The sequence below is a fragment of the Paraburkholderia sp. RAU2J genome (assembly GCF_003634845.1).
In the GTDB taxonomy this organism is placed as follows: domain Bacteria; phylum Pseudomonadota; class Gammaproteobacteria; order Burkholderiales; family Burkholderiaceae; genus Paraburkholderia; species Paraburkholderia fynbosensis.
This window is the reverse complement of sequence record NZ_RBXG01000001.1, coordinates 3158609-3271194: the sequence shown is the minus strand read 5'-3', so window position 1 is coordinate 3271194 and position 112586 is coordinate 3158609. Positions and strand designations below refer to the sequence as shown.

Here is a 112586-nt window from a genome sequence, read left to right as displayed (position 1 = left end):
TATCACGGCGAGGCGATCTATCCGGGCGATCCGTGCGAGCGAGCGCGCTGCGACCAGTGGATCGACTGGCAGGCGAGTGAGCTCAATCGCTCGTGGAGTTACGCGTTTCTCGCGCTGGTGCGGCATTCTCCCGCCCATCAGGATCAGCAGCAGATCGCGCTGTCGTGCGCGAACTGGACGAAGCATATGGCGATCATCGAAGGACAACTGGAGCGCACGGGCGCGTTCATCGCGGGGCAGGCGTTCTCGCTCGCGGACATTCCGATCGCGCTGTCGGTGAACCGCTGGCTCGACACGCCGCTGCAGCACGAGGATTTTCCGGCCGTTAGCGCTTACATGGCTCGGCTGGCCGGGCGCGAAGGCTATCGCGACTACTGCCGCAACGGCACGCCATAAGGCAATCGGCCGCTCGGCCGCGGCTCGCGCGGCATGCGCAAACACCCGTTTTTCGCCGGGGCGAACAGCGCGAGCGACGCGGCGCATCGTGCGCCACACCCGGCCTTTTCATGCCCACGCCACTTACAAAAAACCACCGGAAAGCTTACGGATTCGCGCGTACGCAACGCTTCTGCGCACCACGCCGCGACTCCCCTACAATGGCCGCCTTTGCGACACGGATTGAAGGTTCTACGATGCGGTTATCGAAATTCGCGCTGGCTTTGCTGACAGCGTTTTTCGCTCTCAATGCGAACGCCGAGATGACGGCGGCCCAGTACAAACAGTGGGCTCATGCGGACAACAACTCGGTCTACGCCGCGTACATCACCGGCACGATCAACGCGTACGGTTGGGCGAATGGCGACCTGGTCGCAAAGAAGCGGCCGCAGTTGTTCTGCCCGCCGCCAACGCTTGCGATCGGCAATCAGACCGTCTATCCGTTGCTCGACGCATTTTTTGCCAACCACCCCGGCATTTCGGACGATTTTCCGATCGGCCTCGCGATTCTCCGTGCGCTTCAGGGCGCGTTTCCGTGCTGATGTCCGCGCGCCGCGCCTGAGGCCAGCCGGAAGGCGTCGACGGCCCACGCCTCGTTCGCGTCGAGCGCCGGCTGGGCGCGCGCGAGCCACCGCATGAGCGGCGTGAGCCGGATGCCGGCGACGGCACCATCGAACGATTCGGAAACGAACGGAGCGTCGTCGTCCGGACGGCGGACGATCTGCACGATATGGGTGATGCCTCGCGGCCGGGGATGATTGGCCGCCCAGGCGGGATTGCCGATCTTCAGGCCGATGGTCGCGCATCGCGGCAACGCGTCGGCCGTGAGGGCGGTGCCTTGCAGGACGAAGCCGGTGCGCTGCCCGATCTCGTGGATGATGCGCTCGGACCACGTATGCAGCGCGGCGATGTCGTCATCGGTGAACACCGCGCGGGCGGCCGCCACGTTGTGCGCTTGCAGCGCTCGCGACAGAAGCAGGGCGGTCCAGCCGGAACAGTCGATGACCGGCGGACTCGCCGAGAGTCCTTCCGACTTCACGCCGCGCCGGTATCCAACCCGGCCCGTATGGCGTTGGACGAGCTGCTACATGGTGGCTTCGGTGGCTTCGGTGGCTTCGGTGGCTTCGGCGGCTTCGGCGGCTTCGAATGGCATCGCACGCGGGTCCTCGCAACGTGGGCCACGGCAGCCCGTCAGCCCGGGACGAAACGAACAGCGCAACCGCGCGACGAGCCCGCATCGAGCGAGCCCCGCCGCGCGTCAAACATCAAACCTCAAACGCGACTCAAACCTGCACGAGCTTCGGAATTTGCACGTCGGGATTGACGTCCGCTTCGTAATCCACGCCCGCGATCTCGAAGCCGAACAGCCGCAGGAAATCGGTCTTGTAGCCGCTGAAGTCGGTGAGTTCGTAGAGGTTCTCGTTGGTCACCTGGTTCCACAGCGCCTGCACGCGCTCCTGCACTTCGGGGTCGAGCTCCTTGTAGTCGGCGCGCAGACGGCCTTCGTCGTCCAGATGCGGCGCGGCGCCGTAGAGGCTCTCCTTGTACAGGCCGTACACCTGCTCGATGCAGCCTTCGTGCGTGCCTTTCTCCTTCATGACCTTGAAGAGCAGCGACAGGTACAGCGGCATCATCGGAATCGCGGAGCTGGCCTGCGTGACCACCGCCTTGAGCACCGACACGCGCGCGTCGCCGCCCTTGGCCGCGAGTTTCGAGCGGATGCCCAGCACTTTCTGGTCGAGGTCTTTCTTGGCCGCGCCGATCGAACCGTTCCAGTAGATGTCGTGCGTGATCTTTTCGCCGAGATAGGTGAACGCGGTGGTCTTCGCACCGTCCGCGAGCACGCCGGCTTCGAGCAGCGCGTCGATCCACATCTGCCAGTCTTCGCCGCCCATGACCGCCACGGTGTGGTCGATCTCGGTCTGCGTCGCCGGTTCGAGGACCGTTTCCTTGATAACTTCCTTGTCCGTGTCGATGCCGCGCAGGTTCACGGCCTGGCCGACTGGCTTGAGCGTCGAGCTGAATACTTCGCCGCTCTTCGGATGCGTGCGCTTGGGCGCCGCGAGGCTGTACACGACGAGGTCGACCTGGCCGAGATCGCGCTTGATGACCTCGATGGTGCGCTGCTTGACTTCGTCGGAGAACGCGTCGCCGTTGATACTGGTCGCGTACAGGCCTTTTTCCGTGGCGAATTTCTCGAACGCGGCGCTGTTGTACCAGCCTGCCGTGCCCGCCTTGGTTTCGCTGCCGGCGCGCTCGAAGAACACGCCGAGCGTGTCGGCGCCGCAGCCGAACGCGGCGCTGATGCGCGCGGCGAGGCCGTAGCCGGTGGATGCGCCGATCACGAGCACCTTTTTCGGGCCCTTGGCGATGGGACCGCGTGCGTTGACGTACTCGATCTGTTCGCGGACGTTGGCTTCGCAGCCGGTCGGATGGGTTGAAACGCAGATAAAGCCACGCACGCGCGGTTTGATGATCATGAAGCACCTCTTGTCGGAATTTGGCGACATTATAGTGGCCCCCGATTGTTGCGGGCGCGCCGTGCCGGTTTGGCGACCCGGTTGGCCGACGCCGGTTGCCGTCCGGGCTTGCCGTCTATCACGCAAAAATCCGCCGCCGCCGCGCATCTTGGTAGGATTGCGCCTTTCCCGGCAGACGGTAGCAAGCGTGAAGCGCCTCATCCCCTCGTTTCTGGCGGCCCTCGACAAAGGGCTGACCTGCATCAACCCGCACGTCGCGCAGGCGCTATGGCACCTGCGCCATCCTACCCGCCGCGGCGTGGCGTGGGCGTGCGCCGCGCTGCCGGTGCTGCTGCTCCTGTATGTGCTGCTGCTGATTCCGTTCACGCCGGGCATCGGCGACATCCGCAAGGCGAAGATCGAGCAGCCGGCGCGGATTCTCTCGGCCGACGGCAAGCTGCTCGCCGAGTTCAAGCCGTCCAATCGCGAGTGGGTCAAGCTCAAGGACATCTCGCCGAACGTGGTGAGCGCGCTGATCGCGACCGAAGATCACCGCTTCTATCAGCATTTCGGCCTCGACTGGCGGCGCACCGCATCGGCCGCGCTGCATACGTTTTCCGGCGACCGCCAGGGCGGCTCGACCATCACGCAGCAGCTCGCGCGCAATCTCTATCCGGACGAGATCGGCCGCGCGCCGACCCTCACGCGCAAGCTCAAGGAAGCGATCACGGCGTTCAAGATCGAAGCGCTCTACAGCAAGGACGAGATTCTCGAAACCTATCTGAACACGGTGCCGTTCCTGTACAACGCGTACGGCATCGAGATGGCGGCGCGCACCTATTTCGACAAGTCGGCGTCCGACCTGAACGTGCTGGAAAGCGCGACGCTCACCGGCATGCTCAAGGGCAACAGCTATTACAACCCGGTGCTGAACCCGGAGCGCGCGCTGGATCGCCGCAATACGGTGCTCGCGCAGATGGTCAAGTACGGCAAGCTGACGCCCGCCGCCTATGAGACGCTCAAGCGCCGGCCGTTGCGCATCGATTTCGAGCGTCAGACCGAGCCGCCCGGACCCGCGCCGCACTTCGCGCAGCAACTGCGCAAGTGGCTTGCGGCATGGGCCGATCGCAACGACTACAACATCTACTCCGATGGCCTCGTGGTGCGCACCACCATCGATTCGCGCTTGCAGAACATGGCGACCCAGGCGGTGACGCTGCAGGGCAACCAGTTGCAGGGCATCGCGAACTCGGCGTGGGGTACGCGCTCGGGATGTTCGAACGGCCGGGACCTGCTGCAGACTTTCCTGCGCGAGACGCCCGAATTCCGCGCCGCGAAAGACGCGGGCCTGAGCGATGACGACGCGCTCAAGCGCGTCGCATCCGATCACGATCTGGTGAAGTCGGTCTGCGAGACGAAAACGCGCGTGCAGGCCGACTTCCTCGCGATGGACCCGCGCAACGGGCAGATCAGGGCATGGGTCGGCAGCCGCGACTTCAGCCAGGACCCGTTCGACCACGTCCAGCAGGCGCGCCGTCAGCCGGGCTCGACTTTCAAGCCGTTCGTCTACGCGGCGGCCTTCGAGGCGGGCGCCAAACCGTCCGATACGCTGGTCGACAAACCCGTCGAAATTCCGCTGGCGGGCGGCGAGGTCTGGCGTCCGAGCGACGAGGACGAACCGAGCGAGCGTGCCATCAGCCTGCGCGACGCGCTCGCGTTTTCGCGTAACCGCATCACCGCGCAGGTGATGGAGACGGTCGGCCCGAACAAGGTCGCGCGCCTCGCCCGCGCGATGGGCGTGCGCGACAGCGAACTCGACCCGGTGCCGTCGCTCGCGCTCGGCACGAGCCCGGTGACGCTCAAGGAAATGGTGTCGGCCTACGGCACGATCGCCAACCTCGGCGGCTATGTCGAGCCGGTGATGGTCACCCGCGTCGAGGATCGCAACGGCGAGGTGCTGGCCGATTTCGCGCCGGCGCCGCCCCGCCAGGAACTGCCCGCCGATGCCGCCCGCACGCTGGTCGACGTGATGCGCGACGTCGTGAGCCGCGGCACCGGTTCGAGCATCCGCGGCCGCTTCGGCGTGCGCGGCGACGTCGCGGGCAAGACGGGTACGACCCAAGGCAACGCGGACGGCTGGTTCATCCTGATTCATCCGCAACTGGTGGCGGGCGCGTGGGTGGGCTTCAACGACAGCCGGGTCACCTTGCGCAGCGATTACTGGGGGCAGGGGGCGCATAGCGCGCTGCCGATCGTCGGCGACTTCTTCCAGCGCGCGCAACGCTCGCGGCTGGTCGACACGCATGTCAAGTTCGATACGGCGCAGGAACCGGGCTGGTTCGCCGAACGCACCGGCCGCTTGCGTGAGTGGCTCCAGCAGTGGTTGGCGGCGTCGCCGGCCAAACGGGAGAAGCCGGTTGCGCCGCGCAGTCCGGTGCGCCGGGCGCCGGTTGAAACCGTTGCGCCTCAGGCGTCGGCGGCGTCCGCCGTGTCGGAGACCGTGGTCGAGCCGCGCGATTTGCCGCCGCTGCTGCAAGCGCCGGGTTCGACGCCGGTGCCCGCGAGCGGGGCGGTCGACGGTGAAGCGCGCGGCGGCGGTGCGCCGGCCATTGCGCCGACGCCCACGCCGGACGATGTCGTGCCGCCGGACTCAGATAGCGCGCCCAGCGAAGGGGCCGCGACAAACGGCGGCACGGCGCACTGAGACTGGAGGAGGCCGCAGCGGGCCTCGGTCCTCGCGGTGCGGCGGCTGTGGTGCGAGCGGAGTATGAGCGTGTCGAGCGTGTCGCTGAGCGAGGCTTCGGTTCCAGTGTTGTGGCCGCTGCCGCCCAAGCTCCCCAAAGGCACCGGTGCGGCCGGCGCGCTCGCGTTGATCAATACGCTCGGGCAGCGCGGCAGGGTCACGAGTCTTTGGCGCCGCAGCACGGTCGTCTCGCCCCAGCGTGGCCGCTTCCGCTCACGCGTCGCGTGGCGTTGCCCTCAGGCCGGGGCTATCCCGTGCTTCGTGCGCTGCGCGATTGCCCCATCGCGCCGCATCTCTGCCGCATCTCTGCCGCACGATCCGCCGCTAAGATTGCGCCACATTGGCACCGCCCGCCGCGCGCGAATCCGGCAGCCCGGATGCCGACGCTTCGAGCGACGCATCATGATGCAGCAGCAACACCGCCGCTACCCCCACGAGCCCCGCGCCCGAGAGGCACAGCAAACCCGCGCCGAAGCCGCCGGTGCTGTCCTTGATCCAGCCCATCGCGAACGGTCCGAAGAATCCCGCCAGATTGCCGAGCGAGTTGATCGCGGCAATCCCGCCCGCTGCCGCCGCGCCCGACAGGAATGCGGCAGGCAACGTCCAGATCACCGGCAGGCAGCCGAAGATGCCGAACCCGGCGATCGACAAGGCGATCATCTTCTGCACCGGATTGTCGAGCCCGGCCGCCGCCGCAATGCCGCCGGCCGCGACCAGCAGCGCGATCGCGACGTGCCATCGGCGTTCGAGCTTGTGGTCCGAATGCCGCCCCCACACCACCATGCTGATCACGCCGACGATATACGGCAGCGACGTCACGAAGCCCGTCTGCAAGTTGGTGAGACCGAAGGACTTGACGATCTGCGGCAGGAAGAAGCTCAGCCCGTAATTGGTCGCGTTCGCGCCGAAGTAGATGAGGGCGATGGCAAGCACGCGCGGATTGATCAGCGCTTCCTTCACGCTGAAGGCGCGCACGGCTTCGCGATGCTCGCGCTCCTGCTTCTGGCGCGCGACCAGCCAGTCGCGTTCTTCGGCGGCGAGCCAGGTGGCGTCGGCGGGCCGGTCCGTCAGATAGAGCAGCACCGCAAGCGAAAGTAACACAGCGGGCAGCGCCTCGATCAGATACACCCACTGCCAGCCGGCGAGTCCGCCGTGGCCGTCCAGCGACAGCAACGCGCCGGAAATCGGCCCGCCGATCACCGTGGACAGCGGAATCGCCGCCATGAAATAGCCGACCACGCGGCCGCGATAGGCGGCCGGGAACCACAACGTGAGCAAGAAAATGATGCCGGGAAAGAAGCCCGCTTCGGCCACGCCCAGCAGAATACGCAGGCCATAAAAGACATGCGCGGGCGATAGTCCGGTGTAGCGCGATATATCGGGGATGAACGCCATGGCGCCCGCGAGAATGCCCCACGTGAACATGATCCGCGCGATCCAGCGGCGCGCGCCGAAGCGTTCGAGCAGCAGGTTGGACGGCACTTCGAAGAAAAAATACGCGATGAAGAAGACCCCCGCGCCGAAACCGAACGCACTGGCCGACAGGTCGAGCGCCTTGTTCATCTGCAACGCGGCAAAGCCCACGTTGACGCGATCGAGATACGCGACGAAATAGCAAAGAATCAGGAACGGCACGAGCCGAACCGTGACGTGTTTCAGGGTGCGTGCTTCGAGCTCCATCGATGCCTCCTCCGGTTCACTTCCGGTTTCGTTTGAACGGTGTCGTTACAGACTAGGCGCTCAAGTGCGTTTGCGGAAGGCTTTTACACATGCCGTGATGTCGGAACGAGGCAGCAACGAATGTGCCGCGATGACAAAAGGGAACGTGCCCGGAAGGAAATGGCGCGTAGATGCGCGCCGCAACGTTTCGAAAGATTGTTTATACGCGCGTAACAGTGTTTTCAGGTGGCGAGGCTGATCTCCTGCATGCGATTGCGGATAATTACCTTTGGTAATCCGCTAGAAAAAGTACAGGTATCACATGGCCCTCCATCATTCCTTTCGACTACTTGAATCCAACCAACGCGTGCGCGGTTTGATCGCAGCCGTGCTCGTGTGTGCGAGCCTCGTGGGCTGCACATCGACGAGCGACGTCGTCGCCAGCGACAAGCCCGGCACTTATACGGTCGCGGCCAGCGCGACAGGCGGGCGCATGGCATGGGCGCGCGCGCACGAACATGCGGTGAACGAAGCGCGCGACTATTGTGAGCGTCGCGGAATGCAAAGCAGCGTCACGACGGAAACCGTCAGCGGTGTGCAGGTGATGTCGGAGCACGCGTCGTCGGTCAATTTCGAGTGCCATCCGAAGTTCTAGTGCGAAGCGGGCAGGGGCGCGAAATGCGCTCGCCGCTTTTCGTGGATGCACGTGTGTGTCTACGTGAGCGTTGAACCACTGGGCCGCGGCAGCATTTACAAACCGCGAACCCATCGACGCGTGTGTTCGAAAGCCGCACGCCGGCTTTACCGAACCCTTCCTATGACACATGCGGCCGCGACGCGCGATAACTCATAGACGCATCGCAACCGCGACAACCCTCGCGGCAGCACCGGACGCCGCACTGCCTCGTTCGCTCCGCTCACCATACCCGACGGAAAAAATGCCGACAGGCGGCTTCGACGCGTCAACGGCGCCGGCCGCCCGCGTGGCGGCAACGAGGCCCCGCTACCACGCCATCACTTCTTGTCGAACGTGACGAGGTTTTTGTCGTTTGTATCCGCCACGAAAATGGCGAGCAGCTTTGCCGGTTCGCTCGCGCTCGCGTTTTCGCTGACCGTGTGATGGACGCCGGGCTGCTCGGTCCAGTGTTCGCCCGCGTGATAGACGCGCTCTTCGCCATTGTCGACTCGGCTGCGGATCGCGCCCGACAGCACATAGCCGACCACGAAAGCCTGGCCATGCCAATGCGACGGCGATTTGCCGCCCGGCGCGTAGTCGACCACCGGCGTGGTCATCGTCTTGCCCGGCACGTTCGCAATCGCTTCGGCGAAAGCGGGCGTGATCGTTTCGCGCGCGCTGGTATCGGAGGCGAACACGGACTGCGAAGCGCCGATGATCGAGAATCCCGCCAAAGTCGCCGCGATAAGGGCGCGAATCTTCATTGCGTTTACTCCTGACAAAGCCTCATGACTTCATTGTTCGGATCGGCGGCGCGAGCGTGCGGGGTCGCGTGAACCTGCTTCGCCCAATTTGCCGCTACCTCGGCCAATTCCGTGCGCGCCCGCTCGAGTGCGCCCGCGCGCGCCTCGCGGTTCGCAAACTGCAGCGGCTGCGCATCGACGAAAGTCGGACTCGCGACACCGAGGAGCCCAAAGCCGCTTTCAACGCCGGCGTGAGCGCATCCATCGATTCGTAGGGCGAGCCCGCGCGCAAGTCCGCGCCACGGCTCGTGATGAACAGCGCCTTCTGGCGCACGAGTTGCCCGATGGTGTGGCCATCTTCTGAATGCACGTAGGTGAGGCCGGTGCGCGTGACGCTGTCGACGTACGCTTTGAATGCGGAGGGCATCGACCAGTTGTACATCGGCATTGCGAAAACGAGCGCATCGGCGGCGAGCAGCCGCTCGCACAGCGCATCCGATGCCGCCAGCGTCGCCTTCATCGCCGCCGTACGTTCGTGGGCGGGGGTGTAGGTCGCGATCGCGAAAGCTTCGGTGACGTGCGGCGGGGTATCGACCGTGACGTCCAGGTAGTCGACTTCGAGGTCCACGCGCTCTTCGCGCAGGCGTTCCAGAAAATAGCGGCTCAATGCGCGGCAGTTGGAGCGCTCGCGTTTCGCGCTGGCGTCGACGTGCATGATCTTCATGAATTCCGTCCTTCCGTTGATGATTGACCTGAGTGCAGATTAAAGGCTCGACTGGCTTGATGAAATGACCGGTTTTGGCTAATCCAAGGTGACCACTTGGAGCGCTACCCGACCCCGAAATAGGCCGCGCTATGAAACACTGAAGTATCCGAATCAACTTTGACAATATCTGACTTTGCAGATAAAGTACCGCTCACCCACCAGGAGGCCACGATGAACCACTACTCGCCGGATAGCTTCAGCCTCACGCAGAGCGTGGGCTTTTCGATCAGCAAAGCGCGTAATCTGCTCGTGACCGAAATGGATGCCGCGCTCAAGGAACTCGACATCACCACACAGCAAATGGGCATTGTGCTGTCGATGCGGCGAGGCGTCGCCGCCACGCCGTTCGAGTTGTCGAAGCTGCTCGGCATCGACACCGGCCTGATGACGCGCATGCTCGACAAGCTGGAAGCGAAGGGTTTGCTGGAGCGCTCGCGCAGCATCGAAGACCGCCGCGTCGTCAATCTGAAGCTGACGAAGGAGGGCGAAGCGGTCGCCGCGCAGGTACCGGAGATCGTCCCGGTTGTGCTGAACCGGCGTCTGAGGAAATTCACGAAGGCCGAATTCGAAGAACTGCGCCGCTTGCTGAACAAGTTTCTCGCGGATTAGGCGCAACGCCGGCGAAGACGCAGGCGAGGGCACTCAAAGACGCACAGCGCTGTGCAATCTCGCAGCGATTTTTCTCACCCATTTATCTGACAGGTCAGAAAATGAAAACACAGTTATTTGAGCCGGCAGCCCGGTCGCGAGTCGCGAAGGCTGGTGTGACGGTGATCTTCGCGGCCGTGCTATCGGCTTGCGCGAACTACGCCGGCATCTCGAGCGACAGGCAGATGGCCGAGCCGCAGACCTACGCGACTCAGCAAAGCATTCCGCAGGACAACGGTCATTGGCCGGCCGCCGATTGGGCCGACCAGTTCGGCGATGCGCAACTGAAGGCCTTGCTCGCCGAAGCGCTGAAGGGTAATCCGTCGATCGAGCAGGCCCGCGCCCGGGTCGCCGCCGCGGCCGCCTACAGCGACACCGCGAAGGCCGCCACGATGCCGCAGGTCGGCGCGACATACTCGTTCACGCGGCAACAGTTTTCGAGCACCGCGCTCGTGCCGCCGCCATATGGCGGTTCATGGCAATCGGAAAACAAGGGACTGCTGTCCGCCTCGTACGATCTCGATCTGTGGGGGAAGAATCGCGAAGCGCTAAAGGCGTCGCTGTCGCAACTGCAGGCAAGCCAGGCCGACGCGGAAGTCGTCAGGCTGACGCTCACGTCGTCGATGGCGCGTGCGTATAACCAGTTGGCGCGCCTCTATGCGTTGCGCGACATCGCGCAGCAGGAGATCACGCAACGCGAACAGATCGACCGCATCACCGCGGGGCGCATTGCCAGCGGTCTCGACACGCAAGTGGAACGCAAGACGGCGCAGGCCAATCTCGCCACCAGCCGCACGTCGCTGGCCGCGCTCGACGGCAGCATCGTCACGACCCGCTATCAACTGGCGGCATTGCTCGGCGCCGGGCCGGATCGCGGTCTCGCGATTACGCGGCCGGCGCTCGGCGTCGGCGATGAAGTGCGTCTGCCGGAGAACCTGCCCGCCGATCTGGTGAGCCGGCGTCCCGACCTGGTCGCCGCGAAATGGCGCGTCGATGCGCTCACGCATGACGTGAAGGAAGCCAAGGCCGAGTTCTATCCCGACATCAATCTGAGCGCGGCGATCGGCCTCGACGCATTCGGCTTCGGCCGTTTTCTGACTGCGGCGAGCCGCACCGCGTCGGTCGGCCCGGCGATTCATCTGCCGATCTTCGACGGCGGGCAGTTGCGCGCGCAATTGAAGGGCCGCTACGCCGAGTTCGACTATGCGGTCGCCACCTACAACCAGACGCTCGTCACCGCGCTCTCGGAAGTCGCGACGCAGCTCGCGCAAATCCGCTCGACCGACCAGCAACTCGTCGACGCCCAGGCCGCGCAGGACGCCGCCCGCGGCGCCGACCAGCTGGCGCTCACGCAGTACAAGGCCGGTCTCGCCAATCAGCTGACGGTGCTCAACGCCGACACCACCGCGCTCTCCGCCGACCAACAGGTCGCCAATCTCAGGATGAACCGGCGCGATCAGCAGATTGCCCTGGCCGTCGCACTCGGCGGCGGCTATGCCGACAACGCCGATGTCGCGAATCTGGCCGCGCCATCGGCAGCGGCCGCATCGGCGGCAAATACTCAACCCGTCGTCGCCGCGCATTGAAACGCCATCGCGACAATTCCAGATCTGTCAGGAGCCCCATCATGAGCGAAACGATCGACACCGCCCGCGCGAGCGCGAAACCGGACCCGGTCCCCGAAACGCAACAGCCCCGCACGAAGCGCAAGCTGCTGCTCACGCTGCTCGCCACGACCGTCGTGGTGGCGGGCGCGGCTTACGGCGCGTACTACTTCACCGTGGGCCAGTACCACCAGTCCACCGACGATGCGTACGTCAGCGGCAACCTCGTACAACTGACGCCGCAAGTGAGCGGCACGGTCGTCGCGGTGAACGCCGACGACACGCAGATCGTCAAGCAGGGCGCGCCGCTCGTCACGCTGGACAACGCCGACGCGAAGATCGCGCTGGCCGACGCGCAAGCGTCGCTTGGCCAGACCGTGCGCCAGGTCAGCGGCCTCTACGTGAACAACGACTTCTACGCGGCCACCGTCGCGCAACGCCAGTCGGACCTCGCGCGTGCGAACGATGACCTGAAGCGCCGGCTGACCGTGGTCGAAACGGGCGCGGTGTCCGGCGAGGAAATCGCCCATGCCCGCGACGCGGTCAGCTCCGCCCAGGCCGCGCTCGACGCCGCGCGCCAGCAGGCCGAGGCCAACCACGCGCTGACCGATCGCACGTCGATCGAACAGCATCCGAACGTGCAGGCCGCCGCCACGAAAGTGCGCGACGCCTATCTGAACTACGCGCGAAACACGTTGCCCGCGCCGGTGACCGGCTACGTCGCGCGGCGCTCGGTGCAGGTCGGCCAGCGCGTCGCTCCGGGCACGCCGCTGATGGCGATCGTGCCGCTCGACGGCGTCTGGGTGGATGCGAACTTCAAGGAAGGCCAGCTCAAGCACATGCGCATCGGCCAACCCGTCACGCTCACCGCCGACGTGTACGGCTCGGGCGTCAAGTATCACGGCCGGGTGGTGGGCTTTTCGGCCGGGACAGGCGCCGCGTTCGCGGTGCTGCCCGCGCAGAACGCCACCGGCAACTGGATCAAGGTCGTGCAGCGGCTGCCGGCGCGCATCCAGCTCGACCAAGGCGAACTGAACGCGCATCCGCTGCGCATCGGACTCTCGATGCAGGTCGACGTCGACACGCGCGAAGAGTCGGGCGCGCAGCTTGGCGCGGCGGCCGGCACCACGTATCGCACGGATGTGTTCGCGCAGTACGGCGCCGATGCGGATGCGGAAATCGCCCGGATCATCGCGCAGAACATGCCGGCCACGCGCGAGATGGCGGCGAGCACGACGCAAAAGAACGCGACGCAAAAGCACACAACGCGCAACGCGCGCTGAAGCGGCAGCAGCCGTGCAGGCGGGTTTTTTCGCGCAATTAACTGATAAGTCAGATAGTTTTATCTTCCTCGACAGGTGATGACATGAATGGATCGGGCAACGCAGCGACGCTGCCGCCATTGACAGGCGGCAAGCTCGTACTGGCCACGCTTGCCGTGGCGCTGGCCACGTTTATGAACGTGCTGGATTCGTCGATCGCGAACGTGGCGATTCCGACGATCGCCGGCAACCTGGGCGTGTCGGTCGACGAGGGCACGTGGGTGATCACGCTGTTCGCGGCCGCCAACGCGATCGCGATTCCCTTGACCGGCTGGCTCACGCAACGCGTCGGGCAGATCAAGCTGTTCGTGTGGGCGATCCTGCTGTTCGTGCTGTCGTCGTGGCTGTGTGGCATCGCGCCGAATCTGCCGGTACTGCTCGCCGCGCGGATCCTGCAAGGCGCAGTGGCGGGCCCGCTGATTCCGCTGTCGCAAGCGATCCTGCTCGGTTCGTATCCGAAGGAAAAAAGCTCGCATGCGCTGGCGCTGTGGGCGATGACCGCGACCGTCGGGCCGATCGCCGGCCCGGCGCTCGGTGGCTGGATCACCGACAGCTATTCGTGGTCGTGGATTTTCTACATCAACATTCCGGTGGGCCTGTTCGCGGCCGGCGTGACGTGGGCGATCTATCGCACTCGCGAAACCCCGACGCGGCGTCTGCCGATCGACAAGATCGGGCTGATCTCGCTGATCGCATGGGTCGGTTCGCTGCAGATCATGCTCGACAAAGGCAAGGACCTCGACTGGTTCAATTCGCCGGTAATCGTCGCGTTGACGGTGTTCGCGGCAATCAGCTTCGCGTTTTTCGTGATCTGGGAGTTGACCGAAAAAAATCCGATCGTCGATCTGAGATTGTTCGGAAAACGAAATTTCCTCGGCGGCACGATTGCGATTTCAGTCGCGTATGCGGTGTTTTTCTCGAACCTCGTGCTGTTGCCGCAATGGATGCAGGGCTACCTGAACTACCGTTCCGTGGATGCCGGTCTCGCGACCGCGCCGCTCGGCATCTTCTCGGTGGTGCTCGCGCCGGTGATCGCAAAGCTGCTGCCGAAGTCGGACGCGCGGGTATTGGCAACGCTGGCGTTCGTCGGCTTCGCGGCGGTGTTTTTCATGCGCTCGCACTACACGACGGGCGTGGATACGTGGACGCTCGTCTTGCCGACCCTGCTGCAAGGATTCCCGACCGCGTTCTTCTTCGTGCCGCTCACCGCGATCATTCTGTCCGGCCTTTCCGCGGACAGGATTCCGGCGGCGGCAGGGCTGTCGAATTTCGTGCGGGTGTTTGCCGGGGCGGTGGGGACGTCACTGGCATCGACCGGATGGAACAACCGCACGATCATGCATCACGCGCGGCTCGCCGAGCAGACGAGTGTCGACAATCCGACCTTCACATCCGCGCTGACTTCGCTGCACGGTTCGCTGGGCGGTAGCCCGGCTCAGGCGATGGCGTACTTCGAACACTCGCTGAACACGCAGGCGGCGATGCTTGGCCTGAACGATATCTTCTGGCTGTCGGCGGTGATCTTCGTGTTGATCATTCCGCTAATCTGGGTGACGAAGCCCGATCACGCGAGCGCGTCGGCAGCGGCCGGGGCGGGCGGACACTGAATGGACGGAAAAGCGGGCGGATTCATGGGCGTCGGCTGAAGTGCGCACAGCGCACGCGTCGAAATTCTGAATGCCGCCGTGATTGCATCCACTGCTGGGCGGCGTTCATCGCTTGTCGCCTGGCGGGCGTTTGACGAACGGCCCACCCGAAAAACCGACCGACCCACGCGCCTGAGGCTCGGCCTTCGCGCGGGAACGGCGAGCATGGCGTCCAGCGGCGGGCTCGGTGCGCGCCGTTTCCAGTCGGCGCGACATCGTTTCAAGACGCTGGCGAAGCAGGTCAGTCGAGGCAATCCGCTCAACGAGCAACGTATCCTTTTCTGCCAGCTGCGCATCGATCGCCGCACATCGCGATTTCGCCGCAGCCAGTTCGGCCTTCGCGGTGGCGAGCCCATCGCGCAAGGCGTCGCGCTCCGAGCGATGTTCGGTCTCCAGTGACGCGATCCGTTCATTGGCTGCTTGCAGTTCCTTGCGCGCGCGGCTGGCCGCCGCCCGTTCGCTCTCGATTTCAAGCAAGGCCCGCTTTTCGGTCGCCGCCAGTCGCTGTTCGTTCAGATCGTGCGACTGACGCAGTTTGGCCAATTCCTCGGCGAAGTCGCGTCGTGCGTCCGCCAGTGCGGCTGTGCCTGCCGAGATTTCGTCCTTCGAGACAGCCAGTTGCCTGCTCAGCATGTCGTTGGCGGTTTGCAGTTCGACGAGGCGCGCTTCAAGCCCGCTGATCTGCTGGCCCAGCGCGGCGGCGCTGCTGGCGGCCCGATCGGCTTTCAGCGCCGCGTCATTGCGCTGCGCTTCCATGTCCTGCGCTTGCCGGCGAGCGGCGGCGATGTCCGACTGCGCGTCCTGCCTGAATACGTCCAGCGCGGCCGTGGCTGCGTCGCTCGACAGTCGCCACAGGTTGGCGGCCAGTTCGCCCGCCGCCTTGGCGACCTCGGGCGGCAAGTCCGGACGGCCGACGTCGACGCGGGTCTTTTCGCGCACTTCGACCCAGAAGTCGCGCAGCGCCTTGGCCGGCGCGCTCATGCTGCCTTTGCGCACCAGCTGGTAGAGCCGGTTGGCGGTCGGCGTTTCGCCGTACCGGAAGAACATCAGCGCGCAAACCTCGCGATACAGCGCTTGCGTGTCGGCGGCGTGTTCCCGAACGGCTTCGATGTCGGATTCGAGTGTCATGGGCGCGGGACAACACCAAAGGAAGGAATGTGTTGATAATACAACGTATATTTCAAGCAATGCTACATTTTCGCATTTCAAACACGACATTAGTACTATAATGTCGTGTATTATCTATAGTCGACTGATTTGGCGTTTTCCTTGCAATCTGGAGCCCTCAAACCGTGCCCAATGCCCAACTAGCCACCGTGCAGCCCGTCGAATCGCTCGCCGTGCCGGAAAGTCTCGATGGCCGCGACGGCACCAATCGCGGCGCGATCGAGAATTCCCAGCTCTCGGCCCGCAACGATCTGGATGCCGTGCGCGCATGGCTGTCGAATTACGCCGACACGAAAACCACCTTCGACAACTACCGTAAGGAAGCCGAGCGGCTGCTGCTGTGGGCGGTCGTGCAACTGGGCAAGCCGCTGTCGTCGCTGACGCACGAGGATCTGCTGGGGTTCAAAACGTTTCTCGCGGATCCACAGCCCGCCAGCCGTTGGGTATCGGCCAACGGCGGAAAATATCCGCGCGGCGACGAGCGCTGGCGGCCGTTCAACGGGCCGCTGTCGCCGGCCAGCCAGCGGCAGGCGCTGATCATCCTGAACGCGATGTTCACGTGGCTGGTCAACGCCGGCTACCTGCGCGGCAATCCGATGGCCTTGCTGCGGCAACGGGCCAAACGCTCCGCGCCGCGCGTCACGCGCTATCTGTCGACGTCGCTCTGGGACGAAGTGAAGCTCTTCGTCGAACAACTGCCGCAGGACACCGACGCGCAACGCGCCTACTACGCACGCTGCCGCTGGCTGACCACGCTGTTCTATCTGCAGGGCATGCGAATTTCCGAAGTCGCCGGCGGCCAGATGGGCAGCTTTTTTCGCAGGCTCGGCGCGGACGGCAAAGATCAATGGTGGCTGGAAACGCTGGGCAAGGGCGATAAGGAGCGGATCGTCCCCGTCTCGGTCGAACTGGTCGAGGAGTTACGCAGCTACCGGACCCAGAATGGTCTCGCCGCCCTGCCCACCCGCTCCGAGGAAACGCCGCTCGTGATTCGGTTCAAGGGCAGAAACCGCTGTCTGTCGCGCTCCGCGATCCATGACGCGATCAAGGGCATTTTCAGCGGCGCGGCGTCGTGGCTGCGCGCGCGAGGTCCGGAGTTCGCCGATCGCGCCGATGAACTCGAACGGGCGTCGGCTCACTGGCTGCGCCACACCGCAGGCTCCCATCAAGCCGATGGGGGCGTCGACCTGCGCACCATCCGCGACAACCTCGGACACGTGTCGCTCAATACAACGAGTCTTTATCTGCACACGGAAGATGACGCGCGGCACAAGGAAACCGTTAATCGTCACCGAATGAATTGGGATGCGGGCACGCGCAAAGACGATGAATCGGGCAATGCGCAATGACGCGCGATTGTGTGACGGGAGAGCGGCTTTAGACGAGTCCGCCGACCTCGCAACAACCCGCCAATCTCGCCCGATTGCCCGCTAGAATGGCCGCCTTTGCCCGCGTCGGGCGCGCCGCGAGGCAAAATACGGCTTTTGCGCGCGTCGCACGCGCCGCGATTGCCGCTGAATCACCACCGGCTGCAAGCTTGCCGCCGGCCTTCGCAAACCTGCACGACGGCGGCCTGATCAGGCCCAGCCAGGTCTACGCGGCCCGTCGCGTGCGGCGCAGCCAGGACAGCTCGTCCTTTAACAGAGCACCTCAGGAGCATATATGACCGATTCGAACCCGTCCTTCCTCGGCAGGATTTCACTTGCCGTCGGCACGTTTTTCAGCATTCTTGGCGATGGCGAATTCGCCGCCGGCGTGCTGCGTCTGCGTAGAGGCGAAACCCTGGGCAAAACCGCGGGCGAAACCGTGGGCGCAAGCGCGCCGACGCAGACACCGACCCCGGCTCCCGCGCCGCAACCCGCCCCCACGCTGAAAGAAGCCAGTCCCGACGCCGCGCTGCAACTGCTCGGCCTGCTGCAACGCGACGCGCGCTTCATCGATTTCGTCGAAGAAGACATCAAGAACTACAGCGACGCCGACATCGGCGCCGCCGCGCGCCTCGTCCACGACGGCTGCCGCGCGACGCTGCGCGAGCATTTCACGATCCGCCCGGTGCGCGACGAAGCCGAAGGCGCGCGCGTCACGCTCGTCGAAGGTTTCGACGCGAGCTCGATCCGCCTGACCGGCAATGTCGTCGGAAAAGCGCCGTTCAACGGCAGCGTCAGCCATCGCGGCTGGCGCGTCGACGAGGTTCGTCTGCCGAAACTCGCGCAGAGCCACAACGCCAAGGTCATCGCACCGGCGGAGGTGGAACTGTGAGCGACGCACGCTATTCGATCGGCATCGACCTCGGCACTACGCACTGCGCGCTGTCCTATGTGGACACGAGCGCGAGCGACGGCGAAAAAACCGCCCAGGGCGTGCTGCCGATCGCCCAACTGACCGGCCCCGGCGCCATCGATAACCTCGATTTGCTGCCCTCCTTCCTCTATCTGCCGCATCCGGACGAACTGGCCTCGGGCGATCTCTATCTGCCCTGGACTGGCCAGCGCGAGTTCGCGGTCGGCGAGTTCGCCCGCAGCCGCGGCGCGGCCACGCCGATCCGGCTCGTGTCGAGCGCGAAGAGCTGGCTGTGCCATCCGGGCGTCGATCGCCGCGCGGCGATTCTGCCCAACGACGCACCGCCCGAAGTCGCGCGCGTGTCGCCGCTCGAAAGCTCGGTGCGCTATCTGGCGCACCTGCGCGAAGCCTGGGACCACGCACATCCGGACGCGCCGTTCGCCGACCAGGACATCACGGTGACGATCCCCGCCTCGTTCGATCCGGCCGCGCGCGAGTTGACCGCCGAAGCCGCCGAGGCCGCGGGCTTTGGCCGCATGACGCTGCTCGAGGAACCGCAAGCCGCGCTCTATAGCTGGATTCAGAAGAGCGCCGGCGGCTGGCGCAAGCAGGTCAAGGTCGGCGACATCATCCTCGTGGTCGACGTGGGCGGCGGCACGACCGACCTCTCGCTGATCGCGGTGATCGAGCGCGACGGCAATCTCGAACTGCATCGCATCGCGGTCGGCGAACACATCCTGCTCGGCGGCGACAACATGGACCTCGCGCTCGCGCACGTGGTCGCGCGCAAGCTCGCGGCCCAAGGCACCCAGGCCGACGCGTGGCAACTGCGCGCCCTCACCTACGCGTGCCGCTCGGCCAAGGAAACGCTGCTCAGCGACCCCGCCACCGATGCCGTGCCGCTCGTCGTGCCGAGCCGCGGCTCGAAGCTGATCGGCGGCTCGATCCGCACCGAACTGACGCGCGCGGAGTTGACGCAGACGATCCTCGAAGGCTTCTTCCCACAGGTGGACAGCGCGGCGCGGCCGGTCAGCCGCGCGCGCGTCGGTCTGACGCAACTCGGCTTGCCGTACGCGCAGGACGCGGGCATCACGCGGCATCTGGCGGCGTTCCTCGGCCGTCAGGTCGGCGCGCTCGCCGAAATCGAAGGCTTGCGCGATCACGCGGTCGAAGGCGCGAGCTTCCTGCACCCCACCGCCGTGCTGTTCAACGGCGGCGTGTTCAAGTCGCCGCTGCTGGTCGAGCGCATCATGGGCACGCTCAACCAATGGCTCACGGCGGAAGGCGCGGCGCCGGCGCGCCTGCTCGAAGGCGCGGACCTCGATCTCGCGGTCGCGCGCGGCGCGGCCTACTACGGCTACGTGCGACGCGGCCAGGGCGTGCGGATTCGCGGCGGCACCGCGCGCGCGTACTACATCGCGATCGAATCGGCGATGCCGGCCGTGCCCGGGCTCGAGCCGCCGGTGCAGGCGCTGTGCGTCGCGCCGTTCGGCATGGAGGAAGGCACCGAGGCCGAGTTGCCCGCGCAGGAGTTCGGTCTCGTGGTCGGCGAACCGGTCCATTTCCGCTTCTTCGGGTCGTCGGTGCGTCGTCAGGATCAGGTCGGCACGCTGCTCGACTTCTGGGGCCCCGAGGAATTGCAGGAACTCGACGAAATCCAGGCGACGCTGCCTGCCGCCGGCCGTACCGCCGGCGAAGTCGTGCCGGTGAAGCTGCATGCGCGCGTCACCGAAGCGGGCACGCTCGAACTGGAAGCGATGCCGCGCGGCTCCGACGAACGCTGGAAAGTCGAGTTCGACGTGCGCGGCAGCGCGTCGGCATAACGCGCCTGCGTGAGCGAGATGAAGCGCTACAGCGTCGGCATCGATCTGGGCACCAGCAACACGGTGCTCGCCTATGCGCAAGCCGGCGCGCAGGACGGCGCTGCGCCGATCCGGGTGTTCGAGATCGAGCAGCTGGTGAGTCCCGGCGAGGTCGCCGCGCGGCCGCTGCTGCCCTCGGTGCGCTATCACGCGGGCGCGGGCGAGCTGAGCGCGGGCGATCTGCAATTGCCGTGGTCCACGGCGGATCGCGCAGCCGCGCACGCGCAGCCGCCCGTCGTGATCGGCCGGCTCGCGCGTGTGCTGGGCGCGCAGGTGCCGGGGCGGCTCGTGACGAGCGCGAAAAGCTGGCTGTCGCACGCGTCGGTCGACCGTGTGGCGCCGATCCTGCCGTGGGGCGCCGCCGACGATGTCCGCAAAGTCTCTCCCGTCGACGCGAGCGCGAGTTATCTCGCGCACGTGCGCGCCGCGTGGAATCAACGCTTCCCCGACGCGCCGCTCGAACAGCAGGACGTCGTGCTCACGGTGCCGGCGTCGTTCGACGAAGGTGCGCGCGCGCTGACCGTCGAAGCGGCGCGTCTCGCCGGTCTGCCTGCGCTGCGGCTGCTCGAAGAGCCGCAGGCGGCGTTCTACGACTGGCTGTTTCATCATCGCGAGCAGCTTGCGAGCGAACTCGCGCACACGCGCCTCGTGCTGATCTGTGACGTCGGCGGCGGCACCACCGACCTCACGCTGATCGAAGTGGGCATGAAGGATGGCGAGCCGCAGCTCACGCGCATCGGCGTGGGTAATCATCTGATGCTCGGCGGCGACAATATGGATCTCGCGCTCGCGCATCTGGTCGAGGCGCGGCTGCCCGGTGGCGATGCGCGCACGCCGAATCCACGTTTATCGGCGGCGAGCCTGTCGCAGCTGGTCGAGCGCTGCCGGAGCGCGAAAGAACAACTGCTGGGCCCGCAGGCGCCCGATTCGGCATCGATCACGTTGCTCGGCGCGGGGTCGAAGCTGATCGGCGGTGCACGTACCGCGCAGGTGACGCGTGACGAGGTCGAGCGCGTCATCGTCGATGGGTTTTTTCCGGCGGTGGCGTCGCACGAACGGCCAGGCAGGCCGCGCGGCGCGATCGTCGAGTTCGGCCTGCCCTATGCGACCGATGCAGCGGTCACGCGGCATATCGCGGCATTTTTGAGCCGGTTCGCGGCGCAGTCGCGCAAAGCCCTGGGTGGCGGGGCTGATAGTGAGAGCTCGAGTTTTCGCGCAGGCGGCGCCCCAGACGCCGGCGGTGCATCCGGTGAAAACAGGGCACCCAGCGGCGGCGCCAGCACCGACGACGCCCTTCCCGTACCCGACACCCTGCTCCTGAACGGCGGCGTCTTCCGCGCGCAAGCGCTCACGCAACGTCTCGCCGATACCCTCGGCATGTGGCGCGGCGCCCCGCTCAACGTGCTGCACAACGACAATCCCGATGTGGCCGTCGCGCGCGGCGCGGTCGCCTATTCGCTGGCGCGCGCGGGCAACGCGCCGAAAATCGGCGGCGGCTCGCCGCGCAGCTACTTCCTCGTGCTCGACGACGGCGCCGGCGGCAAGTCCACCGCCGAACCCGCGCAACGCGGCATCTGCCTGCTGCCGCGCGGCACCGAAGAAGGCCACGAGATCCTGATCGACGATCGCACCTTTGCGTTGCGCCTCGGACATCCGGTACGTTTTCACCTGGTGTCGTCGAGCGCGGACACGGTTTATCAGGCCGGCGAACTGATCGATCTGGCGGACGGCGACTTCGTGCGCCTGCCGCCGATCGCCACCGTCGTGCAACCGCGCGGCGAGCGCAACGCGCGCGAAACCCTCGTACGGATCGCCACGTCGCTCACCGAAGTGGGCACGCTCGACGTGCACTGCATCGAACGCGACGATCCCGCGCAGCGCTGGCTGCTCGAATTCCAGTTGCGCGGCGAGGACGCGCGAGTGGATCTCCCCGCCGACTCCGCATCGGCCCGTCATCCGGCGGCCGACCGCGCGATCGAACAGATCGACCGCTGCTTCGGTTCGCGTGCGCAAAACGTCGACCCGAAAGAAGTCAAACGGCTGCGCTCGAAACTCGAACAGTTGCTCGGCCCCCGCGAAAGCTGGAACAGCGCGTTGCTGCGCGAACTGTTCGGCGCGCTGTGGGAACGCGCGCGGCGTCGCCGCCGTTCCGCGGATCACGAACGGCTCTGGCTGAATCTCGCCGGCTATTGCGTGCGGCCCGGCTTCGGCTATCCGCTCGATGAATGGCGCGTCGAACAGCTGTGGTCGCTGTTCGACGACGGCATTCAATACGTCAACGACAGCCAGGTCTGGTCGGAGTGGTGGACGCTCTGGCGCCGCGCCGCGGGCGGCCTCGGCGAAAGTGCGCAACTGCGCGTGCTCGATGCGATGGCGTATCTGCAGACGGCCGCGCAGTCGCGTCACAAGCTGCCGTTCGATGTCGCGAAAACAGGCCTCGCCGATATGGTCAGATTGAGCGCGTCGCTCGAACGCATTCCGGTCGAACGCAAGATCGAACTTGGCGAGTCGGTGCTGACGCGGCTGAAGAAGCCCGCTGAAAATCATCAGAGCTGGTGGGCGGTCGGGCGCATCGGCGCGCGGCGGCCGTTCTACGGCAGCGCGCATAGCGTCGTGCCGCCGGAGATCGCCGGACCATGGCTGACCACGATCCTCGCGCTCGACTGGAAGAAAGTCGACCCTGCGGCGTTCGCCGCCGTGCAGATCGCGCGCATGACCGGTGACCGCTCACGCGATCTGCCCGACGATTTGCGTCAGACGGTCGTACGCCGGCTCGAAGCAGCCAGTGCGCCGCGCGCGTGGATCACGATGGTGAGCGAGAGCGTCGAGCTCGACAACGCAGACGAAGGCCGCGTGTTCGGCGAGTCGTTGCCGGTGGGGCTGAAGCTGATCGCGAGTTGAGGCTTGCGGCTTTCCCGTAGCGTCACGGCGGCATTGGGCCAGTTGAACGCGTCGGCTCGACTGCTCTTCCCCTCGCCATCAACACGGCTCGAAACTCAGGACGGCCTGCGCCGCCGGTAGATCGTTGCGCTGCCTCAGGCTTTCCGCCAACAGTTCGCGAAAGATGCTCACCGTGTCGGGACCGTATCGCAGGTGAAATTCCTGAAACACCTCGGTGATCGCGATGCGTTGCGTCGCCGGGCTGCACGTGCTGGCAATGTACGAACTGCCGCGCGCCAACTCTATCTGATAGATCGATTTGTAAAGCGTCTTCTCGGCCTGCAGGTTGCGCTTGCAGCCCTGTTTGCCGCCACGCTTTCTCTCGTTGGGCATCGTTGTTTTCTCCGCCGTTTGCGATGCGCGTCGCCGACCGATACCCGCGCTCCCGCCAACTATGTAAACAACCACACCTTAAGGAAACCTTATGCGTCGCCGGAAAACGGCATGCCGAGTTCGTCATTTTCCTGCACCCATTACGCGCGTTGCCGATTCGGTCGCTCCTGCTCGATCCGGCAGTGTTGCGCCTGCCGCCGCATGTAAAAAAGGCCGGTTATCCCGGCCCTCTTCACGCTATGTCGGTCTTCGTGTTGCCCTGCCGATTACACCTGCACCATCCCGCCGTCGACGAACAACTCGATTCCCGTGATGTAGCTCGCGTCGTCCGAGGCGAGGAACGAGACGGCCTTCGCGATTTCGTCCGGTTCGCCGACGCGGCCGAGCGGCGTGGTCGCGCTGACATGCTGCCGGTACGCGTCGATCTGCTCGTCGCTCATGTGCAGCTCCGACTTGTACGCGGGCGTGATCACCACCCCGGGCGCGACCACGTTGACACGAATATCGCGGCCCTTGAGATCCGATGCCCAGGTGCGCGCAAACGAACGCAATGCCGCCTTGGTTGCCGCATACACGCCGAACGCCGGGACGCCCTGAATCGAAGTGACCGAGCCCGTGAGCACGATCGCGCTGCCGCGCGGCATCAATGGCAACGCTTTTTGCACCGTGAACAGCGTGCCTTTGACGTTGATGCCGAAGTACTTGTCGAACTGCGCTTCGGTGATTTCGCCCAGCGGTGAGAACTCGCCGCCGCCCGCATTCGCAAACAGAATGTCGAGCCGCTGATGGGCGGCCTGCACCGTGCTGAACATCCGGTCGAGATCGGCGGCCGACGAAATGTCTGCGCGAATCGCGACCGCGCCGTGCCCGATGCGCTCAACCGCTTCGTCGAGTTCTGCCTGACGCCGGCCGGTAATGTAGACCGTCGCGCCTTCCCGGGCGAAACGGGTCGCGGCGGCAAGGCCGATGCCGCTGCTGCCGCCGGTGACCAGTACGATCTTGCCGGCATGTTTGGTGGTGTGGATGTTTCCCTGCGTGGACTGATTCATGGCTAGCTCCGTGATGTGTGAGGTCGGCTGACCCAGTGACGACAGCATATGTCACGCACCGTGGGAGATAAATGTGTATCCTATGGTTTCTTTATTCACCGTTGTGGATAATCGCCCGAAGCCAGAGACCTCATGGATCACCTGCAAGCCATCCGCATTTTCGCCCGGGTCGTGGAAACCGGCGGATTCAGCCGCGCGGCGCAATCGTTGCAGATGCCCAACGCGACCGTGAGCAAGTGGGTCCGTTCGCTCGAAGACCACCTCGGTGTGAAGCTGCTCGAACGCAGCACGCGCAGCGTCAACGTCACGACCGAGGGCGTTGCCTACTACGAGCGCATCCAGCCGTTGCTCACCGAACTCGACGATATCGAGGCCACGTTGGGACGCGACCGCGCGAATCCACGCGGCGCGCTGCGCGTGGACAGCGGCGGTTCGACCGCGAGCGGCATTCTGATTCCCGCACTGCCGGCGTTTTGCGCGCGTTATCCGGACATTCAGGTGCAGTTGAGCGTGACGGACCGCACCGCCGACCTGATTGCCGAGAACATCGATTGCGCGATTCGCAGCACCGCGGACGACCCCGCGCTCGTCACGCACGCGATCGGCACGCTGCGCTGGACCACCTGCGCAAGCCCGGCGTATCTGGCCGCGCATGGCACACCGTTGCACCCGCAGCAGATCGTCGATGACGGGCACGCGGTCGTCGGTTACTTTTCCGCGAGCAGCGGTGTCACGCAACCGTTGCGCTTCGACAGGAACGGCGAGTCGATCGTGCTGGGCGACGTGCGCAGTACGGTGCTGGTGAGCGAAAGCAACGCGCATCTCGCGACTGCGCTGGCGGGCCTCGGTATCGTGCACACGCTCGATTTCATGGTGCGCCCGGCGATTGCGCGCGGCGAACTCGTGCCGATTCTCACCGACTGGCGGCCCGCGCCGCTGCAGGTTTATCTCGCGTATCCGCCGAGCCGACGCTACAGCGCGAAGGTGCGTGTGTTCGCCGACTGGGTGAGCCAGCTTTACGCAAATCGTCAGGATGGCTGATGGAAGCGCCACTCGCCTCGTGCGCGGCCGTTCACCAGCGAAAAGTGCTGAGCCCTACGCCATCGTCACCTGGTTCCTGCCGCCATGCTTCGAACGATATAACGCGCGGTCCGCGCTCGCGAAGCCATCGCGAAGCGATGGCCGCGCGTGCTCGCTGATGCGTGTCAACGACGCCCCCACGCTCACCGACACCACGCCGAGCGGCGAGGCGCGATGCTCGATCGCCAGATCGACGACGCCCTGCCGCAGCGTTTCGAGCGTATCGGCGAGCGCTGCAACCTCCGCGTGCAGCACCAGCAGCCCGAACTCTTCGCCGCCCATGCGTCCGACGACGATGCGTTCGCCATCGGCCGCCGCCTGCATCACCGAAGCCACTTTGCGCAGACAACGATCGCCGGCCTGGTGGCCGTAGGTGTCGTTGTATTGCTTGAACCAGTCCACGTCGACCACCACCGACCCCATCACGTCGCCGTCCCGCGCTTCCTTCCAGCGCCGCGCGATGCTCTCGAGCAGAAAGCGCCGGTTGTACAACTGCGTGAGCGGATCGATCGCGGTCGCCGTGCGCATCTTCAGGTCGTTTTCGATCATCGCGCGCAGATGGTAGAACACACCCTGCTGCCCCGCGTCGAGCCGGCCGGGCGACGGGTCCATCGCGCACAACGCGCCGACGATCTCGCCATTCGGCGCCCGCAGCGCGATCGCCGCATAGAAGCGCACGAACGGATAGCGCTGCACCAGCATGCATTCGCCGAAGCGGCTGTCGTCGTGCGCGTCTTCTATAACGAACAGATCCTCGTCGCGCACCGCATAGTCGGCGAGCGACCGGGCCCGCGTGACGAGCGGCATCGCCATGCCGACCTCGGCACGGTAATGCTGGTACTCCTCGTCGAGCAGCGTGATCGCGGTGATCGCCGCGCCGGTCACGCTCTTGAGGATTTCGGCCGCATGGGTAAAACACTCGCGCATCACCTGGTCGTCGTGCAACAGCCACTCGATGACCGAAGACTCCACCTCGGGTTCGCCGGGGGCGAACGGATCGACGGCCATTCGGCTGGAGAGACGGTCGTTACTGTGAGCGAGTTGCACGGCTGGGTCCCAGAATGTGATCAGCCTATGTCAACGGCATAAACCTACGAAACTTGAGCGCTTCGGAGCGCGCCTGATGAGCGCTTTCGACGGCGGACCGGACGACGGGCAACCCGGCGGCGCGATCGGCGCGCGGCCACGCGAAGTACAATCACACGCCAGCCGCGCGCCATCTTCGTTTGCCTGCCGATTGGGCAGCGCGCTTCATTTAACTGACAATTGCCGGCGGCCCGCCGCGCGCTGCGCTTATCCGTGCTGCCGTCAACCTGCTCATGACCACCACCGCCCCCTCCCGTACGACGAACGCGATGAACGCGATGAACGCGCCGAACGCCTGGCTCATCACGAACGTGCGCCAGACCGATGGCGCACGCGTGGACGTGTCGATCGCCGACGGCCGCATCGCGGCCATCGGTCCGGACCTCGCGCGCGAGCCCGGCATCGCGATCGAAGACGGTGCGCATGCGCTGCTGCTGCCTGGTTTCGTCGAAGGCCATACGCATCTGGACAAAACCCACTGGGGCATGCGCTGGTATCGCAACGAGGTCGGGCCGGAGCTGACCGAGCGCATCGAGAACGAACGGCGCTGGCGCGCGCAGGGCGGCCACGACGCGGGCGCGCAGTCGCTCGCGCTGGCCCGCGCGTTTCTGCTCGCGGGCACGACGCGACTGCGCACGCACGTCGATATCGATACCGAGGCGGGTCTGCGCCACCTCGAAGGCGTGCTGGCCACGCGCGCCGCGCTGCGCGACGTGCTCGACCTGCAGATCGTCGCGTTTCCGCAATCGGGACTGCTTGGCCGCCCAGGCACCGACGCGTTGCTCGATCGCGCGTTGAGCGGGGGCGCCGACGTGCTCGGCGCGTTCGACCCGGCGCTGATCGACGGCGATCCGGTGGCGTCGCTGGACCTGACGTTCGGCCTCGCGCAGCGTCATCAGAAGCCGATCGACATTCATTTGCACGAGCCCGGCGAAATCGGCGCATTCACACTCGGTCTTCTGCTCGAGCGCGTCGCGGCGCTCGGCATGCAAGGCCAGGTGGTGGTGAGTCACGCGTTCTGTCTCGGCGCGCTGCCCGAGCGCGAACGCGATGTGCTGCTCGCGCGCCTCGCCGAACTGCGCGTCGCGCTGCTGACGACCGCCCCGCCGTCGACGCCGGTGCCGCCGCTGCACGCCTGCATCGACAAGGGCGTCACGTTGTTCGGCGGCAACGACGGCATTCGCGACACGTGGACGCCGTACGGTTCGCCGGACATGCTCGAACGCGCGATGCTGATCGCCATGCGCTACAACCTGCGCCGCGATGACGACCTCGCGCTCGCGTTCGATTGCGTGAGCGGCACGGCCGCGCGCGGTTGCGGATTCACGCACTACGGATTGCAGACGGGCGCACGCGCCGACCTCGTGCTGGTGGACGCCGACACGCTCGCCCATGCGATCGTCGCGCGGCCGGCCCGCAGACTCGTGGTGGCGAACGGCCGGATCGTCGCGCGCGCCGGCGCACCCGCGCAGCATCAGCCGGGCTGCTGAAACGCGCGACACGGCGCAGGCGGGAGCTGTCGCCACAGCCGTTGCCGCGCCGGCACCTCGCGCTACACTCCACGCCACTGGCGTCCACCCACACGCACGCACACGCACGCACGAACACGTTTCCCGCACTCACATGATCAATCTCTTTCAGGCCATGCAGGCATTCGTCAAGGTCGCCGACGCGGGCAGCTTCGCGCAGGCCGCGGCGCACCTCGGCGTCTCGACCTCGGTCGTGACGCGCCACGTGTCGAGCCTCGAACAGCATCTCGGCATTCGCCTGTTCCAGCGCACCACGCGCAAGGTCGTGCTGACCGAGGCCGGCGCGGAGTATGCCGATGGTTGCCGCGTGCTGCTTGCCGAGCTCGAAGAAGTCGAATCACGCGCGACCACGACTTCGAAGGAAGTCGCCGGCGATCTGCGTATCGTCGCGCTGGGCAGCTTCTCGCTGTTTCGCCTCACGCCATTGTTCGCGGAGTACCAGGCCAGGTTTGCGCACGTGAATCTGCGTGTCACGCTGACTGAAAAGCGCGTCGATCTGCTCGAAGGCGGTTTCGACGTGGGGATCGTGACCGAGCACATGATCCGCTCGGAATCGCTGGTCGTGCGGCGCCTGCTCAAGTCGCACGCGGTGCCGGTGGCGTCGGCCCCCTATCTCGCGCAGGCCGGGCAGCCCGAGAGGCCTGCCGATCTCGCGGGGCATCGGGTGATTGCAGCGCCACTCGACACGAGCCCGCAAAGCTGGATCTTCAGCAAGGACGGCGGCAACGACGAGAGCGTCGCGCTCGATGCGTCGTTCACGGTCAACAGCATGATCATGCAGAAACAGGCGGCGCTGGGCGCGATGGGCATCGCGTTGCTGCCGCTGGAGATGGTCGCCGACGAACTGCGCGCCGGCACGCTGGTGCGGATACTCGGCGACTACACGATGCTCAACGGCGACGTCGCGGTGTCGCTGGTTTATCCGAGCCGCGAGTTCGTGCCACGCAAGGTGCGGGAATTCATCGATCTGGCGGTGGGATATTTCGAGTGAGCTGACGGGCATGGCGTGCGGCTGGTCGCTTCATCCCGCTCAGCTGGCGTCACCGCATCACGGCCGCTCGCCTCGCGCGAGACGCGCGTCGATGTCGTACGCCACCGGCATCAGATCGGCGACGCTGTCGATCACATAGTGCGCGCCCGCCGCCTGCAACTTCTCGAACGCCGCGTGACGGCGCGACGCGAACTCATCCGGCGACAACGCCTTGACCTGCGCTTCGGTCATCCCGAACGCGTTGCCGCTCACCGCGACGCCGACCGTCCACGTCCCGGCGTTGAGCCCCTCCTCGATCCCGACCGCGGTATCGTCGACCTTGATGACCTCCTTCGCGCGCCAGACGCCGAGCGCCGGCAGCGTCTTGTAGATCATGTACGGCGACGGCCGCCCTTCGGGCGTATCGCCGGTGCAGACGATGCTGTCCGGCGAGAATCCCTGCGCCGCCGCGCCCGGCACGATCTCGTCGATGATCTCGCGCGTGTAGCCGGTGGTCGTGCCGATGCGGATGTCGTCCTCGCGCAGCGCGCTCACCACTTCGGCTACGCCCGGAATCACCGTGCTGTAGCTCGCCGCCACCGCGATGTTTTTCGGCACGAACACGTCGTAGATGGCGTCGATATCGGCTTCGTTCGGCGCGTGCCCGAATTTGTCGGTCCAGGCTCGCGCGACGCGCGGCAACGCCATCAGCGCGGCGATATGCGGACGCTTGGCCATGCCCATCGGGCCGCGCGCTTCCTCGATCGTGATCGGGACGCCGAACTGCTCGAAGGTCTCGACGAACGCACCCATCGGCGCGAGCGAACCGTAGTCGACCACCGTGCCGGCCCAGTCGAAAATCACCGCTTTAACGTGTTTCATTGGTTTCAATCCTCATGAGGTGGCCTCATCGATCATTCCGCTTGCGCCAACGCCTTGCGTTCTTCGAGCGCCGCCGCCGACGGCGCCGCGTGGTCGACGCCGAGCGCCCGCAACGATGCGGCGCAGGCCTGCACCACGCGGCGCATCACGTGCTCATCGACCTGGCCGATGCAGCCGATGCGAAAGCTCTCCACCACGGTCAGCTTGCCTGGATAGATGATGAAACCCTGCTGTTTCATCAATTCATAAAAGCGCGCGAATTCGAACGACGGATGCGCCGGTGCAAAAAACGTCACGATGATCGGCGAGCGCCAGCGTGCGTTCAGCAGCGGCTCGAAGCCGAGCGCCTGCATGCCCTCGACCAGCACGTCGCGATTGTTCGCGTATCGCGCGAGGCGCCCAGGCTGGCCGCCTTCGAGCGTGTGCAGACGCAGCGCCTCGATAAACGCGGCCACCGTGTGGGTGGGCGGCGTGAAGCGCCACTGGCCGGTGCGGTTCATCACGTCCCATTGATCGTGCACGTCGAGCGCGAGCGAATGGCTGCGGCCCTTCGCTTCCTGCAAGGCGCGCTTGCGCGCGATCACGAAGCCGAAACCGGGCACGCCCTCGATGCATTTGTTCGCCGACGACACGAACGCCTCGCAGGCCGTCTCGCGCACGTCGAGCGGCACGGCGCCGAACGCGCTCATCGAATCGGTCAGCAGCTTGCGGCCTTTCTTCGCGGTGGCCGCGGCGATCTCCGCGAGCGGATTGAGAATCCCCGAACTCGTTTCGCAATGCACTGCGACCACGTGCGTGATGCGCGGATCGGCATCCAGCATGCGTTCGATTTCCGCGCCGCGCGGCGGCAGGTAGTCGCCCTTGTCGAGCAGCGTGTAGGCGCGGCCCAGATAGCCGAGCGTGGTGGCGATGCGTTTGCCGTACGCGCCGTTCGCGAGCACGAGCGCGTGCCCATCGCGCGGCATCAGACTGCCGAGCATCGCTTCGACGCAATAGCTGCCGCTGCCTTGCAGCGGCACGCAGTCGTAGTCGCTGGCGGGGTTGTCCGCACCGGCGCCCGCGATGTCGAGCAGGCTCGCACGCAACTGCGCGGTCATGGCGCGGAAATCGCCGTCCCACGAGCCCCAGTCGCGCAGCATCGCTTCCTTGGTCGAGCGCGCGGTGGTGAGCGGCCCCGGCGTCAACAGATACGGTTCGCCGCTCGCCGGCGCGGCGCATGGCAGCGCGCCGGGCGCGGTGGAAGAGGCTGAATGAGCGATCGCGCTTTCCATGTGCGGAACTCCGGTATGGCTATGTCGATGCGTGACACAGTACAGACCCGGATGGCATCGGTAAAATCGATATAATCGATGACGGTATCGACAAAACTTATTGCTCGTAACGAGCGGCGAGGCACACGTGCAATACGCGCAATTGCGGGCGTTTCATGCGGTCGCGGAACACGGCGGATTTTCGAAAGCGGCACAGGCATTGTCGCTGACGCAGCCGGCGGTGTCGGATCACGTGCGGCGGCTGGAGCAGGATTACGGCGTCAAGCTGTTCGAACGCGGTCCACGCGGCGTCGAAACCACCGAACTGGGCTTGCGTCTGTTTACCGTGACGCGCCACATGCTCGGTTGCGAGCGCGACGCGCGGCAACTACTGGAGTCGGCGGGCGGGCTGGAGTCCGGCTCGCTCTCGCTGGCCGCCGATGCGCCCGATCTCGCGGTCACGCTGATCGGCGCGTTTCGCAAGCTGCATCCCGGGATCGTCGTGACGCTGTCGATCGCCAATGCGGCGGACTGCATGCAGCGCGTGCTGTCGAGCGCGGTCGACGCGGCCATTACCGCCGCGCCGCAAGTGCACAGCCGGCTGGAGTCGCGCGTGTTGCGGCGCGACCCGCTGGTGGCGATGGTGCCGGCCGGCGATCCGGTCGCGAAGAAACGCAGGCTGAGCTACGCGGAACTGGTCAAACAGCCGATGATTTTCCGCGAGTCGCAATCGGTCACACAGCAACTGCTCGAAATCGAGCTGGTGCGCGAATCCTTGCAGGTGGAGCCCGTGATGTACGTGGACGGGCGCGAGGCGTTGGAAGAAGCGGTCGCGCAAGGCATCGGCGTGGGCGTGATCGCGCGCGCCGAATTCAACGAGTCACGGCGGATCAGGATCATCCCGCTGCAGGATTGCCGGGTGCAGATGATCGAATCGCTCACGCGGCTCGCCGAGCGGCCGGGATCGAATCTGCTGGATGCGTTGTTCGCGGTGCAATTGCCGGGCGCGGCTGCGGTTGCGGCTGGATGAAAGTGTGAGCTGCCCGGCAGGTGATGACGGGGTTTTGATGCGAGTCACTTGCCGGGCGTTGTACTTCACTGCTGCTGTACCGTCAGGCATGCGGTTGCGACCACCGTCCTCTCGCAGCCCGCACCGCACACCATCGCACGACAAACTCGCTCAGCGCGAGCCGCCGCTCGCAATCAGACTCTCGCCCGTCAGCCAGCGCGAATCGTTGGAGGCGAGGAACACGACCACATCCGCGATATCGTCAGGTTGGCCGATGCGTCCGAGCGGCGTCGTACCGAGCGCCCACGTTTCGAGATCCGAACCAATGATCCCCGCGCTATGCGTGCCTTCGGTCGCGACCATGCCCGGATTCACGGAATTCACGCGAATCTTGCGCGCACCGAGTTCCTTCGCGAGCACGCCCGTAATGCCGTCCACCGCGCCTTTGGTCGCCGTATACACCGCGCTGCCCGGCGGCGTGATGCGGCTCACTACCGAGCTGACGTTGACGATGCTGCCGCCTTCGTCGAGATGCTTGACCGCCGCCTGCGTGGTCAACAGCAGACCCAGCACATTCACATTGAAATGCTTATGGAAGTGCTCTTCGGTGATCTCCTCGATCGGCGAAAACTCATACACGCCCGAGTTGTTGACGAGGATGTCGAGACGGCCATAGGTTTCGACCGCCGTGTCGATGATGCCTTGCGCGTCGGCCGCTTTGGCGACGTCGCCGGCTACCGCGACGGCCTTGCCGCCCGCCGCGGTGATCGCTTCGACGACGCTCTCGGCGCCTGCCTTGCTGGACGCATAGTTCACTACCACCGATGCGCCCTGCGCCGCCAATGCTTTCGCAATGGCCGCGCCGATGCCTTTCGATCCGCCGGTTACGACCGCGACTTTACCTGTGAGCTTGCTCATGATCATGTCCTTTCAATGGGATTGGCGCCGACGCGCTGTCGCGAACATTCGCGGGATTCACGTCGATGAAGCTGGATTTGCAGTGGCGCTGTCACTGGACACAATGTAGGCATGCCAGCGTGAGGGATAAAGCGGCTGACGGCGAATAGATACGTCGGTTGAACCGAACAATTGGCAATCTGCTGCTGCAGCAGCATGCGTGCGCATGCGTGCTCGCGAGACGATGGCGGCCCGCATTGCACGGCCGGACGGATGATGGCGGAAAATGGACTCAGCGCTTACGTATCAGCGCAATCTGCGCGCTTATGCTTGCGAGCACCGCCAGCGCACCGAGCGTATCCAGAATGATGTGCAACACGATCTCCCTCCGTTGTCCGCTGCCATTGCATTGTCATTAAACGAATGCGCGCGCCATCAATTGAATGCCGAGTCCGAGCAGGCAGATGAAGAACCAGCGGCGAAAGCTCGCCGCGCTGATGAGCCCGCGCACGCGCTGGCCGATCCACATGCCGATCAGCGCCGGTACGACGGCGGCGAGCGAGATACCCAGCTCGTCGGCGGCAAAGGCATGCTCGCTCGCGAGTCCGATGGCCAGCGCGATGGTCGACACGGTGAACGACAGTCCGAGCGCTTGCACCAGGTCCTCTTTCTTCAGCGCGAGCGACTGCAGATAAGGGACTGTCGGCACCACGAACACGCCGGTGCCCCCCGTGACCACGCCGGTGAGCGCGCCGATCGCCGGTGACAGCCAGCGCTCGTGCCGCGCCGGCACCGAGAAGCGCCACGCCAGCAAGCCGGCCGCCGCATACAGCGTCAACGCGGCGCCGAGGCCGACGGCCGCCCATGCACCGCCAGCCCCCGCAATGAACGACGCCGCCGCGAGCGTGCCGCCGACGATGCCCGCCATCATCGGCCACAAGCGCTTGAGCAGCGCGCGCACGCTCGGCCCCGCGAACAGTTGCCAGACGTTCGTGACGAACGACGGCAACAGCAGCAAGGCGGCCGCCTGAGCGGGCAGCATCAGCGTGCCGAGCACGCCCATTGCGACGGTGGGCAGGCCCATGCCGGTCACGCCTTTTACGAAACCGGCCACGACGAAGGTCGCGGCGATCACGCCGGCATGCAGCGCAATCGAACCCGTAAATGGACCTGAAAGCGGACTTGAAAACAAACTCGCGAACGAAGAGATCATCGGCCGATTTCTATTGAAGTGATGTGAGCGATTTTCAATCGCCGCCGCGCAGTCCACAATGCGTAAGATACGTATCGTGACTTAGGCTGAGACTAAGGCTCGATCCCCTCCAGCGTCTCCTGCTCGAACTACACGCTCATGCGCTTCGACCTCATCGATCTCCGCCTCTTTCTGCATGTACTCGACACCGGCAGCATCACGCACGGCGCCGCGCGCGCGAACATGTCGCTGCCCTCGGCCAGCGCCCGGCTGCGCGGCATGGAGGACGCGCTTGGCATGCCGCTGCTCGAACGCGGCCGCCGCGGTGTCGAATCCACGCCGACTGGCGATACGCTCGCGCATCATGCGCGGCTCGTGCTCGGGCAGATCGAAAGGATGCAGGGTGAGCTGGGCGAGCATCAGGAGGGGCGCAAGGCCTGCATCCGCCTGTGGACCAATACCGCCGCCATCACCGAGTTCCTGCCTTCGGCGATCGGCCTCTTTTTGCGCAATCACCCGAACGTGCAGATCGATCTGAAGGAGCGTCAAAGCAGCGAGACGGTCAAGGCCGTGCTCACCGGCGCCGCGGAGATCGGCATCATTTCCGATGCGGTCGAACATGGCGCACTGCAGACGTTTGCGTTTGCCGTCGACAAGCTGGTGCTGATCACGAGCCGCGACGACCCGCTCTCCACGCGCCGACGTGCCACGCTCGCCGAGGTGGCCGCGCGCGAATTCATCGGTCTCAGCGCGGATAGCGCATTGCACGCGTATCTCGGCGAGCGCGCTTTGCTGGCCGGTCGGCCTCTAAGCTATCGCGCGCACATGCGCACCTTCGACGGCATCTGCTGCATGGTCGAACAGGGTGCGGGGGTCGGCATCGTGCCGGCCACGGCGGCGCGGCGCTATCGCGGCACGCCGGGCATTCGCACGATCGAGCTGGCCGAGAGCTGGGCCTCGCGCCAGTTGCTGGTCTGCATGCGCGAGCTGAACGCGATGTCACGGCTGGAAAAGGCACTGGTGCGGCATCTGGCTGGAATCTAGCGGTTTCGGACGGGGTTTGGTCAATCCCGTTGGTATCAGCCACATTTATCCGGTTGGCTATTTTTAATCGATTTGCCTGATTCGACCTGAGTTCTTATCCTTGACGCACGACCGCATGCAATCCATGCGCGCGGCGCCCGCACTGCTCACGACAGTGCGCCTTGCAGCGTTATTTCTTGTCGGCAGAATCATGGAAAGAACCACCTTCAACGTACGTGTCGAGAGCGTGCGTGACGAAGCGCACGGCGTGCGCTCGTTCAGCGTCTCGCGTCTGGATGGCCAACCGTTCGACCACTACGAACCCGGCGCGCACATCGACGTCGTCGGCCCATCCGGGCTCACGCGGCAATATTCGTTGTGCGGCGACCCGGATCAGCGCGACGCGCATCTGTTTGCGGTGAAGCGCGAAGACGCTTCGCGCGGCGGCTCGCGTGCGTTGCATGACGAGGTCACGGTCGGCAGCGAACTGACGATCGGCGCGCCGCGCAACCTGTTCCAGCTTGCGCCCGGCGCCGACGAACATATTCTGGTCGCCGCGGGCATCGGCGTGACGCCGTTATTGAGCATGGCCTACCGGTTGCTGAAGCAGCGGCAGCGCTTCACGCTGCACTATTTCGCGCGCAGTGCGGAGCATGCGGCGTTCTTGCCGTTGCTCTCGCGCGCGCCGTTCAGCGATCACGTGAAGTTTCACTTCGGCGTACCGCGCGAGCAGCTCGATGCGGTGCTCGGCGATTGTCTGCAAGGCTCGCGTGACGGCACGCATATCTATACCTGCGGGCCCGCGCCTTTCATGGCTCGTGTGGTGGCGATCGGCGAAACGCGCGTCGCGCCGGACGCAATTCACCTGGAACGTTTTGCGGCGGAGCCGGCTTCCACCGCGGTGAGCGGTGAAGCGGCGTCGCTCGACGCGTTCGACGTGCGGATCGCCAGCAGCGGCGCGACCGTGCGCGTCGACAAGGACACGACCATCGTGGCGGCGCTGGCGTCGATCGGCATCGAAGTGGACACGTCGTGTGGCGAGGGCGTCTGTGGCACCTGCATGATCGACGTGGTGAGCGGCACGCCCGAGCATCGCGACCATTGTCTGAGCAAAGCGGAACGCGCGAGCGGCAAGGTGATCTGCTGCTGTGTGTCACGAGCGACGTCGCCGGTACTGGTGCTGGATCTTTGAGGTGTTGCGGTCTTGCGCGTGGCGCGCGAAGACCGCATAACCGCATGGTCTGCATTGCGCTATTGCATGACAGCGGCTTCATGCAATAGCAAAAGATGCCGCCTTTGCAGCACCTTCCTGAGCCCGGTCTCTTCCTGCTTGTCTTCCTCGACGCTTACCGGTCGTCGTCGCGAATCGACGATGCGTGCCGGCACAGCGCGCGCACTTCGACATCCATATATGGAAACAGCGGCAACTGGCTCAGCACGTCATGCAGATGCGCGGGGCTTTCCACATCGAACACGCTGATATTCGCGTAGCGCCCGGCAATGCGCCACAGGTGCCGCCATACGCCTTCCTGCTGAAGTCGTTGCGACATCGCCTTTTCGTCGGCCTTCAGACGTGCGGCGCGTTGCGCATCCATGTCCGGCGGCAGATTGACGGTCATCTCGACGTGAAACAACATGCTTGCTCTCCTCGGGTAATCGATACCGTGCTCGACGGGTGATCGACACATGATCAATAGGATGATCGGTAATGAAAGACCCTGGCTCACACGGCAAGCCACACGCCGTGCCAGCCAGGGTCGACAAATTCCAGCACGACGCTCAGGCGTCTTCTCTCAACGCCGGCGCATCAAGCCTCAGCGCGCACCCGCTCCACTTCGGCGTCCGGCAGATTGTCGCGTTCGTTGAACAGCGTGAAGTCGAAATCGATCAGCGCGAAGTTGCCTTCCACGCCGTACGGTTTCCCGTCAGCGCCTTCGGCCTGCTTGAGCGCGGGCACGAGGCCGTCGCGCGTCGCGAAAGCGAAGTCGTCCCACAGATACGGATCGCCGTCGATGTTGATCTGCGTCGTCAGCTTGCGGCAACCCGGCGCGGAAACGAAGAAGTGGATATGCGCCGGACGATGCCCGTGACGGCCGAGCTGATCGAGCAGCAATTGCGTCTGACCTTGCGGCGGCACGCTATAGCCGACCGGCACGACGCTGCGGAAGCTGTATTTGCCTTCGGCATCCGTGCGGATCGAGCGGCGCAGGTTGAACGCCGGCTGCGATTTGTCGAAGTACGAGTAATTGCCGAGATGGTTCGCATGCCACACTTCCACCAGCGCATTCGCGAGCGGCTTGCCGTCCTCGCCGAGCACGCGGCCGCGCATCACGAGCGTCTGCCCCGGATCGGTGCCATCGTCGAGCCGCGCATGACCGACGGACTCCGGCGCGCCCGCCACATACAACGGACCTTCGATCGTGCGCGGCGTGCCGCCTTCGATTCCGGCCTTCGCTTCCGCTTCGTCCAGACGCAGATCGAGAAAATGTTCGAACCCGAGACCCGCTGCCAGCAAGCCCAGCTCGCCGCTCTTGCCGGCGTCGCCGAGATAGTTCAGCGCGGTCCAGAATTCGTCGGGCTGCACGTCGAGATCTTCGATCGTATAGAACAGGTCCTGCACGATCCGGTTCACGATCTGCTTGGTGCGCGGATTGCCTTCGCTGGTGGCGCTGTCGTTGATCTTTTTCAGCAACGTATCGATGGCTTGTTTGTTCATGGGGTATCTCCTTGGTTTGATATTCTGGATCGCTAAATTACTTCGCGGTAACGCTCGCACCTTTGCGCGTGTCGCGCCGCAGACGGTCGATCTTGTCCCAGTCGAGCGAGATGCCGAGACCCGGACCCTGCGGCAGATGCAGCGCAAAATTTTCGTAGCGCAGCGGCTCGGTGAGAATTTCTTCGGTCAACAGCAGCGGGCCGAACAGTTCGGTGCCCCACTTCAATTCGCCGAAGGTACTGAAGAGTTGCGCCGATGCGATCGTGCCCACCGCGCCTTCGAGCATCGTGCCGCCATACAGGTCGATATTCGCGGCCGCCGCAATCGCGGCCACCTGCGCGGCGCCGCTCAAGCCGCCCGATTGCGCGATCTTCACCGCGAAGACATCGGCGGCGCGCGCACTCGCCATCGCGAATGCATCCGCCGGGCCGTGCAGCGCTTCGTCGGCCATGATCGGCACCTGGGCGAGATCGGTCAGGCGCTTCAGGCCCGCGCGGTTTTCGGCGGCGATCGGCTGTTCGATCAGCGCGACGCCGGCGTCGGCGAAACGGCGGCCCGCCCAGATCGCCTCCGATTCGGTCCATGCCTGGTTCACGTCGACCCGCACTTCACCGCGTCCTTCGAGCGCTTTCCCGATCGCGACCACATGCGCGACGTCGTCGGGCACCGCGCGCGAACCGATCTTCAGCTTGAACACGCGATGGCGTTTTGTCTCGTACACGCGCTCGGCTTCGTCGATATCACGGTTCGTGTCGCCGCTCGCGAGCGTCCATGCGACATCCACCGATTCGCGTACGCGGCCGCCGAACAACTCCGACAACGGCACGCCGACGCGTTGCGCCTGCGCGTCGAACAACGCGGTTTCGAGCGCGGACTTCGCAAAGCGGTTGCCTTGAAACAGCTCGCGCAGTGTCGCCATCGCGGCGCCGGGGCGGGTTGCGTCCATGCCTTTGAGCAACGGCCCGAAATACGTGTCGATGTTGACCTTGATGCTCTCCGGACTCTCCTCGCCATACGCGAGGCCACCGATCGTGGTGCCCTCGCCCACGCCGAGCACGCCGTCCGCGCAACGGATGCGCACCAGCACGAGTGTCTGGCAGTTCATCGTTGCGACCGAGAGGCGGTGCGCACGGATCGTCGGTACGTCGACGAGAATCGTCTCCACGCTCTCGATCTTCACGGGTGTTGCTGTCATTCGTTGCCCTCCTGGACGGCCTTAATCGGGAGCCCCATATTAGAAACAAACCCGCAAAGCAGTCCAACACTCATTCAGACTACTTCCATACTCTGGCGGTATGGAACGCGGGCGCGGGTTCGAACGATGTGACGCAGCTCACGGCAGGCCCAGCACACGAACCCTCTACTACCTTAGGCGGCTGTGCACTATTCTTTCAGATAGGTAACGAAGGGCGACGTCCATTCCTCTCATGCGCAACCGCGCTTCGACGGTAAATAGCCGACTCATGCAATCCGAGCCATCCACTGCCGCTGCCGGGCATCCCGCGAACCGCGCGCAAGGATGGCTGCGCTGGCTCCCCGGACTCGTGATGCTGAAGGGGTATCAGCTCAGCTGGCTGCCGAAGGACGTGGCGGCGGGGCTCGTCCTGACGACGATGCCGGTGCCGGTCGGCATCGCCTATGCGCAGGCGTCCGGCGTCCCTGGTGTCGTCGGTCTGTACGCGACGATCGTTCCGCTGCTCGCCTATGCGCTCTTCGGTCCGAGCCGGATTCTCGTCGTGGCTCCGGACTCCGCGCTCGCGGCGCCGATCCTCGCGGTCGTCGTGACGCTGGCCATGGGCGATCCGTCGCGCGCGATCGCGGTGGCCAGTACGCTGGCGATCGTCTCCGGCGTGTTCTGCATCGTCATGGGACTGCTGCGCCTCCGCTTCATCACCGAACTGCTGTCCAAGCCCATTCGATACGGCTACATGAACGGCATCGCGATCACCGTCCTGATCAGCCAGTTACCGCGGCTCTTCGGCGTCTCCGGCAACGGCGATGGTTCTCTGGGCATCCTGTCGAACCTGACACACGCCATCGTCGCCGGGAAAACCAGCTGGTACAGCCTCGTGGTCGGTGCGGGCTGTCTCGCCCTGATCCTGCTGCTCAAACGTTTCGACAAGCTGCCCGGCATTCTGATCGCCGTGGTGCTGGCGACGCTATGCGTCTCGCGGGGCTTCTGCTGTTTCGCTGGGACGCGCCGCCACTTCCATCCCACGGTGGGCAGTGCGATCGACGACTACCTGAAGGAATCCGGCGCCACCACACTTGAACATGGCACGGGGCCGCAGCGGCCATGAGCGGCGTACGTGGCCGCTCATGGCATACACGAACGTTGACCATACCCGCCCGCCTGAACTAACCTGCGCCTTCGCTGCACGGGCTGTGACGTGCTCAGGAACGTTCGAGATCAATAAGAAAACCAGTACCTTAGGGGTCTGCATGGAACTTCGCCAACTCCGCTACTTCATCGCGGTTGCGGAAGAAATGAACATCACGCGGGCCGCCAATCGCCTGCACATGACGCAGCCGCCGCTAAGCCGGCAGATTCAGCAGATCGAGGAAAGCGTCGGCCTGCCGCTGTTCGAACGCGGATCGCGGCCGCTACGTTTGACCGAAGCCGGCCGCATCTTCTACACGCAGGCGAAGCGCCTCGTCGACGAAGCCGACGAACTCGCGCCGCTCACGCGCCGGCTCGCGCAACTGGCCGAGCGCATCGTGATCGGCTTCGTGCCGTCCACGCTGTACGGCGCGCTGCCCGCCGTGATCCGCGCGTTTCGCGAGGCCGCGCCGCATATCGAGTTGTCGCTGATCGAGATGTTCACGATCGAGCAACTGGCCGCGCTCAAAGGCGGCCGTATCGACGTCGGCTTCGGCCGCCTGCGTTTCGACGACGCGCAACTGGCGCGCGAGGTGCTCGTCGAAGAACGGATGATTGCGGCGCTGCCGCAAGACCATCCGCTCGCGCGGCAAAAGAAGCCGCTGACCCTCGCCGCGCTCGCCCAGGAAACGTTGATCGTCTATCCGAGCACGCCGCGGCCGAGCTATGCCGACCAGCAGCTCTCGGCGCTGCACGATCACGCGCTGGAGCCGAAAGCGATTCACGAAGTGCGGGAATTGCAGACCGCGCTCGGTCTGGTCGCGGCGCAAGTAGGCGTGTGCCTCGTGCCGGAAAGCGTGGAAGGTTTGCGCGCGCATGGCGTCGTATACCGGCCGGTTCCGGCGGCCAGCATCGCCTCGCCGATCATCATGAGCCGCCGTTTGCAGGACGAGTCGCCCGCCACCACGCTGATGTGTTCGCTCGCGCGCGGGCTCTTCAAACGGACGTGATGCCACAACGGCGTCAGAGCTCGTCGAAGCGCCGCACGATGTCCGCCATCAGGGTGCGCAGCCACACGTTGCCCTCGTCCTGGTCGAAATGCTCGTGCCAATGCATCGTGACCGCCGCGATCGGCAGGCTCACCGGCAACTCGTAGATCTGAAAGCCGCCGCCGCGGTTGAAAATCTGCGCGAGGCGGCGCGGCAGCGTCGCGAACAGATCAGTCACGGCGAGCACGCTCGGCAGCGCGACGAAATGCGGTAGTTCCAGCGCGATATGACGCCCGACACCTTGCGCGCGGAACTCGTCGTCGAGCGCATGATGGCTGTGCTCGACCGACGTGATCTGCACGTGCGAGGCCTCCACAAACGCCTTCAGTCCCAGCTCCTTCGCGCGCGGCAAGCCGCGCCGCTTGCGCGTCATGCATACATAGGTTTCCTCGAACAATGCCTGATGGCGCGTGCGCGCGGTCAGCGTGGGCAGATTGCCGATGGCGAAATCGAGCCGGCTCGCGCGCAACGCGTCTTCGATTGCTTCGACCGGCAACGGCTCGATGCGCAATCTCACGCGCGGCGCCTGCTGGTGCAAGACTTCGCAGATCGGCGGCAGATAGGCCAGTTCACCCGCGTCCGAGAGCGACAGCCGGAACGTGCGCGTGCTCACCGCCGGATCGAAATGCTCCGCGTAACGCAGCGCCTCGCGCACCGTGTCGAGCGCGCGCGACACGATCGCCGACAACTCGAGCGCGATCGGCGTCGGCTGCATGCCGACGCGCGTGCGGATGAACAGCGGATCGTCGAAAAGCGTGCGCAAACGCCCCAGCGAATAACTGATGGCCGGCTGTGACAGCGCGAGCCGCTGACCGGCCCGCGTGAGGCTGCGCTCTTCGACGATCGCCTGAAAAACGCGCAGCAGGTTGAGGTCGACGTGGTCCAGCGAAGTCATCGAGATATCCATGCGGTTGATCTTAGTTTTTATTTTAGATCAATTTGACGCATATCAGTCACTCGGCGAGACTTGCTCCATCGACCACACCCCACCACACCGTCATGAGCGAATCCTCATATCAGACCGTCGATGCGAGCGCGCTGTACCAGCGCGCGCAGTCCGACCGCGTGGCCCCGTCGCTGTACTACGACCCGGCCGTCTTCGAAACCGAACTCGAGCGCATTTTCTACAAGACGTGGATCTGGGTCGCGCACGAGAGCGAACTGCCGAACCCCGGCGACTTCCGCACCACGACGATCGGCCGCCAGCCGGTGATCGTCGTGCGCGACAAGAGCGGCGCGGTCAACGTGCTACAGAACCGCTGCCGCCATCGCGGTGCCACCGTGTGCGAACAGCACAAGGGCAACGCGAAAGGCTTCACGTGCCCGTATCACAGCTGGACCTACGGCCTCGACGGCGCCTTGCGCGCACTGCCGTATGGCGACGGCTATGAAGGCGTGATCGACAAGACGGAGCTGCCGCTTGCCCGTCTGCGTGTGGGAATCTATCAAGGTTTGATATTTGCGAGCTTCAATCAGGAGATCGAACCGCTCGAAGATTTTCTCGGCGGCGCGAAACCCTGGATCGATCTGTTCATGAAGCAGGGCGCGGGCTATCCGATCAAGGCCAACGGCGAACACCGTTTCCGCTTCAACGGCAACTGGAAGATTCAGCTCGAGAACACCACCGACCTCTATCACTTCCCGGTAGTCCACAAATCGTGGATGAAATCGATCGACGACGAAACCGCCGCCGCGATCACCAGTTTCATGACCAGCGACGATGCGTTCTGCCGCTCGCTCGGCAACGGCCATAGCCTCGCGGTACTGGTGCCCGAACTCGTCGATCTGGACAAGGATGATGGCGCGCCGATCCCCGAGCGCTTCGAGGCGCTCGCCGCCTCGCTCGGCAAAGATCACACGCCCGAAGAAGTGCGCCGCATCGTGCGCTCGCTGATGGGCGTCGGCTTCAACCTGAATCTGTTTCCGAATCTCGCGTTGTCGATGGCGTTTTTCCGCGTGCTGCGGCCCATTTCCGCGCACGAAACCGAAATCCGTCACGTCGCGCTCGCGATGGATGGCGGCCCGGACGAAGCGAACCGCGTGCGTCTGCGTATTCACGAACACTTCCAGGGCCCGTTCGGTTTCGGCAGCCCCGACGACGCCGAAGCCTGGGAGCGCGTGCAGCGCGGCTCGCACGCCGGCCCCGATCTGCCGATTCTCGTGAACCGCGGCCTGAATCGCGAGCACACCGCGCCGAACGGCGAAAAGACCGCGCACGCCACCGACGAGACCGGCATGCGCGAAGCGTACGCGCAATGGCGCACGATGATGGAGCAAGCATGATGGACGACCGCAATACCTTGTTCTCGCAGAAGATCTTCGCCGACGCGATCGAACTCATCTGGCGCGAAGCCGAACTGCTCGATCGCAAGGACTATCGCGAGTGGCTGACGCTGTGGGACCCGGCGGGCTTCTACGTGGTGCCGATCGAGCCCGACGCCACCGACTTCGCCGCCACGCTGAATTACGCGTACGACGATCAGGACATGCGCGAAAAACGCGTGCAACGGATGACGTCCGGCTATTCGGCGTCGGCGAGCGACGCCGCCCGCACCGTGCGCACGGTCTCGCGCTTCACACTGACGAGCGACGCCAGCGATGAAGTCACGGTGAACTCGGCGCAAGTGATCGTCGCGTACAAACGCGGCAAGGCGACGCTGTTCGCGGCGGACCTCACGCATCGGATCGGCTTTGCGAGCGGCGAGCCGCGTATCGCGCAGAAGGTGATCCGTCTGATCGATTCGACCGACGCGTTGAGCGCGATCGGCTTCCTGCTGTGATCGCCAAACCGTGACCGGCGAACCTTCGAACCCGTGAGCGTAGCGAAACGATGCCTACACTAGAAGTCTATCTACCGGCTGGACACGCGCCGGCGCGCAAGGCGCAACTGATCGCGAGTCTCACGCAGGCCACCGTCGACGCGATCGGCGCGCCTGCCGAAGCGGTGCGGATTCTGCTGAGCGAATTGCCGCCGCACGACATCGGCGTGGGCGGCGTCAGCGCGAGCAATGCCCCTGATGCACGCACCGCACTGCCAAGCATCATTGCGATTCTGATCGCTGGCCGCACGCCCGCGCAAAAGGCCGCATTGATCGCCGCGCTCAGCGAGACCGCCGCGAACCTGCTCGATACGCCACTGGCGGCCGCCCGCGTGATGATCAAGGACATACCGACTACCGACTTCGGCATTGGCGGCCAGACCGCGAAGTCACTCGGGCGCTAGCGCCCTCTCCCGCCCCCACGATACCGCGACAATAGCGAGCACGACGATGCAAAACGATACGCTTTCCCCCACGACCGGATCGCCTCCCGCGTCCGCGATGCCGGCTACTTCGCGGACCTTGCGGCGAATCATCGTCGCCTCCGTGATCGGCAATGCGCTCGAATGGTACGACTTCTTTCTGTACGGCACGGCCGCCGCGCTGATCTTCGGGCCGCTGTTTTTCCCGCTGCACGGCGATCCGCTGCTCGGCACGCTCGCCGCATTCGCGGGCTTCGCGATCGGCTTTCTCGCGCGGCCGCTGGGCGGTGTCGTGTTCGGCCACATCGGCGATCGGCACGGGCGCAAAGGCGCGCTGGTCGTCACGCTGATGATGATGGGCGTGGCGACCTTCGGCATCGGCCTCTTACCGACGTTCTCGCAGGTCGGCTTTCTCGCGCCCGTCGCGCTCGTGTGTCTGCGGATCGTGCAAGGCATCGCGTCCGGCGGCGAATGGGGCGGCGGTGTGCTGCTGATCAGCGAAAGCGCACCGGCCAACCGGCGCGGCTACTACGCATCGTTCAGTCAATTGGGCGTGGCCGGCGGTTTCGTGCTGTCGGCGGCAGCGTTCTATCTGGTGCAGCGGCTGCCGCTCGAAAGCTTCATGTCGTGGGGCTGGCGCGTGCCGTTTCTCGCGAGCGTGCTGATCTTCGGTGTCGGTGTGTATATTCGCCGGCGCTTGCCCGAAAGCCGCGACTTCGCCGCCGCCAAACCGAAGCACATGCCGGTGCTGACCGTGCTGCGCAATCATCCGAAGCAGGTGTTGCAGGCGATGGGGCTGCGCGTCGCGGAAAACGGCGGCACGTATATCTTTCTGTCGTTCGTGCTGGTGTATGGCAAGAGTGTCGGCGTGCCGGTTTCGGTGATGCTCGGCGGCGTGATGATCGCGATGCTGATCGAACTCGTGACGATCGTGCTGTGGGGCCGGCTCTCGGACGTGATCGGGCGGCGCCCCGTGTATATGATCGGCGCACTCGGCCTCGTGGTGATCGCGTTTCCGGCCTTCTGGCTGATCGACACGCATCAGCCGCTCTATGTTTTCCTGTCGCTCGCGCTGGGTCTGCCGTTCTGCCACGCCGCGATGATCGGCACGCAGCCCGCGCTGATGGGCGAACTGTTCCCCACCGAAGTGCGCTACTCGGGCATGGCGCTCGGCCACGAAATCGCGTCGGTCTTCTCCGGCGGACTCGCGCCGCTGGTCGCGACCGCACTGTATGCGCAGGTCCGGGCGCCCTGGCCCGTTGCGTTGATGCTGATCGGCTTCGGCCTGATTACCGCGCTGACGCTCATGACCATTCCGAAGAACACGCACGCCGCGCATGACTAAGCCGCGCTCAGGCGGCCGGCGCAAGCGCGAACGGCAATGTGAAGCTGCATTCGAGTCCGCCGTGCGGCGCCGGCTTCGCCCAGATCTCGCCGCCATGCCGCGTGACGATGTTCTTGCACAGCGACAGGCCGATGCCGTTGCCACCCGCTTTCGACGACGAGAAGCCGTCGAAGAGGCGCCCATACGCATCGGCGGACACACCGGGCCCGTTGTCGATCACCTGGACCAGTGCGTGTTTGCCGCGCAGTTGAGTGACAAGGCGCAATTCGTTCTTTCGCGGCGGTGTCGGGGCCGCCTGCGTGCCTTGGCCCAGCGCGTCGATCGCATTGAACGCGAGATTGAGCAGCACCTGGCCGATCAGCACGCGCTCGACATACACCGGCAACGGCTCGCTCGCCTGATCGATCGTGACCGTCACGCCCGCTTCGCGCGCGCGCAACTCGATGAAGTAAGCGGCGTCCGCGAGTACCTCGCGCAAGTCGGCATACGTCTCGCTCGGCTCGCGCCTCGCGATGTAATCGCGCACGCTCCGGATGATCAACGCCGCGTGCTCCGCCTGACGATCGGCGCTTCGCAGCCCCCACACGGCATCGTCGAGCGAATCAGGTTGCGCGAGGCGGCGAATCGCCCCTTCGATGAAGTTGCGCACCGCCGCGAGCGGCTGGCTCAACTCATGAGCGATCGCGGTCGCCATCTCGCCCATGGCGTTATAACGCCCCGCATATTCGAGCAGACGCGCTTCGTTGCGGCGTGCTTCTTCGAGCGCGACCTCGTCGGTCACGTCGCGAAAGTGCAGCAGGCGGCCATTGAGGTCGTCTTCGATCTCGATGCGCCGGCACGTAATGCGCAGCCAGCCCGGCGTGCCGTCGCGGCGCGTAATACGGTAACGCTGCGGCGCCGACGGCTGGATGCGCGGCGCGGCAGCGAGCTGCGCGAGCAGACGGTCGCGATCCGCCGCGCTGCAATAGTCGAGCAGGTCGCCCATCGGCGCGCCTTCTTCGAGACCGAGCACGCGCCGTCCGGACTCGCTGACGAATTCCACGACGCCTGCGGGCGTCAGCACCGCGACGCCTTCGCCGAGATCCTGCATGAATTCGCGCAGCCGCGATTCGTAGCGCCGCAACGTCTGCTTGAGCGTGTCCTCCGCGCTGATGTCGCGGAACTGCACCATCACGACCGGGCGCCCGGCGAGCGGCACATAGGTGGCAATTGCTTCGGACAGCATATCGGCGCCGCCGCGCGAACGGTAGCACCACTCGTAGACCTGTGGGCCCTCGGTGATCGACCGGTCCATCGCGCCCACGCCGATCTCGCGCCGGTACTTCGGCACCGGGCGCGTCATGTCCTTCGCTTTAAGCGGCAACAGTTCGTTGAGCGTGAAGCCGAGCGCCTCGCACGCCGCGCGATTGGCCCACACGATCGCCTTGGTCTCGGCGTCGTGCAGCAGCACGCACAGCGTCAGCGCGTCGAGCAGGCGGTGAAAATCGGCTTCGGCGGGGAAATTCATCGGGCGTGGCGGCACACAGGTTCGATCGGGTCTGTGCAGAAACATAACACCAGTACCCGCAATCCGTATCTGAAGTTTTCTTTAGACGACCCCGGCACGTTACCTAAAAGCGCGCCCCGCATCCCAATTGAAGCGTTCTTTTTGCGTTCCTAGACTGGCCTCACCGTGCACGGCGCGTCGTCTTCGACCACACCGTGCGCCCTATTCCCGTCGATATCGAATCAAGGAGAAGCCCACATGTCCGCCACCGCCATCGCCGTCGCCTCCGACCCCTGCCCCGCGTCGATGAGCGCGCGCCCGCCGCTCGCCGACGTGATCGCCGAGATCGCCGCGCGCCGCGACGAATTCGACCGGCTTTCGCATGTGCCGCGCGACGTCATCGCCAGCCTCAAGCGCGCGGGCATCTATCGGGCGGCCACGCCGCGGCGCTTCGGCGGCGATGCGCTCGCGCCCACCGCGTTTCTCGACATGATCGAACGGATTGCGGCGGCCGATGGTTCGGCCGCGTGGGTCGCGAGTTTCGGCTCGGCCAATGTCTATCTGGCAGCACTCCCGCTTCAGACCCAGGCGCAGATTTACGCCGACGGACCCGACCAGGTGTTCGCGGGCGGCCTCTTTCCGGTGCAATCCGCGCAACCGGCGGACGGCGGCTGGCGCGTGAACGGCACGTGGAAATTCGCGAGCGGCTGCAAGGGTGCGGACTGGCTCGGTGTGGGCATCGGTACGGGCGGCGCGGGCGCACCCGGCAAACCACGCACAGCCGTGTTCCGTGCACATCAGGTGGAGATCGTCGAGAACTGGGATGTAGTCGGCATGCAAGGCACCGGCAGCCACGACCTGCGCGTGCACGACCAGTTCGTCGCCGATGCGTGGACCTTCGTGCGCGGCGGCGAACCGTGCGTGGACGAACCGCTGTATCGCTACCCGACCATCGCCTATGCGGCGCAGGTGCTCGCCGTGGTCAACCTTGGGCTGGCCCGCGCCGCGCTCGATGTCGCCAATCAGATGGCGGGCGGGCGTAAGACCACGACCGGCGCGCCGCAACTCGCCGACCGCGCGTACTACCGCATCGAACTCGCGAAAGCCGAGGCGCAATTGCGTTCGGCCCGCGCGTTCTTCTACGACACCACCGATCAGGTCTGGCAATCGATCCTCGCCGGCACACCCGTCACCGCCGATCAGGTCAGCCTGCTGCGTCTCGCGGCCACGCAGATCGCGCGCGAAGGCGCCGAGGTCGTGCAGCGCGCATACCGGCTCGGCGGCACGATGGCGATCTATCGCTCGCATCCGTTACAGCGGCTGTTGCGCGACTCGATGGTCGTCACGCAGCACGCGTTTCTGGGTGAGGGCAACTATGACGGCGCCGGTGCGGTGTTCGTCGGCGTGCCGCCGATTCCCGGCTATCTCTGAGCGGCCTGCGGGACCCCGCACGCTGCGTGAAGTCACCCGAGCACTTTTCGCTTTGCCTCTGTTCACACGTTTCAAGGAGAACCTACTCATGTCCAACTCGACCGGCAATCCGGCGCTGCCGCTACGCGTTCTGTTCTGCTGCGGCGTCACGCAGAATTTCTTCGATCTGCCCCGCGAGCAGATCGGCACGGTGTGGCAGGCCTACGGCAAGATGCTGGCGGCAATCGAAGCGATGGAGGGCGTCGAGGTGCTCGGCATCATGGACGATGACCGCCTCACCGTCGGCCACGCGGACAACTCGCCGTGGACCTTCTACATCATGGCCGACGTGCGCGACTTCGACACGACGGTCGCCGTGTGCAATCTGTATCGCACGACGCCGGTCGGCGAATACAACCTGTGGCGCTACGGCAAGATCGAAGCACGCGTCGGACGCGCGTTGCAAGTGCCGCCGCAGCACGCGAACGCATCGTGAACATGACGGAGCGCGAGGCAATGGAGACGAACCCGGATACGCTGCGCGCGCTGAGCGAGCGGCTCGCCGCGCTCGAAGCCGAAACGGCGGTGCGCGGCACGATGGCGCGTTATATGGCGCTATGCGATGTGCCGTGCGGCGCGCTCGAAGGCGAGACGCTCGCCGCGCTGTTTGCCGACGATGCCGTCTGGGAAGGCATCGGCCCACAGTACGCCAACAAGTTCGGATGCCTGAAGGGTCGTGCGGCGATCGTCGCGATGCTGTCGCGCTACCTGCCGCCGTCGCCGCATTTCTCGGTGAACGTGCACTTCCTCACGTCGGAAACGATCGCGGTGCGCGGCGCCGCCGCGAAGGGCCGCTGGATCATGCTGCAGGCGTCGGGCTATGTCGATGCGCCGGCGGAGCTGATCTCGGCGCGTCTCGAAGTAGATTTCGCGCCGGCGGACAATGGCCGCGACTGGCTCATCACTCACTTTCGCACCGAGCGCCTGTTCAATGCGCCGTGGCAAGTCAATGCAAGGACATCGAACCCATGAACGAGTTTATCCAGACCTTGTCGCTGGGCGGCACAGGGGCGTCGATCGCGATCAAGGACACGATCGATATCGCCGGCTACGCCACCACGGCCGCAAGCCGTGCGCTGGCCGACACGGCGCCCGCGGCAGAGCATGCGGAGGTCGTCGCGCGTTTGCTCGCGGCCGGCTGGCGCGTCGTCGGCAAAGCGAACATGCATGAACTCGCGTTCGGCATGACCGGTATCAACGACTACACCGGCACACCGCAAAATCCGCAGGACGCTACGCGTATTCCGGGCGGATCGTCGAGCGGTTCGGCAGCGGCGGTCGGCCTGAAACTCGCGGATGCCGCGCTCGGCACCGACACCGGCGGCTCGATTCGCGGGCCCGCTGCGTGCTGCGGCGTGGCCGGTCTTAAGCCGACGTTCGGCCGTGTGTCGCGGCGCGGCGTGGCGCCGCGCGAATCGTCGCTCGATTGCGTCGGGCCGTTTGCGCGCGAGATGTCGATGCTGGTGGCCGTGATGCAGGCGATCACCGCCGACTTCGACGTGCATGCCGCGCGCACGTGGCAAGGGGTGTGCAAAGTCGGCATCGTGCAGGCCGATGCGATGCCCGAGATCAGCGCAGCGGTCGACCGAGCGGCCGACGTGGCCGGTTGCAGTGCGCACGCGCTACGGCTCGACGGGCTGTCGGCCGCGTTCGATGCGGGCCTTGCGATCATCAATGTGGAGACATCGCGCGCATTCGGTCATCTGCTCGAAACCGGCAAGCTCGGCGCCGATCTCGACACACGGCTGCGCGCCGCGGCGAACACCACCGCCGCGCAACTCGACGCGGCGCAACAGATCCGCCGGCAATTCACGGCGGCCGTCGATCATGCGCTCGATAACGTCGACGTGCTGATTCTGCCGACGCTGCCCGCTCTGCCCATCACACTCGACGAGGCGCGCGGCGGCGCGTCGGTCATCGCGATGTCGAAGCTGATCCGGCCGTTCAACCTGAGTGGCCATCCCGCGTTGAGTTTGCCGCTGCCGCTCGCGGGTTCGCCGCTGAAGGCGGGGTTGCAGATCGTCGGTCGCAAAGGACAGGACGAACAGGTGTGCGCGATTGCGGCGCGTTTCGAGGCCGCGCTTGCCGCCTGATCTTGCCGCCTGAATGCGATCGGGATCGGGCCGGCCTGAACGACATCAGGTGACGCATGCTGCCGCGTGTCATGGCGGCGCGTCGTGTCCGCTCTCGCTTGTCGCTCACTAACGGAGTCGAAGTCATGCAGAAAAGAGTCGTACTCGTCACAGGCGCCGCACGCGGGCTGGGCGCCGCGATTGCCGCGCGTTTTCACGCGGCTGGCTATGCGGTCGCGATCGGCGACATCGCGTTCGCCGCCGCGCAAGCGCTCGCGCGCGATCTGAGCGCCGACGGGTCCAGCGCGTTCGCGCTGAATCTCGACGTCACCGCGAAGACCGCGTTCGAAGCCGCGCGCGATGCGATCCTCCAGCGCTGGGGGCGCGTGGACGCGTTGGTCAACAACGCGGGCGCATCCAGGGTCGTCCCCGTGATGGAGATTACCGCCGAGCAGTTCGATCAGGTGATCGACGTCAATCTGCGCAGTGTGCTGTTCGGCTGCCAGGTGTTCGGCCAGCATTTCGCCGATGTCGGCCAGGGGCGCATCGTCAACATCGCGTCGCTGGCGGGACAGAACGGCGGCTCGGCAACCGGCGCGCATTACGCGGCGGCCAAGGGCGGCGTGATGACGCTCACCAAGGTGTTTGCGCGCGACCTCGGCGCGGCCGGTGTGACCGTCAACGCCATCTCGCCGGGTCCGATGGATTTGCCGATCGTGCACGAAAGCGTCGCGCCGGAGAAGCTCGAAGCGGTGATCGCCAATATTCCCGCAGGGCGTTTGGGTTCGGCGGAGTACGTCGCCGATGTAGCGGTGATGCTCGCCGCGGAGAATGCCTACTTTGCAAACGGCGCGTGCTGGGATGTGAATGGCGGGTTGTTCATGCGGTGACGGTGAGGACGGTCGATGCGCGCGGTGCGCGCGGTGTGGTTTAGCACGCGTAGATGTGCCTGCATGGTGTGTCTTTCGACGCGCCGTCTGGGTGTACCTTCTCGCGCCGCGTGTGCTTGCACTTGCGTTCGCGTTACCCGTCGCTGTTGACTATGCGTTCGCGGCACACTGAACGCGCTTCTCGCCGCTTGCATCCGAACGTCGCACCCGCTGCGTCGCCATCGCACTCACGCTGTCAGCCAGCTGCCCCGTCCTTTTCCCACACCGCCATCACTTCGCGCACCAGCATCGCGATCGAAGCCGCGCCGAGTTTGTCCTTGATGCTCGCGCGATGCACGTCGACCGTTTTCACGCTGATCGACAGATCACTCGCGATGCGTTTGCTGCCTTTGCCGTCGATCACCCCGCGCAGCACTTCCGTTTCGCGCGCGGTCAGCGACTCGATTCGCTTGCGCAGCTCGCGCTGCTTCTGACCGGCGACGTGCCGCTGCGCGGCGAGCTTCAACGCATGTTGCACGCGATCGAGCATCTGCTGCGAGTTATAGGGCTTTTCGACGAAATCGATCGCGCCGTTCTGCAACGCGCGCACGGACATCGGAATGTCGCCGTGGCCACTGACGAAAATGATCGGCAACGTGGCGTCCCGCCGGTTCAACTCCGCTTGCACATCGAAGCCGCTTTGCTCCGGCATGCGCACGTCGAGCACCAGACACGCGGGAATCGCCGGATCGAACGCGGCGAGAAACTCGCTCGCATTGGCGAAGCCCGCCGACTTCACGCCGACCGATTCGAGCAGCCATGCGAGCGACGTGCGCATGCCGCCGTCGTCGTCGACGATGTAGACGACCGGTGCGGGGGCGGGAACGGATTGCGGCGAGTGAGGCATGGAAGGCGCGGGAGCAGTTCGTGATGGGGCGATTCGGGACGTGTTGCGCGAACCATCATAGCCAGCGAAAAAAACCGTGCAAAGTGCTAGTTACCCTGAAATTCCACCTGAATCGGCGCTGACGACCCACGCACGCACTCGCCATTCGAATCAAATGTGCACCAGGGCACAGAGGACGCATGAGGCATTGGGGAAAACTTTAGACACGTTGGGAAAGACGCCCACCTGCGCGCCGCGCGTGCGGATTTTTTTCCGGATCCGGATTGATTACGCTTCAGTCCAGATCAGCACCCACGATGCCGCGCCTCAAGGAACCGAGATCATGACCACGACCCCGCCCCCGCTCGCGAGCGCCGAGTGCGACGCCCACCTCAATGAGAAGCAGCAATTCCGTCAGGCGATGGCGCATCTGTGCGCGGCCGTCAACGTCATCACGACCGCCGGTCCGCATGGACGTTGCGGCGTCACCGCGAGCGCGGTGTGCTCCGTTACCGATACGCCGCCCACGCTGCTCGTCTGCCTGAACCGTTCGAGCGCGATGCACGCGACCTTCGAAGGCAACCGGCATGTCTGCGTCAACGTCCTGCCCGGCGAGCACGAGCTGCTCGCGCGCCACTTCGCAGGGATGACCCAGGTGCCGATGGAAGAACGCTTCGGTTGGCCGATCTGGGACGACGGCGCACACGGTGTACCGGTGCTGCGCGATGCGCTCGCGAGCCTGCAAGGCGAAATCGTCGATCTGAAGGAAGTCGGCTCGCACTCGGTGATGTTCGTGAAGACGACGCGTATCAGCGTGCGCGCCGATGGTGACGGGCTCATCTATTTCGATCGCAATTTCCATCGCATCAAGCGGGTTGCGTCGTGTTGAACGTGGTGAACGGGCGGCTGGGTGTAGTGGCCTGCTCCGCTCCACTGTGACCTGAAGCGAACGCATCGGCGCCTCTGGAGCGGCGCCACGTCGCCCGACAACAAAGCCGCCGGCGTCATCGACATTGACGCTTAGGAACTCGAATGTTCCAGTAGAAACGCAACCGGCAAGCCATGCGCCCCGCACGGTCAATAGAGCAAACTGCCGACGGCAAACCGGCCGCGGACAGTGGACAATGTGTTCATCCGGCTTCAGCCTCGGAGTGTCCATGAAAGCTCAGCGTCGGCGTCCCCCGCAGTTTCCCGGCGAGCAGCCGCATGCCGAATGGCGCGATCACACGCTGTCATTCGTGATCGTGGCCACGCTCGTCGTGCTGGCGATCACGCTGGTGATCTGGGTGGCCGATCCGGCGCCGCCAAAAACCATCACGATGAGCGCGGGCCCGCGCGACAGTTCGTTTCTCGTCACCGCGAATCAGTACAGGAAAATCCTTGCCCGCAACGGCGTGCGGCTGAACGTGCTGGAGTCCGATGGTTCGGTGCAGAACCTGCAACGACTGCTCGATCCGAAACAGCATGTCGATGTCGCGCTCGTGCAAGGCGGTGTCGCCGGCGGGGTCGACACGTCCTCGCTGATGTCGCTCGGCAGCCTTTTCTATATCCCGGTGGTCGTGTTCTATCGCGGCACCGGCGTGACCCAGCTTTCACAACTGGAAGGCAGGCGCATCGCGATAGGCCGCGAAGGCAGCGGCACGCGTCTGCTGTCGCTCAAGCTGCTGGATGCGAACGGCATCGATCCAGGCGGCGGCACCGTGCTGGTGCCGAGCGACGGCTTGCAGGCCGCCACCCAACTGGTCTCGGGCGAGGTGGACGCGGCGATCCTCAGCGGCGACTCGGCCACGCGCAGCCTGATGCTGCGCCTGCTCAAGGTGCCCGGCATTTCGGTGATGAATTTCGAAGAAGCGGGCGCGTATACGCGGCTCTTTCCGTACCTCGATCAGATCGACCTGCCACCTGGCGTGCTGGATCTGAAGTACCGGATTCCGCGTGAAACGGTGCATCTGATCAGCCCGACGGTCGAACTCGTCGCGCGGACCAATCTGCATCCGGCGATCTCCGACCTGCTGATCGAAGCGGCGCAGGACGTGCATGGCATGCCGGGGCTGTTGCAGCGTGCGGGGCAGTTCCCGAATCCGACCGCCCACGAATATCAAATCAGCGAGGACGCGCAGCGCTATTACAAGACCGGCAAAAGTTTCCTATACCGCACGCTGCCGTTCTGGCTCGCGAGTATCGGCGACCGCACGCTGGTGCTGTTACTGCCGGTGGCGGTGCTGCTGTTTCCGGCCATGCGTGTGATTCCCGCGCTCTACCGCTGGCGCGTGCGCTCGCGCATTTATCGCTATTACGGGTCGTTGATTGCGATCGAGCGCGACGCGCTCGCCGATTCGACCGACGAAGAGCGCAAGCAACTCTTCGCGCAACTGGACGAAATCGAGGCGTCGTTGAATCAGTTGCGCATGCCGCTCGCCTACGCCGACGCGTTCTATGTGCTACGCGAACACGTCGGCTTTGTGCGCAGCCGGCTGGCGGCTGCGCAGCGGCAAGGCAGCACCCCGTAGATGGGGTGGCGAGGACTTTATGCTTCGGGTGCGGCCGGGGAATCGGCGGGCGCTGCAGCCGTTTCGTTGGACCCGGCCGGCTCAGCGGCGCCAGCCTGCGGCTTGCCGTCGCTGTCGGACGCACTCGGCGTGTTCGCTGCTTCGGCTGCATTGACCGTCACGCCCGTCGCTTCGGTTGCCGCTTCGGCTGCGCCTTCAACCGCAGGCGCACCCGCCGCTGCCGCCTTCGGCGCGCCCTTGCCGGCGCGATGCGCCTGCAGACGCTGCGCGCCCGCCGCTTCCTGCGCGGTGACCTGGCCCGCGGCGGCGCCCGTCAGATCGACGCGTGCCGCGCCTTCGACGAGACACTTCCAGTAGCGGCTGCCGCGGCACCACGTCTTGATCGCGTCGCGCAATTCGGGTTCGCTCAGCGACAGTTCCTTCGCGTGCACGACGAGGTCTTCGAAGATGCCGACCTTCAACGGCAGCTTGGGCGCCGGATTCTTCGGGAAGGCGATCGGGAAGCGCTTTTGCAGACGCCCGATCGATTTCACCACCGGGTCGACCGGCTTGGCGTCCACCGCGGGCTTCGCTTGCGCGGCCGCTGCGGACGCGTCGCGACGCGGCTGCGCGGGCTTGCGGGCAGGCCTCGCGCCCGGCCTGGAACCGGCCTTGGAATCGGCCTTCGAAGCAGGCTTGGATGCCGGTTTGGCATCGGACCTGGCGGCGGGCGCAGCTTCGGCGCGTGCCGCGGCCAGTTGCTTCTTCAGTTCAGCGAGTTGTTCGAAACCCATAGCGCACAATCAATCGAGAAAGACGAGATTGTAGCAGCGTGTGGCAATGCGCTCGTGACAACGCCGTCGGGACGCAAGCGCGGGTGGCCGCGAGGCGATGAGCGAGCGCGGTTCCGGCCTGCGTTCCGGGTCGACGCCGACCCGGTGGCAGGCGAATTCACCGCTTCACGGGCCCCTTCACAGCCCAATTTCACAGCGCCGTTCGAATCGGCGCCAGCACCCGCGATTGCCCGCGAATGGCGTGTGCGCGCCCAACGCCGCGCGCCCTTCCCGCGAGCCCCGTCAGACTCTGAGCGCGACAGGCGCCTCGGCATCGTGCGCCTTCAGACCGAAGACCGCCACGCACAGGCCCGGCCGCCCCTCGTTATTACGCAACGACAGTCCCCACTGATGCCGCTCGGCGATCCGCGACACGATCGCGAGTCCGAGGCCGCTACCGTCGCCGCGCGCTTCCTCGCCGCGATAGAAGCGGTCGAACACGCGCTCGATCTCGGCCTGCGGGATGCCCGAGCCATTGTCGACGACGTCGAACCCGACCCGGGCTCCCGCCCGCTTGAGTATCAAATCGACACGGCCGCCCCGCGGCGTGTGCCGGATCGCGTTATTGATCAGGTTAGCTAACATTACGCCCACGCCGTGCGGGTCGGCGAGTACCGTGTAGGCGTCGTTGGGTGTGCGCGCGTCTTCGCATTCGAGCCCGAGATCGATCTGCGCCGATTCCGCCAGCAGCGACAGGTCGCCCACCACCTGCTCGCCGATGCGGCGCAAGCTGACCGGCACCATCGACGTCACCGGCTGCGCGTCCTCGCGCGCGAGCGTCAACAACTGCTGCACCAGATGAATGATCCGGTTCACGCGTCCCTCGACGCGCTCGATCGTCTGACCTTCGCCCTTCAACGAGCCGTCGCGCGAAGCCGCCTGTAATTGCAGCTTCAACGCGGCGAGCGGCGAGCGCAGCTCGTGAGCGGCATCGGCAATGAACGTGCGCTGCGCCTGTGACGCGGTATGCAGCCTTTGCAGCAGATCGTTGAGCGCTTCCACCAGCGGCTTGATTTCGACCGGCAAGGTGCCGTCCAGACGCAGCGGTTCGAGCGAGTCGATCGAACGCGTCGACAGCGCGCGAGACAGGCCGCCGATCGGCGCGAGCCCGCGCGCGACGACCAGCAGCACCAGCACGATCGTCACCGGGACCAGCACGCCGAGGGGCCACAGCGTGTGCAGTGCGAGCCGCAGCGCGAGGTCCTCGCGCACCGAGATCGGCTGCGCGACCTGCACGTAGCGCTCTTTCTGCTGCACGCCGAAGGTGCGCCATTGCGAGCCGCCCTGCTCGACCATGCTGAACCCCTGCGGCAGCCGCTCGAACACCGGCGCCTGCATCGAGTGATAGATCAGCTCGCCGCCCCGATCCCAGATTTCGATGACGACCCGGTCGTCGGACAGTCCACCGAGGTCCGGATGGCGATGCTCGCCGTCTCCCGCGCCATTCAGGTTCGACGGCAACGACACCGCGATCGTGCGCAGTTCGTAGTCGAACAGTTCACCGGCTTCCTGCCGCGCCGTCTGAAAGATGCCGAAGGCGGCCACGGCCGAGGCCGCCGCCATGCCGAAAATCAACCAGCCCAGCAGCCAGCGGCGAATCGACCTCATCAGCACCTCTTCAGACGGTAACCGACGCCGCGCACCGTCACGACCTGCTCCGCGCCGATCTTGCGCCGCAAGCTGTGCACGTGGACCTCGATCGTGTTGCTGCCGACTTCCTCGCCCCAGCCATACAGCTTTTCTTCGAGCTCGGCCTTCGTGAACACGCGGGTCGGCTCTTCGATCAGCGCCTGCAGCAGCGCGAACTCGCGCGGCACGAGCGGCAGCGGCGCACCGTCCCTGGTGACTTCGTGCGCGGCGGGGTCGAGCGTGAGTTCGCCGTGCGTATAGATGGGCTGCTTCTGGCCGGTGCGCCGGCGCAGCAGCGCGCGCACGCGCGCGGCCAGTTCGTCGAGGTCGAACGGCTTGATCAGATAATCGTCGGCGCCGGCGTCGAGGCCGCGAATCCGTTCGTCGACCGCATCGCGCGCGGTCAGGATGATGACCGGCGCTGCGCCGCCGCGCTTGCGATACGCGTTGAGCACGTCGATGCCGTCCTTCTTCGGCAAGCCGAGATCGAGCAGCACCAGGTCGTACACATCATTGCCCAAAGACAACTCCGCCGCGCGGCCGTCTCCAGCCCAGTCGGTCGCATAGCCGGAACGGCGCATCGCGCCCAGCACCGTTTCCGCAATCATCTCGTCGTCTTCGACCAGTAGCAGGCGCATGGCCTTTTCTCCGTCCCGTTTATTGCCCGCACATTGTCCAGGCCGCCAGCTTAACGCTTCCTTAGCACTTCCTTAGCACTTCCTTAGCACTTCCTTAGTGCTGCCTTATCTCCACCTTACAGCGGACCAATACGCCGCCGATGTCCAGCTTCCAGCTTAATTTGAAGTTAAGCGTGACTTAAGCGCTCCGTGCGCAAACTCGGCACCACGTTTCCGCGGCATGCGCTCGCGGTTGCTTCAACTCTTCATTCCGGAGCCGGATTTTGCCCATTTTCGACGCCGCCACGGCGGCCTTCCCGGCGGCACTCCCAGAGCACGCCGTCACCTGCGCGTCAGGGGCCGCGCGCTGCGCGCCACGGCTGCGCGCGCTCGTGGCCCTCGCCGCGCTGCTGCTGGGCGGCTGCGCGTGGTATCACCGCGAGCCGCTCGCGCCGCACGACACGTCCACCTCCGCGCGTTCACTCGAGCGCATCCAGATCGACGCATCGCGCATGCCGCTGCCCGAGCTGGCCGCGCATCGTTTCGATCCGTCCGACGGGCTCGACATCGACGAAGTCGCGATGCTCGCGGTGGCCAACAATCCCGAGCTCAAACTGGCCCGCGACGATCTCGGCATCGCGCGTGCTCAAGCCTACTCGGCAGGATTGTTGCCCGACCCGCAACTGAGCGTGTCGAGCGACTACCCCGGCGCCGCCGGCACCACGCGCGCGTTCAATTATGGCTTGAGCATCGACGTGATGGCGATCGTGCTGCGCAGCGCGAACAAACAGTCCGCCGACGCCACGGTCGCCAAAACCGATCTCGGCCTGCTCTGGCAGGAATGGCAGATCGTCGCGCAAGCGCGGCAGTTGTTCATCAAGACGCGCTTCCAGCAGGACACGCTGCCGCTGCTGCAGCAACAACGCGAGCTCGCGCGCACGCGCTACGAACGGATGGCCGAAGCGCGCCGCGACGGCAACCTCACCGACGACACGCTGAGCGCCGCACTCACCGCCTATAGCGACGCGCGCAAGCAGGCCACGGACGCCGAACGCGCCGCGCAGCAGACGCGCCACGATCTGAACGCATTGCTCGGCCTCGCGCCCGACGTCCAGTTGCCCCTGCGCGGCGGCGAAGACATCGCGCCGCTGAGCGACTCCACGCTCGACGGCGCGCTCGCCTCGCTCGCACAACGCCGCCCCGACCTGATCGCGCTGCAGGCAGGCTACGAAGCGCAGGAGCAGAAATATCGCGCGGCGATTCTGAGCCAGTTTCCGAGCCTGTCGGTGGGCTTCGTGCGTGCGCGCGACACGTCGAACATCTACACCAGCGGCTTCCAGATCAACCTGAGTCTGCCGATCTTCAACCGCAACCAGGGCAACGTGGCGATCGAAAAGGCCACCCGACAACGGCTGCGCGACGAATATCAGACGCGCCTGAACCAGGCCTACGCCGACGTCGCGCAGATGCGCGCGGACCTCGCGATCCTCACGCGGCAATGGCAGCAGACCGAAAGCGCGCTGCCCGATGTGGACCTCGCTGCCCAGCATGCGGCCGCGGCCTATGCGGAACACAATCTCGCGCTCGGCGCGTATACCGACGCGCAAAGCGCCGCGCTCGCCAAACGTGTCGACATAGCGACACTGCGCGAGTCGCTCGCCGAACAGCGCGTCGGCTTGCAGGCGCTGCTAGGCAGCACGATTCCCGACGCCTTCACCTCCGCTCAGACCTTCATCGACACTCATGCGAAATAGTCCACTCCCAAGCTCACGGCCGCGCGTCGCCGCTGTGGCGAGCGCGCTCGCCTGCGCCGCGCTGCTGTGCGTGGCGCTCCACGCCGTGAGCGCGGCTCGTGCAGCCGGCGCAGGCGCGGCCCCCGCCGCTGACGCCGCCAATCAACCCGTCGTATCCGTCCAGACCGTTCGCGTGCAACGCGCCGAAATCGCGCAACCGGTGCGCGGTTTCGGCATCGTCGCCGCGTCCGTCTCCAATCTCACGACCATCAATCTGCCCTACGTCGCTCGCATCGTGCAGATGCGCGTGCAGTCCGGCCAGCGCGTCACGCGCGGCACGCCGCTGTTCGTCGTGCAGGCCGATCCCGCCGCCGTGCTCGCCGCGACCCAGGCGAAGAGCGCCTTGACGCTCGCGCAAGGCGAGCTGACGCGCACGCAGTCGCTGTATGACAAGGGGCTCGCCACGCAGTCGCAATTCGCAGCCGCCCGCAAGGCCGCCGACGATGCACAACAGGCCCTCGCTGCGCAGAATCAGACCGGCGTCAAGAGCGGCAACAAGGTCGTCACCGCGCCGCTCGATGGCGTGGTGATGCAACTGTCGGCGGCACAGGGCGACCAGGTGCAACCGGGCGCAGCGATCCTGCAACTGGCTGGCGGCAATGCGAAAGACGCGCGCGCGAACGTGATGCTCGGCGTCGAACCGTCGGACGCTGCCGCGATTCACGCGGGCGACTCCGTCACGCTGCGCGGCCTGTCGACCGCACTCGCGAACACGCCGGTCAATGGCCGCGTGGTGCAGGTCGGCGCCGCGATCAATCCGCAGAGCCAACAGGTGGACGTGGGCGCGAACGTGCCGCTCGGCCAGAGTGCGTTCATTCCGGGCACGCGCGTGAGCGCCAGCATCGCGACCCGCAGCGGCACGCATTGGGTCGTGCCGCGCGCGGCGGTGCTGAAGGACGACGAGGGCACGTACGTATTCCAGATCGCGGCGCAAAACAAGGCGCGCCGCGTCGCCGTAAGCGTTCAGATCGAGAACGGCGATTGCTACGGTGTGGACGGCCCGATCGATGCCGCCCAGGGCCTCGTGGTCAGCGGCAACTATGAATTGAAGGACGGCATGGCGGTGCGAACCAGCGCGGGCGCACCGCAATGAACTTCGGTCAATGGATGCAGACGCACCGCCGCTCGCTGCTGTTCGTGATCGCACTGCTGGCGATCGCGGGCGCACTGACCGCGTTCCGTCTGCCGATCTCGCTGTTTCCGAACGTCGCGTTTCCGCGCGCGGTGGTCTCGCTCGACGCGGGCGACCGTCCCGCCGAACAGATGGCCACACTCGTCACGATACCGGTCGAAGAAGCGCTGCGCCGCGTGCCGAACGTGCGCGACGTCGAGTCGACCACCAGCCGAGGCGCGGCGGAAATCTCGCTGAACTTCGACTGGGGCACCGACATGGCGCAGGCCACGCTGCAGGCGCAGTCAGCCATCGGCGAGATTCTCGCGACGCTGCCGCCCGGCACCTCGATGCAGGTGCGGCGCATGGACCCGACCGTGTTCCCGGTGCTCGCGTACAGCCTCACGTCGACGCAGCAGTCGTTGTCGGCATTGCACGATCTCGCGCAGTTCCAGATGCGGCCGTTGCTGTCGTCGGTGGAAGGCGTCGCGCGGGTCGACGTGACCGGCGGCGCTCAGGACGAGTTCGAAGTCGCGGTCGACCCCGCGCGCCTCGCCGCGTACAAGCTGTCGCTTGCGGACGTATCGAAGGCGATCGGCGCGCACAACGTGCTGATGGCCAACGGCCGCATCGAGGACCACGACAAGCTGTACCTCGTGATCACCAACACGACGATCACGCAGCTCGATGAACTGCGCAACGTGGTGGTGTCTGCGAGCGGCGCGGCGCAGATCCGTCTGGGCGACGTCGCGACGGTGCGCCAGGGCGTCGTGCCGCAGTGGATGCGCGTCACCGCCGACGGCCAGGACGCCGTGCTGCTCAACGTCTACCAGCAGCCCGGCGCGAACAGCGTCGCGATGGCGAAGGCGATCCGCGCGAAACTCGCCGACTTCCAGCATCAGATGCCGCCGGGCGTGCATCTGTCGAACTGGTACGACCAGAGCGAACTCGTCATCGCATCGGCCACCAGCGTGCGCGACGCGATCATGATCGGCGTGGTGCTGGCGGCGCTTACGCTGTTCGTGTTCCTGCGCAACTGGAAGATCACCGCGATCGCCGTGGCGCTGGTGCCGGTGGTGATGGCCGCGACGATCCTGCTGCTCGACGTGTTCGGCATGGGCTTCAACATCATGACGCTCGGCGGCATGGCGGCCGCGGTCGGCCTCGTGATCGACGACGCGATCGTGATGATCGAGCACATCGTGCGGCGCATGCGCGAAGCCGGCTCTCGCTCGTTTCATGGCCGCGTGATGGCCGCGGCGCTCGAATTCACGCGGCCACTGGCCGGGTCCTCGGCGGCGACGCTGATCATCTTCGTGCCGCTCGCGTTTCTGTCGGGCGTGACGGGCGCATTTTTCAAGGCACTCTCGGTGACGATGGCGAGCGCGCTGTTCATTTCGTTTCTCGTCACCTGGCTCGCGGTGCCGATTCTGTGCGACCGGTGGCTGAAACCGAAAGACGCCGAAGAACATGCTGCAACCCGCTTCGCCGCATGGCTGAACCGGCGTTACGCGACGCTGGTCGAGCGCGTTACGACCAAGCCCGCGCTCGTGCTGCTCGGCGTCGTGCCGCTGATCGTGGTGGCCGCGTTCGCGTTCACGCGGGTAGGCAGCGGCTTCATGCCGAGCATGGACGAAGGCGGCTTCGTGCTCGACTATCACACCGAAGCGGGCACCTCGGTGAGCGAAACCGACCGGCTGATGAAGCAGATCGAGCGCATCATCCGCGCGAATCCGAATGTGTCGACCTATTCGCGCCGCACCGGCGCGGGTCTCGGCGGCGACCTGAACGAGCCCAACAAGGGCGACTTCTTCGTGCGGCTGAAGTCCGGCCGGCGCGAGCCGATCGACACGGTGATGGAAGAAATCCGCTCGCAGGTCGAAGCGCAGGTGCCAGGCGTCAATATCGAACTCGCGCAGTTGATGGAGGATCTGATCGGCGACCTGACGGCGGTACCCCAACCTGTGCAGATCAAGATCTTCTCCGACGACGCGAACACGCTCGACACCACTGCGCGCAAGGTCGCCGCGCGCATCGGCAAGATTCAGGGCGTGGTGGACGTGAACGACGGCATCAACCCCGCCGGCGACGCGCTCGAATTGCACATCCTGCCGGCCGCGGCCGCCGCCGAGGGCATGGACCCGCAGTCGATCGCGCAAGCGGTGTCCGACATGGTCGAAGGCAACGTGGCGACACAGTTCCAGAGCGGGCCGAAAACGGTCGGCGTGCGCGTGCGGGTGGACGGCGCGTTGAAACTGACCGATACGCAACTGGGCCAGTTACAGATTCGCGCGCCGGACGGGCATCTGTTCGCGCTGAACCGCGTCGCCGATCAGATGAAGGTGACGGGCCAGCCTGAGATCAGCCGCGACAACCTCAAGCGGATGGTCGCAGTCACCGCGCGCATCGACGGACGCGATCTCGGTTCCACCATCGCCGACGTGCAGAAGGCGCTCGGCGAAGCCAACCTGTTGCCGACGGGCGTCTACTACGAACTGGGCGGCTTGTACCAGCAACAGCAGATCGCGTTCAAGGGCCTGCTGACCGTGTTCGGTGCGGCGATCGCGCTGGTGTTCGGCCTGCTGCTGTTTCTCTACGAACGCTTTCGCGTCGCGCTGGCGGTGCTGGCGATGCCGCTGCTGGCAGCGGGCGCGGTGTTCATCGGCCTGTGGATCACCGGCATCGAATTGAACATCTCCGCGATGATGGGGATGACGATGATCATCGGCATCGTCACCGAAGTGGCGATCTTCTATGTGTCGGAATTGCAGAGCCTCGTGCGTGACGAGGAGATGCCGTTCGACGAAGCGTTGCGTAGCGCCGGCCGCAATCGCCTGCGCCCCATTGCCATGACGACGATCGCCGCAATTCTCGCGCTGCTGCCGCTCGCGTTCGCGCTCGGGCAAGGCTCGGCGATGCAGCAGCCGCTCGCGATCGCGATCATCTCCGGGCTGATCGTGCAGTTGCCGCTGGTGTTGTTGCTGCTGCCGGTGCTGCTGAAGCTGTTGATGAAGAAGCAGCCGACATAACGCGCAGCTTTCGCCGCGCGCGCGAGTGCGCGTGCGCGTGCGCGCATCATTGTTGGTACGTCCACGGCCGGTCTCGTGGACGTACGCGCCCGCAGTCAACCACCCCCGCCATCACATGCGCGGCGCCAGCACGTCCGCAAATCCGCCGACCCGCGCGCCCGACGCGCGAATAGCGGCGGCCACCTTCGGCGAGAGCAGCGCCTGCAATTCATCGGCATGCCGGTAGTCGCGCATGCCGTCACTCAACGGCAGTTCGCCCGCCAGCGCGGGATGACAATAGATCTCGCCGACGCCATGCGGCAGCGCGCTCAACGCCGCGAGCCACGCCGCTTCGTCCATCCGTCCGCTGCCGGCGATCCCGAGCACGTAGTCGTTGTGCACGATCCCCGCGCGATCGAGGCGCGCCCTCATTTGCGCGAGCCACGGCTTCAGCCACAGCGGCGCATTCGCTTCGAACGGCAGGCGCATCGCCTTCATGCCGTACTCGCGGCCGATCGCGAGGATCAACCCGAGCACCGTCGGGTGCAGATGAAAATGCTTGTGCGTGTTCACGTGATCGAGCGTCAGCCCGGTCTGCGCAAAGGCGTCGAACTGCGCGCGGATTTCGCGCGCGAGTTGCCGGCGCACTTGTGGCAGGAAGAAGAAGCGCATGCCGTCGCGCACCATGTTGTCGCCGAAGCGGCCATGCTCGTCGAGCAACGCGCGAATCTGCGCGCGCGGCAGCAGCGCGGCGCCGTCGGCGAGCACCAGATGCAGTCCGACCCGCAGTCGCGGCAACGTGCGCGCGCGCGCCACGGCATCGCTTGCGGACGGCGCGCCGATCATCAGGCTCGCCGCGCTCAACACGCCGTCGCGATGCGCGCGCTCGACCGCCAGATTCACGCGCGGATGCAGGCCGAAATCGTCGGCCGTGACGATCAGCCCGCGTGGCCTAGCCGCCATCGGACACCTCCATCGTATCCATCACGTTCAGGCGCCCGCTGGGCGCCGGCGTCGCAGCCGACGCGCCGAGCGGTACGCGCACGCCGCGCCAGGTCACGTGGGAGCCGAACGCGCCGGCGCACCATTGCAACGCCAGCAACGTATCGCGTAGCGGCACGAGCGGCAGATCTCGCCAGAACGTCTGCTCGTGCCGCGCGGCGCGCAGATGCAGCAGCACGCGCGCCCCGAACCCGGCCGCCGTGGCGGCGGCGCTCGCCAGTGCGACCGCGCTGTGCACGCCGTGGGCCGCGCACGTCGCGAGAGAAAAGCTCAGCCACGCGCCAACCAGCAGCCACGGCGTTGCGAACGTGATCGCCAACGAGGCGAAACCCCACGGATTCACCGAGCGAATGGTGCGCAACCAGCGGGTTTCACGTTGCCATAGCTCGCCGAAGGTCGGCTCGATCACGTCGGTGGCCACGATCACGCGCGAGAGCACCGTTTGCAAGCCCAGCGCGCGCACGTGTTCGGCGAGCCAGTAATCGTCCGCGAGACAGTTTTTCAGCGCGTCGAAGCCGCCGATGCGTTCGAGCGTCGCCCGACGCAACGCGAGAGTCGCGCCGAAACCGAAGCGGCGCGAACCGATCGCGTGCGCGACGCGCACCGACGGCGCGAACCACTCATTGATGAAGAGCGCACCCACGCGCGGCCAGAATCCGCCGACGCCTCGCGCGACGTACAGACACGTGACGACACCCACGCGTGGGTCCGCGAGCGGCGCGGCGACGCTGTCGAGGTAGTCGGCTGAGACGGCAATATCGCTGTCGGCAATCACGATCACGTCGTAGCGGGCCCGCCCCACCATATTGATCAGATTGCTGACCTTGAGATTGCTGCCGTGCACGCGCGTGTCGATTGCCAGCTCGATGTCGTGCGCCGGATAGGCGGCTTGCAAACGGCGCGCCACCGCGATCGCGGGGTCGCGCGGCGACGACACGCCGAGCACCAGTTGAAAATGCCCGTGACGTTGCTCGCAGAAGGTTCGCAGGTTTTCGTACAGACGCGGCTCGGCGCCGCACAGCGGTTTGAGCACGCTGACGCCAACCTGCCCGAATGGATGCGGCAACTGCGGTGATTGCGTCGCTTGTGCCGATTGCGGCGCGCTGACGGCGGCCGCGCGAAAATCAGAGGGGTTCTCTCGATGGATCGAAGCGTGACGGCTCGTGCCGTGAAACCGCGTCGCCACCACGGCGGTCATCGCGTAGAACGCGGCGCCCATGCAGCCTGCCGACAGAATCCATTGGCATACGGTCCATACGTGCGCCGCCATCGCCCGTTTTCCGTCAGTGCGCGGCCAGCACGAACGGTTGGCCGGTCAGCCGCAGATGAAGAATGACGAGCCAGCGCCGCGGACAATCCGGCGCGATCTCGACCGGCCGCTCGCAGCGCTCTGCCGGCATCGTGTGATGGCTTCTGACCGCGACCTCGAACGCGGCCTGCGCGAATTCGCGCGTCACGACCACGCCGCCGACGATCACCGCAATCGCGAGCAGCCGGAACGAAGCGGAGCCGAAGAAATGCTGCGACACGGGCAACACCAGCAGTGCAACGCAGACGATCGCCTCGGCGGCCATGGCCGTGAGCGAGGCGACCAGCAGATGAGCGCGCAGCATGTCGACGGCGAGTGGCTTCATGACGTGGCCTCGTGACGCGAAGAAACACACGGCGGAATGGGTCGGTATGGACATCGCTGAAAATATTCCATCGATGTCCTTACGATCTGATTGCAAATGGCTGACGAACGTGGGTGAGAAGCGCGGTTGAAAAAAGCGCATCACCTATTCATCATCGCCTCGCGAACCGGGTTGCTGAGGGGCGATACTATCCATTCGAACTGAAGGAAACCTTAAGCATGAGCGCGGTATAAAGGCACTCTGACGAAGCGGCTGGTTAAACTGCGGATCCACGAGCGGCGCTAACATGAAAACGCCTGCCGTCACGCAATACACATTCGAAACGGACATTTCCCACCATGCGCATACTCCTCGTAGAAGACGACGATCTGATCGGCTACGGCGTCGAAGCCGGCTTGCGACAAGCGGGCTTCACTGTCGATTGGGCACGCGACGGCCACAAGGCCGGCCTCGCGCTCGACACCACCGCGTATGCGCTGGTGGTGCTCGATCTCGGCTTGCCGCGCGTCTCCGGTATGGAACTGCTCAAGCGCCTGCGCGACACCGGCAAGGACGTGCCGGTGCTGGTGCTGACCGCGAAAGGCACGGTGGCCGACCGCGTCGGCGGTCTCGAAGCCGGCGCGGACGACTACCTCGGCAAGCCCTTCGACCTGACCGAACTGATCGCGCGCTGCCGCGCTCTGCTGCGCCGCGCGCAAGGCCGCAGTGTCGAGCTGATCCGCTATCAGGACCTGACGGTCAATCCGGTCGCGCAGACGGTTGAAGTGGGCGCGACGCGCGTGCCGCTCACGTCGCGCGAATGGGCGATCCTGTTGCAGTTGCTGACCCATCAGGACATTCCGCAATCGCGCTCGCAACTCGAAGAAAGCCTGTACGGCTGGCAGGAAGAAATCGAAAGCAACGCGATCGAGGTGCACGTCTCGAACCTGCGCAAGAAACTCGGCACGGGGCTGATCAAGACCGTGCGCAATATCGGCTACGTGGTGGAGAAAGCGTGATGGGCGCGTCGATTCGCCGGCGCCTCGTGTTGTTGGTGCTCGCCAGCATCGTGCTGATCTGGGGCATCGCGCTGGTGTCGAGTTATCGTCAGGCCACGCGTGAAGTCGGCGAATGGGAAGATGCGCGTCTTGCGGAACTCGCGCAGATTCTCGCGCTCCTCGACCCACGCAACCTGACCACGCTCGCCAACGCGCGCATCGACGTGCGCGAAGAAGAAAAAGGCGGCGACCCCGGCGCCAGCGATCTCGATGATGACGACACCCTGCCGCGCGACGCCCTCTTCCAGGTGCGCGGCGCAAATGGCGACGTGCTCGCGGGCAGCCCGCAATTACGTGCGCTCGGCGCATGGGACCTGCCGGCGCCGTCCGTCAGCGGCGCGCGCGACATCACGCTCGGCGGCGAGCGGTATCACTCGTTCACGCTGCGCGACACCGCGCTCGGCCACACCGTGCGCGTGTTCGAACCGGCCAATACGCGCAGCGACCTGGTGAGCGGCGTCGCGAGCCGCGTCGCGCGTCCCACGCTGATCGCATTGCCGGTGCTGGCGCTGCTGGTGTGGTTCAGCATCGGCTGGAGTCTGGCGCCGCTGAAGGTGCTGTCGGGCGCGATTCGCTCGCGCGACGTCAACCGGATGGAGCCGGTCGATATCGGCTGTGCCCCGCTCGAAGTGCGGCCGCTCGTCGACGCGATCAATCTGATGCTGTCGCGTTTGCAGAACTCGTTGGAGCGTGAGCGCGCGTTCACCGCCGACGCCGCCCATGAACTGAAGACGCCGCTCGCCGCGATCAAGGTGCAGGCGCAAGTCGCGCTGGCCGAGCCCGACGCCGCATTGCAGCGGCTCGCCATGGAGCGCGTCGTGCAAGGCGTGGATCGCAGCGCACGGCTCGCGGAACAACTGCTGCTGCTCGCGCGGCTCGACGCGCACGAAAAATTGTCGACGGTGCCGCTCAAGCCCGCGACGGTGGCGAAGAACACGCTGCGCGCGAACGAACTCAACGCGCAGCAGAAGAACATCCGCGTGACGCTGAGCGGCGACACGCACGCCGAGATCGACGCGGAGCCGGTACTGGTCGGTATCCTGCTCGACAATCTGCTCGATAACGCGATCAAGTACGGGCGCAGCGGCGGCAGCGTCGAAGTCGCGGTCAGCCAGGCCGGCGACCGCGTGCAGATCAGCGTGTGCGACGACGGCCCCGGTGTTGCGCCGGACGACCTCGCCCGCCTGACCCACCGCTTCTTTCGCGCGACGGGCAATACAGCTTCCGGCAGCGGCCTGGGGTTGTCGATCGTCGCGCGTATCGCCGGACATTTCGGCGCGCGGCTGAATCTGGCCGCGAGCACCGGCGGACGGGGTCTGAAGGTGGAGGTGTCGTTTCCGGCCCACGTGCAGGAACAGCAGCAGGCACACGCGCACTGACGCGGCTGCACGCCGGTCTCGTCTTTTCAAGGGCTTGCGCCGGTTCGTCTCGCCTAATGCCTAACGCCGGCCACTCTCTGTCACAGCGGAGCGCGGCTCGCGCCGTTCCGCGCCCGCTCCCTGTTTCGCCAGCGCGTTTGCGCGCGTCGGCGACTCGGCGAACTGCCACGCGATCAGCCCCGGCACGAATATCAGCACGTCGCGAATCCGCCGCGCGGCGGCCAATGCCAGACAGGTGGACGGATCGAGCCCGAGCGCGCCGCCGATCAGAATAAAGCCGCCTTCCTGTACGCCCAGGCCGCCCGGCACGAAGAACGCCGCGCTGCTGATTGCCTGGATCAGCGATTCGATCACGATCGCTTCGACGAACGTGATCCGCACGCCGAGGAAATACAGCGCGAGCCAGATTTCGAGTGCCGTCATCAAGGATTGCAGCACTTGCCAGACGAATAGATAGCGCAGCACCACTGCACGCCGCCGCCAGATCAGCTTGATCGACTGATCGATCTGCGCGGACTGGCCGACCAGCGCCGCGAGCTTGCCGCTCGTCATCCGGTTGAGCACGCGCGTGATGCGCGCGAACGGATTTGCATGCTGCACGAGCGCGAACAGCAGTAGCAGCGGCGCGAGCACCACCACGCCCCATGCCAGCTGCCCCGCGAGGCGCAGCGTGTCGGACTGCGCGTGCGCGAACAGGAAACCGATGCCGACCATCGTGAACAGCAACTGGCTGATCACCGTGAGCTGCATGTCGACGACGATGCTGCCCACCGCCGTCGAAGCCCGCGTGTCCCAGCGCCGGAGCATGCGGAACGCGACGACTTCGCCGCCGATACGCGCGACCGGCAGCATGCTGTTGATCGATTCGCGCACCCACACGAGGTGCAGCATCTGGAGCACGCTCGGCTGTTGCGCGCCGCGAATCAGCGAGCGCCAGCTGCAGGCGTTGGCCAGCATCGGCAACAGGTGCACGAGCGCCGCCAGTACGAGACCGGCGCCCGCGGCCCGCAGTGCGCCGAGCACGGCGCCGGGATTGTCGCGCCACACGAGCCATAGCGACAGTAGCAAGCCGAGTAGCGCGGCGGCGCGGCCGAAGTGCTTCATCACGCGCACACCTCGCGTGCGCGCATCATCGGCGCGATCAATTGCGCAGCGGGTACGGCGCCACTCGCCGCGCATGCAGCCGCACAGTCCGCTTCGCGCCGTTCGAAAAGCCCATCCATCATGACCGCCCTGCCTTGCCGTTCATCCGTCACTCGTCCTGTGTCGCCGACAACAGGCCGTCGCCGTCCACCTTGAAGCTGAAGCCCCGCCAGATCACGCGCGATGACCGGAAGCTCGCAATGAAAATCGCAAACGACACGATATCCCATAACGGCAGCAGCCAGAGGTCGCGCGGGCGCAGCCGCAACGCACGGTCGGTGAGCAGTTGCAGCGCGAGCCGCGCGCACATCGCGATGAAGGCGAGCGGCCATGCCCAGATCGCGCCGCCCGAAAACGCAACCGCCAGCAACGCGAACGGCAGCGGATGAATCAGCGCCGAGCCCAGATGCCCGGGCGGATCGATATAGCGAATCGTGCGGCTCCAGCGCAGTTCATGCGCGATCAGCTGCGTCGCGCTCGATTCGACGCACGCATGCGAAATCGGAAACGGCGGAATCACGACTTTCTCGCCGATCATGCGCACCGCTTCGCCGATCGCGTGATCCTCGGCGAGATGCCGCACGAACGGCGCGAAGCCCCCGATCTTGTCGAACGTGTCGCGCCGCATCACGATGGTCTGACCGAAGCACGGCCGTGCGAGTCCGACTGCGAGCCCGATCACCACGCTAGGCAGGAACTGGTAGTTGGTGGCCTTGACCGACAGCCGCGGCCAGAAGCCCGGGTCGGGTTGTCCGTGATACGCGCAGGTGACGAGCCCCACGTCCGGCTTCTGCAGTTCGCCCATGACGTTGCGCAGATAGTCGCGCGCAACGCTCACGTCGCTGTCGGCAAACACCAGCACGTCGTGCCTCGCCTGCGGCATCATGTTGATGATGTTGCTGATCTTGCGGTTCGGGCCGTACAGACGCGCATCGGCGACCACCGTGATGTCGGCGTCGGGATGCAGCCGCCGCAGTTCCTCAACGGCTTGAAGCGCGGGGTCGTTCGAGTCGTGCACGCCGAATACGAATTGCATCGGCCCCGGATAATCCTGCTCGCAGAAGCTCGACAGATTGGCGAGCAGCGCCCACTCGTTGCCGTGCAGCGGTTTGACGATCGTTACCGGCGGAAAGCTGGTCGGCGTGGACACCGGCCGGGCGAAGAAGCGCCCGATCAGCACGCCGGCCAGCACCGTATAGCCGATGCCGAACACAGCCGCCGCCGCACACGCGTAGGCCAGCGTGACGGCGAGCAGGTGTGTGGCGTTCACGCCTGATGGGCACGCAGGAAACGGAAGAATTCGACGCCTTCACGCAGGCGCCGTTTCATCATGTCCCAGCTGGTAAACATCTCGCGCAGGATTTCCCAGATTTTCGACGGGCGGAAATAGAAGCGCTTGTAGAAGTTTTCGAGCTGGTGATACATCTCGTCGCGCGACAGGTGCGGATAGCCGATCGCCGCCAGCTGCACGCCTTCCTTGCTGACGAGATTGATGACCTTGTTCTCCGCGAGCCAGCCGTTCTCGACCGCCTGGTCATAGAGCACAGTGCCGGGATACGGCGCGGCAAGCGACACCTGGATCGTCAGCGGATTGACCTCTTTCGCGTACTCGATGGTCTTGCGGATCGTTTCCGGCGTCTCGCCCGGCAAGCCAAGAATGAAGGTGCCGTGAACCTTGATGCCGAGCGCGCGGCAGTCTTTCGCAAAGCGCCGTGCCATGTCCGTGCGCAAGCCCTTCTTCACGTTCACGAGGATCTGGTCGTCGCCGGATTCATAGCCGACGAGCAACAGGCGCAGGCCGTTCTCCCTCATGATCTTCAGCGTCTCGTACGGCACGTTGGCCTTCGCGTTGCATGACCACGTCACGCCCAGCTTGCCCATGCCCCGCGCAATTTCTTCGGCGCGCGGCCTGAAGTCGGTGAAGGTGTCGTCGTCGAACATGATCTCCTTGACTTCAGGCATGTTGTCGCGAATCCACTTCACTTCCTCGAGCACGTGCTCGGCCGAGCGCACCCGGTAGCGATGGCCGCCGACCGTGTGCGGCCACAGGCAGAACGTGCACCGCGAGCGGCAGCCGCGGCCGGTGTAGAGCGAGACGTACGGATGCTTCAGGTAGCCGTTGAAGTAGTTTTCGATCTTCAGATCGCGCTTGTAGACCGGCGCGACGAACGGCAGCTCGTCCATGTTCTCGAGAATTGGACGCGCTTCGTTATGTTCGATCGAACCGTCCGCCGCGCGATAGCTCAAGCCCTTGATCTGCGCGAACGGCACGCCTTCGGCGACTTCCTTGCAGGTGAAATCGAATTCTTCGCGGCCGACGAAGTCGATCGCCTCGGTCGCGGTAAGCGAATTGTGCGGATCGACCGCCACCTTCGCGCCGACCATGCCGATCAGGATCGACGGCTTGCGTTCCTTGAGATGCTGCGCGAAGAGCGCGTCGGTGGGAAACGAAGGTGTGCTGGTGTGGATGATGACGAGATCGTATTGCTGGGCGACGTCGAGCGTCTCGTCCACGGAGGCGCCATTCGCGGTGGCATCGAAGACGCGGCTGTCGGGAATCAGAGCGGCTGGCTGGGCAAGCCAGGTGGGATACCAGAACGACTTGACCTCACGTTTGGCCTGGTAGCGCGAACCTGCGCCGCCGTCGAAGCCGTCGAATGACGGAGCCTGCAAGAACAGAGTTTTCATAGGGACTCCAGCAAGCCTGTGCGGCGTTTTCAGTTTTCTGTCGAGACACTATCGGAACCGTGGTTCGTGCGAACGCGAACGGGTGGCGCAGATAGTACGGAGCAAAGCTGAAGGAAACCTGATGAATAATACTGCGTTCACGCGATGAGCGGCATGGTTCTGCGGTTTAGTTTCACGTCACGCACGCCTGTCTTTTTCTTATGCTAGCCGGACAAAAAATGCGCGGTGACTCGCGCGCTGCCTGTCTCACCGGACAACGTGCCTTGCCCAGTCGAGCCAGCCCAGATTGAGGGCAGCGTTTACCACTACGCCGAGCGCCGACGCGATCGCGGCCATCATCGTCCAGAATGCCGAGCGCCGCGCGCTCAGCGCGGACGTATGCGCGGCCGTGGCCGCATCGCGCGACGCGCTCGCCGCCGCTTGCGCAAGATGCGACGACGACTCCATCTGCGCGAGCGACTTCAGCGCGAAGCCGCGCTCTTCGTCGTGCGCGGCGGTTCTCGCTTCGAGATCCTTTTCGAACAGGTAGCGATGGCAGAACGGCGTAAGCGGGTGCTCGGGGTTCTGCGTGGCGAAGTACCTTGCATACGGTGCGCCGCCGTTGTCGGTTATTTCCTTGTATGCGCTGTTTTTGTCCACGATGCCCTCGCTGCATTCTCAACGTGCCGCCTTGCCCGCGGCGGTTGAACTGATCGTGCCACATTTCACTGGCGGGCCGTGGGGGTCGCGGTGTCGGGGGACATTTCATTGCGAGCGCTGACTGCGTTCACGGTGTGACGCGCGATGACGTTCGTGCATGGGAGATCGATGGGTTCGACGGTCCCTATTCAGTTAACGCTGAAAATGCCGATTGCGATTGGCGAGCCAGTTGGCAAATCACTCGACCATCGCGTACTGGCAAGCGACTGCGGGATGACGAAGCGACCATAGGCGTCGCGCTGAGAACTCGCCGGCCCACTCCCAAGCTGCTTTGGGCGTCGGGCGCCGCTGGCGCCTGACACAGCAAGCGCTTCGGCGCGCGCACGGCGCCGCCGCGCTCATCGTCACGCACGATCTGGACGAGGCGCGCTACGTGTCGGACCCGGTGCTGCTGCTCAACGCGGCAGGTCCGCATCGCGCGGGGCGGCTGCTGCGCGACGTGGCGGTGACGGGACGGCATCCACGCGATCGGCGCGATGAAACGCTCGCGGCCTGCGTGATGAGTTGCTCGACGGAATCGGGGCTGTGGCGAACGGCGGGATATAAGGAATACAGCGAACGAATACAGCGGCCGGGTGCGCGACCGGATTGAAATGCAGGACCCACGCGTCAGCGTTCGAGCGCTCAGGGCTTGCTTCGAACTGACCTGCCGGCATCGGCCGCCACCTTCGCCGATCCGAATCCCACCCACGCTTCACGAAGCAGCCGGCCGCATCTCATCCCGCACGCGAACCGGCTGCCCCTCTTCCTTCACACCGGCTTGATATCCGCTGCCTGTTTCCCCTTCGGCCCCTGCTTGATTTCAAAGCTGACCTTCTGGTTTTCCTGCAACGATTTGAAGCCCTCGGAGCGAATCTCCGAAAAATGGGCGAAAAGATCTTCGCCGCCGTCATCGGGTGTGATGAAGCCAAATCCTTTCGCGTCGTTGAACCACTTCACTGTACCGGTTGGCATGTCGATTCCTCGTGTGCATCTGGGGTTGATTGGACCTTGTTCGCCGTCTTTGACCTGCCGCGCCGGGAGCCTGCTTCGCGCTGATCCTTATTGCACCAGCGCCGTCCACCATCGCGGGCCGCGCCTGCTCCTGCCGTGGCACGGCCACAGCGATCTGACTTTACGCCTGTTTGCGCGGCGCCGCTTCTATGGTTTTTCCGGCCCCGCGACAACCGCCCCGCAAGCGCCGTGCCGCGTGCCGCAACCGAGGCGGCGGCCGATGCGATTGCGCGCAATCAGATAAGATGAGCGCTATCGGCAGTCCATCCATGGCCGCGCAGGTCGGTTTCATCGCTTCAAGATCGCGCGGCCTGTCGTTTTCGCAACTACAGGAACCCAGCATGGCCATTTCGAGCTATACCGATACCCGACTTCTGATTAACGGCGAGTGGTGTGACGCCGCCAGCGGCAAGACCCTCGACGTCATCAACCCGGCCACGGGCCAGGCCATCGGCAAAGTGGCGCACGCCGGCATCGCCGACCTCGACCGCGCACTCGAAGCCGCGCAACGCGGCTTCGAAGCATGGCGCAAGATTCCGGCCAACGAGCGCGCCACCACGATGCGCAAGGCCGCGGCTCTGGTGCGCGAACGCGCTTCCGACATCGGCCGCCTGATGACGCAGGAACAGGGCAAGCCGTTCGCCGAAGCGCGCGTCGAAGTGCTGGCCGCCGCGGACATCATCGAATGGTTCGCCGACGAAGGCCGTCGCGTGTATGGCCGGATCGTGCCGTCGCGCAACCTCGCCGCGCAGCAACTGGTGCTCAAGGAGCCGATCGGCCCGGTCGCGGCGTTCACGCCGTGGAACTTCCCGGTCAACCAGGTGGTGCGCAAGCTCTCCGCGGCGCTCGCCTGCGGCTGCTCGTTCCTCGTGAAGGCGCCGGAAGAAACCCCGGCATCGCCGGCGGCACTGCTGCAGGCGTTCGTCGAAGCCGGCGTGCCGGCGGGCACGGTCGGCCTCGTGTTCGGCGACCCGGCTGAAATTTCCAGCTACCTGATTCCGCATCCGGTGATCCGCAAGGTCACGTTCACGGGCTCGACGCCCGTCGGCAAGCAACTGGCCGCCCTCGCCGGCGCGCACATGAAGCGCGCGACCATGGAGCTGGGCGGTCATGCGCCGGTCATCGTCGCGGAAGACGCCGACGTGGCGCTCGCCGTCAAGGCGGCCGGCGGCGCGAAGTTCCGCAACGCGGGCCAGGTCTGCATCTCGCCGACGCGCTTTCTCGTGCACAACAGCATCCGCGAAGAATTCGCCGCGGCGCTGGTCAAGCATGCCGAAAGCCTGAAGCTCGGCGACGGCCTCGCGGAAGGCACGACCCTCGGGCCGCTCGCCAACGCGCGCCGTCTCTCCGCGATGACCAAGGTGCTCGACGACGCGCGCAAGACCGGCGCCAAGGTCGAAACCGGCGGCGAACGCGTGGGCTCCGAAGGCAACTTCTTCGCGCCGACCGTGCTGACCAACGTGTCGCTCGAAGCCGACGTGTTCAACAACGAGCCGTTCGGCCCGATCGCCGCGATTCGCGGTTTCGACAAGCTCGAAGACGCGATCGCCGAAGCCAACCGTCTGCCGTTCGGCCTTGCGGGCTATGCGTACACGAAGTCGTTCAGCAACGTGCACCTGCTGTCGCAGCAAATGGAAGTCGGCATGCTGTGGATCAACCAGCCGGCCACGCCTTCGCCGGAAATGCCGTTCGGCGGTGTGAAGGATTCGGGCTACGGCTCGGAAGGCGGACCGGAAGCGATGGAAGGCTATCTGGTCACCAAGGCCGTGTCGGTGCTGGCGGCTTAACGCCACGCCGCGGCGGGCTAAAGGCACATCGACGCGAGTTGAAAGCGCCTTTCGGCCCGTCCCGTTCCGAATCGCTGCACCGGGTCCGCGAGCTTTGGCTCGCGGACTTTTTTATTGCCATAGAACCATGGACGATGGACGACCCCATTTCCCGACGCATGCCGCCCACGCTGAGCGGCGCCACCGTCGAACTCAGGCCGCTTCGGCAGGAACACGCGCCAGCGTTGCTCGACGCCGCCGCCGACGGCCAACTCTGGAACATGAAGCTGACGGTGGTGCCGGGACCGGACAGCATCGGCGGCTATATCGCGAGCGCGCTCGAGGGCTGCGCGGCCGGCACCGTGATGCCGTTCGTGATCGTGCTGCGCGCGAGCGGCGCGATTGTCGGCAGCACGCGCTTCTGGAAGATCGACCGCGCGAACCGCAAGCTCGAAATCGGCCATACGTGGTTGAGCGAATCGGCGCAGCGCTCGGCGGTCAACACCGAGGCGAAGTACCTGCTGCTGAGTCACGCGTTCGACGCAATGCAATGCGTGCGCGTGCAGTTCACGACCGATGAGCTCAACGAGCGCTCACGCGCGGCGATTTTGCGCATCGGTGCGAAACAGGAAGGAGTGGTCCGGCATGAACGGATCATGCCGGACGGACGCAAGCGCAACTCGGTGCGCTTTAGCATCATCGATGACGAATGGCCCGGGGTGAAGACGATGCTGGAAGCGAAGCTCGCGCGCTAGTCGGCGCGGCCTCGCACACGGTCTCGGCTCCCGCTGCCGCTCAAGGGCCGCCGCGCTCCGATCCCGCGAGCGCACGCGGGCCACTTGCCGGTTACGTTGCAACCCCGCGCAACCGCACAAGCTCCTCTCAAACGCGCGCGTCCCGCTCATTGAGCGGCGCCGCTTGCGCCGCCGCGAATTCCTCGCGCAACGCATCGCGCGCGCGATGCCGGCGCACCCATAGCGCCGTGAGAATCGGCACCAGAATCGCGGTCACGAGGCAAGCCGTCGCGACCATCGCGGTCGCGGCCGGCACCAGCGGCTTGAAGCTCGGAATCATGTCGCCGATGATCGCAGGATTCGCCACCGCAGCCCCCGCCGTCGACGATGCCGCCAGCCCTGCCGCCCCATTGCCGCCGGCAATCCAGCGGTCGGCCAGAATCAGCGGAATGCCCGTCACGACGATCACCGCGAGACCGAGCACGACGCCCGGCAAGCCGCTCGTCACGATCACGTTCAGGTCGATGCCGTTGCCGAGCGCAAAGCCGAAGAACGGAATCAGCGGATGCACGCAACGGCCGAACAGATCACGCAGATCGCTGTCGAAATTGCCCAGCGCGAAGCCGATCAGAAACGGCAGCACCGCGCCCATAAAGAGCCGCGGCTCGAAGAACGCGACGCCCGTCGCGCCCAGAATGATCATGCTGACGAGCGGCCCCGATTCGACCGACATCAGCACGAACGCGCCCGCCTCTTCCTTGGTCCCGTATTGCTGCATCACCGCGGCATAGAGACCGCCGTTGGTCATGTCCATCGAGGTCGTGATCGCGAGGATCGAGAGTCCGGCGAATAGCCCTGTCTTGATGCCGTCGACCGGAATGAAGCGCGCCGCGATCATCGTCACGATCCACGCCACCAGCATCTTGGTCGCGAGCAGCGTGCCCGATTTGCGCAGCACGGTGCCGGTCGCCCGCAGGTCGATCGTCGCCCCCATGCAGAAGAACCACACCGCCAGAATCGGCACGGTGCCGGTGATCAGGCCGTTGGTGAACGACCCGAAGTATTTGCCCGCGCCGGGCGCGAACGTGTGGACACAGGCGCCGAGCAGCAGCGGAACCAGCATCAGCCCGCCAGGAATGCGGTCGAGGGCCTTCTTGATCTTCATGCCTCCTCCATGGACTTTGCGTCCTGTTGGTCAGGTGAATCACCCGGGGTAAGGTCGCCGGTCTGGCGCCGGTCTGCTCCCTTTCGGCGCAATATAACACCGTGAAAGGAACGCCGTTCCGATTCTCTTTATAAATTAGGCTCATCGTTTACCCGCGTGCCGTCCGGAAGCTTTACCGCCCTTGACGGCGCGCCAAAACTTTTCGGACCACTGTTCCGAAAGATGTAATCTGAGCTACAGTCCTGAGCAGAGCAGCGTGGCCGCACGGTGCGGCGACCCTGCGGAAATCGAATCGAACGGAGAAAAACATGGAAGTGAGACAGGCCGTCAACAGCGAGTATGCGAAGACGCTCGATACCGCCGGGCTGCGCAAGGCGTTTCTGGTCGAGCAGGTGTTCGAGCGCGACGCGTTGAAGCTGACCTATAGCCATATCGACCGGATCATCGTCGGCGGCGTGTGGCCGGCGACGCGCGCAGTCGAGGTGCCCGGCTCGCTCGGCAAGTCGATCGGCGTCAACTATCTGCTGGAGCGGCGCGAGCTCGGGGCGATCAACATCGGCGGCGACGGCTGGGTCGACGTGGACGGTACGCGCCATACGGTGCGCAACGAGGAAGCGATCTACATCGGCAAGGGCGCGCAGGCGATCGCGTTCGGCAGCGACGACGCCGCGCGCCCCGCGAAGTTCTATCTGAACTGCGCGCCCGCGCACGAATCGTATCCGACCCGCACGATCACGCTCGCCCAGGCATCGCCGCAAACGCTCGGCGATCCCGCCACGAGCAACCGCCGCACCATCTACAAGTTCATCGTGCCCGAGGTGCTGCCCACCTGCCAGCTGTCGATGGGCATGACCAAGCTCGAGCCGGGCAGCCTGTGGAACACGATGCCCTGCCACACGCACGAGCGACGCATGGAAGTGTATTTCTACTTCAACGTCGCCGACGATGCCGCCGTCTTTCACATGATGGGCGAGCCGCATGAAACGCGGCACATTCTCGTGCACAACGAACAGGCCGTGATCTCGCCGAGCTGGTCGATTCACTCGGGCGTCGGCACGCGCGCGTACACGTTCATCTGGGGCATGGTCGGCGAGAACCAGGTGTTCGGCGACATGGATCACCTCGCGATCGGTGACCTGCGTTGACGGGCCGCCCGCTTGATTCCGACGAGCATCCGCATACGACATGGGTTTGAACAACGTGAATACTTTCGATCTCACCGGCAAGGTCGCCATCGTCACCGGCAGCAATACGGGGCTCGGCGCCGCGATGGCGCTCGCGCTCGCTGCGGCCGGCTGCGACATCGTCGGCGTGAGCCGTGCCGATGCCGGCACCACGCCCGCGCGCGTCGCGGCCATTGGGCGCCGTTTCGCCGACGTGCGCGCCGACCTCGGCTCGATCGCGCCGGTCGACGATATCGTGCGCGCCGCGCTCGAGGCCTTCGGCCGCGTCGACGTACTGGTGAACAACGCCGGCATCATCCGCCGCGAGGATGCGCTCGACTTCACCGAAGACGATTGGGATGCCGTCGTCGACGTCAATCTGAAGAGCCTGTTCTTTCTGTCGCAAGCCACCGCGCGGCAGTTCGTCAGGCAGCAAAGCGGCGGCAAGATCATCAACGTCGCGTCGATGCTGTCGTTCCAGGGCGGCATCCGGGTCGCCTCGTACACGGCGGCAAAAAGCGGCGTGCTCGGTCTGACGCGGCTGCTTGCGAACGAATGGGCCGCGCAGCGCATCAATGTGAACGCGATCGCGCCGGGCTACATGGCGACCGCCAACACGGCGGCATTGCGCGACGACGCGCAGCGCAACGAGGAGATCGTCGGGCGGATTCCGGCGGGCCGTTGGGGGGCGCCGGAAGATCTCGCGGGGCCGGTCGTATTTCTCGCGTCGTCCGCGTCGGACTACGTGCACGGGCATACACTGGCGGTAGATGGCGGGTGGCTTGCGCGCTAGCCGGCGGACATGCGCGCGAAGCGGTATGCTTGCGCGCCTCGCCGCGTGAGCGAGCGTGACTGGATGTGGCCGATCGCGCGGGCGAGCCACGCAGAGGCGCAGCACGGGTTCGCATAGACAGGGAATGACGGAAATGGCAACAGCAGGCAAACAGCGCAAGGACGACGGCGCCACGCAGATCCAGCACGCGCAGAGCGTCGAGTCCGGCAACGGCGGCGAACGGGGCGAATCGGCGTCGTCGATCGGCCGCGTGTTCGCGATTCTCGGCGCGATCGGCGACAGCGGACAGATCGGCATCAGCGAACTGTCGCAACGGCTTGCGATGTCGAAGACCACCGTGCATCGCGTGGTCCAGACGCTCAAGGCGCTCGGCTACGTGACCCAGGAAGTCGAGACCGAGCGCTACCGGCTGACGATCCGCCTGTTCGAACTCGGCGCGAAGGCGCTGGAGAGCGTCGATCTCGTGCGCGAGGCCGATATCGAGATGCGACGCATCGGCCAGATGACGCGCGAGGCGGTGCACCTCGGCGCATTCGACGAAGACGCGATCATCTACATCCACAAGATCGACGCCGACTACGGCTTGCGCATGCAGTCGCGCATCGGCCGGCGCAATCCGCTGCACAGCACGGCGATCGGCAAGGTGCTGCTCGCGTGGATGGACCCGGCCGAGGCGCGCGAAGTCCTTTCGCACGTCGAGTTTCGCAAGTCGACACAGAAGACCCTCACCTGCGCCGAAGCGGTGCTCAGCATCCTGCCGCACGTGCGCGAGCAAGGTTATGGCGAAGACAACGAGGAGCAGGAAGAAGGACTGCGGTGCATCGCGGTGCCGGTGTTCGATCGCTTCGGCCGCGTGATCGCCGGCCTGTCCGTTTCGTTTCCGACGATGCGCTGTGGCGCCGACACGAAGTCGCACTATGTCGCGTTGCTCAAGCAGTCGGGTCTCGCGATCTCGACGCGGCTCGGCTATCGCGAAGCGCCGGCGCCGGCGCCGGAACCTGCACCGGCGGCATAAACGGCGCGCTGCGATGACAGCGCTGCTGACTCGACATAGCATTGGCGCCGTCATGTCTGCGCGAACACTGAACGCACATTTCGCCGATGCTACGCATCGCACCGTATCCAAAGCTGATGGCGCTCATGCCGTGTCGTGCCGCGTACACGCAGGCCAGCACGCGCAACATGCGGGCGTGCCGCTCGTTATGCAACGGCACGCCTCAGTCTGCAACTGAATGTATCCGCCGGGCCTAGCCGCGGCGAAACACGATGTCATCCACTTACCGGCAGTTGATGCATTGACCGCTCCACGCGCGCAGTCATGCGCAATGCGTGGGCGCAGCGTTTTTTCCATAGTCGCTTCAATGGCTTGCCGCTGTTGCGGCAAGCTTGCCATCGCCCGATGAAGCGCTTCCCCGGCGCCCTCCCCACGCACCGCTCCTGTTAGCCGCGCGCGTTTGCATCGACACGTCCTGTTACACACAAACACAACGGAAATACCGCCGCTCAGTAGAGTTCGCTTCACAAGCAAAACGGAGCAACGACATGAAAAGAATTCTCGCCCTGGTCATCCTGGCAGCAACACTCGGCAGCACGCTGAGCGGTTGCATCGTGGTCCCCGAAGGCGGGTATCACGATCACGACCACCATCGCGATCACGACCATTACTGAGCGCATGGCGCGCACGCATATCCCCTCAATCGTAGAGACCGAGAATAAAACATGAGCAATTCAAAAAACCGCTGGCTCTCGTTGGCGATCGTTGCAGGCATCGGAATCGGCGCATCGTCGGCCGCTCTGGCTCACGTCGATGTCGGCGTCAACATCGGCGTGCCGGGTGTCGCTTACGCGCCCGAGCCGGTGTATGCCGCGCCTCCTCCGGTGTACGCACCTGCGCCGCCGCCCGTGGTCGTGGTGAGCCCGGGCTGGTACGGCGAGCGGTATTACGACGGCCACCGCTACTGGGAACGGCGCGAATGGGAAGAGCGTCATCACGACCGGCGCGAGTGGCATGAGGCTCGCGGGCCACACGGTCACGACAACGGCTGGCATGGCCATGGCGACGACCACGGGCACAATCACTGATGCCTGGACGACGGCTGCGTCGATGATGCAGCCGTATCGCGTGGGCATGCTCGCCACCCTTTTTGCAGGAGCGACGATTTGCTACGCAACGATCCAAGACGAGTAACGGCGCACATCGATGGCTCGCTCATCTGCGCCGAATACAGCGAACAAACCGGTCAATTGTGTTTGCGCCAGGACGGCGTGCTGTTGCGCGAGTGGTTCCCACCTCATTCGTGGATGGCGATAGCATCGGTGGCGGGCGCACAGCATTGGGGGACTCGCCCTACCGACGACGAACTGCATGCGCTATTGCGCAATGAGATGGCGTTGTTGCGTACGCCCTGACTGCAAGCCGAAGACACGCGCGCGACGAATCGCTCGTCGCGCGCTGGGCAATGTCCGGCTTCGTTAAGTGCTTAAGCGCGAGGCAGGCTGATGAATGCCCCGCATGCACTTGCGCTCAACGCGCGTTGTAGATCGGCGGCGAGTAGGAGCTGACCGTCGTGTCGGTGCCGCGACCGGACTGCCACGTACCGTGGCTGCTTGCACCATATCCGCTGTCATCCGTTCGAGCTGCGTGATGCGGGCGGGCGGCTGGCGTCTGCGTCGCCTGCGAGTCCTGAGTACCGGCTTCATCGGCCGGCTGGGCGAACGACGCAAGCGGCGCGGCAAGAATGACGGCGAGAGCAACGGTTTGAATGAGCGACTTCATGACACCACCTCCAGAGATTGGCTCCACATGCGCTGCCGGCGTGACTCGCGCGGCAGCATTGAAGGCAGTGTAGGTGGCTCACCTGACGGGATAAATCCGTTAATCACGAATTCACTGTTGTTTTTCAGACCACAATGAAAGTGGCTGCCTGTCATGCCGGTCGTGAAGGCGTGGCGCCGTCGCGCGGCGCACGCCTTTGCAACGCAGCGGTCATTCGAGTGCGACTGCAGGACCGGCCCCCTCCTTCGAAGATGCGTCGCCTTGCACGCGCCGCGTCATCAGATACACACCGCTCGCGGCGATCACCGACGGCACGGCCAGCAGGCTGAACACTGCGCCGAACTGCCAGCCGAGCCCCATCAGCGCGGCGCCGACCAGCGCGCCCGCCACGCCGCCGATGCGGCCGATCCCCAGCATCCACGCCACGCCCGTCGCGCGTGCCTGGGTCGGATAAAAGCTGGCGGCGAGCGCCGACATCGACGTGACCGCGCTCGTCGCCACGGTGCCGGTGAGGAAGATCAGCGTGCCGAGCCAGAGCTGATGTCCAACGCCGCGTCCGACCAGCAGCACCAGCACACCCACCAGCACGAAGGTCACCGCGACCACGCGATGTCCGGCAAACCGGTCCATGATCCAGCCGACGCACAGGTTGCCGAGTATGCCGCCAAGCGGAAAGAGCGAGGTCATCAGCGCGGCTTTTTCACCGGAAAAGCCGGTGTCCTTGAACAGCGTCGGCAGCCAGTTGGTGAGCAGGTAGTAGATCAGCAAGCCCATGAAATACGCGAGCCATAGCATGAGCGTGCCGAAACGGTAGCGGGATGACAGCACGACCGCGAGCGCCCATTGAGGACGCGCGCCGGCTTTGCTCGCGTGGCCTGCGGCGGCCTCGTGGCCTGCGCGCGCATCCACCGCGACGAAGCGGCACCCTTCGAAGCGGCTATGCGGCGCAATACGTTGCAGGATCCGCGCGATGCGCCGATCCGCCTGCCTGCGCACGGCAAGAAACTGCACCGACTCCGGCAGCAGCAGAATCAGCAGCACGGTCAGCGCGGTCGGGCCGACGCCGCCTGCCACCAGTACGCTGGGCCAGCCGAAGTGCGGAATCAGCCACGCGGAAGCCACACCGCCAATCGCCAGTCCGCACGAAAATCCGCAGAACATACCGTTGACCGCGACCGCGCGAAGTCGCGCCGGTGCGTATTCGGACATCAGCGTGACGGCATTCGGCATCGCCGCGCCGAGACCCAACCCGGTGAGAAAGCGCAGCAGTGTCAGCGATTCGATCGAGTTCGCGCGAGCCGCCGCGAGACTCCACACGCCGAAGAAGAACACCGACAACACCAGCACCGTTTTGCGTCCGAGACGATCCGCGCATGGACCGGCCGCGAGCGCGCCGATTCCGAGCCCGACGAGCGCCGCGCTCATCACGGGCCCGAGCGAGCTGCGCGCGACGCCCCACTGCTGCACCAGCGACGGCGCAATGAAACCGACCGCCGCCGTATCGAAGCCATCCGCGGCAACGACGAGAAAGCACAGCACGAGAATCGTCCATTGATACGGCGAAAAGCGCTGCTCGTCGATGAAGGCCTGCACATCCACATTGCGTTCGGAGCGGATCATTCGAGGTCTCCTCGAGCGAGGGTGGCGGGTGTTTCACGATCGTACGGGCGCAGGACTTTCGCCCTGCCTGCTTGAGGCTTTTTCATTGCAATGTCTCCGTGATAGGACGAGGTGTTTTTTTATTGTTCGGAATGCTACGAATAGTGCGACTGCCTGTGCTCGATTCGCGCGCGGCGTGTAGAAGCGGTCAGTCGCCGGCGGCGCCGTACGCATGCCAGCCACCATCGACGCTCAGCACCGTGCCCGTGATGTAGCTCGCCGCGTCCGATGCGAGAAAGCTGATTGCCCGGGCAATTTCATCCGGCTGTGCGAGGCGGCCCATCGGCGTGCGCCGCTCGATTGCCTGGAGATTCATCTGGCCGTTACGCTTGAGCGTCTCCACCAGTTCTGTGGCGACATAGCCTGGCGCCACGGCGTTCACGCGGATGCCCTCACGCGCCCATTCGCAGGCGAGCGAACGCGTCATCGCGACGATGCCCGCCTTTGCCGCGCCGTATGCGTTGCGCGCCGGGATGCCGGCGAGCCCCGCAATCGAGCCGAGATTGACGATCGCGCCGCTGCGCTGCGCGAGCATGACTCGGGCCGCCTCGCGGCATGCGAGGAAGGTGCCGCGCACGTGGATGTCGAGCAGCCGGTCGAACGCATCGACGTTCTGCTCGATCGTCGGATGCGGCTGATCGCCGTTGCCGGCGTTATTGACCAGCACGTCGAGCCGCCCGAAGCGCTCGACGCATGTGCCGATCAGCGCGCGCACGTCGGCTTCGACGGCGACATCTCCGCCAATGCCCATATGAGCCGCGCCCAGTGCCTGGGCGCGTTCGCGAGCACGGTCCGCATCCATGTCGGCGATGACCACGCTATAGGCTTCCTGCGCGAAACGTTGCGCGCTCGCCCAGCCGATACCGTTCGCGGCGCCAGTCACGAGCGCGACGCGTCGTGTTCGATCGTTCATGTTCTGTCTCCTCCTGAATGAGGCGGTGCGCCGCTAGCGAAGCATCGCCAGACTCCTGAAATCGACACGCTTGATGATGCGGCTTTCCTGCGCGACGATCAGATGCGCCGACGCCTGCAGATACGCGGGCCATTGCGGATCGGCGTCGCGCGCGGTGCGGCGCTGGTCGTAGTCGGCGATGCTCTCGTAGCCCCACAGATGCACCACCTGATTCAGCGCGCCGATGTCGCTCATATAGAAGCCGACCGGCGCGCCGAGATACTTCACCTGAATCGGCATGGCCAACTGGTCGAATATCTCGATGAATTCCGCCATGCCGCGCGGGCGGATCGTATAGATGCGGTGATCGACAAACGGTTTGCCGCTGCTCATGTGCCTGTCCTCAATACAGTTTCGGTTTCGCGGGCGCCCGCGCTGCCGCCTTGGTGGTTGCCTGCGGTCGCGCCGCTCGCACTGGCTCCAGCGACGCCTGCCAGATGCCGCCCGGTGATGTACCCGAAAGTCATGATCGGGCCAAGCGTGATGCCCGCGCCCGGATAGTTGCCACCCATCACGCTCGCGCGATCGTTGCCGACTGCATATAAGCCGGAAATCGGTGCGCCGGCTTCGTTAAGCACTTCGCCGGTCACTTTGGTCGAAATGCCGTCGAAGGTGCCGAGGTCGCCCATCACCACCTTCAGCGCGTAATACGGGCCATCGCCGATCGGCGCGACGCACGGATTCGGCCGATGCTCCGGATCCGCGAGATAGCGGTTGAACGAGGTCGTGCCGCGTCCGAACTCGGGGTCTTCGCCGCGCACCGCATCGGCGTTGTAGCGTTTCACCGTTGCTTCCAGCGCCACGCCCTCGAGCCCCGCGTTGCGCGCGAGTTCGGCAAGCGTGCGGCCGCTCGTCAGATAGCCGTTGCGCAGCAGCGGCCCGAGCGGGACCGGCGCGGGTTTCGCGAAACCGAGCCCGTATTTGCGGATCGTCGCGTGATCGCAGATCAGCCACATCGCGGTTTCGCGCTCGTTCGCACACGCTTCGATCATCGCCGCGCCCACGTCGTGATACGAATTCGCCTCGTTCGTGAAGCGCTTGCCCGCGCGTGTCACGCCGATGATTCCAGGCTTGTATCGATCGAGCAGATGCGGAAACACACCGACACTGCCATCGCGCATCGGCACGCGCGAGACCGGCATCCAGGCCGCCGGTTGCGGATAGCGGATCGTCACTTTCGCGCCGAGCCGTTCTGCCATGCCGACGCCATCGCCGGTATTGCCGGGCGGCACCGGCGACACATGCTCGCCGCCTCGCCGCACGTGCGGATACGCACGGGCGATGCGCGCCACGTCATGCGAGAAGCCGCCGCACGCGAGCACGACACCGCGCCGTGCGGTAACGCGCATCTCGCCGTCTGGTCCGCTGACGAGTGCGCCCGTCACGCGCTGGCCCGCGACTATCAACTCACGCGCTGCGGTGTTCGTGTGAATCGGAATGCCGAGGTCGAGCGCGGACTTCGCGAGTCGCGCGGCAAGCGCGTTGCCGCTCGTGACCTGCACGCCGCGCCGGTACAGTGCGAGATCCTTCAGGTGGCTCGCGAGGCGCTTCGCTACGTACAGCGCGGACGTCAACGAGCGCGTCGCGTTGAAAAAGTGCTTGAGGTCCGCGTTCGACGAATTGAACATCATGCCCATGAATGTGATGGTCTTCAGCGGCGGCCGCAGACGCACGATGTCCGTGCCGAGCGCGCGTGCATCGAATGGCGCGGCCACCACCGAGCGTCCGATATCCACGCCGCCGCCCACATTCGGGTGATAGTCGGGATAGAGCGTCGGCACGAATTTGACCGCGGTCTCGCGCTCGAAGAAGTCGAGCATGTGCGGACCGGTGTCGAGAAACGCGTCGACAGCGGCGGCGTCGAAAAAGGCGCCGGTCTCGTTGCGCATGTAGGACAGCGCCGCCTCGCGCGTGTCGGTCACGTGATTGCTGCTAGCGTGACGATTGCCCGGAATCCACAGCACGCCCCCGGAAAACGCGGTGGTGCCGCCAAAGAATGGCTCCTTCTCGATCACGATCACGTCGAGCCCGTGCTTGCGCGCCGTGATGGCCGTCGAGAGCCCACCCGCGCCCGAACCGATGACGAGCACGTCGCAGGTCAGCGTGGCGTTGCTGGTTGCACGTGTTGCGTTAGTCATGATGTGCGTCCTTGTCCTTGTGCGGGGGTTAGCGAGCGACCGGCGCAGCCGCAGCGGCCTCAAAGCCTGGGCGCGGCACGAGGTCCATCAGCATGCTTTCGAGCCCGCCGTCGACGACGATCTCCGCACCGTTCATATACGCGGCGCGAGCGCTGGCGAGAAACGCGACGACGTCGGCGATGTCGAGGGGCTCGCCAATGCGCCGGCTGGCCGTCATCGCGCTGCGACGCCGCTCGATGTCGCCGTGCTCGTAGAACGCGGCGGACAGCGGCGTGCGGATCATGCCCGGGCACACCGTGTTGCTGCGGATGCCGCGCGGCCCCCACTCCGCCGCGATCTGTTTCGACAGCATCGCCACGCCGGCCTTGGCCGGGCTATACGCACCGCTGTAGGTCTGCGGATGATGCGCGGCCACCGACGCGACATGCACGATCGCGCCCGCGCCGCGCTTCAGCATGCCGTGACCGAACTGCTGCGAGCACAGCATGTAGCCGGTCAGGTTCACGCGCAGCATCGCGTTCCACGCCTCCAGCCCAATCTCTTCGATGCCGCCCGGACGCAGCAGGCCCGCGTTGTTCACCAGCACATCGGCCGCGCCGTAAGCCGACTCGACGCTCTGCGCGGCGCCACGCACGCTGTCGATATCGCCGATATCACAGGCCAGCGCGAGCGCCTCGATGCCGTTCGTGTTCAACGCTTGCGCAAGTGCGCGGCACTTGTCGTCGTCCCGGTCGAGCAACGCGAGCCGCGCGCCGGCCTCACCCAGCACGTGAGCGATCGCACTGCCGATGCCGCCGGCCGCGCCGCTCACCACGCAGACCTTGCCTTCGAGGCCGAGCCAGTGCTGTGAGTTCGCGTCCACATCGGCTTTCGTGATTTGATTAGTCATCCGAATCTCCATGATTTTGATTGCCGGTATGGCGTGCAGCGCCGATACCTGCGCTGCGCCATTGCACCGCGCCTTTCATGGAAAAAAGTATAGCGACGCGAATGCGCCTGAAATTGGACAAAGGCGGCGCATCGCAGGACAATTCGTACATTGCAACCACGCCGAAAGGGATCGGAGACACACCAGCATGAGTAAAATCCCTAACTACGATTTGTACGGCGAATCCGCGCGCCCGCCCTGGTACGACGCGTTTAATTTCGAATGGATCGCCGAACGCAGCCGTCCTAACGACTGGCATATCGCCGCTCACCGGCACGACGCGTTGCTGCAGATCCTTTATATCCGCAGCGGCACCGGCCACGTCCTGATCGAAAGCGAAAAGCTCGTGATCGAACCGCCTTGCCTCGTGCTGATTCCCGCACAAACGGTGCATGGCTTCGTGTTTTCGCCCGAGATCGATGGGCTCGTGATTACCGCCGCACAGCGGGCTTTGGAGTCGATTTCTAAGGCCGTGTCGCCGGGTCTGTTGCCGGTACTGCAGCGGCCCGCGCTGATTCCCGTGCGGCCCGAGGTCGGCGGCGACACGCTGATGCCGCTATTCGGTTTGCTGGAGCAGGAATTTCGTGGCAGTGCGCGCGGCCACATCGCCGCGGGCATGTCCTTGATGATTGCACTTTTTGTACAGGTGGCGCGTTTGACCGACGCGGCTTCGGCGGCCAGCGCGGCTGCCGGCGCGACAGTCAACGACCGGCGCGCAGCGCAAATCAAACGGCTGCGCGAACTCGTCGCCGCGCACGTTCGCGAGCATCAGCCTATCGAGTTCTATGCGGGCAAAATCGGCATCACGGCGGCGCAATTGGGCCGCATCTGCCGCGACGAACTCGGCCACTCGCCGATGTCGCTCGTCAACGATCATCTGATACGCGAGGCGCAGCGCGATCTGGTCTATTCAGGCTTGACCATCAAACAGATCGCGCACGCGCTCGGTTTCGAGGACGCGGCTTATTTCAGCCGCTATTTCCGCAAGCAGACTGGCGTCACGCCTACGGAGTTTCAGGCCGCGGCGCATCGGGATTTATCATTGAACTAGTCGTCCGATGCGCTGCTTGGCGCGCACTACGCGCTTACATTTATGCGTGCGCGGCAGCGACGCCGACGTAGTTCTCCGCCATGGCGGTGGCCGCCGCACGCGAAGTGGTCACGTATTCCAACTCGGCCACTTGCAACTGCTGCTCGAACGGCGACGCGCCTTCGATACGGTGCATCATGCTCGTCATCCAGTACGAGAAATGCTCGGCGCGCCAGATGCGCTTGAGCGCGGTTTCGGTGTAGCCATCCAGCAGATCGCTGCGATTTTCGACGTAGAACGCGTTGAGTGCCTGTGTCAGCACACGCACGTCGGAGACGGCGAGGTTCAAGCCCTTCGCGCCCGTCGGCGGCACGATATGCGCCGCGTCACCCGCAAGGAACAGCCGGCCATGCTGCATCGTGGCCGACACGAAACTGCGCATGCCGACAATGTTCTTCTGGAAAATCTTGCCGTCGACGATCTTCTGCCCGTCGTGCGAATCGACGCGTGCGTGCAGTTCAGCCCAGATGCGATCGTCGGACCAGTTCTCGACCGAGTCCTTCGGATCGCACTGGAAATACATGCGCTGCACGTTCGGCGAGCGTGTGCTGATCAGCGCGAAGCCGCGGTCGTGGCGCGCATAGATCAGTTCATCCGACGACGGCGGCCCTTCGCACAGGATACCGAACCAACCGAACGGGTACACGCGCTCATAGTCTTTGCGCAGCGCCTGCGGAATCGATGCGCGCGAGACGCCTTGCGATCCGTCGCAGCCGATCACGAAGTCGCATTGCAGCTCGCAGGCTTCGCCTTCGTGACGATAGCGGATCACCGGCTTGTCGGTATCGACACCGTGGATCGACGTCTCCGACACGCCGAAACGCAGCGCGCCGTTCGCGGCCACGCGCGCCGCGACCAGATCCTTGATCACTTCGTGCTGTGCATAGACCGTGATCGAATGGCCTGTGAGTCCGGTCAGATCGATGCGGCGGCGCTTGCCTTCGAACGCCAGTTCGAAGCCATGATGCAGCGCGCCTTCGGCTTTCATGCGCGCGCCGACGCCGGCTTCGGTCAGCAGGTCCATCGTGCCCTGTTCGAGGACGCCTGCGCGGATGGTGGATTCGATCTGGTCGCGAGTGCGCGTTTCGAGCACGACCGACTCGATGCCGCGCAAATGAAGAAGGTGGGAAAGCAGCAGGCCCGCGGGCCCGGCACCGATGATGCCAACTTGGGTGCGCATGAGTTGTCTCCTGAATGCGGCGATTGATTTGCACTCAGTGTGACGATCATGGCCCGTATCGTGCAACGCGATATGACGCATACGCTGTATCGCTTATGGCGATAAACAGCGTGTCCGGGGCAACGGCGCTGGTGGGTGGCAACGCGCGCTAACGCCGTGCTGGCGGGGCTTGTGGCGTCTCGACGAGGAGCGCCGCGCAATCATGCGACTCCGATTGCGCTCAAGGTAAACCCCGAGCACCTCTGCTAGGCAAGAAACAGCCGATACACCGGGTTTTGCGTCTCTTCCCAGTTCGGATAACCGAGCGTGGCGAGAAAACGTTCGAACGCTTCGGTCTCGCTCGCGGGCACCTGGATGCCGACGAGGATCGAACTGTAGTCCGCGCCCTGGTTGCGATAGTGGAACAGGCTGATGTTCCAGTTCGGCGCCATCGACGACAGGAACTTCATCAGCGCGCCCGGCCGCTCCGGAAACTCGAAGCGGAAGAGGCGCTCGTCATGCGCGAGCGGCGAGCGCCCGCCCACCATGTAGCGGATGTGCTGCTTCGAGAGTTCGTCGAAAGTCAGGTCGACGGTCGCGAAGCCGTGCGCTTCGAACGCGCCCGCGATCTGCGCCGGTTCGCTGCGGTTTCTGATCTGCACGCCGACGAAGATATGCGCCGAGTTCGCGTCCGCGATCCGGTAGTTGAACTCGGTGACGCTGCGCGTGCCGACCAGTTCACAGAAACGCCTGAAGCTGCCGCGCTCTTCGGGAATCGTCACGGCGAACACCGCTTCGCGTGCTTCACCGACTTCGGCACGCTCGGCGACGAAGCGCATGCGGTCGAAATTCATGTTCGCGCCCGACGTGATCGCGATCAGCGTCTGGTTCTCGATGCCTTCGCGCTCGGCATACTGCTTGGCGCCCGCAACAGCCAGCGAGCCTGCCGGTTCGAGCACGCTGCGGGTGTCCTGGAACACATCCTTGATGGCCGCGCACAGCGCGTCGGTATTCACGAGCAGCACGTCGTCGAGATATTCGTTGCACAGGCGGAAGGTTTCTTCACCGACCAGCTTCACCGCCGTGCCGTCCGAGAACAGTCCGACTTCGTTCAGCGTGACGCGCTCGCCTGCTTTGAGCGAGGCGGCCATTGCGCACGAATCATCAGTCTGTACGCCGATCACCTTGATCTCCGGGCGCACCGATTTCACATACGCGGCCACGCCAGCCGCGAGTCCGCCGCCACCGATCGGCACGAAGATCGCGTGGATCGGCCCCTGATGCTGGCTGAGAATTTCCATCGCGACGGTGCCTTGCCCTGCGATCACGTACGGGTCGTCGAACGGATGCACGAAGCTCAGGCCACGCTCTTCCTGCAGTTTGACCGCATGGCCGTACGCGTCGCTATACGACTCGCCGAACTGCACCACTTCGACCGTCGGCCCACCATGCGCGCGTACCGCATCGACCTTCACCTGCGGCGTCGTCACCGGCACTACGATGATCGCCTTCACGCCCATGCGTGCCGCCGACAACGCGACGCCCTGCGCATGATTGCCCGCCGACGCGGTAATCACCCCACGCGCCAGCGCTTCGGCCGGAAGATGCGCCATCTTGTTGTACGCGCCGCGCAGCTTGAACGAGAACACCGGCTGGTTGTCCTCACTCTTCAGATACACCGGATTGCGCAGCCGTGCCGACAGATTCGGCGCGCGTTCCAGTTCGGTTTCGCGGGCCACGTCGTAGACGCGTGCGGTCAGGGTCTTCTTGAGGTAGTCATGGCGAAGCGCGATGCTGTTGGCGGTTTCGGTCGCATGTTCGAGTTCGAGTAACGGCAAGGCAAGCTCCTGTGAGGCAAAGACGAATCAGCAAGGCGTTCACCAGGAGGCAGGCAGCAAGCGGACATAAAAAAACCCGCCTCATGGGGCGGGTTAATGTGTCACTGGTACTGGACGCGCGCTAACCCACCATTCGATGAATGATGCTAATAATCAGCGCAATACGGATGTCGAGGCAGTTCATGTGGTCGATCTTCGTTGAGTTGGCGGGCTTTGTCAACCCTAGGTCAGGATGCTGCGCGTTGTGGACTACCCTCTACGAGACGCCGAACGACGTTCCCCATCTCGCGCAAATGCGCATGGACGACTCGCTATTGATGCAACTGCGTCAAGTGAGATGAGCACGCTTCGACGCGCAGCCCGGGAGGATGAGGCTCGTTCGCGGACTCGCGCACTCCACACACGCCGCGAGCCCACGTCACCTCACGTCACGTCACGTCACGTCACGTCACGTCACGCGGCAGTCAATCACGCACACCGCTCTGCTTCTTGAACGCGTCGAGAATATGTCTCTCCAGCGCGTTATAGTTGCCGCCGAAATGATGATCGCCCGACGTGCGAATCACCTCTACGCCGGTCTTGTCGAGCGCCGGACACAGCGTGTCTTCCTCGTCCGCACCATAGAAGCACTGCACGATCGCAGGCGGCACTTTCGTCAATTCCGGCCGCACCTTCAAGGCCTTATCGCTCGCAGGCATGCCGAGCCAACCGCCCACGCGGATCTGAAAATCGGCGTCGGGCGCAAAGCCGAGCAACGCGATCAACGACACTTTCGCACGCTGTGCTTGCGGCAAACGGTTGTACGCGAACGGCATCACGTCCGCGCCGAACGAATAGCCGACCAGCGCGATGTGCTGCGCGTTCCAGCGCGCACCGTAGGTCTGCATCACGCGCGCGAGATCGCGGCTCGTCTGCGCGGGCGGCTTCTCGCTCCAGAAATAGCGCAGGCTGTCCCAACCGATCACCGAGACACCGTCCTTTTGCAACGCTTGCGCGATGGTCTTGTCGAGATCGCGCCAGCCGCCGTCACCGGAAATGACGATCGCCATCAGGCCGTTCGGATGCGCGGCCGGTAATTCGATCAGCGGCAGATCGGAGACATCGTCATCGCTCGTCGACACTGCCTGCAGATGCGGTGTGAGCAACGCGACAAGACGCGCGCGATCGGCGTTGCCCGTGCTCGCCTTTTCAACGAAGCCCGGCACCTTGTCGCGGATCACCGTCGGGTCCGGCGGGCATGGGTTAAAGCGCGCATCGAGCGTGCGCCCGGCATCCACCGAGACCGCGCCGGCAATCGTATTCGACGGCGCCTGTTCGAGCACGTGCATCGCGAGGGTCGCGCCCTGGCCCGTGCCCGCGACGATCGGCGCGAAATAGTGGCTCGACTGCGATTGCCGTTCGAGCTGGTGGCTCAGCGCTTCGGCGTCGCCCACGAGTTGATGGCAGGTTTCCTTCTTCGCGTTGAGGTTCGCCGCGTAACGCGCGGTGTCCACGCCAACGGTCAATGCCCCGGCTTTCGCGAGCGCATCGGCGCTTTGCTGGTCGGCCGCGCTCCAGCCGGCGGCTTGCGAGTACAACACCACGAAACCGCGCAACGGACCCTCTGGCTGCGTCACGGTGACATCGCCGTAACGGCCGCCGGGCACCGTGGCGGTCGCTGCTTGTGCGAGCGCGCCGCAGCTCACGAGGCTCGTCGCGACGGCGAGCTTGAAAATCGAATGCACAGTCATGAACGCCGGCCTCCTGCCAGCAATGACAGGTCCGCGAGCGTGAAGACCACGCCCATCGAACCCGACGCCGCGAGATAGCGCGGCTCCCAATGCGGCTGGAACTTGCTCTTGAAAGCACGCAGTCCGCGGAAGTTATAGAAGCGGCCGCCGAAGCGCCACACGATGCCAGCCAGCCGATGCCAGCGCGACGCGAGCGGCGTCGGTTGCATGCCGGAGAGCGGCGCGATGCCGAGACTGAGCGAGCGGAAACCCGCCTGCTTCAAATGCAGCGCCAGTTGCGTGAACAGGTATTCCATCGCGTACGGCGACGCGCTTTGCACGTGCCGCATCACGCCGACAGTCGCTTCGGTGTTCAGATCGGTGGTCATGAACGTGACGAACGCGACGGGCTCGCCGTTCTGGCGCACCAGCATCACCGATTGCGCGGCGAGATACGCATCGTTGAATGCGGCCACCGAGAAGCTTTTCTCGCGCGCGTCGCGGCTGCCGAGCCAGCCATCGGAAATGCCGCGCAGCGTTTCAAGCGACGCCGGCACGTTCGGCTGATCGATCACTTCGACGCTGAAGCCGTCGCGCTCGCCACGTTTGAGCGCATAGCGCAGATGCGAGCGATGCGAGCCCTTCAGGTCAAAATCGTCGAGCACGACGTGCGCTTCTTCGCCGAGCTTCATCAGCGTGAGGCCGGCGTCGAGATAGAGCGGCAAGGCGTTGGCGCGGACCTGATAGAATGCCGCGCGCCCGCCGTGCGCATGCGCGAGCGCGACGAACTTGCTGATCAGGCCGGCCCATTCCTCGCGCGGCCCCACCGGATCATGCAGCGCGGCCCACGTGCGGCCGTATTTCGCGTACATGAGAAACGCCTCGCGCGACTCCGAAAAGAGAAAGCTCTTGTCGCCCATCAGCGCGAGACCGGCGTCGCTGCGTTCCTGCGCGCGCACGATGCGCGCCGCGTCATGCAGATCCTCCGGCGCCGGCTTGACGAAGCGGCCCGGCGCTGGACGCAGCAGTTGCCAGAAAGAAAAGGTCGCGGCGAACAGGCTCGCAGCCAGCGTCGCGCGCAGCGCGCGCGGCGCGCGTTCGTCGAAGGCGAATTGCCACCACAGGTCGCGCGTGTACGGCACGTCGCGAAAGGCAAACAGCATCACCCATGTGGCGAGCATCAGCACCATCGCAACCGACACCAGCCAACCCGCCGTGAAGCGCTCGGCGAACAGCGATGAATGACGGTTGAAACGCCGGCGCGTCGACAGCAGCAGAACGATCAGCATGCCGAGCACGCTCGCCTCGACGAATGCGAGACCCTTGGTCAGCGACAGCGCGAGGCTCAGCACCGCGAGCAGCAGCGTCATCCACCACGCGGCGTCCAGACGGCGCAACAAGCCGCGCGCGACGAACAGCAGCAGCACGCCCAGCACGCTGCACAGCATCTGCGAGCTTTCGAGCACCCACAACGGCACCATGTCGCGCAGGATGTGAATGCGCTGCCAGAACGCGGGCGTCGCGCTGGATATCACCAGCATCCCGCCGACCACGAACGTCACGAGACTCAGAAACAGTGGCGCGAGTTTCGATGCGCGCGCCGCGTCGAGAAACGGCAAGCGCCCTTTCAGCGCGCGGCCTTCAAAGCCCGCGAGCAACGCCGCCGAGACGATCAACGGGACACCGAAATAAATCGCGCGATAAGCAAGGAGCGCCGCCACCATCTGATGCGTTTGCACGCTGCCGCTCAGCGTGAACACCATGGCCGCTTCGAATACGCCTACGCCGCCGGGCGTGTGGCCGATCATGCCGAGCAGCATCGCAGCGGCATAGACCGTGATGAAGGTGACGAAGCTCACGTTCGCGTGGGGCAGCAGCGCCCACAAAGCAAGGCCCGCGGCCACCACGTCGAGGACCGCGAGGGCCACTTGCGCGAGCAGATCGCGGCGCGCCGGAATATCAAACGAGAGCCACTGCCAGCGCGTGCGTACCGGCCGGGTGTCGCGACCGCAGGCGGCAGCCACGAGCGTGAGCGCGAACAGCAGCGCCACGCCGATCCAGCGCAGCATGAGGGGCGTGACGTGCAGCATCGGCGCGAGTTGTCCAGCCATGCCGACCATCCCGAGCGCCGTCATCAGCACCAGCGCGAGCGCGAGCGACACGCTCGTGAATACCGTCATGCGGCCAATCTGCACGGGCGTGATGTTCGCGACGCCATACACGCGCGCGCGGACGGCGCCGCCCGTCAACGCGCCGAAGCCAGTCGCATTGCCGAGCGCCGAGCCTGCCGTCGCGCCGATCCACAACGCCACGCGCGGCACCGTCGCGCCGAGATAGCGCAAGCCGACGGCGTCGCGCCCAACCAGCGCCACGTAGCTGAGCGCGGTGGCGCCGAGCGCGGCGGTCCACTCGCCGGGCGTGAGTTCACGCAACTGACGCATCACCGAGCGATAGTCGACCGCTTGCGACAGGTGCTGCAAAACCACCAGCAGCAATCCGCCAATCACGAGGGTGAGTACGGGCGAGAGAATTCCCCGGTTGCCAAGCGTCTTCGCGATACGTTCGAACATTGCGCGTGGCCGGTCGAAGCTATTGTTATGTCGATGCAACATGGTCAATGCGGGGGCCTTGCGTGGAGCGGTCGCGACGACGGATCGTCCATCGCTGCGTCGCCGGATCTGGCGATTACAAAGGGATAACGGCAAAACGTGCAAAAGGTTGACAGCGCGGGCTATTTCGCCGGCATTTAATTCGAGCGAACGAAATAAGCGGGAATATTTTCCGAGCGGTTCAGCGTTGCGCGCGAGCCCCTTGCGCACAGGGGTGTGGCCGTTAAACGTTAACCCTGCCCTATAACCGGTAATTCCCCGCGTTCCTCGCCGTTTTTGTCGGAACGGTTTTCAAACAACAGTTTGCAACATCAAGCTTTTCTCTCCCCGTGCCGTAATCGCAAGCAATGGCGCGGCGAAATACAGCAGATTTGCCGTGTGAGTTTCTGTATTTGAAGGAGAACGATGATGGCGGAACAGGATTGGGCAATGGCCGGGATTTATCTGGTCGGACTGGTGTCGATGGTGCTGCTGATGTGCAGCCTGTCGACGCGAGCGACCAGGAAGCGGGCGGCGGTGTCGAACAGCAGTGCCGACGAATAAAACGCATCTGCACGCGGCTGGATGCGCGTTGCAAGCGCCACACGGCCCGAGCGAATCGCGCATCGGGCCCTTAGGCCTAGGCCCGTGGCTGACCCGTGGCTGACCCGTGGCTATGTCCGGCCTAGATAGCACAACGCCCGCTATCCCAAGCGGGCGGCTGCGATGAGCGACGGCTGAGCGTCGCCTCAAACGATCTGAAAACGCGATTTCCGCGTATTCGTCAGATCAGCGCTCTCTCGCGCCCCGCCCGCCCTTCGTGGCAAAGGCGGCGCGCAGCGCCGTTCTTACAGCGGGCGGCGGTAAGCTTCTGCCATCACTGCGCAGTTTTGCAGATGCAGGTTCAGCGCATGCAGCGCCAGCGCGCGCAGTTTGCCGAACAGCGTGGTGGCAGCGGGAGTAGTACGGGCGACGGCGTTGGAAGCGGTGTTCATGGCGGACTCCTGTATAGGGTTTATACCTAGGTAACAACCCGATTATAACGTTCTCCTGCCGCACTGCAACAACTTTAAAAATGCCGCGCCGCTGTTGCGCCACGGTCACACCTGCTGGGGCCGATAGGGTAAAAAGGGCACCATCAATAGTCCGACTATTAACCATCCGCACCAAACGGATGCAATAATGACCCCTTTGCCTGCGACCGTCCGCCGCAGCCCGTCTTCATGACCGTCGCCGAAAAAGCTCTGATTGCGCCCCTTATCGTCGCGTGTGCGATGTTCATGGAAAGCGTCGATGCCAACGTGATCGTCACCGCGCTGCCGGCCATGGCGCGCGACTTCGGGCGCGATCCGGTCACGCTGAAAATCGCCGTGACGAGCTACGTGCTCGGACTCGGCGTGTTCATCCCCGTGTGCGGCTGGCTGGCCGACCGGTTCGGCGCACGCACGATCTTCCGTACCGCGATCGGCATCTTCGTCACCGGCTCGCTGCTGTGCGCGGCGTCGAATTCGCTCGCCACCTTTACGCTCGCGCGCTTCGTGCAGGGTGTCGGCGGCGCCATGATGGTGCCGGTCGGGCGGATCATCATCTTTCGCGTAGTGCACAAAACCGACTTCATCCGCGCGATGAACTATCTGAGCGTACCCGCGATGCTCGGCCCGGCGGCCGGCCCGCTGCTCGGCGGCTTCATCACCACTTATCTGCACTGGCGCCTGATCTTCTTCATCAATGTGCCGATCGGCATGCTCGGCATCTATCTGACCAACAAGTACATCGCCAACACGCGCGAGCCGCACCCGGGCCCGCTCGACTGGATCGGTTTTCTTTTGTCCGCCGCGGGCGCGGTGCTGCTTCTGCTCGGCCTGTCATTGGTGGGCGGCGAACTGATTGCCAACGCCGACGCGTTCGGCATGTGCGCAGTCGGCGCCGTGCTGCTCGTGGTCTACGTCGCCTACGCGCAGCGCGTCAAACTTCCGCTGCTGGACCTGCGCTTTTTCAAGGTGCCGACGTTCCAGGCGAGCGTGCTGGGCGGCTCACTGTTTCGTATTGGGTTGGGCGCCCTGCCGTTTCTGTTGCCGCTGATGCTGCAGGAAGGCCACGGCATGAGCGCGTTCCAATCCGGCCTGATCACCTGCGCGTCCGCGTTCGGCGGCATGTTCATGCGCACGGTCGCCTCCGGCGTGCTGCGCCGCTTCGGCTTCCGTTCGGTGCTGGTGGTCAACGCGGCGCTGTCGGGACTCTCGATCGCGGCATGCGGGCTGTTTTTCCCGAGCACACCGACATGGATCATCTGGGTCGTCGTGTTGCTCGGCGGCTTCTTCCCCGCGCTGCAGTTCACGAGTCTGAACTCGCTGACCTATGCGGAGATCGCCAGCCGCGACGTGGGGCGCGCGACGAGTCTCGGCAGCGTCGTGCAGCAGATGTCGCTTGGCCTCGGCGTAACGGTGGGCGGTATCGTGCTGCAGTTGTCACGGATGCTGCATGGCCACCCGAGCATCATGTGGTCGGATTTCTGGCCCGCGTTCCTCGTAGTCGGCCTGTGCTCGTTCGCATCGATTCCGGTCACGCTGCGCATGCCGCGCAGCGCCGGCGAAGAGATCGCGCGGGGTGGCCGGGGCTGAACGCCGCGCCTTTGCCCAAGCGGTTTTTCACGCGCTCTTGCGGATCACGCTCACTTCGCCATTGCGTTCGAGAATCGCCGCGGCCACGTCGTCCATCGAGCGTGAGCCGGTTTTCTGCCGCACGCTTTCCTCGACATCCGTGGTCGATATCAACGCGGCGTCCATCTCGCGCGGGTTGAACCGGCCGTTGCTGAACACCTCACGTTCGACGCCGCCCACCAGCCGCTCGAACCTGCGCGAGCGCATGCAGGCCCACGCCAGCACACGATGGCACGCGACGATTGCGAACGACGCCACCATCGTCGCGATGAACGGCGACGCGCCGACGATCGCCCGGCTCAGCGTCGCGCCGAGCAGGATCACCACGACCGAATCGAACGGCGAGCGTTGCCCGAACGAGCGCCGGCCCGACACCCTGATCAGCACGAGCGCGATCACGAACACGACGATCGAGCGCATGCCCATCTGCAAAGGGTCGAGATTCCTGCCCTCGCCGAACAGAATGAAGATCGCGTCCATCATGTCGCCCTCCTCGCGGCGTGCCGCCGTCTAGATCTTCTGGTATCCGAAGCAAATCCGGCGCGCCGCACGAACGCGTCGGGCGCGCTACCCAGCGGCGGCCCACGCCACCAGCGTATCGCCGAAGCCGCCGTGCGCGCGAGCCGCTGCCCGTGCACTCGTGATCACGCGCGGCGCGGCGCTCCACGCGATGTGCGCGCCGATCGCAATCAACCGGTCGACGAGGGCGACGTCTTCGCTGCATTTCAACGGCGGAAAGCCGCCGGCGCGCCGGTAAGCATCGGCCGACACGCCGAGATTCGCGCCATGAATGTGCCGATGGCCATCGGCATCCACATAGGTCTTGCGAAAGTATTCGCGCACGCTGTGCGGATGCGCGCTCCAGTCGTCGACCGCGATCGAGCCGCACACCGCGTCCGCGTCGAGTGCGAGCTGCGCGACGAGCCAGCCCGGCGACACACGGCTGTCGGCATCGGTAAACGCGAGCCAGCGGGCGCCGTCCGCGAGCAGCAAATCGGCGCCGCTCGCACGCGCGATGCCGACGTTGCGCACCTTCAGCGTCAGCGTTTCGATGCCGTACGCCCGCGCGATCGCGCCCGAAAAATCACTGCACGCGTCGAGCACGACGACGATGCGCACCGCCTCGCCCGCGAGGTCCTCGTGGCGCGACGCTTCGATCAGCGCCGCGAGGCAAGGCGCCAGCAACGCCTCTTCGTTATGAGCCGGAACGACCACGCCGATCATAGGAGCCCCTCGCGTTGCGCTACCGAACGTGCGTCGCGCGACCAGACGTCGATCAGCAGATCGGCTTCGTCGTGATGCGCGAGACGCGACAGGCCGCAGCGCGCATCGAACAACGCATGCGCGGCGTCGGCGGATTCGAGCGCTTCGGCGAAGGGCCGGCGCCAGTGACAGGCGAGCAGCGTGCCGTCCGTCGTCAGCGACGCGGCGATCCGCGCGGCCAGCGTTTCCAGCTCGGCTGCATCGAGGTAATACGCGAATTCGCTGATGACGATCAGATCGAACGGCCCCGCTTCGGTCGGCCATTCACGCGGCACCGTGCGCTGTTCGACACGGACTTGCGGCGCACCGGCCACACGCTCGCGCGCGAGCGCCACGGCCCGCTCGTGCAGATCGGCGGCGAGCAGCGTGTCGCAGCGCGTCGCGAGTTCGACAGTCAATTCGCCGTTCGCGCAGCCGGGTTCGAACGCATTCCGATAGCGTGGGCGGGGCAGCAAGGCGAGCGTGAGCGAACGCTTGCGGCGTTCATACCAGCCTTCGCGCAGATTCCACGGGTCGTCGCTGTGCTGGTAGAGATGATCGAAGTACAGCGCCGTCGAGTTCATCTCAACGACCCTCCGGGCAGGGGATCAGAGTGTCCACGGCGTATCTCCTCCGTACATCGGGGCGTCGTCGCGATGGGCCGAGGCAACCAGTTCTCCGAGCGCCGCGAGATCGCGCTCGGCGTGACTTTGGCGCAGAAACACGGGCAAATCCGCGAGTGCGCGTGCGAAGCGCGCATCGCGGCACAACGGCCCCGCGCCGAGCGTGCGCGTCGCGTGATGCATCACCGCCGTTGCCGCTTCTTCGACGACGAGGCGCGCGCGCATCGCTTCACGTTGCGCATCCGCAAGAGGATTCGCATCGATATGGGCGGCGCTCTCGCGCAATACGGCAGCCGCCGCTTGCAATGCGACCTCGACCGCACCGAGGTGCGCAAGGCGATGCGGATCGGCGCGCTGCGCGCTCGCGTCGCGCAACGTCCGGCCGATCTGCGCCGCCGCGCCGTACCAGCACGCTGCAATGCCTGCGCCGCCGTGCCAGAAGCCTGGTCGGCGCACATACGCATGCGGCGCGCCGACCAGCGTGGCGTGCGTGCCATCGAAGCGAACGTCGGCACTCGCGGTGGCCTGCATGCCGACCGCCTGCCACTTCGACGTATCGATCGCGATCGATGCCTGATCCATCGCGACGGCAACCAGCACCGGCGCCTCATCCAGCCATGCGGTCACGAGCGCATGGCTGACGCTTCCCGCGCCCGAACACCAGGCCTTGGTGCCGGTCAATCGAACCTGCCCTTCATCGCTTCGGATTCCTACTTTAACCGTATTGACCGCCTGTACCCGTGCATCGGGCGGCTCGGCGGCCCAGACGGCCCAGCGGCTCGCCGCCGGTGGCGTGGGGCCATGCAGTTCGGCGAGGATCGCGAGCGCGTCGGTGTGGCCTTCGAACAGTTTGACGAGGCCGAGATCGCACGCGGCCACCGCCGCCAGCGCGCGCCAGCGCTCCAGCGTCTGGCCATGCCCGGGCAACGGCAGCAAAGGCGCGCGATCATAGCCGCAGTCGACCAGGGCGCGCAACATATCGCCGAGCGCGGCGGGGTCGTTGGGATCGAAACGCGTGGTGTGCAGAAATTCTTCAAGCGAGGCGGCAGTTTCCCGGTCGGGCTGCGTACGGCACTGCGCCTGTGTTGTCGGATGCGAGTCACGGCCCCCGCTTGCGCCCGGCCCCGGCGAGCGCCGCGCACTGACGCCGGGCACACTCGCCCTCTGGGCACGCGTATCGAGCATTCTGCCTCCCTGGAACTGTTGAATCTGCTGCGCGCGGACGTTGGCCGGCCGCTGCCTTTGCAGACACGTAGCAAGTGACGTGCCTCAGGCGCCGAACGCCCGGTCACATCGCTGAGTTTCAGGAAAATCAGGAAACAGGAAAGATGGTGCTGCGCATGTCCGCGCACCGTTGCGGCAGGAGCGAGTCGTTGAGACGATGACCCAGCCGACGATGCAACGTCAGCCGGCACCGCGCCGCGCTTCGACCTGCGCGAGCAGCGTATCGAACAGCGCGAGTTCCACCGGCTTCACCAGATGCGCGTGAAAACCGGCCTCGCGTGTCCGGTCGCGATCGCTTGCATGGCCGAAGCCGGTCATCGCGGCGTACATCGTCCCGGCAAGCTCAGGCATTTGACGCAAGGCCGCGAGCGTCGCATACCCATCCATCTTCGGCATCGCAATGTCGATCACGGCAAGGTGAGGCACGAAACGAGGCGCGATCTGCAGCGCCTGCTCGCCCTCGTACGCGATGCGCACTTCATGGCCTTTCAGTTCAAGCAGCATCGCGAGACTGTCGGCGGAGTCGTGGTTGTCGTCGACCAGCAGAATCCGCAGCGGCGTCATCTCGGACGCGGCCGCATCCGCTTCGTTGGCCGGCCCGTCGGACGGCGCCGTGGCGAGCGGCAGACTCAGCGTGAACGTACTGCCGCAGCCGGGCCCGCCGCTGCTCGCGATGATGCTGCCGCCGTGCATGTCGACGAGCGATTTGCACAGCGTGAGACCGATGCCGAGCCCGCCTTCGCCCAAATTCCGGCAGTCCTTTTCCTGCGCGAACAGTTCGAAGATCCTGTCGAGCGAGCCGAGCGGAATGCCGCATCCCGAGTCGCGCACTTCGAGCACTGCCATGCGCTGCTCGACGCGGCCCGCGATGTCGATGCGGCTACCAGGCGGTGAGAATTTCGACGCGTTGTGCAGCAGGTTTTGCAGCACCTGCACGAGTCGCGTCATGTCGCCGCGCAGCGACACCGATTCGTACGGCAGATGCGATACCACCTGTTGCTCCTGGGCATCGGTGAACGGCCGCGCCGCTTCGACCGCGCGCGTCACCAGTTCGCCCAGATCGACGCGCGCAAGGCGCAGTTCGACCTTGTTCGACATGATCCGGCCGACATCGAGCAGGTCGTCCACCAGCCGCGTCAGGTGTGTAACCTGCCGGTCGATCAGATCGCGCGCACGCAGCAGCGTGGGAGTCAGCCCGGTCTCGAGTTGCATCACGCCGACGGCGTTGCGCACCGGGGCAAGCGGATTGCGCAATTCGTGCGCGAGGGTCGCGAGAAACTCGCGCATGCGCTCGCCCGAGCGCTCCAGTTCTTCGCGCTGACGCCGCTCGGTCAGATCGCGCGTGACCTTGGCGAAACCGCGCAAGCGGTTCGATTCATCGTGTACCGCCGTGATGTTGACGTTGGCCCAGAAGGTCGTGCCGTCCTTGCGCACGCGCCAGCCTTCGTCTTCGACGCGACCGAGCTGCCGTGCGATGGCCAGTTCGCGCGCGGGCTTGCCCGCCGCCGCATCCTCCGGCAAATAGAACAGCGAGAAATGCTTGCCGATGATTTCCTCGCGCGTATAGCCCTTGATCCGCGCGGCGCCCGTATTCCAGCTCACCACATAGCCTTGCGGGTCGAGCATGAAGATCGCATAGTCCTTGACGTTGTCGACCAGCAGACGGAAGCGCTCCTCGCTTTGCCGCAATGCTTCCATGTACTCGCGTTGCGCGGTGAGGTCGCGCGTGATCTTCGCGAAGCCCGTGAGGATGCCCGCCTCGTTGCGGATCGCCGTGATCACGACGTTCGACCAGAAAGTGGTGCCGTCCTTGCGCACCCGCCAGCCTTCGTCCTCGAAGCGGCCGGTCAGCGACGCCTGTTGCAGTTCGTAGGCCGGCCAGCCGCGCGCCACGGCTTCCTCGGTATAGAAACGCGAGAAATGCTGACCGATGATCTCTTGCGCCGCGTAGCCCTTCAGTTTCTGCGCACCTGCGTTCCAGCTGACGATGTGCCCGGTCGCATCGAGCAGGAAGATCGCGTAGTCCTCGATTGCCTGCACGAGCATCCAGTAATCGAGGCCGGCGGCCGTTGCAGCCAGGTCCCGCTCAGGCTTGCTGGTGTCGAGGGAGGAATGCATATCAAGCTGAGTCATGACGCGAAAGTATAGGGGATTCCGCTCAAAGGATACACCGCACACGGCGCGCGTCCGGGCTCATGGTTTCACCTGATCAGTGTATGCGCCGCTCACGCGCGGGCGCCTCGTGGCATCGGCGGGACGCGCGGCTGCCGGGCCCCGCGCTTGCTACTTCTGCCGTGCCGATGACCACACCGGTTGCCGCAGCGGCGGCCTCCCGGCATCGCCTCATCACAACGAACAGGAGCCCCAATGAAACGCGTCTTTACCACCCTCGCCTGCGCCACGGCGCTCGCCCTCGCCCATCTCCCCGCGCACGCCGAAGGCTGCACCAAAGGCGCGGTCGTGGGCGGCGTCGCCGGTCACGTTGCCGGAGATCATGGCGTCGCAGGCGCGGCGGCCGGCTGCGCGATCGGCCACCATGAAGCAAAGAAAAAAGACAAGGCCGCGAGCGCCGCGGCCGCCGCCAGTCAGCCCGAGGGTAAGTAAGGCCTGCATCACATCGACCTGGGTCGGTGGTTAAGAAAGAGTCTGTCGTGACGTGTCGATCACGACAGGCTCTCGTTGCCTGTGCTCACTGCGCGAAACCACGCGCGCCGTCAGTCCGACGACCGCCCGCTTAGCTAGCCGCGCCGAGCTTCTCTGCCAGCTTCGCGTCGTAGCTGGAATGCACGTGCACCCGCTTCTTCTCGGGATACGCGTACGCATACGCCTTGCGCAGCGCCAGCGACGCCTCGTGAAAGCCCGACAGAATCAGCTTCTGCTTGTTCGGATAGTTGGCGAGATCGCCGGCCGCGAAGATGCCCGGCCGCGAGCTTTCGTAGTTGGACGTATCGACGTCGATGCGCCCGCCGTGAATCGTCAGCCCCCACTGCGCGATCGGGCCGAGATCGGCAACCAGGCCGTACAGCGCGACGAGGTGGTCGGCCTCGAGTTGCGTCTCGCCTTCGATATGCCGCAACGTCAACGACTTCAGCGCATCGCCTTCGACCGTGAGCCCCGCGATCGCGCCGACGATGAAGTCCATCTCGCCCGCCTCCACCGCGCGCCGCATCGTCGCGACGCTCGAATCGGCCGCGCTGAAACCGCTGCGCCGGTGCACCAGCGTCACGCGCCGCGCGACCTCGCGCAAGGCGAGCGCCCAGTCGAGCGCCGAGTCGCCGCCGCCGGCCACCACCACGTTCTTGCCAGCGAAATCGGCGAGGCGCGGCACGCTGTAATGCACGTGACGCGATTCCAGCGGCGCGGCCTCGGGCAGCGTCAGTTTTTGCGGCACGAACGCGCCGTTGCCCGCCGCCAGCAGAATCGCCGCGGCGTCGAAGACGAGCCCGCGATTCGTGCGCACGGTCCAGCGCCCGTCGTCGCGCTGCTCGACCGACTCGACCCGCTGCTCGAGATAGATCGGCGCATCGAACGGCTTGCATTGCGCCATCAAACGCTCGACCAGTTCGCGCGCCGTGCACGACGCAATCGCCGGGATATCGTAGATGGGCTTGTCGGGATAGAGTTCGGTGCACTGGCCGCCGATCTTGTCGAGCGCATCGACGATCTGGCAGGACAAGCCGATCACGCCCGCCTCGAAAGCCGCAAACAGGCCGACGGGTCCGGCGCCGACAATCAGCACGTCGGTGCGCAACGGCGGCGGAAGGGAATCTGCGGCGGACGTCATGGGGCTCTCTCCGGATAGTCGATGAACCACCATACCGAATCGACCGGGGCCCGGCAACGATGTCATTACAGCGGGTAAGGACGCTCGGCAGGTAGCCGCGGCGCGCTCGCGTCCGTCTCAAGTGGTTACCTGAAAATAACCAGAATCGGTCATTTTTAGAATCCAGTCGTGCGACTAAGCTACCTCCATCGCATCACGGAATGCGTCCAACCCGACTCTGGAGTGAACCATGGAACAACGTCTCGACTTCTACCAAGCCAACCCCGCCGCGATCAAGGCGTTGATCGGCGTCGAAGAACGCATCGGCAAATCGGCGCTCGAAAAATCGCTGATCGAACTGGTGCGTCTGCGCGCCTCGCAAATTAACGGCTGTGCGTACTGCGTCGACATGCACACGGCCGATGCCCGCAAAGGCGGCGAAACCGAGCGCCGTCTCGCGACCGTGGTGGTGTGGCGCGAAACGCCGTTCTTCACGGACCGCGAACGCGCCGCGCTCGAATGGACCGAGGCGCTGACGCTGGTGTCGCAAGAGCAGGTGCCCGACGCCGTGTGGAACGTGGTGCGCCCGCACTTCAGCGACGAGGAACTGGTCGACCTGACGCTGCTGGTGTCGGCGATCAATGCGTGGAACCGCTTTGCGATTTCGTTTCGCAAGCTGCCGGGCTGAAGCGGCGGTTGTCTGAACGTCGCTATATCGCTGCGTCGCTGCGTCGCTGCATCTCTGCGACGGCGAGATTCAGAACGACGGTTCGCGCGGCGCCGCCTCGTTCACGACCTTGAAGGCCGCGGTCAGTTCGCTCAACTGCCGCGCCTGATCCGCGAGCGAGTTCGCGGTCGCGGCGCTTTCCTCGACGAGCGCCGCATTGTGCTGCGTGACCTCGTCCATCTGCGTGACGGCGAGGCTCACCTGGCGGATACCTTCGCTCTGCGCTTTCGACGCCGCCGCGATCTCGCCGACGATACGCGCGACACGCCCGATCGCGGCTTTGATTTCCTGCATCGTGCCGCCGGCTTCGTCGACGAGGCCCGCGCCGCTTTCCACGCGCGCAGTCGACTCCGCGAACTCGACGCTTGAGATCGAGGACGCTCAAGGATGAGGGCGGCGTTCTCGCACGCCGAAGCAGAGCCGCACCGCCCGCACCGTCCAACACCCGGGCGCGCCCGCCTGCGTCGTCATTCGCCGATCCACGACCCGCGCAGATCACTGTCATGCAGCAATTGCAGCAGCGTGCCGGCCGGGCGGCTGAGCCGTTTTGCCGCCAGCGCGATGAACTCTACCGACGGCAAGGCCGGCAGACCGGCCGCATTCAGCGGCGGCGCCAGTCCGCGTGCGGCCAGGTACTGCGGACGCACCGTAATACCGAGTCCGCCGCGCGCGGCGGCGATACAGCCCGAGTGGCTGCTGCTCGTGCAGACCACTTGCCAGCTGAAGCCCGCCTCGGCGAGCGCGTCGAGCACGACCGCGCGCGTCACGCTCGGCTCGGCGACGAGAATCAGCGGCAGCGGCTGGCTCAGATCGACCAGCGTGCCGACGCGCGCGAGCCACTCCAGCCGCCCCGTGAAAAGCGGCACGCCGCGCCGGTCGCCGAGCCGCCGCTTGCCGACCAGCAGATCGATCGACCCCGCGTCCAGCAACTCGTACAGCTTGCCGGTCATGCCGATGGTGATTTCCAGCTCGACATCGGGATGCGCGTCGCGGAACGCCGCCAGCACCGTGGGCAGCGGCCCGAGCGCGACGTCGTCCGAGGAGCCGAGGCGCACGCGGCCTTTGAGACGCGGCGCGCGAAACTGCGACTCGGCCCGCGCGAGCGCCTGCAGGATCACGCTGGCGTGCGCGAGCATCGCCTCGCCGTCCGGGGTCATCGCGAGCGAATGGGTGTCACGCACGAAGAGGCGCCGGCCCACGCTCTCTTCGAGCCGCCGGATGTGTTCACTGACGCTCGACTGCGTCAGGTTCAGCCGCCGCCCCGCTTCGGTAAAGCTGTGACAGGCGGCGACGGTCGCGAAGGTCTTGAGCCAGATGGGATTGAGCATGCGGCATTGTCGCGCTGCTTATCGGCTAAGTCGATAACAGTCAGCGTCCCTAGTGGGGTTCCCGATTGACGACGATGTCAATATGATGACGGGATTCCCCCCATGATTGCCTCGCGCGAGCGCCCTCAGCCCGCTTCGTCCGTGGAAAAAAGATGACCAAGGATTCCGCCCACACCGCGCTGCTCTGGATCGTCGCCGCCGGTTTTTTCATGCAGTCGCTCGACACGACGATCGTCAACACCGCCTTGCCATCGATCGCCAACAGCCTGCACGTCGCGCCCCTCGCGATGCAACCGATCGTCGTCGCCTACACGCTCACCATGGCGATGCTCACGCCCGCCTCCGGCTGGCTCGCCGACCGCTTCGGCACGCGGCGTGTCTACTTCGTCGCGATTCTCGTGTTCGTGCTCGGCTCGGTCTGCTGCGCGAGCGCGCACACGTTAGGTCAACTGGTGCTCGCGCGGGTGCTGCAAGGTCTCGGCGGCTCGATGCTGCTGCCGATCGGCCGGCTCGCCGTGCTGCGCAGCGTGTCGGGCGAGCAGTACGTGTCGGCGCTCGCGTTCATTTCGATTGCCGGGCAGCTCGGGCCGATCGCCGGACCGACGCTCGGCGGCTGGTTCGTGCAGGCGATCACGTGGCACTGGATATTCCTGATCAACGTGCCGATCGGCGCGGCCGGTCTGTATGCGGTGCAGCGGTTTTTGCCGTCGCACGACACCGCCCAGGCGCCGCCGTTCGATTTCATCGGCTGCGGTTTGCTGTCGCTGTGCATGATCGCGTTTTCGCTTGCCATCGACGCGCCGGTTCCCTCGCATCGCGCGGCCTGGTCGGCGGGACTGTTCGCGCTTGCCGTCGCCAGCGCGCTCGCCTACATTCCGTACGCCCGGTCGCGGCGCGATCCGCTCTTCAAGCTGTCGCTCTTCGGCGAGCCGAACTTCAGCGTGGGACTGATCGGCAACCTCGTGTGCCGGGTAGGTTCGAGCGCCGTGCCGTTTCTCGTGCCCTTGCTGTTGCAACTGCAACTGGGCTATTCGCCGCTGCACTCGGGCCTGATGATGCTTCCCGCCGCGCTTGCCGGCACGCTCGCCAAACGCTGGATTGCGCCGCTCGTGCGCCGCTACGGTTACGACACGTTCCTGCTGGTCAATACCATCATCGTCGGATCGGCGATCGTCGGCTTCGCGTCGATCTCGCGCGGCACGCCGCTTGTGATCGAGATCGCGATTCTGGCCGTGTTCGGCGCGGCCAACTCGATGCAGTTCGCTGCGATGAACAGCGTCACGCTCAAGGACCTCTCGCACGAAGACGCGGGCAGCGGCAACAGCCTCTTTTCGATGGTGCAGATGCTGGCGATCGGGCTAGGGGTGTCGATCGGCGGCGGACTGGTGAATCTGTTCTCGGCGCAATCGGGCTCGGGCGCGCTGGGGTTTCGCCTCGCCTTCGTGTGCGTCGGCGTGATTACGCTGCTGTCGGCGTGGGTGTTCCGTCATCTCGACGACCCGTCCGGCACGCGCGTCGTGCGGGGACAGGCGGCGCAGAGCGCCGGACGTTGAGGCGTTTTCTGTTCTCTGTCTCGTTCTTCCTGATTGCCTGCGGCCTCCTGTCGATCGCCGTCGGTTCAGCAACACGTGGCGCATGTCGCCGCAACTGGCCGGGCTGATCTGATTGTGTAGGTCCGGCGCATTGCGATCACCCTCCGCCCTCCAGGCGGCAAACGGATGGATACCCGCAAAGGCATCGCGCGCCTGAACGACGTGCTCCTGCACGGCGTCGACACGCTGCACTCCCTGTAGCCGCTGCAAAATATGCCCACCGCATAGCGAGAAATGCATGCCGTCGCGTTTTCCGGTTGCGCTCGCGCCGATCAACGGCGGCAGCGCGACTGACGCCACAGCGCGGCCATCATTGCATTCATGACATGCACTCATCGATTGGGCTGGACAAGCCTTACGCCCCTGCACGAGGGGATAAATTCCAACAGAATTTCGCGTTAGCATGTCGTCCATTAGTCATAACAAAAGGAAATTCACATGCCATTTGACGAGCGCATGCTGAACGGCATGGGCGTGCTCACGGCGATCGTCGATTGCGGCAGTTTTGCGGCGGCCGGCGAAGCGCTCGACATGTCGCAATCCGGGGTGAGCCGCTCGGTCGCGCGGCTCGAAGCGCGCCTGGGCATCCGCCTGTTCGACCGCACCACGCGCTCGGTCATGCTCACCGACGAAGGCCGGCGCTTCTATGAACAGATCGTGCCGCTGCTCGGCGGCCTCGAAGAAGCGGCGGCTTCCGCCGCCCTAGGCGCGACCGCCGTACGCGGACGCCTGCGCGTGAACATGGACCCGTTCTTTTCGCGACTCGTGCTCGGACCGCGCCTGGGTGGATTTATCGACAGGCATCCCGATCTGCAACTCGAACTGATCACGCGCGACCAGTTGGGCGATATGGTCGCCGACGGTTTCGATCTCGCGATCCGCTTCGGCGATCCGCCGGTGTCGACGCTGATCGCTCGCAAGCTGCTGGACACGCGCATTCTGACGGTGGCGGCGCCATCGTATCTGAAGAAGCATGGACATCCGGCAAGCCCGTCCGAACTCGAAAGCGGCCAGCATGTGTGCATCAAGTTTCGCGATCCCCTGAGCGGCTATCCGTTCGCATGGGAGTTTCATCGCGGCCGCAAGAAGCTCGTGATTACGCCGCAAGGCCGCCTGACCGTGAACGACGTAGGGACGTTGCATAGCGTGTGCACGGCGGGCCAGGGCGTCGCGCAGATTCTATCGCTCGGCGCGGAGTCGTTGCTCGCGAGCGGCAAGCTGGTCGAGCTGTTTCCCGAATGGGGCGACGAGGTGTATCCGCTGTACGCGCTGTATCCGTCGCGGCATCATCCGCCGGCCAAGGTACGGGCGTTCCTCGAATTCATCGTTTCGCTGACGGGCGGTGCACCGCGCGACGCGGCTGCATAGAGCAACAATGCGGCAGCGGGCCTGCGCCTTGCTGCAGCAAAGCTGTCTTTCACCCAGGAGAGCGGCAATGAGCGACACCAAGGAACATGCAGCGGGCAAACCGGCCGACATCGAGCACCCGCAGCCGGTCAAGCACAGCGATAACGAAAAGAGCAAGCTGCCCGAACGCCACGACGAGGGCCGCGACCAGTCTCCCGCGGACCGTCCCGGCAAGAAGCCCGGCGAGGGCGAGCCGTCGGTCAGTTAAAAATAAGCACATTTTTTCAAGCGGCTTTGCTGTAGTCCGGCAGTGAAGCCGCGTAAATTTTTCCCTTTCACCGCCTTTCGGAAGGCAAACATTTCTTCCTGATTTTTACCGAATATTTTTTTGGCGCGATGGACTATTTTTCTGCTTGCAGCGATACGCCCGTCACGCGAACCGGCTGCCGCCCCTTAATCCATAAAAAAAGGCGACGCCCATGTCCATCTCCCCGGCTTCTCCCCCTCTCGCCAAAGTCTCGATCTGTTTGCCGACCTGCAATCGCCCTGAGCTGATCGCCGATTGCATCGATTCGTGCCTCGCGCAGAGCTACGGCAATCTGGAAATCGTGATCGGCGACGATTCGAAGGACACCGGCACCCAGCAACTGATCGCGGCCCGCTATGGCCAGGAGCCGCGCGTGCGCTACACCCTGAATCAGCCGCCGCTCGGCCAGGCGCGCAACGTCGCGAGCCTGGCCGAGCGCGCGAGCGGCGACAAGATCCTGCTGATCCACGATGACGATCTGCTCACCACCGACGGCGTCGAAAAACTCGTGTCGCTGTGGACACGCCATCCGCAACTCGATGCCGCTTTCGGCGAC

General features: G+C 65.2%; 101 protein-coding genes and 3 pseudogenes (2 of these 104 running past the window's edge). 54 read left to right on the top strand and 50 right to left on the bottom strand.

The window, feature by feature from the left end:
• Together B0G69_RS14940 and B0G69_RS14935 are read left to right on the top strand one after the other, a co-directional pair.
• Nucleotides 1–396, top strand: partial view of a glutathione S-transferase gene (locus B0G69_RS14940; RefSeq protein WP_121319428.1) — the 3' portion only. Its footprint begins 228 nt before the window's first position; 396 of the gene's 624 nt are visible here — the last part of the coding sequence; its start codon lies off the left edge, out of view; it ends in the stop codon at nt 394–396.
• 236 nt (nt 397–632) lie between these two features.
• On the top strand, nt 633–977 hold the full coding sequence (locus tag B0G69_RS14935; RefSeq protein ID WP_121318119.1) for a hypothetical protein: 345 nt from the start codon (nt 633–635) through the stop codon (nt 975–977).
• Here B0G69_RS14935 and B0G69_RS14930 read toward each other — a convergent pair.
• Nucleotides 956–1381 carry a hypothetical protein gene (locus tag B0G69_RS14930; RefSeq protein ID WP_147440731.1) on the bottom strand — a complete coding sequence of 142 codons (426 nt, stop codon included), beginning with the start codon at nt 1379–1381 and terminating at the stop codon, nt 956–958. The two genes, B0G69_RS14935 and B0G69_RS14930, sit on opposite strands and share 22 nt — an antisense overlap.
• Nucleotides 1382–1718: 337 nt before the next feature.
• Nucleotides 1719–2915, bottom strand: coding sequence for an enoyl-ACP reductase FabV (gene fabV, locus B0G69_RS14925; RefSeq protein WP_121318115.1), 1197 nt, complete (start codon nt 2913–2915; stop codon nt 1719–1721).
• Between the two features lie 187 nt (nt 2916–3102).
• On the opposite strand from fabV, the gene B0G69_RS14920 reads away from it, so the two are divergent.
• Complete coding sequence (locus B0G69_RS14920; RefSeq protein WP_121318113.1) at nt 3103–5598, top strand: transglycosylase domain-containing protein; 2496 nt, start codon at nt 3103–3105, stop codon at nt 5596–5598.
• A 363-nt stretch (nt 5599–5961) separates the two neighbouring features.
• Here B0G69_RS14920 and B0G69_RS14915 read toward each other — a convergent pair whose 3' ends face one another.
• A complete protein-coding gene (locus B0G69_RS14915) occupies nt 5962–7317 on the bottom strand; it encodes an MFS transporter (protein WP_121318111.1) in 1356 nt (451 codons plus the stop codon).
• 301 nt (nt 7318–7618) lie between these two features.
• On the opposite strand from B0G69_RS14915, the gene B0G69_RS14910 reads away from it, so the two are divergent.
• Complete coding sequence (locus B0G69_RS14910; protein ID WP_121318109.1) at nt 7619–7951, top strand: hypothetical protein; 333 nt, start codon at nt 7619–7621, stop codon at nt 7949–7951.
• A gap of 359 nt (nt 7952–8310) precedes the next feature.
• Here B0G69_RS14910 and B0G69_RS14905 read toward each other — a convergent pair whose 3' ends face one another.
• Nucleotides 8311–8736 carry a cupin domain-containing protein gene (locus B0G69_RS14905; protein ID WP_121318107.1) on the bottom strand — a complete coding sequence of 142 codons (426 nt, stop codon included), beginning with the start codon at nt 8734–8736 and terminating at the stop codon, nt 8311–8313.
• A 5-nt stretch (nt 8737–8741) separates the two neighbouring features.
• Nucleotides 8742–9439: pseudogene (locus tag B0G69_RS14900) on the bottom strand (NAD(P)H-dependent oxidoreductase).
• A 213-nt stretch (nt 9440–9652) separates the two neighbouring features.
• On the opposite strand from B0G69_RS14900, the gene B0G69_RS14895 reads away from it, so the two are divergent.
• The 4 genes from B0G69_RS14895 to B0G69_RS14880 all read left to right on the top strand — a co-directional run bounded on the left by B0G69_RS14895 (nt 9653) and on the right by B0G69_RS14880 (nt 14662).
• Nucleotides 9653–10090 (top strand): MarR family transcriptional regulator, encoded by a 438-nt coding sequence (locus tag B0G69_RS14895; protein WP_121318105.1) that lies wholly within the window; start codon nt 9653–9655, stop codon nt 10088–10090.
• A 101-nt stretch (nt 10091–10191) separates the two neighbouring features.
• The gene (locus tag B0G69_RS14890) at nt 10192–11715 is read left to right on the top strand and encodes an efflux transporter outer membrane subunit (RefSeq protein ID WP_121318103.1); all 1524 of its coding nucleotides are present in this window, start codon (nt 10192–10194) and stop codon (nt 11713–11715) included.
• A 41-nt stretch (nt 11716–11756) separates the two neighbouring features.
• Nucleotides 11757–13016 (top strand): HlyD family efflux transporter periplasmic adaptor subunit, encoded by a 1260-nt coding sequence (locus B0G69_RS14885; RefSeq protein ID WP_121318101.1) that lies wholly within the window; start codon nt 11757–11759, stop codon nt 13014–13016.
• 83 nt (nt 13017–13099) lie between these two features.
• Complete coding sequence (locus B0G69_RS14880) at nt 13100–14662, top strand: DHA2 family efflux MFS transporter permease subunit (RefSeq protein WP_121318098.1); 1563 nt, start codon at nt 13100–13102, stop codon at nt 14660–14662.
• 105 nt (nt 14663–14767) lie between these two features.
• On the opposite strand, the gene B0G69_RS14875 is transcribed toward B0G69_RS14880, so the two are convergent.
• Nucleotides 14768–15889, bottom strand: coding sequence for a DNA-binding protein (locus B0G69_RS14875; RefSeq protein WP_241991332.1), 1122 nt, complete (start codon nt 15887–15889; stop codon nt 14768–14770).
• A gap of 104 nt (nt 15890–15993) precedes the next feature.
• Here B0G69_RS14875 and B0G69_RS14870 point away from each other — a divergent pair, with 104 nt between their 5' ends.
• The 4 genes from B0G69_RS14870 to B0G69_RS14855 all read left to right on the top strand — a co-directional run bounded on the left by B0G69_RS14870 (nt 15994) and on the right by B0G69_RS14855 (nt 22911).
• Nucleotides 15994–17217: a tyrosine-type recombinase/integrase gene (locus B0G69_RS14870; protein ID WP_199731218.1), complete on the top strand. Its 1224-nt coding sequence runs from the start codon at nt 15994–15996 to the stop codon at nt 17215–17217.
• Between the two features lie 313 nt (nt 17218–17530).
• Nucleotides 17531–18127 (top strand): DUF2760 domain-containing protein, encoded by a 597-nt coding sequence (locus tag B0G69_RS14865; RefSeq protein ID WP_121318091.1) that lies wholly within the window; start codon nt 17531–17533, stop codon nt 18125–18127.
• Nucleotides 18124–19971 (top strand): Hsp70 family protein, encoded by a 1848-nt coding sequence (locus tag B0G69_RS14860; protein WP_121318089.1) that lies wholly within the window; start codon nt 18124–18126, stop codon nt 19969–19971. The genes B0G69_RS14865 and B0G69_RS14860 overlap by 4 nt, the downstream gene beginning before the upstream one ends.
• Nucleotides 19972–19989: 18 nt before the next feature.
• On the top strand, nt 19990–22911 hold the full coding sequence (locus B0G69_RS14855; RefSeq protein ID WP_121319426.1) for an Hsp70 family protein: 2922 nt from the start codon (nt 19990–19992) through the stop codon (nt 22909–22911).
• 78 nt (nt 22912–22989) lie between these two features.
• Here the strand turns inward: B0G69_RS14855 and B0G69_RS14850 are convergent, their stop codons facing one another.
• Complete coding sequence (locus B0G69_RS14850; protein WP_199731214.1) at nt 22990–23283, bottom strand: hypothetical protein; 294 nt, start codon at nt 23281–23283, stop codon at nt 22990–22992.
• A 266-nt stretch (nt 23284–23549) separates the two neighbouring features.
• A complete protein-coding gene (locus B0G69_RS14845; RefSeq protein WP_121318088.1) occupies nt 23550–24332 on the bottom strand; it encodes a glucose 1-dehydrogenase in 783 nt (260 codons plus the stop codon).
• A gap of 132 nt (nt 24333–24464) precedes the next feature.
• Here B0G69_RS14845 and B0G69_RS14840 point away from each other — a divergent pair, with 132 nt between their 5' ends.
• The gene (locus B0G69_RS14840; RefSeq protein ID WP_121318085.1) at nt 24465–25373 is read left to right on the top strand and encodes a LysR family transcriptional regulator; all 909 of its coding nucleotides are present in this window, start codon (nt 24465–24467) and stop codon (nt 25371–25373) included.
• A gap of 54 nt (nt 25374–25427) precedes the next feature.
• On the opposite strand, the gene B0G69_RS14835 is transcribed toward B0G69_RS14840, so the two are convergent.
• Nucleotides 25428–26459 carry a diguanylate cyclase gene (locus B0G69_RS14835; protein ID WP_241991331.1) on the bottom strand — a complete coding sequence of 344 codons (1032 nt, stop codon included), beginning with the start codon at nt 26457–26459 and terminating at the stop codon, nt 25428–25430.
• Between the two features lie 317 nt (nt 26460–26776).
• Between B0G69_RS14835 and B0G69_RS14830 the strand changes: the two genes are divergently transcribed.
• Together B0G69_RS14830 and B0G69_RS14825 are read left to right on the top strand one after the other, a co-directional pair.
• Entirely contained in the window at nt 26777–27988 is a 1212-nt protein-coding gene (locus B0G69_RS14830; protein ID WP_121319422.1) for an amidohydrolase family protein, read from the top strand.
• A gap of 133 nt (nt 27989–28121) precedes the next feature.
• On the top strand, nt 28122–29018 hold the full coding sequence (locus tag B0G69_RS14825; RefSeq protein ID WP_121318081.1) for a LysR family transcriptional regulator: 897 nt from the start codon (nt 28122–28124) through the stop codon (nt 29016–29018).
• A 57-nt stretch (nt 29019–29075) separates the two neighbouring features.
• Here the strand turns inward: B0G69_RS14825 and phnX are convergent, their stop codons facing one another.
• Together phnX and B0G69_RS14815 are read right to left on the bottom strand one after the other, a co-directional pair.
• Nucleotides 29076–29879 carry a phosphonoacetaldehyde hydrolase gene (gene phnX, locus B0G69_RS14820; RefSeq protein WP_121318079.1) on the bottom strand — a complete coding sequence of 268 codons (804 nt, stop codon included), beginning with the start codon at nt 29877–29879 and terminating at the stop codon, nt 29076–29078.
• A 32-nt stretch (nt 29880–29911) separates the two neighbouring features.
• A complete protein-coding gene (locus B0G69_RS14815) occupies nt 29912–31150 on the bottom strand; it encodes a 2-aminoethylphosphonate--pyruvate transaminase (RefSeq protein ID WP_121318077.1) in 1239 nt (412 codons plus the stop codon).
• 127 nt (nt 31151–31277) lie between these two features.
• Between B0G69_RS14815 and B0G69_RS14810 the strand changes: the two genes are divergently transcribed.
• Nucleotides 31278–32159, top strand: a complete 882-nt coding sequence (locus B0G69_RS14810; protein ID WP_121319420.1) for a LysR substrate-binding domain-containing protein — start codon at nt 31278–31280, stop codon at nt 32157–32159.
• 150 nt (nt 32160–32309) lie between these two features.
• On the opposite strand, the gene B0G69_RS14805 is transcribed toward B0G69_RS14810, so the two are convergent.
• Both B0G69_RS14805 and B0G69_RS14800 read right to left on the bottom strand, forming a co-directional pair.
• On the bottom strand, nt 32310–33056 hold the full coding sequence (locus tag B0G69_RS14805; RefSeq protein ID WP_121319418.1) for a glucose 1-dehydrogenase: 747 nt from the start codon (nt 33054–33056) through the stop codon (nt 32310–32312).
• A 394-nt stretch (nt 33057–33450) separates the two neighbouring features.
• Complete coding sequence (locus B0G69_RS14800; protein WP_121318074.1) at nt 33451–34248, bottom strand: sulfite exporter TauE/SafE family protein; 798 nt, start codon at nt 34246–34248, stop codon at nt 33451–33453.
• A gap of 138 nt (nt 34249–34386) precedes the next feature.
• Here B0G69_RS14800 and B0G69_RS14795 point away from each other — a divergent pair, with 138 nt between their 5' ends.
• Entirely contained in the window at nt 34387–35271 is an 885-nt protein-coding gene (locus B0G69_RS14795; RefSeq protein ID WP_121318072.1) for a LysR family transcriptional regulator, read from the top strand.
• 190 nt (nt 35272–35461) lie between these two features.
• Entirely contained in the window at nt 35462–36442 is a 981-nt protein-coding gene (locus B0G69_RS14790; protein ID WP_121319416.1) for a PDR/VanB family oxidoreductase, read from the top strand.
• A 154-nt stretch (nt 36443–36596) separates the two neighbouring features.
• On the opposite strand, the gene catC is transcribed toward B0G69_RS14790, so the two are convergent.
• The 3 genes from catC to B0G69_RS14775 form a co-directional block, all read right to left on the bottom strand.
• The gene (gene catC, locus B0G69_RS14785) at nt 36597–36887 is read right to left on the bottom strand and encodes a muconolactone Delta-isomerase (RefSeq protein ID WP_121318070.1); all 291 of its coding nucleotides are present in this window, start codon (nt 36885–36887) and stop codon (nt 36597–36599) included.
• Nucleotides 36888–37057: 170 nt separating this feature from the next.
• Nucleotides 37058–37966 carry a catechol 1,2-dioxygenase gene (catA, locus tag B0G69_RS14780; protein ID WP_121318068.1) on the bottom strand — a complete coding sequence of 303 codons (909 nt, stop codon included), beginning with the start codon at nt 37964–37966 and terminating at the stop codon, nt 37058–37060.
• Nucleotides 37967–38003: 37 nt separating this feature from the next.
• Nucleotides 38004–39161, bottom strand: a complete 1158-nt coding sequence (locus B0G69_RS14775; RefSeq protein ID WP_121318066.1) for a muconate/chloromuconate family cycloisomerase — start codon at nt 39159–39161, stop codon at nt 38004–38006.
• Between the two features lie 268 nt (nt 39162–39429).
• Between B0G69_RS14775 and B0G69_RS14770 the strand changes: the two are divergent.
• Both B0G69_RS14770 and B0G69_RS14765 read left to right on the top strand, forming a co-directional pair.
• Nucleotides 39430–40134 (top strand): annotated as a pseudogene (locus tag B0G69_RS14770) (SulP family inorganic anion transporter); the annotation flags it as partial.
• A 274-nt stretch (nt 40135–40408) separates the two neighbouring features.
• Complete coding sequence (locus B0G69_RS14765; RefSeq protein ID WP_121318064.1) at nt 40409–41296, top strand: LysR family transcriptional regulator; 888 nt, start codon at nt 40409–40411, stop codon at nt 41294–41296.
• 13 nt (nt 41297–41309) lie between these two features.
• Here B0G69_RS14765 and B0G69_RS14760 read toward each other — a convergent pair whose 3' ends face one another.
• Nucleotides 41310–42230 carry a LysR family transcriptional regulator gene (locus B0G69_RS14760; protein ID WP_121319412.1) on the bottom strand — a complete coding sequence of 307 codons (921 nt, stop codon included), beginning with the start codon at nt 42228–42230 and terminating at the stop codon, nt 41310–41312.
• 104 nt (nt 42231–42334) lie between these two features.
• Between B0G69_RS14760 and B0G69_RS14755 the strand changes: the two genes are divergently transcribed.
• The 4 genes from B0G69_RS14755 to B0G69_RS14740 are packed head-to-tail and all read left to right on the top strand — an operon-like array spanning nt 42335 to nt 45921.
• Nucleotides 42335–43618: an aromatic ring-hydroxylating dioxygenase subunit alpha gene (locus tag B0G69_RS14755; protein WP_121318062.1), complete on the top strand. Its 1284-nt coding sequence runs from the start codon at nt 42335–42337 to the stop codon at nt 43616–43618.
• Nucleotides 43615–44115: an aromatic-ring-hydroxylating dioxygenase subunit beta gene (locus B0G69_RS14750; RefSeq protein WP_121318060.1), complete on the top strand. Its 501-nt coding sequence runs from the start codon at nt 43615–43617 to the stop codon at nt 44113–44115. Before B0G69_RS14755 ends, B0G69_RS14750 begins: the two co-directional genes overlap by 4 nt.
• 50 nt (nt 44116–44165) lie before the next feature.
• Nucleotides 44166–44558, top strand: a complete 393-nt coding sequence (locus tag B0G69_RS14745) for a tautomerase family protein (protein ID WP_121318058.1) — start codon at nt 44166–44168, stop codon at nt 44556–44558.
• Nucleotides 44559–44604: 46 nt separating this feature from the next.
• Entirely contained in the window at nt 44605–45921 is a 1317-nt protein-coding gene (locus tag B0G69_RS14740; RefSeq protein ID WP_121318056.1) for an MFS transporter, read from the top strand.
• A gap of 7 nt (nt 45922–45928) precedes the next feature.
• Here the strand turns inward: B0G69_RS14740 and B0G69_RS14735 are convergent, their stop codons facing one another.
• Nucleotides 45929–47428, bottom strand: coding sequence for an ATP-binding protein (locus B0G69_RS14735; RefSeq protein ID WP_121318053.1), 1500 nt, complete (start codon nt 47426–47428; stop codon nt 45929–45931).
• Nucleotides 47429–47665: 237 nt separating this feature from the next.
• On the opposite strand from B0G69_RS14735, the gene B0G69_RS14730 reads away from it, so the two are divergent.
• From B0G69_RS14730 to B0G69_RS14710, 5 genes are all read left to right on the top strand, one after another.
• Nucleotides 47666–48838, top strand: a complete 1173-nt coding sequence (locus B0G69_RS14730) for an acyl-CoA dehydrogenase family protein (protein ID WP_121318051.1) — start codon at nt 47666–47668, stop codon at nt 48836–48838.
• A gap of 88 nt (nt 48839–48926) precedes the next feature.
• Nucleotides 48927–49313: a hypothetical protein gene (locus tag B0G69_RS14725; protein ID WP_121318049.1), complete on the top strand. Its 387-nt coding sequence runs from the start codon at nt 48927–48929 to the stop codon at nt 49311–49313.
• A gap of 20 nt (nt 49314–49333) precedes the next feature.
• Nucleotides 49334–49849 carry a nuclear transport factor 2 family protein gene (locus B0G69_RS14720; RefSeq protein ID WP_121319410.1) on the top strand — a complete coding sequence of 172 codons (516 nt, stop codon included), beginning with the start codon at nt 49334–49336 and terminating at the stop codon, nt 49847–49849.
• Nucleotides 49846–50970 (top strand): amidase, encoded by a 1125-nt coding sequence (locus tag B0G69_RS14715; protein ID WP_121318047.1) that lies wholly within the window; start codon nt 49846–49848, stop codon nt 50968–50970. Before B0G69_RS14720 ends, B0G69_RS14715 begins: the two co-directional genes overlap by 4 nt.
• A gap of 125 nt (nt 50971–51095) precedes the next feature.
• Complete coding sequence (locus B0G69_RS14710) at nt 51096–51839, top strand: SDR family oxidoreductase (RefSeq protein ID WP_121318045.1); 744 nt, start codon at nt 51096–51098, stop codon at nt 51837–51839.
• A 235-nt stretch (nt 51840–52074) separates the two neighbouring features.
• On the opposite strand, the gene B0G69_RS14705 is transcribed toward B0G69_RS14710, so the two are convergent.
• Entirely contained in the window at nt 52075–52725 is a 651-nt protein-coding gene (locus tag B0G69_RS14705) for a response regulator (RefSeq protein WP_121318043.1), read from the bottom strand.
• Nucleotides 52726–53047: 322 nt separating this feature from the next.
• Between B0G69_RS14705 and hpaC the strand changes: the two genes are divergently transcribed.
• Together hpaC and B0G69_RS14695 are read left to right on the top strand one after the other, a co-directional pair.
• Nucleotides 53048–53593 (top strand): 4-hydroxyphenylacetate 3-monooxygenase, reductase component, encoded by a 546-nt coding sequence (gene hpaC / locus B0G69_RS14700; RefSeq protein ID WP_121318041.1) that lies wholly within the window; start codon nt 53048–53050, stop codon nt 53591–53593.
• A 268-nt stretch (nt 53594–53861) separates the two neighbouring features.
• A complete protein-coding gene (locus B0G69_RS14695; protein ID WP_121318039.1) occupies nt 53862–55214 on the top strand; it encodes a TAXI family TRAP transporter solute-binding subunit in 1353 nt (450 codons plus the stop codon).
• A 17-nt stretch (nt 55215–55231) separates the two neighbouring features.
• On the opposite strand, the gene B0G69_RS14690 is transcribed toward B0G69_RS14695, so the two are convergent.
• The 3 genes from B0G69_RS14690 to B0G69_RS14680 all read right to left on the bottom strand — a co-directional run bounded on the left by B0G69_RS14690 (nt 55232) and on the right by B0G69_RS14680 (nt 58293).
• Nucleotides 55232–55987 carry a ProQ/FinO family protein gene (locus tag B0G69_RS14690; protein ID WP_121318037.1) on the bottom strand — a complete coding sequence of 252 codons (756 nt, stop codon included), beginning with the start codon at nt 55985–55987 and terminating at the stop codon, nt 55232–55234.
• A gap of 282 nt (nt 55988–56269) precedes the next feature.
• Nucleotides 56270–57634, bottom strand: a complete 1365-nt coding sequence (locus tag B0G69_RS14685; protein WP_121318035.1) for an ATP-binding protein — start codon at nt 57632–57634, stop codon at nt 56270–56272.
• On the bottom strand, nt 57634–58293 hold the full coding sequence (locus B0G69_RS14680) for a response regulator (RefSeq protein WP_121318033.1): 660 nt from the start codon (nt 58291–58293) through the stop codon (nt 57634–57636). Before B0G69_RS14680 ends, B0G69_RS14685 begins: the two co-directional genes overlap by 1 nt.
• A 359-nt stretch (nt 58294–58652) precedes the next feature.
• On the opposite strand from B0G69_RS14680, the gene B0G69_RS14675 reads away from it, so the two are divergent.
• From B0G69_RS14675 to B0G69_RS14665, 3 genes are read left to right on the top strand one after another with little or no spacing between them, the layout of a single operon-like run.
• The gene (locus tag B0G69_RS14675; RefSeq protein WP_241991370.1) at nt 58653–60026 is read left to right on the top strand and encodes a TolC family protein; all 1374 of its coding nucleotides are present in this window, start codon (nt 58653–58655) and stop codon (nt 60024–60026) included.
• Nucleotides 60016–61158 (top strand): efflux RND transporter periplasmic adaptor subunit, encoded by a 1143-nt coding sequence (locus B0G69_RS14670; RefSeq protein WP_121318031.1) that lies wholly within the window; start codon nt 60016–60018, stop codon nt 61156–61158. The genes B0G69_RS14675 and B0G69_RS14670 overlap by 11 nt, the downstream gene beginning before the upstream one ends.
• Nucleotides 61155–64205, top strand: a complete 3051-nt coding sequence (locus B0G69_RS14665; RefSeq protein WP_121318029.1) for an efflux RND transporter permease subunit — start codon at nt 61155–61157, stop codon at nt 64203–64205. The genes B0G69_RS14670 and B0G69_RS14665 overlap by 4 nt, the downstream gene beginning before the upstream one ends.
• A gap of 111 nt (nt 64206–64316) precedes the next feature.
• Here B0G69_RS14665 and hpnK read toward each other — a convergent pair whose 3' ends face one another.
• The 3 genes from hpnK to B0G69_RS14650 are packed head-to-tail and all read right to left on the bottom strand — an operon-like array spanning nt 64317 to nt 66820.
• On the bottom strand, nt 64317–65147 hold the full coding sequence (gene hpnK, locus B0G69_RS14660) for a hopanoid biosynthesis-associated protein HpnK (RefSeq protein ID WP_121318027.1): 831 nt from the start codon (nt 65145–65147) through the stop codon (nt 64317–64319).
• Nucleotides 65137–66456: a bacteriohopanetetrol glucosamine biosynthesis glycosyltransferase HpnI gene (hpnI, locus tag B0G69_RS14655; RefSeq protein ID WP_121318025.1), complete on the bottom strand. Its 1320-nt coding sequence runs from the start codon at nt 66454–66456 to the stop codon at nt 65137–65139. Before hpnI (B0G69_RS14655) ends, hpnK begins: the two co-directional genes overlap by 11 nt.
• Nucleotides 66457–66469: 13 nt before the next feature.
• The gene (locus B0G69_RS14650; RefSeq protein ID WP_121318023.1) at nt 66470–66820 is read right to left on the bottom strand and encodes a hypothetical protein; all 351 of its coding nucleotides are present in this window, start codon (nt 66818–66820) and stop codon (nt 66470–66472) included.
• A 338-nt stretch (nt 66821–67158) separates the two neighbouring features.
• Here B0G69_RS14650 and B0G69_RS14645 point away from each other — a divergent pair, with 338 nt between their 5' ends.
• On the top strand, nt 67159–67818 hold the full coding sequence (locus tag B0G69_RS14645; RefSeq protein WP_121318021.1) for a response regulator transcription factor: 660 nt from the start codon (nt 67159–67161) through the stop codon (nt 67816–67818).
• The gene (locus B0G69_RS14640; protein ID WP_121318019.1) at nt 67815–69236 is read left to right on the top strand and encodes an ATP-binding protein; all 1422 of its coding nucleotides are present in this window, start codon (nt 67815–67817) and stop codon (nt 69234–69236) included. The genes B0G69_RS14645 and B0G69_RS14640 overlap by 4 nt, the downstream gene beginning before the upstream one ends.
• Before the next feature lie 60 nt (nt 69237–69296).
• Here the strand turns inward: B0G69_RS14640 and B0G69_RS14635 are convergent, their stop codons facing one another.
• From B0G69_RS14635 to B0G69_RS14620, 4 genes are all read right to left on the bottom strand, one after another.
• Nucleotides 69297–70340 carry a flippase-like domain-containing protein gene (locus B0G69_RS14635; protein ID WP_121318017.1) on the bottom strand — a complete coding sequence of 348 codons (1044 nt, stop codon included), beginning with the start codon at nt 70338–70340 and terminating at the stop codon, nt 69297–69299.
• Between the two features lie 148 nt (nt 70341–70488).
• On the bottom strand, nt 70489–71649 hold the full coding sequence (gene hpnI / locus B0G69_RS14630) for a bacteriohopanetetrol glucosamine biosynthesis glycosyltransferase HpnI (protein ID WP_121318015.1): 1161 nt from the start codon (nt 71647–71649) through the stop codon (nt 70489–70491).
• On the bottom strand, nt 71646–73067 hold the full coding sequence (gene hpnJ, locus B0G69_RS14625) for a hopanoid biosynthesis associated radical SAM protein HpnJ (protein ID WP_121318013.1): 1422 nt from the start codon (nt 73065–73067) through the stop codon (nt 71646–71648). The genes hpnI (B0G69_RS14630) and hpnJ overlap by 4 nt, the downstream gene beginning before the upstream one ends.
• Nucleotides 73068–73313: 246 nt before the next feature.
• Nucleotides 73314–73706 (bottom strand): hypothetical protein, encoded by a 393-nt coding sequence (locus tag B0G69_RS14620; protein WP_121318011.1) that lies wholly within the window; start codon nt 73704–73706, stop codon nt 73314–73316.
• Nucleotides 73707–74037: 331 nt separating this feature from the next.
• Between B0G69_RS14620 and B0G69_RS14615 the strand changes: the two genes are divergently transcribed.
• Nucleotides 74038–74358 carry a hypothetical protein gene (locus B0G69_RS14615; RefSeq protein ID WP_121318009.1) on the top strand — a complete coding sequence of 107 codons (321 nt, stop codon included), beginning with the start codon at nt 74038–74040 and terminating at the stop codon, nt 74356–74358.
• Between the two features lie 158 nt (nt 74359–74516).
• On the opposite strand, the gene B0G69_RS14610 is transcribed toward B0G69_RS14615, so the two are convergent.
• Nucleotides 74517–74720: a cold-shock protein gene (locus B0G69_RS14610; protein WP_007181784.1), complete on the bottom strand. Its 204-nt coding sequence runs from the start codon at nt 74718–74720 to the stop codon at nt 74517–74519.
• Nucleotides 74721–75100: 380 nt separating this feature from the next.
• Here B0G69_RS14610 and B0G69_RS14605 point away from each other — a divergent pair, with 380 nt between their 5' ends.
• Nucleotides 75101–76546 (top strand): NAD-dependent succinate-semialdehyde dehydrogenase, encoded by a 1446-nt coding sequence (locus tag B0G69_RS14605; RefSeq protein ID WP_121319406.1) that lies wholly within the window; start codon nt 75101–75103, stop codon nt 76544–76546.
• A gap of 134 nt (nt 76547–76680) precedes the next feature.
• Nucleotides 76681–77280 (top strand): GNAT family protein, encoded by a 600-nt coding sequence (locus tag B0G69_RS14600; RefSeq protein ID WP_121318007.1) that lies wholly within the window; start codon nt 76681–76683, stop codon nt 77278–77280.
• Between the two features lie 127 nt (nt 77281–77407).
• Here the strand turns inward: B0G69_RS14600 and kdgT are convergent, their stop codons facing one another.
• The gene (gene kdgT, locus B0G69_RS14595) at nt 77408–78424 is read right to left on the bottom strand and encodes a 2-keto-3-deoxygluconate transporter (RefSeq protein ID WP_121318005.1); all 1017 of its coding nucleotides are present in this window, start codon (nt 78422–78424) and stop codon (nt 77408–77410) included.
• A gap of 308 nt (nt 78425–78732) precedes the next feature.
• Here kdgT and kduI point away from each other — a divergent pair, with 308 nt between their 5' ends.
• From kduI to B0G69_RS14570, 6 genes are all read left to right on the top strand, one after another.
• Entirely contained in the window at nt 78733–79569 is an 837-nt protein-coding gene (kduI, locus tag B0G69_RS14590; protein ID WP_121318003.1) for a 5-dehydro-4-deoxy-D-glucuronate isomerase, read from the top strand.
• A gap of 40 nt (nt 79570–79609) precedes the next feature.
• Nucleotides 79610–80380 (top strand): 2-dehydro-3-deoxy-D-gluconate 5-dehydrogenase KduD, encoded by a 771-nt coding sequence (kduD, locus tag B0G69_RS14585; RefSeq protein WP_121318001.1) that lies wholly within the window; start codon nt 79610–79612, stop codon nt 80378–80380.
• Nucleotides 80381–80513: 133 nt separating this feature from the next.
• Nucleotides 80514–81395 (top strand): DNA-binding transcriptional regulator KdgR, encoded by an 882-nt coding sequence (gene kdgR / locus B0G69_RS14580; protein WP_121317999.1) that lies wholly within the window; start codon nt 80514–80516, stop codon nt 81393–81395.
• A 527-nt stretch (nt 81396–81922) separates the two neighbouring features.
• Nucleotides 81923–82048: a hypothetical protein gene (locus B0G69_RS42710; protein ID WP_277873540.1), complete on the top strand. Its 126-nt coding sequence runs from the start codon at nt 81923–81925 to the stop codon at nt 82046–82048.
• Between the two features lie 51 nt (nt 82049–82099).
• The gene (locus B0G69_RS14575; protein WP_121317997.1) at nt 82100–82462 is read left to right on the top strand and encodes a hypothetical protein; all 363 of its coding nucleotides are present in this window, start codon (nt 82100–82102) and stop codon (nt 82460–82462) included.
• Between the two features lie 78 nt (nt 82463–82540).
• Nucleotides 82541–82789, top strand: coding sequence for a hypothetical protein (locus tag B0G69_RS14570; protein ID WP_121317995.1), 249 nt, complete (start codon nt 82541–82543; stop codon nt 82787–82789).
• 115 nt (nt 82790–82904) lie between these two features.
• Here the strand turns inward: B0G69_RS14570 and B0G69_RS14565 are convergent, their stop codons facing one another.
• The 6 genes from B0G69_RS14565 to B0G69_RS14540 form a co-directional block, all read right to left on the bottom strand.
• The gene (locus tag B0G69_RS14565; protein WP_121317993.1) at nt 82905–83156 is read right to left on the bottom strand and encodes a hypothetical protein; all 252 of its coding nucleotides are present in this window, start codon (nt 83154–83156) and stop codon (nt 82905–82907) included.
• Nucleotides 83157–83366: 210 nt separating this feature from the next.
• Nucleotides 83367–84776 (bottom strand): aromatic acid/H+ symport family MFS transporter, encoded by a 1410-nt coding sequence (locus tag B0G69_RS14560; RefSeq protein WP_121317991.1) that lies wholly within the window; start codon nt 84774–84776, stop codon nt 83367–83369.
• Between the two features lie 187 nt (nt 84777–84963).
• Complete coding sequence (locus B0G69_RS14555; RefSeq protein ID WP_121317989.1) at nt 84964–85728, bottom strand: glucose 1-dehydrogenase; 765 nt, start codon at nt 85726–85728, stop codon at nt 84964–84966.
• 33 nt (nt 85729–85761) lie between these two features.
• Nucleotides 85762–86100 (bottom strand): NIPSNAP family protein, encoded by a 339-nt coding sequence (locus tag B0G69_RS14550; RefSeq protein ID WP_121317986.1) that lies wholly within the window; start codon nt 86098–86100, stop codon nt 85762–85764.
• Nucleotides 86097–87905: an FAD-dependent oxidoreductase gene (locus B0G69_RS14545; protein ID WP_121317984.1), complete on the bottom strand. Its 1809-nt coding sequence runs from the start codon at nt 87903–87905 to the stop codon at nt 86097–86099. The genes B0G69_RS14550 and B0G69_RS14545 overlap by 4 nt, the downstream gene beginning before the upstream one ends.
• 28 nt (nt 87906–87933) lie before the next feature.
• Nucleotides 87934–88794: an SDR family oxidoreductase gene (locus B0G69_RS14540; protein WP_121317982.1), complete on the bottom strand. Its 861-nt coding sequence runs from the start codon at nt 88792–88794 to the stop codon at nt 87934–87936.
• Between the two features lie 187 nt (nt 88795–88981).
• On the opposite strand from B0G69_RS14540, the gene B0G69_RS14535 reads away from it, so the two are divergent.
• Nucleotides 88982–89884 (top strand): helix-turn-helix domain-containing protein, encoded by a 903-nt coding sequence (locus B0G69_RS14535; protein WP_121317980.1) that lies wholly within the window; start codon nt 88982–88984, stop codon nt 89882–89884.
• 40 nt (nt 89885–89924) lie between these two features.
• On the opposite strand, the gene B0G69_RS14530 is transcribed toward B0G69_RS14535, so the two are convergent.
• From B0G69_RS14530 to mprF, 4 genes are all read right to left on the bottom strand, one after another.
• Nucleotides 89925–91103: a 4-hydroxybenzoate 3-monooxygenase gene (locus B0G69_RS14530; RefSeq protein WP_121317978.1), complete on the bottom strand. Its 1179-nt coding sequence runs from the start codon at nt 91101–91103 to the stop codon at nt 89925–89927.
• Nucleotides 91104–91348: 245 nt separating this feature from the next.
• On the bottom strand, nt 91349–92920 hold the full coding sequence (gene ilvA, locus B0G69_RS14525; RefSeq protein ID WP_121317976.1) for a threonine ammonia-lyase, biosynthetic: 1572 nt from the start codon (nt 92918–92920) through the stop codon (nt 91349–91351).
• Nucleotides 92921–93384: 464 nt separating this feature from the next.
• Nucleotides 93385–94650 (bottom strand): AcvB/VirJ family lysyl-phosphatidylglycerol hydrolase, encoded by a 1266-nt coding sequence (locus tag B0G69_RS14515; RefSeq protein WP_121317972.1) that lies wholly within the window; start codon nt 94648–94650, stop codon nt 93385–93387.
• Nucleotides 94647–97241, bottom strand: coding sequence for a bifunctional lysylphosphatidylglycerol flippase/synthetase MprF (gene mprF / locus B0G69_RS14510; RefSeq protein ID WP_121317970.1), 2595 nt, complete (start codon nt 97239–97241; stop codon nt 94647–94649). The genes B0G69_RS14515 and mprF overlap by 4 nt, the downstream gene beginning before the upstream one ends.
• Before the next feature lie 402 nt (nt 97242–97643).
• Here mprF and B0G69_RS41410 point away from each other — a divergent pair, with 402 nt between their 5' ends.
• Nucleotides 97644–97781 carry a hypothetical protein gene (locus B0G69_RS41410; RefSeq protein WP_199731281.1) on the top strand — a complete coding sequence of 46 codons (138 nt, stop codon included), beginning with the start codon at nt 97644–97646 and terminating at the stop codon, nt 97779–97781.
• Between the two features lie 284 nt (nt 97782–98065).
• Here B0G69_RS41410 and B0G69_RS41405 read toward each other — a convergent pair whose 3' ends face one another.
• On the bottom strand, nt 98066–98212 hold the full coding sequence (locus B0G69_RS41405) for a hypothetical protein (RefSeq protein ID WP_175165537.1): 147 nt from the start codon (nt 98210–98212) through the stop codon (nt 98066–98068).
• A gap of 228 nt (nt 98213–98440) precedes the next feature.
• On the opposite strand from B0G69_RS41405, the gene B0G69_RS14505 reads away from it, so the two are divergent.
• Nucleotides 98441–99838: an MFS transporter gene (locus tag B0G69_RS14505; protein WP_121317968.1), complete on the top strand. Its 1398-nt coding sequence runs from the start codon at nt 98441–98443 to the stop codon at nt 99836–99838.
• A 27-nt stretch (nt 99839–99865) separates the two neighbouring features.
• Here B0G69_RS14505 and B0G69_RS14500 read toward each other — a convergent pair whose 3' ends face one another.
• The 5 genes from B0G69_RS14500 to B0G69_RS14480 form a co-directional block, all read right to left on the bottom strand.
• Nucleotides 99866–100360, bottom strand: coding sequence for a YetF domain-containing protein (locus B0G69_RS14500; protein ID WP_121317966.1), 495 nt, complete (start codon nt 100358–100360; stop codon nt 99866–99868).
• 84 nt (nt 100361–100444) lie between these two features.
• Nucleotides 100445–101101: a glycosyltransferase gene (locus B0G69_RS14495; protein WP_121317964.1), complete on the bottom strand. Its 657-nt coding sequence runs from the start codon at nt 101099–101101 to the stop codon at nt 100445–100447.
• The gene (locus B0G69_RS14490; RefSeq protein WP_121317962.1) at nt 101098–101703 is read right to left on the bottom strand and encodes an SAM-dependent methyltransferase; all 606 of its coding nucleotides are present in this window, start codon (nt 101701–101703) and stop codon (nt 101098–101100) included. The genes B0G69_RS14495 and B0G69_RS14490 overlap by 4 nt, the downstream gene beginning before the upstream one ends.
• Before the next feature lie 24 nt (nt 101704–101727).
• Nucleotides 101728–102927, bottom strand: coding sequence for an acyl-CoA dehydrogenase family protein (locus B0G69_RS14485; RefSeq protein ID WP_199731210.1), 1200 nt, complete (start codon nt 102925–102927; stop codon nt 101728–101730).
• 219 nt (nt 102928–103146) lie between these two features.
• Nucleotides 103147–105099, bottom strand: a complete 1953-nt coding sequence (locus B0G69_RS14480) for a PAS domain S-box protein (RefSeq protein ID WP_121317960.1) — start codon at nt 105097–105099, stop codon at nt 103147–103149.
• Nucleotides 105100–105333: 234 nt separating this feature from the next.
• Here B0G69_RS14480 and B0G69_RS14475 point away from each other — a divergent pair, with 234 nt between their 5' ends.
• Complete coding sequence (locus B0G69_RS14475) at nt 105334–105570, top strand: hypothetical protein (RefSeq protein WP_121317958.1); 237 nt, start codon at nt 105334–105336, stop codon at nt 105568–105570.
• A gap of 130 nt (nt 105571–105700) precedes the next feature.
• Here the strand turns inward: B0G69_RS14475 and B0G69_RS14470 are convergent, their stop codons facing one another.
• Nucleotides 105701–106750 carry an NAD(P)/FAD-dependent oxidoreductase gene (locus B0G69_RS14470; RefSeq protein ID WP_121317956.1) on the bottom strand — a complete coding sequence of 350 codons (1050 nt, stop codon included), beginning with the start codon at nt 106748–106750 and terminating at the stop codon, nt 105701–105703.
• A 229-nt stretch (nt 106751–106979) separates the two neighbouring features.
• Between B0G69_RS14470 and B0G69_RS14465 the strand changes: the two genes are divergently transcribed.
• On the top strand, nt 106980–107417 hold the full coding sequence (locus B0G69_RS14465; protein ID WP_121317954.1) for a carboxymuconolactone decarboxylase family protein: 438 nt from the start codon (nt 106980–106982) through the stop codon (nt 107415–107417).
• A 69-nt stretch (nt 107418–107486) separates the two neighbouring features.
• Here B0G69_RS14465 and B0G69_RS14460 read toward each other — a convergent pair.
• Nucleotides 107487–107810: pseudogene (locus B0G69_RS14460) on the bottom strand (methyl-accepting chemotaxis protein); the annotation flags it as partial.
• Between the two features lie 113 nt (nt 107811–107923).
• On the bottom strand, nt 107924–108784 hold the full coding sequence (locus tag B0G69_RS14455; RefSeq protein WP_121317952.1) for a LysR family transcriptional regulator: 861 nt from the start codon (nt 108782–108784) through the stop codon (nt 107924–107926).
• Nucleotides 108785–108936: 152 nt separating this feature from the next.
• On the opposite strand from B0G69_RS14455, the gene B0G69_RS14450 reads away from it, so the two are divergent.
• The 4 genes from B0G69_RS14450 to B0G69_RS14435 form a co-directional block, all read left to right on the top strand.
• Nucleotides 108937–110337 (top strand): DHA2 family efflux MFS transporter permease subunit, encoded by a 1401-nt coding sequence (locus B0G69_RS14450; RefSeq protein ID WP_121317950.1) that lies wholly within the window; start codon nt 108937–108939, stop codon nt 110335–110337.
• Nucleotides 110338–110814: 477 nt separating this feature from the next.
• Nucleotides 110815–111744, top strand: coding sequence for a LysR family transcriptional regulator (locus B0G69_RS14445; protein WP_121317948.1), 930 nt, complete (start codon nt 110815–110817; stop codon nt 111742–111744).
• A gap of 67 nt (nt 111745–111811) precedes the next feature.
• Entirely contained in the window at nt 111812–111991 is a 180-nt protein-coding gene (locus B0G69_RS14440) for a hypothetical protein (protein ID WP_121317946.1), read from the top strand.
• A gap of 211 nt (nt 111992–112202) precedes the next feature.
• Nucleotides 112203–112586, top strand: the 5' end (the start) of a protein-coding gene (locus tag B0G69_RS14435) for a glycosyltransferase family 2 protein (RefSeq protein WP_121317944.1). It continues 699 nt past the right edge of the window; 384 of the gene's 1083 nt are visible here — the first part of the coding sequence; it begins with the start codon at nt 112203–112205; its stop codon lies off the right edge, out of view.

What these genes read in the sequence shown, in the direction of transcription:
- B0G69_RS14825 (WP_121318081.1), top strand. Translation starts at nt 28,122, where the DNA reads ATGATCAATCTCTTTCAGGCCATGCAGGCATTCGTCAAGGTCGCCGAC.
- B0G69_RS14505 (WP_121317968.1), top strand. Translation starts at nt 98,441, where the DNA reads ATGACCGTCGCCGAAAAAGCTCTGATTGCGCCCCTTATCGTCGCGTGT.
- B0G69_RS14545 (WP_121317984.1), bottom strand. Translation starts at nt 87,905, where the DNA reads ATGACTAACGCAACACGTGCAACCAGCAACGCCACGCTGACCTGCGAC.
- B0G69_RS14685 (WP_121318035.1), bottom strand. Translation starts at nt 57,634, where the DNA reads ATGAGGTCGATTCGCCGCTGGCTGCTGGGCTGGTTGATTTTCGGCATG.
- kduI (WP_121318003.1), top strand. Translation starts at nt 78,733, where the DNA reads ATGGAAGTGAGACAGGCCGTCAACAGCGAGTATGCGAAGACGCTCGAT.
- hpnJ (WP_121318013.1), bottom strand. Translation starts at nt 73,067, where the DNA reads ATGAAAACTCTGTTCTTGCAGGCTCCGTCATTCGACGGCTTCGACGGC.
- B0G69_RS14735 (WP_121318053.1), bottom strand. Translation starts at nt 47,428, where the DNA reads ATGAATTTCCCCGCCGAAGCCGATTTTCACCGCCTGCTCGACGCGCTG.
- B0G69_RS14760 (WP_121319412.1), bottom strand. Translation starts at nt 42,230, where the DNA reads ATGACTTCGCTGGACCACGTCGACCTCAACCTGCTGCGCGTTTTTCAG.
- B0G69_RS14445 (WP_121317948.1), top strand. Translation starts at nt 110,815, where the DNA reads ATGCCATTTGACGAGCGCATGCTGAACGGCATGGGCGTGCTCACGGCG.
- catA (WP_121318068.1), bottom strand. Translation starts at nt 37,966, where the DNA reads ATGAACAAACAAGCCATCGATACGTTGCTGAAAAAGATCAACGACAGC.
- B0G69_RS14560 (WP_121317991.1), bottom strand. Translation starts at nt 84,776, where the DNA reads ATGATCCGCTCCGAACGCAATGTGGATGTGCAGGCCTTCATCGACGAG.
- B0G69_RS14440 (WP_121317946.1), top strand. Translation starts at nt 111,812, where the DNA reads ATGAGCGACACCAAGGAACATGCAGCGGGCAAACCGGCCGACATCGAG.
- B0G69_RS14530 (WP_121317978.1), bottom strand. Translation starts at nt 91,103, where the DNA reads ATGCGCACCCAAGTTGGCATCATCGGTGCCGGGCCCGCGGGCCTGCTG.
- B0G69_RS14740 (WP_121318056.1), top strand. Translation starts at nt 44,605, where the DNA reads ATGCAAAACGATACGCTTTCCCCCACGACCGGATCGCCTCCCGCGTCC.
- B0G69_RS14845 (WP_121318088.1), bottom strand. Translation starts at nt 24,332, where the DNA reads ATGAATCAGTCCACGCAGGGAAACATCCACACCACCAAACATGCCGGC.
- kdgR (WP_121317999.1), top strand. Translation starts at nt 80,514, where the DNA reads ATGGCAACAGCAGGCAAACAGCGCAAGGACGACGGCGCCACGCAGATC.
- B0G69_RS14470 (WP_121317956.1), bottom strand. Translation starts at nt 106,750, where the DNA reads ATGACGTCCGCCGCAGATTCCCTTCCGCCGCCGTTGCGCACCGACGTG.
- B0G69_RS14730 (WP_121318051.1), top strand. Translation starts at nt 47,666, where the DNA reads ATGTCCGCCACCGCCATCGCCGTCGCCTCCGACCCCTGCCCCGCGTCG.
- B0G69_RS14665 (WP_121318029.1), top strand. Translation starts at nt 61,155, where the DNA reads ATGAACTTCGGTCAATGGATGCAGACGCACCGCCGCTCGCTGCTGTTC.
- B0G69_RS14745 (WP_121318058.1), top strand. Translation starts at nt 44,166, where the DNA reads ATGCCTACACTAGAAGTCTATCTACCGGCTGGACACGCGCCGGCGCGC.
- B0G69_RS14480 (WP_121317960.1), bottom strand. Translation starts at nt 105,099, where the DNA reads ATGACTCAGCTTGATATGCATTCCTCCCTCGACACCAGCAAGCCTGAG.
- B0G69_RS14705 (WP_121318043.1), bottom strand. Translation starts at nt 52,725, where the DNA reads ATGCCTCACTCGCCGCAATCCGTTCCCGCCCCCGCACCGGTCGTCTAC.
- B0G69_RS14715 (WP_121318047.1), top strand. Translation starts at nt 49,846, where the DNA reads ATGAACGAGTTTATCCAGACCTTGTCGCTGGGCGGCACAGGGGCGTCG.
- B0G69_RS14500 (WP_121317966.1), bottom strand. Translation starts at nt 100,360, where the DNA reads ATGATGGACGCGATCTTCATTCTGTTCGGCGAGGGCAGGAATCTCGAC.
- B0G69_RS14815 (WP_121318077.1), bottom strand. Translation starts at nt 31,150, where the DNA reads ATGGAAAGCGCGATCGCTCATTCAGCCTCTTCCACCGCGCCCGGCGCG.
- B0G69_RS14880 (WP_121318098.1), top strand. Translation starts at nt 13,100, where the DNA reads ATGAATGGATCGGGCAACGCAGCGACGCTGCCGCCATTGACAGGCGGC.
- B0G69_RS14495 (WP_121317964.1), bottom strand. Translation starts at nt 101,101, where the DNA reads ATGATCGGCGTGGTCGTTCCGGCTCATAACGAAGAGGCGTTGCTGGCG.
- B0G69_RS14850 (WP_199731214.1), bottom strand. Translation starts at nt 23,283, where the DNA reads ATGCCCAACGAGAGAAAGCGTGGCGGCAAACAGGGCTGCAAGCGCAAC.
- B0G69_RS14650 (WP_121318023.1), bottom strand. Translation starts at nt 66,820, where the DNA reads ATGAAGCCACTCGCCGTCGACATGCTGCGCGCTCATCTGCTGGTCGCC.
- B0G69_RS14485 (WP_199731210.1), bottom strand. Translation starts at nt 102,927, where the DNA reads ATGCTCGATACGCGTGCCCAGAGGGCGAGTGTGCCCGGCGTCAGTGCG.
- B0G69_RS14830 (WP_121319422.1), top strand. Translation starts at nt 26,777, where the DNA reads ATGAACGCGCCGAACGCCTGGCTCATCACGAACGTGCGCCAGACCGAT.
- B0G69_RS14775 (WP_121318066.1), bottom strand. Translation starts at nt 39,161, where the DNA reads ATGACAGCAACACCCGTGAAGATCGAGAGCGTGGAGACGATTCTCGTC.
- B0G69_RS14725 (WP_121318049.1), top strand. Translation starts at nt 48,927, where the DNA reads ATGTCCAACTCGACCGGCAATCCGGCGCTGCCGCTACGCGTTCTGTTC.
- hpnK (WP_121318027.1), bottom strand. Translation starts at nt 65,147, where the DNA reads ATGGCGGCTAGGCCACGCGGGCTGATCGTCACGGCCGACGATTTCGGC.
- B0G69_RS14600 (WP_121318007.1), top strand. Translation starts at nt 76,681, where the DNA reads ATGGACGACCCCATTTCCCGACGCATGCCGCCCACGCTGAGCGGCGCC.
- B0G69_RS14540 (WP_121317982.1), bottom strand. Translation starts at nt 88,794, where the DNA reads ATGACTAATCAAATCACGAAAGCCGATGTGGACGCGAACTCACAGCAC.
- B0G69_RS14755 (WP_121318062.1), top strand. Translation starts at nt 42,335, where the DNA reads ATGAGCGAATCCTCATATCAGACCGTCGATGCGAGCGCGCTGTACCAG.
- B0G69_RS14750 (WP_121318060.1), top strand. Translation starts at nt 43,615, where the DNA reads ATGATGGACGACCGCAATACCTTGTTCTCGCAGAAGATCTTCGCCGAC.
- B0G69_RS14515 (WP_121317972.1), bottom strand. Translation starts at nt 94,650, where the DNA reads ATGACTGTGCATTCGATTTTCAAGCTCGCCGTCGCGACGAGCCTCGTG.
- kduD (WP_121318001.1), top strand. Translation starts at nt 79,610, where the DNA reads ATGGGTTTGAACAACGTGAATACTTTCGATCTCACCGGCAAGGTCGCC.
- B0G69_RS14490 (WP_121317962.1), bottom strand. Translation starts at nt 101,703, where the DNA reads ATGAACTCGACGGCGCTGTACTTCGATCATCTCTACCAGCACAGCGAC.
- B0G69_RS14910 (WP_121318109.1), top strand. Translation starts at nt 7,619, where the DNA reads ATGGCCCTCCATCATTCCTTTCGACTACTTGAATCCAACCAACGCGTG.
- B0G69_RS14710 (WP_121318045.1), top strand. Translation starts at nt 51,096, where the DNA reads ATGCAGAAAAGAGTCGTACTCGTCACAGGCGCCGCACGCGGGCTGGGC.
- B0G69_RS14455 (WP_121317952.1), bottom strand. Translation starts at nt 108,784, where the DNA reads ATGCTCAATCCCATCTGGCTCAAGACCTTCGCGACCGTCGCCGCCTGT.
- mprF (WP_121317970.1), bottom strand. Translation starts at nt 97,241, where the DNA reads ATGTTGCATCGACATAACAATAGCTTCGACCGGCCACGCGCAATGTTC.
- B0G69_RS14690 (WP_121318037.1), bottom strand. Translation starts at nt 55,987, where the DNA reads ATGGGTTTCGAACAACTCGCTGAACTGAAGAAGCAACTGGCCGCGGCA.
- B0G69_RS14635 (WP_121318017.1), bottom strand. Translation starts at nt 70,340, where the DNA reads ATGAAGCACTTCGGCCGCGCCGCCGCGCTACTCGGCTTGCTACTGTCG.
- B0G69_RS14915 (WP_121318111.1), bottom strand. Translation starts at nt 7,317, where the DNA reads ATGGAGCTCGAAGCACGCACCCTGAAACACGTCACGGTTCGGCTCGTG.
- B0G69_RS14905 (WP_121318107.1), bottom strand. Translation starts at nt 8,736, where the DNA reads ATGAAGATTCGCGCCCTTATCGCGGCGACTTTGGCGGGATTCTCGATC.
- B0G69_RS14550 (WP_121317986.1), bottom strand. Translation starts at nt 86,100, where the DNA reads ATGAGCAGCGGCAAACCGTTTGTCGATCACCGCATCTATACGATCCGC.
- B0G69_RS14795 (WP_121318072.1), top strand. Translation starts at nt 34,387, where the DNA reads ATGCGCTTCGACCTCATCGATCTCCGCCTCTTTCTGCATGTACTCGAC.
- B0G69_RS14805 (WP_121319418.1), bottom strand. Translation starts at nt 33,056, where the DNA reads ATGAGCAAGCTCACAGGTAAAGTCGCGGTCGTAACCGGCGGATCGAAA.
- B0G69_RS14790 (WP_121319416.1), top strand. Translation starts at nt 35,462, where the DNA reads ATGGAAAGAACCACCTTCAACGTACGTGTCGAGAGCGTGCGTGACGAA.
- kdgT (WP_121318005.1), bottom strand. Translation starts at nt 78,424, where the DNA reads ATGAAGATCAAGAAGGCCCTCGACCGCATTCCTGGCGGGCTGATGCTG.
- B0G69_RS14885 (WP_121318101.1), top strand. Translation starts at nt 11,757, where the DNA reads ATGAGCGAAACGATCGACACCGCCCGCGCGAGCGCGAAACCGGACCCG.
- B0G69_RS14450 (WP_121317950.1), top strand. Translation starts at nt 108,937, where the DNA reads ATGACCAAGGATTCCGCCCACACCGCGCTGCTCTGGATCGTCGCCGCC.
- B0G69_RS14800 (WP_121318074.1), bottom strand. Translation starts at nt 34,248, where the DNA reads ATGATCTCTTCGTTCGCGAGTTTGTTTTCAAGTCCGCTTTCAGGTCCA.
- B0G69_RS14605 (WP_121319406.1), top strand. Translation starts at nt 75,101, where the DNA reads ATGGCCATTTCGAGCTATACCGATACCCGACTTCTGATTAACGGCGAG.
- B0G69_RS14890 (WP_121318103.1), top strand. Translation starts at nt 10,192, where the DNA reads ATGAAAACACAGTTATTTGAGCCGGCAGCCCGGTCGCGAGTCGCGAAG.
- B0G69_RS14565 (WP_121317993.1), bottom strand. Translation starts at nt 83,156, where the DNA reads ATGAAGTCGCTCATTCAAACCGTTGCTCTCGCCGTCATTCTTGCCGCG.
- B0G69_RS14670 (WP_121318031.1), top strand. Translation starts at nt 60,016, where the DNA reads ATGCGAAATAGTCCACTCCCAAGCTCACGGCCGCGCGTCGCCGCTGTG.
- B0G69_RS14935 (WP_121318119.1), top strand. Translation starts at nt 633, where the DNA reads ATGCGGTTATCGAAATTCGCGCTGGCTTTGCTGACAGCGTTTTTCGCT.
- B0G69_RS42710 (WP_277873540.1), top strand. Translation starts at nt 81,923, where the DNA reads ATGAAAAGAATTCTCGCCCTGGTCATCCTGGCAGCAACACTCGGCAGC.
- B0G69_RS41410 (WP_199731281.1), top strand. Translation starts at nt 97,644, where the DNA reads ATGATGGCGGAACAGGATTGGGCAATGGCCGGGATTTATCTGGTCGGA.
- B0G69_RS14720 (WP_121319410.1), top strand. Translation starts at nt 49,334, where the DNA reads ATGGAGACGAACCCGGATACGCTGCGCGCGCTGAGCGAGCGGCTCGCC.
- B0G69_RS14765 (WP_121318064.1), top strand. Translation starts at nt 40,409, where the DNA reads ATGGAACTTCGCCAACTCCGCTACTTCATCGCGGTTGCGGAAGAAATG.
- B0G69_RS14465 (WP_121317954.1), top strand. Translation starts at nt 106,980, where the DNA reads ATGGAACAACGTCTCGACTTCTACCAAGCCAACCCCGCCGCGATCAAG.
- catC (WP_121318070.1), bottom strand. Translation starts at nt 36,887, where the DNA reads ATGTTGTTTCACGTCGAGATGACCGTCAATCTGCCGCCGGACATGGAT.
- hpnI (WP_121318025.1), bottom strand. Translation starts at nt 66,456, where the DNA reads ATGGCGGCGCACGTATGGACCGTATGCCAATGGATTCTGTCGGCAGGC.
- B0G69_RS14645 (WP_121318021.1), top strand. Translation starts at nt 67,159, where the DNA reads ATGCGCATACTCCTCGTAGAAGACGACGATCTGATCGGCTACGGCGTC.
- B0G69_RS14575 (WP_121317997.1), top strand. Translation starts at nt 82,100, where the DNA reads ATGAGCAATTCAAAAAACCGCTGGCTCTCGTTGGCGATCGTTGCAGGC.
- B0G69_RS41405 (WP_175165537.1), bottom strand. Translation starts at nt 98,212, where the DNA reads ATGAACACCGCTTCCAACGCCGTCGCCCGTACTACTCCCGCTGCCACC.
- B0G69_RS14865 (WP_121318091.1), top strand. Translation starts at nt 17,531, where the DNA reads ATGACCGATTCGAACCCGTCCTTCCTCGGCAGGATTTCACTTGCCGTC.
- B0G69_RS14840 (WP_121318085.1), top strand. Translation starts at nt 24,465, where the DNA reads ATGGATCACCTGCAAGCCATCCGCATTTTCGCCCGGGTCGTGGAAACC.
- B0G69_RS14610 (WP_007181784.1), bottom strand. Translation starts at nt 74,720, where the DNA reads ATGCCAACCGGTACAGTGAAGTGGTTCAACGACGCGAAAGGATTTGGC.
- B0G69_RS14895 (WP_121318105.1), top strand. Translation starts at nt 9,653, where the DNA reads ATGAACCACTACTCGCCGGATAGCTTCAGCCTCACGCAGAGCGTGGGC.
- B0G69_RS14535 (WP_121317980.1), top strand. Translation starts at nt 88,982, where the DNA reads ATGAGTAAAATCCCTAACTACGATTTGTACGGCGAATCCGCGCGCCCG.
- phnX (WP_121318079.1), bottom strand. Translation starts at nt 29,879, where the DNA reads ATGAAACACGTTAAAGCGGTGATTTTCGACTGGGCCGGCACGGTGGTC.
- B0G69_RS14695 (WP_121318039.1), top strand. Translation starts at nt 53,862, where the DNA reads ATGAAAGCTCAGCGTCGGCGTCCCCCGCAGTTTCCCGGCGAGCAGCCG.
- fabV (WP_121318115.1), bottom strand. Translation starts at nt 2,915, where the DNA reads ATGATCATCAAACCGCGCGTGCGTGGCTTTATCTGCGTTTCAACCCAT.
- B0G69_RS14855 (WP_121319426.1), top strand. Translation starts at nt 19,990, where the DNA reads ATGAAGCGCTACAGCGTCGGCATCGATCTGGGCACCAGCAACACGGTG.
- B0G69_RS14680 (WP_121318033.1), bottom strand. Translation starts at nt 58,293, where the DNA reads ATGCGCCTGCTACTGGTCGAAGACGACGAGATGATTGCGGAAACGGTG.
- B0G69_RS14555 (WP_121317989.1), bottom strand. Translation starts at nt 85,728, where the DNA reads ATGAACGATCGAACACGACGCGTCGCGCTCGTGACTGGCGCCGCGAAC.
- hpaC (WP_121318041.1), top strand. Translation starts at nt 53,048, where the DNA reads ATGACCACGACCCCGCCCCCGCTCGCGAGCGCCGAGTGCGACGCCCAC.
- B0G69_RS14475 (WP_121317958.1), top strand. Translation starts at nt 105,334, where the DNA reads ATGAAACGCGTCTTTACCACCCTCGCCTGCGCCACGGCGCTCGCCCTC.